99 protein-coding genes, 2 tRNA genes, 1 rRNA gene and 1 other annotated feature (1 of these 103 running past the window's edge) are annotated in these 115343 nt (G+C 52.0%); of the genes, 12 read left to right on the forward strand and 90 right to left on the reverse strand.

The window, feature by feature from the left end:
• The 44 genes from L6H98_RS08575 to L6H98_RS08795 all read right to left on the reverse strand — a co-directional run.
• Positions 1-464: ribosomal RNA gene (locus L6H98_RS08575) — 16S ribosomal RNA — on the reverse strand; the annotation flags it as partial.
• A gap of 568 nt (positions 465-1032) precedes the next feature.
• Positions 1033-2640 (reverse strand): LysM peptidoglycan-binding domain-containing protein, encoded by a 1608-nt coding sequence (locus L6H98_RS08580; protein WP_236414380.1) that lies wholly within the window; start codon positions 2638-2640, stop codon positions 1033-1035.
• 193 nt (positions 2641-2833) lie between these two features.
• Positions 2834-3718: a branched-chain-amino-acid transaminase gene (ilvE, locus tag L6H98_RS08585; RefSeq protein WP_236414382.1), complete on the reverse strand. Its 885-nt coding sequence runs from the start codon at positions 3716-3718 to the stop codon at positions 2834-2836.
• Positions 3719-3857: 139 nt separating this feature from the next.
• Complete coding sequence (gene pheA, locus L6H98_RS08590) at positions 3858-4739, reverse strand: prephenate dehydratase (RefSeq protein ID WP_236414384.1); 882 nt, start codon at positions 4737-4739, stop codon at positions 3858-3860.
• Positions 4736-5704, reverse strand: a complete 969-nt coding sequence (gene thrB, locus L6H98_RS08595) for a homoserine kinase (RefSeq protein WP_236414386.1) — start codon at positions 5702-5704, stop codon at positions 4736-4738. The genes pheA and thrB overlap by 4 nt, the downstream gene beginning before the upstream one ends.
• Before the next feature lie 340 nt (positions 5705-6044).
• Positions 6045-7331 carry a homoserine dehydrogenase gene (locus tag L6H98_RS08605; protein WP_236414388.1) on the reverse strand — a complete coding sequence of 429 codons (1287 nt, stop codon included), beginning with the start codon at positions 7329-7331 and terminating at the stop codon, positions 6045-6047.
• A 105-nt stretch (positions 7332-7436) separates the two neighbouring features.
• Complete coding sequence (locus L6H98_RS08610; protein WP_236414391.1) at positions 7437-7874, reverse strand: ACT domain-containing protein; 438 nt, start codon at positions 7872-7874, stop codon at positions 7437-7439.
• 251 nt (positions 7875-8125) lie between these two features.
• The gene (obgE, locus tag L6H98_RS08615; protein ID WP_236414392.1) at positions 8126-9436 is read right to left on the reverse strand and encodes a GTPase ObgE; all 1311 of its coding nucleotides are present in this window, start codon (positions 9434-9436) and stop codon (positions 8126-8128) included.
• 12 nt (positions 9437-9448) lie between these two features.
• Complete coding sequence (locus L6H98_RS08620) at positions 9449-10186, reverse strand: Spo0B domain-containing protein (RefSeq protein ID WP_236414394.1); 738 nt, start codon at positions 10184-10186, stop codon at positions 9449-9451.
• 150 nt (positions 10187-10336) lie between these two features.
• Positions 10337-10648, reverse strand: a complete 312-nt coding sequence (rpmA, locus tag L6H98_RS08625; protein ID WP_236414395.1) for a 50S ribosomal protein L27 — start codon at positions 10646-10648, stop codon at positions 10337-10339.
• Between the two features lie 18 nt (positions 10649-10666).
• Positions 10667-10999, reverse strand: coding sequence for a ribosomal-processing cysteine protease Prp (locus tag L6H98_RS08630; RefSeq protein ID WP_236414397.1), 333 nt, complete (start codon positions 10997-10999; stop codon positions 10667-10669).
• A gap of 13 nt (positions 11000-11012) precedes the next feature.
• A complete protein-coding gene (rplU, locus tag L6H98_RS08635) occupies positions 11013-11324 on the reverse strand; it encodes a 50S ribosomal protein L21 (RefSeq protein ID WP_236414399.1) in 312 nt (103 codons plus the stop codon).
• Positions 11325-11479: 155 nt separating this feature from the next.
• On the reverse strand, positions 11480-12730 hold the full coding sequence (locus L6H98_RS08640; protein ID WP_236414401.1) for an Rne/Rng family ribonuclease: 1251 nt from the start codon (positions 12728-12730) through the stop codon (positions 11480-11482).
• Positions 12731-12849: 119 nt separating this feature from the next.
• Positions 12850-13710 carry a M50 family metallopeptidase gene (locus L6H98_RS08645; RefSeq protein ID WP_236414403.1) on the reverse strand — a complete coding sequence of 287 codons (861 nt, stop codon included), beginning with the start codon at positions 13708-13710 and terminating at the stop codon, positions 12850-12852.
• A complete protein-coding gene (locus L6H98_RS08650; RefSeq protein ID WP_236414405.1) occupies positions 13703-14593 on the reverse strand; it encodes a M23 family metallopeptidase in 891 nt (296 codons plus the stop codon). The genes L6H98_RS08645 and L6H98_RS08650 overlap by 8 nt, the downstream gene beginning before the upstream one ends.
• Before the next feature lie 321 nt (positions 14594-14914).
• Positions 14915-15709, reverse strand: coding sequence for a septum site-determining protein MinD (gene minD / locus L6H98_RS08655; protein ID WP_236414406.1), 795 nt, complete (start codon positions 15707-15709; stop codon positions 14915-14917).
• A 3-nt stretch (positions 15710-15712) separates the two neighbouring features.
• Entirely contained in the window at positions 15713-16375 is a 663-nt protein-coding gene (gene minC, locus L6H98_RS08660) for a septum site-determining protein MinC (protein ID WP_236414407.1), read from the reverse strand.
• A gap of 73 nt (positions 16376-16448) precedes the next feature.
• Positions 16449-16982 (reverse strand): rod shape-determining protein MreD, encoded by a 534-nt coding sequence (mreD, locus tag L6H98_RS08665; RefSeq protein ID WP_236414408.1) that lies wholly within the window; start codon positions 16980-16982, stop codon positions 16449-16451.
• Positions 16982-17857, reverse strand: coding sequence for a rod shape-determining protein MreC (gene mreC, locus L6H98_RS08670; RefSeq protein ID WP_236414409.1), 876 nt, complete (start codon positions 17855-17857; stop codon positions 16982-16984). The genes mreD and mreC overlap by 1 nt, the downstream gene beginning before the upstream one ends.
• A 188-nt stretch (positions 17858-18045) precedes the next feature.
• A complete protein-coding gene (locus tag L6H98_RS08675) occupies positions 18046-19074 on the reverse strand; it encodes a rod shape-determining protein (RefSeq protein ID WP_236414410.1) in 1029 nt (342 codons plus the stop codon).
• Between the two features lie 171 nt (positions 19075-19245).
• Positions 19246-19935: a DNA repair protein RadC gene (radC, locus tag L6H98_RS08680; RefSeq protein ID WP_236414411.1), complete on the reverse strand. Its 690-nt coding sequence runs from the start codon at positions 19933-19935 to the stop codon at positions 19246-19248.
• 49 nt (positions 19936-19984) lie between these two features.
• Positions 19985-20596 (reverse strand): Maf family protein, encoded by a 612-nt coding sequence (locus L6H98_RS08685; protein WP_236414412.1) that lies wholly within the window; start codon positions 20594-20596, stop codon positions 19985-19987.
• Between the two features lie 104 nt (positions 20597-20700).
• Positions 20701-20925, reverse strand: a complete 225-nt coding sequence (locus tag L6H98_RS08690; protein WP_236414413.1) for a DUF4321 domain-containing protein — start codon at positions 20923-20925, stop codon at positions 20701-20703.
• Between the two features lie 161 nt (positions 20926-21086).
• Positions 21087-22262 (reverse strand): SPOR domain-containing protein, encoded by a 1176-nt coding sequence (locus tag L6H98_RS08695; RefSeq protein WP_236414414.1) that lies wholly within the window; start codon positions 22260-22262, stop codon positions 21087-21089.
• Between the two features lie 127 nt (positions 22263-22389).
• Positions 22390-23712, reverse strand: a complete 1323-nt coding sequence (gene murC, locus L6H98_RS08700) for a UDP-N-acetylmuramate--L-alanine ligase (protein WP_236414848.1) — start codon at positions 23710-23712, stop codon at positions 22390-22392.
• 56 nt (positions 23713-23768) lie between these two features.
• The gene (locus L6H98_RS08705; protein ID WP_236414415.1) at positions 23769-25145 is read right to left on the reverse strand and encodes a folylpolyglutamate synthase/dihydrofolate synthase family protein; all 1377 of its coding nucleotides are present in this window, start codon (positions 25143-25145) and stop codon (positions 23769-23771) included.
• Between the two features lie 78 nt (positions 25146-25223).
• Positions 25224-27890, reverse strand: a complete 2667-nt coding sequence (locus tag L6H98_RS08710) for a valine--tRNA ligase (RefSeq protein WP_236414416.1) — start codon at positions 27888-27890, stop codon at positions 25224-25226.
• Between the two features lie 57 nt (positions 27891-27947).
• Positions 27948-28232, reverse strand: a binding site (T-box leader).
• A 236-nt stretch (positions 28233-28468) separates the two neighbouring features.
• On the reverse strand, positions 28469-30037 hold the full coding sequence (locus tag L6H98_RS08715; RefSeq protein ID WP_236414418.1) for a LysM peptidoglycan-binding domain-containing protein: 1569 nt from the start codon (positions 30035-30037) through the stop codon (positions 28469-28471).
• Between the two features lie 135 nt (positions 30038-30172).
• Positions 30173-31081 (reverse strand): RluA family pseudouridine synthase, encoded by a 909-nt coding sequence (locus L6H98_RS08720; RefSeq protein WP_236414419.1) that lies wholly within the window; start codon positions 31079-31081, stop codon positions 30173-30175.
• A complete protein-coding gene (gene hemL, locus L6H98_RS08725) occupies positions 31078-32382 on the reverse strand; it encodes a glutamate-1-semialdehyde 2,1-aminomutase (protein ID WP_236414420.1) in 1305 nt (434 codons plus the stop codon). The genes L6H98_RS08720 and hemL overlap by 4 nt, the downstream gene beginning before the upstream one ends.
• 144 nt (positions 32383-32526) lie before the next feature.
• Complete coding sequence (gene hemB / locus L6H98_RS08730) at positions 32527-33528, reverse strand: porphobilinogen synthase (RefSeq protein ID WP_236414421.1); 1002 nt, start codon at positions 33526-33528, stop codon at positions 32527-32529.
• Between the two features lie 134 nt (positions 33529-33662).
• On the reverse strand, positions 33663-35225 hold the full coding sequence (cobA, locus tag L6H98_RS08735) for a uroporphyrinogen-III C-methyltransferase (protein ID WP_236414422.1): 1563 nt from the start codon (positions 35223-35225) through the stop codon (positions 33663-33665).
• 4 nt (positions 35226-35229) lie between these two features.
• Positions 35230-36183, reverse strand: coding sequence for a hydroxymethylbilane synthase (gene hemC / locus L6H98_RS08740; protein ID WP_236414423.1), 954 nt, complete (start codon positions 36181-36183; stop codon positions 35230-35232).
• On the reverse strand, positions 36170-36838 hold the full coding sequence (locus L6H98_RS08745) for a bifunctional precorrin-2 dehydrogenase/sirohydrochlorin ferrochelatase (RefSeq protein WP_236414424.1): 669 nt from the start codon (positions 36836-36838) through the stop codon (positions 36170-36172). The genes hemC and L6H98_RS08745 overlap by 14 nt, the downstream gene beginning before the upstream one ends.
• 3 nt (positions 36839-36841) lie before the next feature.
• Positions 36842-37630, reverse strand: a complete 789-nt coding sequence (gene ccsA / locus L6H98_RS08750) for a cytochrome c biogenesis protein CcsA (RefSeq protein WP_236414850.1) — start codon at positions 37628-37630, stop codon at positions 36842-36844.
• A gap of 53 nt (positions 37631-37683) precedes the next feature.
• The gene (gene hemA / locus L6H98_RS08755; RefSeq protein WP_236414425.1) at positions 37684-39072 is read right to left on the reverse strand and encodes a glutamyl-tRNA reductase; all 1389 of its coding nucleotides are present in this window, start codon (positions 39070-39072) and stop codon (positions 37684-37686) included.
• 348 nt (positions 39073-39420) lie between these two features.
• Complete coding sequence (gene yihA / locus L6H98_RS08760; RefSeq protein ID WP_236414427.1) at positions 39421-40065, reverse strand: ribosome biogenesis GTP-binding protein YihA/YsxC; 645 nt, start codon at positions 40063-40065, stop codon at positions 39421-39423.
• 153 nt (positions 40066-40218) lie between these two features.
• Positions 40219-42558, reverse strand: a complete 2340-nt coding sequence (lon, locus tag L6H98_RS08765; protein WP_236414428.1) for an endopeptidase La — start codon at positions 42556-42558, stop codon at positions 40219-40221.
• An 85-nt stretch (positions 42559-42643) separates the two neighbouring features.
• Positions 42644-44401, reverse strand: coding sequence for an ATP-dependent protease LonB (gene lonB / locus L6H98_RS08770; protein ID WP_236414429.1), 1758 nt, complete (start codon positions 44399-44401; stop codon positions 42644-42646).
• Between the two features lie 205 nt (positions 44402-44606).
• The gene (gene ispG / locus L6H98_RS08775) at positions 44607-45704 is read right to left on the reverse strand and encodes a flavodoxin-dependent (E)-4-hydroxy-3-methylbut-2-enyl-diphosphate synthase (protein WP_236414430.1); all 1098 of its coding nucleotides are present in this window, start codon (positions 45702-45704) and stop codon (positions 44607-44609) included.
• Positions 45705-45821: 117 nt separating this feature from the next.
• The gene (gene clpX / locus L6H98_RS08780) at positions 45822-47075 is read right to left on the reverse strand and encodes an ATP-dependent protease ATP-binding subunit ClpX (protein WP_236414431.1); all 1254 of its coding nucleotides are present in this window, start codon (positions 47073-47075) and stop codon (positions 45822-45824) included.
• A 14-nt stretch (positions 47076-47089) separates the two neighbouring features.
• Positions 47090-47680 carry an ATP-dependent Clp endopeptidase proteolytic subunit ClpP gene (gene clpP, locus L6H98_RS08785; RefSeq protein WP_236414432.1) on the reverse strand — a complete coding sequence of 197 codons (591 nt, stop codon included), beginning with the start codon at positions 47678-47680 and terminating at the stop codon, positions 47090-47092.
• 359 nt (positions 47681-48039) lie between these two features.
• On the reverse strand, positions 48040-49380 hold the full coding sequence (gene tig / locus L6H98_RS08790) for a trigger factor (protein WP_236414433.1): 1341 nt from the start codon (positions 49378-49380) through the stop codon (positions 48040-48042).
• A gap of 132 nt (positions 49381-49512) precedes the next feature.
• Positions 49513-50445 carry a hypothetical protein gene (locus L6H98_RS08795; protein WP_236414851.1) on the reverse strand — a complete coding sequence of 311 codons (933 nt, stop codon included), beginning with the start codon at positions 50443-50445 and terminating at the stop codon, positions 49513-49515.
• 811 nt (positions 50446-51256) lie between these two features.
• On the opposite strand from L6H98_RS08795, the gene L6H98_RS08800 reads away from it, so the two are divergent.
• A tRNA-Arg gene (locus tag L6H98_RS08800) sits at positions 51257-51330 on the forward strand.
• Positions 51331-52008: 678 nt separating this feature from the next.
• Positions 52009-53241: an MFS transporter gene (locus L6H98_RS08805; protein ID WP_236414435.1), complete on the forward strand. Its 1233-nt coding sequence runs from the start codon at positions 52009-52011 to the stop codon at positions 53239-53241.
• A gap of 95 nt (positions 53242-53336) precedes the next feature.
• On the opposite strand, the gene L6H98_RS08810 is transcribed toward L6H98_RS08805, so the two are convergent.
• From L6H98_RS08810 to L6H98_RS08835, 7 genes are all read right to left on the reverse strand, one after another.
• Entirely contained in the window at positions 53337-57356 is a 4020-nt protein-coding gene (locus L6H98_RS08810; protein WP_236414437.1) for a S8 family serine peptidase, read from the reverse strand.
• A 365-nt stretch (positions 57357-57721) separates the two neighbouring features.
• Positions 57722-58498 carry a class I SAM-dependent methyltransferase gene (locus L6H98_RS08815; RefSeq protein ID WP_236414438.1) on the reverse strand — a complete coding sequence of 259 codons (777 nt, stop codon included), beginning with the start codon at positions 58496-58498 and terminating at the stop codon, positions 57722-57724.
• A 159-nt stretch (positions 58499-58657) separates the two neighbouring features.
• The gene (locus tag L6H98_RS08820) at positions 58658-59167 is read right to left on the reverse strand and encodes a DUF402 domain-containing protein (RefSeq protein ID WP_236414852.1); all 510 of its coding nucleotides are present in this window, start codon (positions 59165-59167) and stop codon (positions 58658-58660) included.
• A gap of 720 nt (positions 59168-59887) precedes the next feature.
• Positions 59888-59961 (reverse strand) — tRNA-Arg (locus tag L6H98_RS08825).
• Between the two features lie 196 nt (positions 59962-60157).
• On the reverse strand, positions 60158-60286 hold the full coding sequence (locus L6H98_RS31265; protein WP_290371429.1) for a hypothetical protein: 129 nt from the start codon (positions 60284-60286) through the stop codon (positions 60158-60160).
• 99 nt (positions 60287-60385) lie between these two features.
• A complete protein-coding gene (locus tag L6H98_RS08830; protein ID WP_236414439.1) occupies positions 60386-60742 on the reverse strand; it encodes a hypothetical protein in 357 nt (118 codons plus the stop codon).
• A gap of 23 nt (positions 60743-60765) precedes the next feature.
• Entirely contained in the window at positions 60766-61065 is a 300-nt protein-coding gene (locus tag L6H98_RS08835; RefSeq protein ID WP_236414440.1) for a hypothetical protein, read from the reverse strand.
• A gap of 199 nt (positions 61066-61264) precedes the next feature.
• On the opposite strand from L6H98_RS08835, the gene asnB reads away from it, so the two are divergent.
• Positions 61265-63109 carry an asparagine synthase (glutamine-hydrolyzing) gene (gene asnB / locus L6H98_RS08840; protein ID WP_236414441.1) on the forward strand — a complete coding sequence of 615 codons (1845 nt, stop codon included), beginning with the start codon at positions 61265-61267 and terminating at the stop codon, positions 63107-63109.
• Positions 63110-63174: 65 nt separating this feature from the next.
• Here the strand turns inward: asnB and L6H98_RS08845 are convergent, their stop codons facing one another.
• From L6H98_RS08845 to L6H98_RS08880, 8 genes are all read right to left on the reverse strand, one after another.
• Positions 63175-64041: an STM4011 family radical SAM protein gene (locus L6H98_RS08845; protein ID WP_236414442.1), complete on the reverse strand. Its 867-nt coding sequence runs from the start codon at positions 64039-64041 to the stop codon at positions 63175-63177.
• A complete protein-coding gene (locus L6H98_RS08850; protein WP_236414443.1) occupies positions 64038-65447 on the reverse strand; it encodes an STM4012 family radical SAM protein in 1410 nt (469 codons plus the stop codon). The genes L6H98_RS08845 and L6H98_RS08850 overlap by 4 nt, the downstream gene beginning before the upstream one ends.
• 13 nt (positions 65448-65460) lie before the next feature.
• Positions 65461-66246 (reverse strand): STM4013/SEN3800 family hydrolase, encoded by a 786-nt coding sequence (locus L6H98_RS08855; protein ID WP_236414445.1) that lies wholly within the window; start codon positions 66244-66246, stop codon positions 65461-65463.
• Positions 66234-67457, reverse strand: a complete 1224-nt coding sequence (locus L6H98_RS08860) for an STM4014 family protein (protein ID WP_236414447.1) — start codon at positions 67455-67457, stop codon at positions 66234-66236. Before L6H98_RS08860 ends, L6H98_RS08855 begins: the two co-directional genes overlap by 13 nt.
• Positions 67458-67534: 77 nt before the next feature.
• Positions 67535-68377 carry an STM4015 family protein gene (locus tag L6H98_RS08865; RefSeq protein WP_236414449.1) on the reverse strand — a complete coding sequence of 281 codons (843 nt, stop codon included), beginning with the start codon at positions 68375-68377 and terminating at the stop codon, positions 67535-67537.
• 395 nt (positions 68378-68772) lie between these two features.
• The gene (locus L6H98_RS08870) at positions 68773-69396 is read right to left on the reverse strand and encodes an XTP/dITP diphosphatase (protein WP_236414451.1); all 624 of its coding nucleotides are present in this window, start codon (positions 69394-69396) and stop codon (positions 68773-68775) included.
• 1 nt (position 69397) lies between these two features.
• On the reverse strand, positions 69398-70156 hold the full coding sequence (gene rph, locus L6H98_RS08875) for a ribonuclease PH (protein WP_290371430.1): 759 nt from the start codon (positions 70154-70156) through the stop codon (positions 69398-69400).
• Between the two features lie 113 nt (positions 70157-70269).
• The gene (locus L6H98_RS08880; protein ID WP_236414453.1) at positions 70270-71325 is read right to left on the reverse strand and encodes a GerMN domain-containing protein; all 1056 of its coding nucleotides are present in this window, start codon (positions 71323-71325) and stop codon (positions 70270-70272) included.
• Positions 71326-71541: 216 nt separating this feature from the next.
• Here L6H98_RS08880 and L6H98_RS08885 point away from each other — a divergent pair, with 216 nt between their 5' ends.
• A complete protein-coding gene (locus L6H98_RS08885) occupies positions 71542-72108 on the forward strand; it encodes a phosphatidylglycerophosphatase A (RefSeq protein WP_236414455.1) in 567 nt (188 codons plus the stop codon).
• Between the two features lie 127 nt (positions 72109-72235).
• Here the strand turns inward: L6H98_RS08885 and L6H98_RS08890 are convergent, their stop codons facing one another.
• The 5 genes from L6H98_RS08890 to L6H98_RS08910 all read right to left on the reverse strand — a co-directional run bounded on the left by L6H98_RS08890 (position 72236) and on the right by L6H98_RS08910 (position 76298).
• On the reverse strand, positions 72236-72868 hold the full coding sequence (locus tag L6H98_RS08890; RefSeq protein WP_236414456.1) for a ferric reductase-like transmembrane domain-containing protein: 633 nt from the start codon (positions 72866-72868) through the stop codon (positions 72236-72238).
• Positions 72869-72899: 31 nt separating this feature from the next.
• Entirely contained in the window at positions 72900-73958 is a 1059-nt protein-coding gene (locus L6H98_RS08895; protein ID WP_236414457.1) for an FAD:protein FMN transferase, read from the reverse strand.
• Complete coding sequence (locus tag L6H98_RS08900; RefSeq protein ID WP_236414458.1) at positions 73955-74329, reverse strand: hypothetical protein; 375 nt, start codon at positions 74327-74329, stop codon at positions 73955-73957. Before L6H98_RS08900 ends, L6H98_RS08895 begins: the two co-directional genes overlap by 4 nt.
• Positions 74330-74541: 212 nt before the next feature.
• Positions 74542-75537 carry an MBL fold metallo-hydrolase gene (locus L6H98_RS08905; protein WP_236414459.1) on the reverse strand — a complete coding sequence of 332 codons (996 nt, stop codon included), beginning with the start codon at positions 75535-75537 and terminating at the stop codon, positions 74542-74544.
• 17 nt (positions 75538-75554) lie between these two features.
• A complete protein-coding gene (locus L6H98_RS08910) occupies positions 75555-76298 on the reverse strand; it encodes a class I SAM-dependent methyltransferase (RefSeq protein ID WP_236414460.1) in 744 nt (247 codons plus the stop codon).
• Between the two features lie 257 nt (positions 76299-76555).
• Here L6H98_RS08910 and L6H98_RS08915 point away from each other — a divergent pair, with 257 nt between their 5' ends.
• Positions 76556-77431 (forward strand): DUF72 domain-containing protein, encoded by an 876-nt coding sequence (locus L6H98_RS08915; protein ID WP_236414461.1) that lies wholly within the window; start codon positions 76556-76558, stop codon positions 77429-77431.
• Between the two features lie 387 nt (positions 77432-77818).
• Here the strand turns inward: L6H98_RS08915 and L6H98_RS08920 are convergent, their stop codons facing one another.
• The 7 genes from L6H98_RS08920 to L6H98_RS08950 all read right to left on the reverse strand — a co-directional run bounded on the left by L6H98_RS08920 (position 77819) and on the right by L6H98_RS08950 (position 90722).
• Positions 77819-79990 carry a glycoside hydrolase family 88 protein gene (locus L6H98_RS08920; protein WP_236414462.1) on the reverse strand — a complete coding sequence of 724 codons (2172 nt, stop codon included), beginning with the start codon at positions 79988-79990 and terminating at the stop codon, positions 77819-77821.
• 44 nt (positions 79991-80034) lie between these two features.
• Positions 80035-80868 carry a polysaccharide deacetylase family protein gene (locus L6H98_RS08925; RefSeq protein ID WP_236414463.1) on the reverse strand — a complete coding sequence of 278 codons (834 nt, stop codon included), beginning with the start codon at positions 80866-80868 and terminating at the stop codon, positions 80035-80037.
• Between the two features lie 99 nt (positions 80869-80967).
• Positions 80968-84324 carry a glycosyl hydrolase gene (locus L6H98_RS08930; protein ID WP_236414465.1) on the reverse strand — a complete coding sequence of 1119 codons (3357 nt, stop codon included), beginning with the start codon at positions 84322-84324 and terminating at the stop codon, positions 80968-80970.
• Positions 84325-84555: 231 nt separating this feature from the next.
• Positions 84556-86064 carry an extracellular solute-binding protein gene (locus L6H98_RS08935; protein ID WP_236414466.1) on the reverse strand — a complete coding sequence of 503 codons (1509 nt, stop codon included), beginning with the start codon at positions 86062-86064 and terminating at the stop codon, positions 84556-84558.
• 18 nt (positions 86065-86082) lie between these two features.
• Positions 86083-86970, reverse strand: a complete 888-nt coding sequence (locus L6H98_RS08940) for a carbohydrate ABC transporter permease (protein WP_236414467.1) — start codon at positions 86968-86970, stop codon at positions 86083-86085.
• 95 nt (positions 86971-87065) lie between these two features.
• Positions 87066-88040 (reverse strand): sugar ABC transporter permease, encoded by a 975-nt coding sequence (locus tag L6H98_RS08945; RefSeq protein ID WP_236414468.1) that lies wholly within the window; start codon positions 88038-88040, stop codon positions 87066-87068.
• Between the two features lie 267 nt (positions 88041-88307).
• A complete protein-coding gene (locus L6H98_RS08950; RefSeq protein ID WP_236414469.1) occupies positions 88308-90722 on the reverse strand; it encodes an AraC family transcriptional regulator in 2415 nt (804 codons plus the stop codon).
• Between the two features lie 342 nt (positions 90723-91064).
• Between L6H98_RS08950 and L6H98_RS08955 the strand changes: the two genes are divergently transcribed.
• Positions 91065-92420 carry a dipeptidase gene (locus L6H98_RS08955; protein ID WP_236414470.1) on the forward strand — a complete coding sequence of 452 codons (1356 nt, stop codon included), beginning with the start codon at positions 91065-91067 and terminating at the stop codon, positions 92418-92420.
• A gap of 774 nt (positions 92421-93194) precedes the next feature.
• Here L6H98_RS08955 and L6H98_RS08960 read toward each other — a convergent pair.
• A complete protein-coding gene (locus L6H98_RS08960; protein ID WP_236414471.1) occupies positions 93195-93710 on the reverse strand; it encodes a PadR family transcriptional regulator in 516 nt (171 codons plus the stop codon).
• 230 nt (positions 93711-93940) lie between these two features.
• On the opposite strand from L6H98_RS08960, the gene L6H98_RS08965 reads away from it, so the two are divergent.
• On the forward strand, positions 93941-95170 hold the full coding sequence (locus tag L6H98_RS08965; protein WP_236414472.1) for a cytochrome P450: 1230 nt from the start codon (positions 93941-93943) through the stop codon (positions 95168-95170).
• Between the two features lie 212 nt (positions 95171-95382).
• Here L6H98_RS08965 and L6H98_RS08970 read toward each other — a convergent pair whose 3' ends face one another.
• The 5 genes from L6H98_RS08970 to L6H98_RS08990 all read right to left on the reverse strand — a co-directional run bounded on the left by L6H98_RS08970 (position 95383) and on the right by L6H98_RS08990 (position 99507).
• Positions 95383-95754 carry a hypothetical protein gene (locus L6H98_RS08970; RefSeq protein WP_236414473.1) on the reverse strand — a complete coding sequence of 124 codons (372 nt, stop codon included), beginning with the start codon at positions 95752-95754 and terminating at the stop codon, positions 95383-95385.
• 107 nt (positions 95755-95861) lie between these two features.
• Positions 95862-96407: a hypothetical protein gene (locus tag L6H98_RS08975; protein WP_236414475.1), complete on the reverse strand. Its 546-nt coding sequence runs from the start codon at positions 96405-96407 to the stop codon at positions 95862-95864.
• 271 nt (positions 96408-96678) lie between these two features.
• Positions 96679-97833: an N-acetylglucosamine-6-phosphate deacetylase gene (gene nagA / locus L6H98_RS08980; RefSeq protein WP_236414854.1), complete on the reverse strand. Its 1155-nt coding sequence runs from the start codon at positions 97831-97833 to the stop codon at positions 96679-96681.
• Between the two features lie 77 nt (positions 97834-97910).
• Positions 97911-98639 (reverse strand): glucosamine-6-phosphate deaminase, encoded by a 729-nt coding sequence (gene nagB, locus L6H98_RS08985; RefSeq protein ID WP_236414477.1) that lies wholly within the window; start codon positions 98637-98639, stop codon positions 97911-97913.
• Between the two features lie 4 nt (positions 98640-98643).
• Positions 98644-99507: a MurR/RpiR family transcriptional regulator gene (locus tag L6H98_RS08990; RefSeq protein ID WP_236414479.1), complete on the reverse strand. Its 864-nt coding sequence runs from the start codon at positions 99505-99507 to the stop codon at positions 98644-98646.
• A 241-nt stretch (positions 99508-99748) separates the two neighbouring features.
• On the opposite strand from L6H98_RS08990, the gene L6H98_RS08995 reads away from it, so the two are divergent.
• Complete coding sequence (locus L6H98_RS08995; RefSeq protein ID WP_236414482.1) at positions 99749-100105, forward strand: hypothetical protein; 357 nt, start codon at positions 99749-99751, stop codon at positions 100103-100105.
• Between the two features lie 236 nt (positions 100106-100341).
• Positions 100342-100626 carry a hypothetical protein gene (locus tag L6H98_RS09000; protein ID WP_236414483.1) on the forward strand — a complete coding sequence of 95 codons (285 nt, stop codon included), beginning with the start codon at positions 100342-100344 and terminating at the stop codon, positions 100624-100626.
• A 425-nt stretch (positions 100627-101051) separates the two neighbouring features.
• Here L6H98_RS09000 and L6H98_RS31380 read toward each other — a convergent pair whose 3' ends face one another.
• From L6H98_RS31380 to L6H98_RS09010, 3 genes are all read right to left on the reverse strand, one after another.
• On the reverse strand, positions 101052-101156 hold the full coding sequence (locus L6H98_RS31380; protein ID WP_356722661.1) for a putative holin-like toxin: 105 nt from the start codon (positions 101154-101156) through the stop codon (positions 101052-101054).
• A 293-nt stretch (positions 101157-101449) separates the two neighbouring features.
• On the reverse strand, positions 101450-101803 hold the full coding sequence (locus L6H98_RS09005; RefSeq protein ID WP_236414485.1) for a DUF1878 family protein: 354 nt from the start codon (positions 101801-101803) through the stop codon (positions 101450-101452).
• An 820-nt stretch (positions 101804-102623) separates the two neighbouring features.
• Positions 102624-103082: a VOC family protein gene (locus L6H98_RS09010; RefSeq protein WP_236414487.1), complete on the reverse strand. Its 459-nt coding sequence runs from the start codon at positions 103080-103082 to the stop codon at positions 102624-102626.
• A gap of 190 nt (positions 103083-103272) precedes the next feature.
• Here L6H98_RS09010 and L6H98_RS09015 point away from each other — a divergent pair, with 190 nt between their 5' ends.
• Positions 103273-104220, forward strand: a complete 948-nt coding sequence (locus tag L6H98_RS09015) for a YafY family protein (protein ID WP_236414489.1) — start codon at positions 103273-103275, stop codon at positions 104218-104220.
• A 244-nt stretch (positions 104221-104464) separates the two neighbouring features.
• Positions 104465-104689 carry a helix-turn-helix transcriptional regulator gene (locus L6H98_RS09020; RefSeq protein WP_017692532.1) on the forward strand — a complete coding sequence of 75 codons (225 nt, stop codon included), beginning with the start codon at positions 104465-104467 and terminating at the stop codon, positions 104687-104689.
• 182 nt (positions 104690-104871) lie between these two features.
• On the opposite strand, the gene L6H98_RS09025 is transcribed toward L6H98_RS09020, so the two are convergent.
• The 6 genes from L6H98_RS09025 to L6H98_RS09050 form a co-directional block, all read right to left on the reverse strand.
• A complete protein-coding gene (locus tag L6H98_RS09025; protein ID WP_236414491.1) occupies positions 104872-105834 on the reverse strand; it encodes a YhcN/YlaJ family sporulation lipoprotein in 963 nt (320 codons plus the stop codon).
• Between the two features lie 144 nt (positions 105835-105978).
• Positions 105979-107007 (reverse strand): DUF4340 domain-containing protein, encoded by a 1029-nt coding sequence (locus L6H98_RS09030; RefSeq protein WP_236414493.1) that lies wholly within the window; start codon positions 107005-107007, stop codon positions 105979-105981.
• The gene (locus L6H98_RS09035; RefSeq protein WP_236414494.1) at positions 107004-108398 is read right to left on the reverse strand and encodes a GldG family protein; all 1395 of its coding nucleotides are present in this window, start codon (positions 108396-108398) and stop codon (positions 107004-107006) included. The genes L6H98_RS09030 and L6H98_RS09035 overlap by 4 nt, the downstream gene beginning before the upstream one ends.
• 4 nt (positions 108399-108402) lie before the next feature.
• Positions 108403-109119, reverse strand: coding sequence for an ABC transporter permease subunit (locus L6H98_RS09040; RefSeq protein WP_236414495.1), 717 nt, complete (start codon positions 109117-109119; stop codon positions 108403-108405).
• Positions 109116-110246 carry an ABC transporter ATP-binding protein gene (locus L6H98_RS09045; RefSeq protein WP_236414496.1) on the reverse strand — a complete coding sequence of 377 codons (1131 nt, stop codon included), beginning with the start codon at positions 110244-110246 and terminating at the stop codon, positions 109116-109118. Before L6H98_RS09045 ends, L6H98_RS09040 begins: the two co-directional genes overlap by 4 nt.
• Positions 110247-110625: 379 nt before the next feature.
• Entirely contained in the window at positions 110626-112110 is a 1485-nt protein-coding gene (locus L6H98_RS09050) for a DHA2 family efflux MFS transporter permease subunit (RefSeq protein ID WP_236414497.1), read from the reverse strand.
• A gap of 324 nt (positions 112111-112434) precedes the next feature.
• Between L6H98_RS09050 and L6H98_RS09055 the strand changes: the two genes are divergently transcribed.
• Positions 112435-112593, forward strand: coding sequence for a hypothetical protein (locus tag L6H98_RS09055; protein ID WP_236414498.1), 159 nt, complete (start codon positions 112435-112437; stop codon positions 112591-112593).
• Positions 112594-112663: 70 nt separating this feature from the next.
• Here L6H98_RS09055 and L6H98_RS09060 read toward each other — a convergent pair whose 3' ends face one another.
• The 4 genes in view from L6H98_RS09060 to L6H98_RS09075 are tightly spaced (each overlapping or abutting the next) and all read right to left on the reverse strand, a layout consistent with a single transcriptional unit that may run on beyond the window.
• The gene (locus L6H98_RS09060) at positions 112664-113380 is read right to left on the reverse strand and encodes a glycosyltransferase (RefSeq protein WP_236414499.1); all 717 of its coding nucleotides are present in this window, start codon (positions 113378-113380) and stop codon (positions 112664-112666) included.
• The gene (locus L6H98_RS09065) at positions 113377-114318 is read right to left on the reverse strand and encodes an NAD-dependent epimerase/dehydratase family protein (protein ID WP_236414500.1); all 942 of its coding nucleotides are present in this window, start codon (positions 114316-114318) and stop codon (positions 113377-113379) included. The genes L6H98_RS09060 and L6H98_RS09065 overlap by 4 nt, the downstream gene beginning before the upstream one ends.
• Positions 114300-115127: an SDR family oxidoreductase gene (locus tag L6H98_RS09070; protein ID WP_236414502.1), complete on the reverse strand. Its 828-nt coding sequence runs from the start codon at positions 115125-115127 to the stop codon at positions 114300-114302. The genes L6H98_RS09065 and L6H98_RS09070 overlap by 19 nt, the downstream gene beginning before the upstream one ends.
• Positions 115124-115343, reverse strand: the 3' portion of a protein-coding gene (locus tag L6H98_RS09075; protein WP_236414503.1) for a polysaccharide biosynthesis protein. 767 nt of this gene lie beyond the right edge of the window; only the last 220 of its 987 coding nucleotides appear in the window; its start codon lies off the right edge, out of view; it ends in the stop codon at positions 115124-115126. Before L6H98_RS09075 ends, L6H98_RS09070 begins: the two co-directional genes overlap by 4 nt.

The raw sequence follows: 115343 nt of genomic DNA on the forward strand, positions 1-115343 counted from the left end.
CGTTCTTCCCTGGCAACAGAGCTTTACGATCCGAAAACCTTCATCACTCACGCGGCATTGCTCCGTCAGGCTTTCGCCCATTGCGGAAGATTCCCTACTGCTGCCTCCCGTAGGAGTCTGGGCCGTGTCTCAGTCCCAGTGTGGCCGATCACCCTCTCAGGTCGGCTACGCATCGTCGCCTTGGTGAGCCGTTACCTCACCAACTAGCTAATGCGCCGCAGGCCCATCCTCAAGTGACAGATTGCTCCGTCTTTCCAGTTCTCTTCAGGCGAAGAAAACAAGTATTCGGTATTAGCTACCGTTTCCGGTAGTTGTCCCAAGCTTGAGGGCAGGTTGCCTACGTGTTACTCACCCGTCCGCCGCTAAGCATCAAGGAAGCAAGCTTCCTATCAACTCCGCTCGACTTGCATGTATTAGGCATGCCGCCAGCGTTCGTCCTGAGCCAGGATCAAACTCTCCAATAAAGATGAATTTCGGTCACGAGGTTAATCGTGATGAAAATCATCTGAGGTATTGAAAAGAGCGATTAGCTCATTTGAATCTGACGAGATAAAATATCTCAATATTGCTCCGGTTTTTATACAGTCATACGACATGCACCAAAAACCCTCGCATTACTCACTCGTTGTTCAGTTTTCAAAGATCAAACTTCGTTTTCGTTACTAAGTTGTTGTCATTAGCAACTCTTATATCTTATCACATCCGAACCAACTTTGCAAGCATTTTTTAAGTTTCTTTTTTCGAAGCTTTTTTGCTTTGCTTGCCGCACCATGTTTCTCGGTGTTTTCTTGGCCGGAATTAGAATATACCACTTTCAAATTCATAATGCAATACTTTTTTTAAAAAAATAGTGTGAATCCGTTATTAAAACTTGAAGAGATTCTACAATCTCCAGGTTCCTCGATCCAAAAGCACCCTTTATCAAAGAATGACCGAACCTCTTTCAGCCTACTATATTCGCTTCTTTTATTGCACATTTATACATTTATAAGCGGCCAACCGCTAGAGAGTCGGCCGCAACATGTTCCATTTCTACTTTCGGATCCAGGGAGCTCTGTTTTTCGAACTTGCATTACGCTTCGCCATTGCCGACTTACGTTCATTTTGTGCTTTTGACGAAACCGAAGCTTTGCTTGGTCTCTTTGCATTGGATTTTCCGGCTCTTCTTTTGGCAGCTTTACTCTTCGTCGCCGGTTCCTGCTTGCTTGCATCTTCCTTAATGAACAGTTCTTCCTTCTCAGCATCGGAATGGCTTAAATTGACGTCATGATCACCTTTTTTTCCCTTGCTTCCAGAAGGGTACATCTCCCCGAACGCACCTAATGGAGCCGGAGGAACCATATTTTGCACAGGATACGGATTCTGGTAGGTATACTCTGCCGGGTGAGCTGAAGTCATTGCAGGAGCCATCCCGGTAGGATTCACTCCGTACGGGTCATACATAGTCCAAGATGGAGACTGATATTGATGAACTGGGAATGTGTAATGTTGAGCATGCACATGACCTCCGCAACCGCATGGAGGATATGGAAGGATGGAGTATGGCGAAATCATCGGCGGCTGATTTTCCTGCGCCCCTACAGAATAAGGAGTAAACGGGCTATTGACATGCGATGCTGGCGATTGCGGAAAGCTGTTCACACCGGAAATCTCATTCGGCATTACTGGATTATGCGAGTGGTCAGGCCACGAATAATTCGATATCTGTCCCTCCGTGGCATACGGATTCACCTGATGGATTCCAGGAAAACCAAGGTTTTCATTACTTCCTGTTGCTGAATGAGCTGCGTTCGGCTCAACATTGTACGCCTCTTGTGCGGGAACGGGAACTTGTGCATAAGGATATTCTACAGGCGCATGAAGCAATTTTTTACCACAACCACAGGGCGATTTTACCGCTTGCTCGGCTGGCCATGCTGCATTCGGCAGGACCGGCATCACGTTTGCTTCAGGAGAGAGTTTCGGCATGGTGTACTCAGGCAGAGGCTTGATTTCAGCTTGATACAATACTTCTTTTTTAATTTCAGTTTGTTTGCTCGGTTCCACTTCAGGCATTACAGGCAGTTGAGGCACAATTTCCGAATTAGGCATTACATTGGGGAGCTCCTGATTGACTTCCGGCGGGGAAGACACGATGGGAGCCTCTGCCTGCGGTTCGGTTACAGGCGCTGGAGCCGGAGCAGGCATTACCGGATTTTCGATAACCTCCGTGTTTTCCTTCACCCCTGTGTACTCCTTGCCTTCTGGGGAAAGCTTCTCGTCGGCTGCACTATTGGATGTATTGTTGCCAGTCGCAGCCCCTCCTTGACCTTGTACCGAAGGAATATACACCGTTTCACCGACAAGGAGTGCATTGGGATTTTTAAGCTGCGGATTTGCTTCGAGCATACTCTTCAACGGAACTCCCCAAGCTTGCGAGAGCTTCCATAACGTATCCCCCTGCTGCACCTTGTGACTATGCAGCACCCCATCCAGATTTGGCGTCACGGGCTCAGCAGGAATTTTGACCTTCATGCCAACGTCCAATTTGTCAGGATCAGCGATTTGCGGATTGGCCGCAATAATTTTTTCAAGCGACACATTATACTTTTTGGAAAGCAAATACAGGGTGTCGCCCTTTTTCACCATGTGTATTTTCACTAGAAACAAACCTCCTAGGCGATACTTGGGCTGTACAATCGCCCATATTGTTAATACATCCTATGCAGCAACCGCCCTGATGACATCAATAACGCAAAAAAAATCCTTCCCGCCCCGGAATCGGCATGCATTTGCATACCCATTCTGTCATTAGGCAAAAAGGATCTCTTACTACAAAATCAGATATTAAAACTTAAGCTTCCCACACTTTATGGCCGTCTTTGTCAACGATTTGACGGAACGCTTCAAGCAGCCTCAGTGTCACAGGGCCGGCTACACCTGCACCGATGGTTCTTCCATCCACTTCGTATGCCGCAATGACTTCAGCAGCAGTCCCCGTGAAGAACACCTCGTCCGCAACATACACGTCATGCAGCGTGAACGGAGTCTCTTTCAACTCGAATCCAAGTTCGCCGCAAAGGTCGATAATAGCTTGACGTGTAATCCCCTCCAGAGCTCCCAGATAACAAGGAGGCGTGTAAACAACACTGTTTTTCACGATAAAAATGTTGTCACTCGATCCCTCGGTCACGTACCCCTGGGAGTTCAACATAATCGCTTCGCCAACACCCGCATAATTGGATTGGATTTTAACCAATACGTTGTTCAGGTAGTTCAGGGATTTGATTTTCGGATTCAGCGCGTCCGGGATATTGCGTCGTTGTGATACGGACACGGCCTTTAACCCCGTCAAATAAGCTTCTTCCGGATAAATTGCGAGCTGCTCCACGATGATAATCACGGAAGCTTTCGGACAACGCGTCGGATCCAACCCCAAATTGCCTGCTCCACGCGATACGATCAAACGGATATATCCATTGCGCATCTCGTTGCGGCGCACGGTTTCAGCCACAGCATCAAGCATTTCGTCATACGACAACGGAATGTTCAACGCAATGGATTTGGCGGAATCGTACAAACGGTCCAAATGGGCCTTGCATCTGAAAATATTGCCATTGTAAATGCGGATTCCTTCAAAAATGCCATCCCCGTATAAAAAACCGTGATCGTACACGGATATGGTTGCATTCTCCTTGGTTACAAATTGACCGTCCAAATAAATCCACTGCTCTGACATAATCATTGCACCTCCGTTATATTTCAAAATCACTGCTCCGAATACTCCGTCCAACTCCTCTATTGTACAACAAAAAGCAGTCAGGACGTGAATTTTCACCCATACGCATGACAACCTTCAACAAATTTCAACCCGGCCCTCAGGTCGTCTTCAACGAAGGATAGGTATAACAAGGGTAGCTTCCAAGAACACGCACCTGGCAATTCAAAGCCTCGATTTCGGCCATGGCCGCCGTTAATAGCACGGAGTCTACCGTCTCTTCTACATCAATGTAAAAGTAGTAACTCCCCAGCCTTTTTTTCGTCGGACGCGATTCCAGCCTGGTAAGGTTCAACTTCCGCCATGCAAATGCCGATAACACCTGATGCAGCGCCCCTGGAGCATCCTCCGGAAGCGTGACGAGCAAACTTGTCTTGACATGGTCCGGTTCCCGCGGAATTTGCACCGGCTCATGGCCGATGAGCACAAAGCGAGTATAGTTGTTGTCATGGTCCGTAACCCGTTCCGCCATGATGTCTAGGCCGTGTTTCTTCGCCGCAAGCTTTGTGCCGATGGCCGCCCAGCCTTTGCCCGGATTTTTTTTGACCAATTCCACCGCTTCGGCCGTACTGTTCACCCCTTCAAGATCTGCTTCAGGGGAATAAGTGCGGATGAAGTTTTGGCATTGCGGAATCGCAACGGGGTGTGACATGATTTTGGTGATTTTGCCGAAATCATACCCTCCGTCGCCTGTTGCAAATTCAGACCCGTGCCCGATCACGTTTTGTATGGAAGGATAGACCCATTCTGCTTGCATGGGGATATCGACTTCATTGACTAACCAATCCATGTGGAGGCTGACCGAGCCTTCGATCGTATTTTCGATAGGGATCACGCTATATTGGGTCTTTCCGTTGTCTGTTGCGCGGAACACATCGGAAATCAATTTGGAATGGTACAATTCCAGCGGTTCTCCATTAAACAGAAATTCAATAGCCTCGTGGGAAACCGATCCTTCAGGTAACACGGCGATTCTTTTCATGCGTTGATTTCTCCTCTGACGATGTCCAGAAAAGGACTGTTTTCTTGATCTGAAAGCACGGTCACCCCGTCCAGGTCAGGATCAAGCCACAACGCGGAAGCAGCAATGCCCTCGCGCTTCATTGTATCCAACAAATATTGCTCCAAACCGGTCTTGCGAGGATCATGTCGGTCCACCAACGTCAGTACCGTCGGTCCGGCTCCGCTCAACGCAGCGCCCAAAGCCCCGTGATCCGCAGCATGCTCCAAAATCTCAGCCATGCCCGGCACAAGCGATGCCCTGTAAGGCTGATGCACCCGATCCTTCATTGCTGCGTGGATCATGTCCAGACGTCCGCCGGCCAAAGCGGCAACAAGCAGCGAAGATCGGCTCACATTGTACACCAGATCCCCTTTGCTGAATTGATCAGGAACTACATCACGGGCTTTCGAGGTGGACAACTGGAAATCGGGCACAACGACAAGTGCCTGCAGATCCTGATGAGGCTCGATTCGGATATGTTCTACCCGCGTTCCGTCCCAAGCTGCAACAACAACCCCTCCATACAGGGAAGCTCCAACATTATCGGGATGTTTCTCCAACGACGTCGCCATATCAAACAATTTAGCGTCCGTCAGGGGGGACCCAATCAAAGCGTTCGCCGCAGCAAGCGCGCCAACGATGGCGGAAGCGCTGCTGCCTAACCCGCGGGTAAGCGGAATGTCCGAGAACATGGAGACTTCCAGCTCCGGAACAGGCACCCCGGCTTCGCGGAACACCATTTGGGCAACCTCATAGATCAAATTGGTCTTGTCGGATGGCAAACCGTTCAGATTATCCCCATGCAAATGGAAAACGGTCTTATCCGCCGGCTTCATTTCCAGCCATGCATATAATGACAATGCCATGCCTAGAGTATCAAACCCGGGACCCAGATTGGCCGTGCTTGCAGGCACCTTTACAACAACTTTTTGATTCATGCTCATTCGGTTTGCATCTCCAATCGTTCGATTGCCGCCATTACGGCTTTCTCGCTATCTTTAACAACCAACGGTTCGGATGCCACCGTCCGGATCGCAACGTTGGGATCTTGCAGCCATGATGGATCAGGACGCCTCTACCGCGGACTCTCCGCCTTTAAAATGCCTTTTCGAGCTTCAGCTCGTATACTCACGATGCCCAAAAGGTTGAAGCGCGCTCAGCAAATATGCTTTAACGCACAGCAAGGTCCGATACGCTTTCAAAATCGTATATCCATTCCGTTGTCCACTGATCCATCAGGCTCTACATCGGCAGCAACCGCCGTTTCCTCGTGATTCGCGCACGTTAACCTTCTACGCGATATACGCTCTTGATTCGGCGTATGACACTCAAGGATTCAAAATGCTTAAGCACCTTATCCATGCTTGCCTTGCTTGCATTATGCGTCACGATAATGATTTCTGCATCCGGATTGTGCTCATTCGGCTGTTGAACAACCGAAGCAAGGCTAACGTTGTATTCAGCAAAGACTTGCGTAATCTGTGCCAACACACCTGCTTTGTCATCCACATGCAGCAGAATAAAGTTTTTGGATACGATCTGTTCGTCGCTTTGCAAACGTTTCTGCTTATAGGGAACGATAGCTTTAAGGCCGTTGACTCCCAGCTTCAAGTTTTTGATCACAGCCACAAGGTCAGCCACAACGGAAGTTGCCGTTGGCAATTCGCCTGCGCCAGCCCCGTAAAACATCGTTTCACCCACGGCTTCGCCATGGACATAAACCGCATTGAATACGCCGTTGACCGAGGCAATCGGATGATTCTGCCTGACCATCGTCGGCTGTACGCTAATGCTGATCTCGTCGCCCTCGCGGTCGGCAATGCCGAGCAGTTTCATTTCATAGCCCAAACGTTTGGCGTAGGTGATGTCTTCACGGGTCACCGACGAAATGCCTTTTACGGCGACATCCTTGAGCTCCACGTTTGTCCGAAATCCAAGCGTTGCCAAGATGGCCATTTTCCGTGCGGCATCCAGTCCTTCGACATCTGACGTAGGATCGGATTCAGCGTATCCCAACGCTTGCGCCTCGGCCAACACTTCCTCATAAGAAGCGCCTTCCTGGCTCATTTTGCTCAAAATATAGTTCGTCGTTCCGTTCACGATCCCCATGATGCGGGTAATCCGATCGGAAGAAAAGCCTTCGATCAGCGTGCGGATAATCGGGATTCCTCCGGCCACGCTCGCTTCATAGAACACGTCGCACTGCTTCTCCTGTGCCTTTGCCAAAATTTCCGATCCATGCAGAGCCATCAGGTCTTTATTGGCCGTAACGATATGTTTGCCTCTCTCCAAAGCTTCCAGAATATACTCTTTCGTCCGATCGATCCCCCCCATCACTTCTACGATCACATCGATATCCGGGTGGCGGATGACATCCCAGGGATTTTCCGTCAGCTTGGCACGGTCAATAGGAATGACACGGTCCTTTTCCGTATTTTTCACCGCGATTTTCTCAATGACAATCGGCGATCCCACTTGGCTGCTGAGATCCTCCTGATTGCCTTCCACAATACGAACAACCCCTGTCCCTACTGTTCCGAGACCCAATAGTCCCACTTTTACCGGTTTCACGAACGATCTCCCCCTAATGTCTGTTGATGGTTGCCAACCACCTGCGATGAATCCGTTGCCTTCGAATCTAGCTTTGCATGTTGCCCCGTGCAGTCCGTAATACAATCAACCTTGGCCTACAATCCGCGTACGACGAACACCAGGCAGTTCCTGCATCCGTTCCAGCATCTCCCCGATTTCGCCATGCAGATGCGACGTTTCGACTGAAATCACCACGTTGGCCCTTCCCTGGAGGGGGATACTCTGGTTAATGGTAAGCACATTGGCTCCATAACCGGCCACATGCCCCAATACTTTGGACAGGATGCCCGACTGATGCTCCAGATCAATGGATATGGTCACGATTCTCTCGCGCTCGAGTTGGTTGATCAAATGAATTCCATCTTTGTATTTATAAAACGCACTACGGCTCAATCCTACCTGTTCCACGGCCTCATGCACCGTTTTGACATCCCCTGAAGCGAGCAGCTCCTTCACTTGCATCGTCTTCACGACTGCCTCGGGCAAAATGTCTTCTCGTACTAAGTAATAGCGTTCATTCATGAACGTCCTCTCCTCAAAGACTCATGTTTTTATTTAGTGGACATTATATCGGATATGTGAAAAAAGGGCAATACATAACACGCACATTTTCGAAACGACCGTCTCCCCATATGCACGTTGGCCCAAAGTATGTAATGTACTAAAAATGACTATGTTCATTCAATACACGCCCAAGAACATAAAAAACGCAGGCAGCGGGAACATCCCGCCACGCTGCGTTTTTTATATCTTTCTTCCGGCAAAGACAGCTTTTAATAATAACTGCTGCTTTCCACGAATTCGAACTCGAAATCGCCAATGCGCACAATGGTGCCTTCTTCGGCCCCGCGCTTGCGCAGTTCGTCGTCTACGCCCATATGGCGCAGCGTTCGTGCAAGCTTGAGGATCGCTTCATGCGAATTCAATTGCATGCGCTTCATCATGCGATCAATCTTGGCGCTATGCACAACGAAGATATCGTTTTCCCGCACGATGCGGAACCCTTCGTCTTCTTTTTTGTCCAAGCTGTATACCTTGCGTTCGGATACCTCGGCCACTTCGTCCACCGTGACTTCTTCCGGCACTTGATCCAGCAGATCGGCGGCACGGTAAAGCAACTCTGAAATGCCCTTCCGCGTGAGGGAAGATATCGCCATAACTTCAATATCCGGTTGGACCTCACGAACCTGTTTCAGGAATTGTTCCAGATTTTCTTCCGAATCAGGCATATCCATTTTGTTTGCCGCGACGATCTGCGGTCTTTCCGCAAGCAGCGGGTTGTACTGTTTCAATTCTTCGTTGATCTTCTGCCAATCTTCAAACGGATCGCGTCCTTCGGAACCGGACATGTCCACCACATGAATGATGATGCGGGTACGTTCGACATGGCGTAAAAACTCATGCCCCAGCCCGATGCCCTCATGCGCTCCTTCAATGAGTCCAGGCAAATCGGCCATCACGAAGCTGCGGCCCTCATCCACGGCTACAACGCCCAGATTTGGCGTGATGGTTGTGAAATGATATGCCCCGATTTTCGGCTTCGCCGCCGAGACGACGGACAACAACGTCGATTTGCCCACGCTCGGGAAACCGACCAGGCCAACATCCGCCATCACTTTCAGTTCCAGCACAATATAGCGCTCTTCGCCTTCCTCGCCATTTTCCGCAAGTTCGGGCGCAGGGTTGTTCGGCGTAGCGAAGCGAATGTTGCCGCGTCCTCCCCGTCCACCTTTAGCCACGATGACTTGCTGACCATGACGTGTAAGGTCCGCAAGCACTTCTCCGGTATCTTCATCCATTACGATTGTACCTGGTGGTATGCGCACGACCATATTTTCCGCATTGGCTCCATGCTGGCTTTTGTTGCGGCCCTTTTCTCCGCGTTTCGCTTTGAAATGGCGCTGGTAACGGAAGTCCATCAGGGTACGAAGCCCTTCATCCACGCGGAAGATCACATCGCCGCCCTTTCCCCCGTCACCGCCTGCAGGTCCTCCTTCAGGTACGTACTTTTCCCGGCGGAAGGAAACAATCCCGTCTCCACCGTCTCCGCCTTTGACATATATCTTCGCTTTATCTACAAACATGGCTACCCCTTCCTATACCTCACACGACATTCTGAATTGGATAAACGTATCTTCAGACGGAAGTTGCTCCGTTCTGACTTTCTTTCCTTTGAGTACGGCATCAAGCTGTTTTATCGTTTCCGGGTCGGGCGTCTGATCCCCGTCCAGCCGCACAACGACATCCCCGTGATCCTGTCCAAAGCTCAAGGTCAGTTTGCGAACCTCTCCCCAAGACGACCGGCCGCCGCCATACTGATAGGCACGGATGGCATCCGCAATTGCGCATGTTAGTGACTCGCCATCCTCGGGAGAGACCAGAGCACCAAGCTGCAGGTTTTCCTCCACTTCCACGTGCAAATCGAGCGCAGCCCCGCTCGCGCGGAAGGATTGAAGGTAAAATACGAGTGAAGGAATGCCCAGTTTGGAAATCCGGCTTTCCTCCTGAACCCGTTCTTTTATTCTTTCCACACATTGCAATGATTTATCAAGCTTGCCCATTCGAAGGTATCCATACAATACCTGAAGGTCGTTCATCCAATCATGCCGGTGATGATTCAGCGACGATATCGCTCTTTCTTCCAACGATTGTATAATGGCTCTGCGCTCCGCATCCGCCTGCTTTCTCATCGCAGCTAGCGAAACCAGCAGCACAACGACGGACCACAATGCATATGCAACGATCGATACGGCCGCCGGATACAGCATGATGAAAACCAAAGGAATCAGAAGTGAACATGCCGCAATCCACGGCACTCTTTTCCAAGATTTCATGGCTTCTCCCCGTTCTACCAAACTCGGTTGGTTTATCCCACCGTTACCAAGTATATCATGTCTGATCTGCCAGTTCATTACCGAATGCACATCCACGCAAAAAAGCCTCCGGCAAAAATGCCGAAGGCTTTCTGGCGAAGAATGCCGATATTACGCCTCTACTGCAGCTGCTACTGGAGCAACATCTACAGGATAGACGCTAACTTTTTTGCGGTCACGGCCCCAACGTTCGAATTTAACAACGCCGTCCACTTTGGCGAACAAAGTGTCGTCTTTGCCGATTCCCACGTTAGTTCCTGGGTGGATCTTGGTTCCGCGTTGACGAACCAGGATGCTTCCACCAGTCACGGCTTGACCGTCAGCACGTTTAGCGCCAAGGCGTTTGGAGCGGCTGTCGCGTCCGTTCTTCGTGGAACCCACACCTTTTTTCGATGCGAACAACTGAAGATTTAATTTCAACATGATGGTTGACCTCCTTCTTTAATTATTGAACTGCTCTATTTTAATATACTTCCCGTATGACTCTGCAATACTAGTGAGCATAATCACCATGGATTCGAGCAATAATTGTACCTGAGACCCGTCTTCATCCTTATTCAACGTTGGCATGGAGGCGCTCAGAAAACCGTTTTTCATCTTGGAATTCATCTCGACACCCGTCAACGCTTCAATGGAATTGACCGTACCTACCGTAACGGCAGAAACTCCGGCACAAACGATATCTTCTCCCCGCTTGGCATAATTGGCATGCCCTTGGATCGAAAATTTCTCAATACTGCCTTCACCATTGCGAAAGATTTGAACGATAATCAATTATCGCACCTTCTTACGCGTTGATTTTCTCAATGATTACTTTAGTGTACGGTTGACGGTGACCTTGCTTCACATGGTAGTTCTTTTTCGGTTTGTATTTGTATACAACAACCTTTTGACCTTTACCATGCTTCTCCACCTTAGCTGTTACAGTTGCTCCGGATACAACTGGAGTTCCTGCAGTCAGACCTTGCTCGCTGGATACAGCCAGGACACGATCGAACGTTACGCTTTCGCCGTCGTTCGCAGCCAATTTCTCGATGAACAGAACATCGCCCTCTTGAACTTTGTACTGTTTGCCGCCTGTTTCAATAATTGCGTACATTTGCCTTGCACCTCCTCATGTCTCAGACTCGCCCGATCTCGGGTGTCAGCCACCTCGCGGGGCTGTTCTTGTACCCGGCCAGTGCGGTTACAGCATGTGCAAGACCTACCGGCTCAACACATACCTGAACATTATAGCACTACTCACGGCAAAAATCAATGCAACGGCGAAATATATCTTTTCCCCGTTCCATGACAGGAAGAGCATGCCTCCACGTAAGGGAGCGTGCTTTCTTCACGCACCTTTTTGCGGGTCATTTCAAGCAGGCCAAGCTTGGTCCAACCTATCACGAATGCTTTCGTTCTGTCTTTTTTGAGCTGGGCCTCCAGCGTGGCCGCCACTTCCTGCCGATTCGCCTCTTCCTCCATATCGATGAAGTCCACGATAATCATGCCGCCAATGTCACGAAGCCGCATTAAGCGGGCAATTTCGACTGCAGCCTGCATGTTGGTTTCAGTGACGGTGTCTTCCAGTCGGTCTCCGCCAGCACCGGTATATTTGCCGGTATTTACATCCACCACAGTTAGTGCTTCCGTGTGGTCGATCACGATATATCCTCCGCCCGGCAGCCAAACTTTGCGCGCAAAATCAAGCTTCAGCTGCTCCTGCACGCCGTATGCCGCAAAAATCGGATCTTGCCCTCTGTAAACCTGCACTTTAGGCCGATGTCCCGGTCCGATTTCTTCCAGCAGGGCGGCGATCGCATCGGCATTCGGCTGGCTGTCGGTAATGACCTCATCGCTTCCAGGCGTGTACACGTCCCGGATAATGCGCTGCACCAGCCCAATATCACGATGCAGAAGTTTCGGAGAAGGCATTCCCTCGGCCTTTCGGAGAATATTTAGCCATTGTTGGCGCAGAACTTCAAGGTCTGCCTGGATGGCCTCCTGATGCTTCTCTGCAGATACGGTACGAATAATCAACCCTTCTTCGCCGTTCCGAAGTTGTTCACCGAGTGCCTTGAGTCGGGAGCGGTCCCCTTCGCGGGCAATCTTTTTGGATACGGCCACATAATCTGCCATGGGCATGTACACTAACCAGCGTCCCGGCAAAGAATAATGCGTCGTCACCCTCGCTCCTTTTCCGCCCACCGGCTCTTTCAGTACCTGAACAATAATATCCTGTCCAGGTTTGACCAACTCCGAGATGGAGGGCTTCACCTTGGGCTGTTTCTCCAGGTGTGGATGAAGCAGGTCATCCACGTACAGAAATGCGTTTTTTTTCTGCCCGATATCGACGAAAGCAGCCTGCATTCCCGGCAATACATTCACGATCCGTCCCTTGAAAAAGGAGCCGAGCAGTCCCCGGTCATTGGTATGCTCTGCCGCGAATTCTACAACCCTTCCTTCTTCCAGTAGCGCCATTTGCACGAGGTTGTGTTCATTATGTATGATCATTTGTTTCATGGCTGCACCTCAAGAAGAGCATTCAATTCTTCCACATCCGTTTCTGTATGTTAGCAATGCATGCACGCATGCATACATGAACCGTATAACCTTGATTTCGGCCGGTTAACCAGCGAAAACTATTTTTTTTCGGTATTTTGCTTGAAATAAGAACCGATAAGCCGCTGTTCCGGCAGAACGGCCATAATGCGGCCCTCTTTGTTCATGACGTATATCATATGATATCTTTCTCTCTTTAATAGACGCAAAATGGTATCCAAAGGTTTCGCCGGAAATGAGATTATCGGCTGCACAAGACTGCCAGCGATCGCATGACGAACAAACACTTCTTCCCTATTCATCAGAAAGCGGATAAATCGATAGGGAACATTCCTAAAATCGGTTACATTCGAATACAGCAGGAACACCCCGATCAGCAGCAGGTTTAAAGGCAATCCGTCTCCTGCAGCCAGCCAACGGCTAATTGCATATCCACTAATGCCCAAGCTGCACAAGATGCCTATACGATACGTCCACATCAATGTGCTGTAATAAGGAGCAAACAGGCTGACAAGCGCCTGCACGATTTTGCCGCCATCCAGCGGCATTACGGGTAGAAGGTTGAATAAAGCGATGAGCATGTTTCCCTGGATGATGTACCGGATAAATTCAGGATCGCCCACACCCAACTGCAGTATTAGCAGTGCAGCTCCTACCATCAGCATATTCTGCATTGGACCGGCGAGCGCGATCAGAATTTCCTTTCCCGCCGTAAGATTCCCGCGATCCTCGATGACAGCCACGCCCCCGAACGGAAGCATCTGAATCGAAAGGACTCGGCAGCCCAGCAGACCCGCTGCAGCCGCATGCCCGCATTCATGAATGAATACGATGGCGAACAAGGTCACCAGCTCGATAAAATGCCCTGTCAGCACGGAAGCCAGCATAATGATGACAAAGAACGGATGCATCGTGATGCGCACGCCCCAAAACCTAATCAAGGGCAACCACTTCTGCCGGATCTACATATTGGTCGCCTTCCTTAATGGCAAAATACAACGATGCGGGCTGTTCGCCCCGGCTTGCGGGCAAGCTTCCTACGACGCCTCCGGCTTCCAACCAGTCATTCACCGCTACATCGCTCTCTCCGAGTCGTCCGTAAATGGCCGTGAGGCCACCCGTATGCTGAACAACAACCGTAATGCCGCTCTCCGGGTCCCCCAGCACCTGCAGAACCCTGCCTGCATCCGAGCTGACCACCCGCACGGAATCTTCTCCGGCCAGATCAGGAACGATCTCGATCCCTTTCATGCTCATCGCAAAAGGCTGCACAACGGTTCCGGATATCGGCTTGCCCAGCAGCGAATGCACTCCCTCCCCGCCGTTGACAGCATCCGCGGCATGCCCGAATACCGGCAAAAATGAGGGGTGTCCCCCAAAGTGCTTCTCATACCAAGCCGTTGCAGCCTCAAAATCCATCTCCCGATGCAATGCATCGGCTACTGCCGTTTTGGGAGATACCGTCCAGGAAGCATTCCATTGAAACATTCCCCAGACTGCTCCAAACAGCACTGCACTGACAAGCGTTCGCTTCATCAATGATTTAAAAAAATGGAAGCGGACGTGTCCATTCGGTCCGTACCGCCCATTCTCCTGCTTCCATAACAGCTCAGGATCGCGCTCCCTTTCCTGCATCGACGATGCAAGGTCTCGAGGCTTGTCCTGTATATCATCAGACATCGACGGTATGCGCCGCTGATTGGCTTTGTCTTCCTTATGAACGAATCCCGGCCGCTCCTCCTGCATGATCTCCTTCGCAGCTCCGTCCAGCAGCCGCCTGATCCGCTCTTCCCTTCTCTGCTTCACCCTCAGTTTGGTATCCATGGAATGTCCTCCCGCCAAGGCTTGTTCAGGATGCCGCGATTCTGCGTTAACCGCCATTCGCATCCTGTGATTTCGCCAGAAAACCTCCGTCATATGACAGACGGCTTGTCTGCTTGCGATGATCAATTCACAAACGCATTTCTTTGGTACATTCTATGAAGGGTCTGTCCATAATATGAGCAGGCACGTTCGGAGGAAAAGCAAATTCGGGACACAACAATAACGGCGTAAATAAAGAAAGAAGAGAAGCCGAAAAAGCCGCGCTTACCGCCACGGCTGTTCGTCTGAGGGAATCATGAATCGGCAAGCTAAACCTATTGCTTAACCCATACCGAAAAACTTTTTAAAGCGTGAGAATGCTCCCTTTTTTTGATCCATCTGCATCAAGGGAACGGTATCTCCGAGAATACGACGCGCAATATTGCGATAGGCAATCGCTGCATTCGAATCCGGGTTCATGACCGTCGGTTCGCCGGAATTGGCGGACTTGATCACCAGCTCGTCATCGGGCACGATCCCGATTAGATCAATGTTAAGCACCTGCAAAATACCATCGATATCGAGCATATCCCCCGACTTGACCATATTGTTGCGTATACGGTTCACCACAAGCTTCGGTGATTGTACATGGGAACTTTCGAGCAATCCGATGACCCGGTCTGCATCGCGAACGGCAGCATTCTCGGGCGTCGTAACAACGATAGCCTGGTCTGCGCCGGCAACCGCATTTTTGAATCCCTGTTCAATCCCGGCCGGGCAATCAATAATAACGTACTCAAAATCTTTTTTCAGTTCAAGGATGATATCCTTCACCTGTTCAGGCGATACGGAATTTTTATCTCTCGTTTGTGCTGCAGGCAGCATGTATAATTGTTCGAAGCGTTTATCTTTAACCAGAGCCTGATTCAGCCGGCAGCGGCCGTCGGCAACGTCACACAAATCGTAAATGATCCGGTTTTCGAGTCCCATTACGACATCCAGATTGCGAAGGCCGATATCCGTATCGACCAGACAAACCTTTTTCCCGAGCAGCGCCAGCGCCGTTCCGATGTTTGCCGAGGTCGTCGTTTTGCCAACGCCACCTTTACCCGAAGTGATCACGATCGCCTCTCCCATGAGCTACACTCCTTTAAACACATTAAAATCACGGCGTAACCGAACGATATTGCTCATTTTGTCGATCTGCATCTGATTGTCCTGCAAATAAGCAAATTCCATCCCGGCTTCGCGGCTCTCCCATTCATCGGGAGGACGGCTGATGATGTCAGCGATCCGCAACTGCGTCGGCGCAAAAAACGAGGCCGCAATAATGGATTCCTCATCCCCGCCGATCCCCGCGTGAGCCATGCCCCGAAGAGAACCCATTATGTATATATCACCGGTACACGTAACCGTTCCTCCCGGATTGATATCTCCCAAAAACAGCAGATTTCCTTCATGGTGCAGCACTTGGCCCGAACGAACCATGCCGCACATCGTTACGATTGGCGGCGGTCCTATCACCTCTGGTTTTAGGTCGGGCGAGTCGATGGAACGAATGAGCAGGTTGCCCTTTTGACTCAAAATATTCAGTATTGATTCTTTCTGGTCCTGGGTAACCTCACGTTTGCCCAATTTGACGTCGACATGAACGATGGGACCCGTCAGAATATTTTGATGGCTATGTTCCAGCTTATAGCGGAGCTCAACGAGCAGATCCTCGAATTCACATTGATCGTCCAGCAAAAAAACCAGGCCGTCTCGGATGCCTTTTATCGTCACGTGATTCGATTTGACCGTCATAAGCCTGTCCCTCCCATCTCATTACATTTCGTGCCCGACGCCTCAAGTTCCTGCTTCCCTATCCAGAAATGGTTTAAGAAGCTTCCTTTGGTTTGCTGCGCTTCTTCGCAATCTTCTCCAGCTGCTTGCGAAGCGGCACGTAAATGATCAAAGCAAACACAAAATGAACAAACAAATTCGGAATCATGTACTCGATCAGCGCCCAATCAAACGTAACATGATTCAGACGAAAAAGCTTGTACAGGAAAAACAGCATCGTATCGTTAAGAAGGCTTCCCAAAAAAACGACCGTAACCATTACCGGAAGCGGTGCGCGCGGTGCCTGGAAAATGAGGCCCATCATATAGGCGGACAATCCCATGGAGAATCCGTAAGGGCCGATCATCTCGCCATAGAATACGACATCGTGCAGCAAGCCGAATAATATCCCGAGCACCAGCGCCGTATGACGGTGGTAATAGACAGCGAAGAAAAGGATAACGATATACACAAGATTAGCCGAAATCCGCATCTGCCAGGCAGAGGGAATCAGAAGCGGCAGCACGGTTCCTTCCAAAATGAAGAGAATGAACAACAACAGAAACAGAACCTGTTTGCGAGCGCCCACTATTTTTTCACCTCTGGAGGGACAACCACCATCAGCTCTTTCCAATCCAGAAAGCTGGCATAAGGCTCAATCATTGCAGTCCGCGTCAGTCCATACTCCCCGACTTCAATGCTTTTCACTTTACCGATACGCATGTATTTCGGGAAGTTGTTGATAATCCCGGACGAAATGATTTCATCGCCTTCTTTAATTTTGGATTCTTCCGATATTTTGGTCATCTTGAACATGCCTGTTTTGGGATCATAACTTTCGATCATGCCGAATACGTTGTCTTCCTTGCCCACGGCCGTAGCGGCGATGGCATTGGAGTTGGGATCGTTGGCATCCAGGGAAGTCAACAGATTGACGGTCGACGTGTATGCACTAACATGACTAATTACACCAACGAGACCTTCTTGTGAGGTCACAGCCATTCCCGGTTTGATGTTTGCATTTTCTCCGATGTCGATATTGATCGTCCTGCTGTTTGGATCGGCATTGGCACTGATGACCTGTGCGATCCGATAATCGTAGTTATAACGGTTTCTTTGTTCTTCCGTGAAATGAAAAAGTTCTTTGTATCTTGCGTTAACCTGCTCCATCTCATTGTATTTCAATCGATCCCGCGTATAGTGACCCATGGCAATACGAAGCCGTTCATTCTCTTCATAAACGGAACTCATGTTCGCTATATCCTTAAAAAAGCCCGCTACGTAGGAAGCGGGCTTGTAAAATACGTATTGTACGAAACCGACGGAATCCTTCAGGAATTTTTCCGGCCAGGATAACGCCGTCCGCGGACCGAGCGTAAAGCCCATTAACGCGATAAATGTAACAAGGCCCACCAGCAAAACAAAAAGTCTTTTGTTGCCCAGCAGCTTAAACAGTTCGAACACCCTCTAACATCCATTATTCTCTTCCGAGCCTGGCCCGGCGGGGAGACTGTCAGGTCTATAGTCCCTTTGAGAATATTCGCCATCTCCCCGAATACGCGGGTTTAGCTCTCCCGGCCATCCGCCGGGATTATTTTCGCTGTTTATACATATTCCGGTTCACAGGGAACCAGAATGTGCTTATCTTTCAATTATCGTTTGGAGCGAACTGCCGAGCTGCTTCTGCTTTTGAACAAATGGATGTTTTCCAACGCTTTACCGGTACCGATCGCTACGCAATCCAGCGGATTCTCTGCGACAATGACTGGCATACCGGTCTCGCCCGCCAGCAGCTTGTCCAGGTTGCGAAGCAATGCGCCGCCGCCAGTCAGTACGATCCCGCGGTCCATGATGTCGGCCGCCAGTTCCGGCGGGCATTTTTCAAGCGTCACTTTAACCGCTTCAACGATGGCGTTCACCGTATCCGCCAAAGCTTCGCTGATTTCATCGGAAGTGATAGTGATCGTTTTAGGCAGGCCTGTAACGAGGTCCCGGCCGCGAATTTCCATCGTTTCCACGGACTCGAGCGGCATCGCGGAACCGATCTCCATTTTCAACTGTTCGGACGTACGCTCACCGATCATCAGATTGTACTGGCGTTTGATGTACTGAATGATGGACTCATCCATTTCATCGCCCGCAACGCGAACGGAACGGCTGGTTACGATTCCTCCGAGGGAAATAACGGCCACTTCAGTCGTACCGCCGCCGATATCCACCACCATGCTTCCGGTCGGCTCCCATACCGGCAGATCGGCACCGATTGCGGCTGCAAACGGCTCCTCGATCGTGTAAGCTTCGCGTGCGCCGGCTTGCTTCGTTGCATCTTCAACCGCGCGTTGCTCCACCGCAGTGATCCCGGATGGTACGCACACCATCACGTTTGGATGACGCTGGAACATGGAACGCTGCTTCTGTGCCTGACGGATAAAATATTTGATCATCGTTGCAGTCGTGTCGAAATCGGCAATAACGCCATCCTTCATGGGACGAATGGCACGAATGTTGCCAGGTGTCCGGCCGATCATTTTTTTCGCCGATTCACCCACGGCCTCAATGCTTTTGGTATCCGTGCGAAGAGCAACAACCGAAGGTTCACGCACCGCAATCCCTTTCCCACGAACATAAACCAACGTATTTGCTGTCCCCAAATCAATCCCTAAATCCTTACTTCCAAACATGACGTAATCTCCTTTTCTGCCTTATATAGCCGTCCTGAATTTTCAGAACATTTTCATTTTTTTAGAATGCTTTTTGATTTGACATGCCATTTTTCATCATCGTTTTCATTTCCCGGCAATCTGCAGGGAGATTAGTATTGATCAAAAATTAGTTCAACGCCACCCATTATATTATACCAAGCCCTTCTCCTTCAAACTTACATAGGTTCCATCGCCAATAACTAGGTGATCCAGCACATCTATGCCAACAATCGTGCCGGCTTCGATCAATCGCTTCGTGATTTGGATATCCTCTGGGCTCGGTGTAGGATCACCGCTTGGATGGTTGTGAGCGCACACAATCGATGCGCTGCTGCATTTGATGGCAGCACGGAACACTTCGCGCGGGTGGACAATGGAAGCGTTCAGGCTGCCCATGGAGAGTGTTTCCTGGGCAATAATGTGGTTTTTGCTGTTCAAAAAGAGACAAACAAAATGTTCTTTTTGCAGATAACGCAACTGCTCGACCAAAATATCAGCCGCATCGCGCGGAGTGCGAATCGAAGGAGACTGTGCCAGTTTGCTCTTGGCAATCCGGTGGCCCAGCTCGATGCCCGCTTTCAACTGCACGGCTTTGGCTTTGCCGATGCCCTTCATTGCCGTCAGTTCCTCAAGCGTCAAGTCCATTAGCGAGCGGATCCCGCCCGTTTCTGCGAGAATTCGCTGCGCCATGTGAACGGCGGATTCTTTTCTTGTACCGGTTCGAAGCAGAATGGCCAGCAGTTCGGCATGGCTCAAGGCGCCCGCCCCATATTCCATCATGCGTTCTCTCGGGCGTTCTTCATGGGGGATGTCGCGCATCATATACTGCGGCGACTCCATATACTCCCTCTTTTCACGTCATCCATTCGAATTATTCATGTGCCGGGGCTCATTCACGCGGCAATACATGTACCCCGAATCCGTCCAGCATATCGCTGAGCAAGGATAAAGGCAGACCTACGACATTGAAATAACATCCTTCGATGCGATCAACCAGAGAAGCACCAATGCCTTGTATGGCGTACGATCCTGCCTTGTCCATAGGTTCTTTTGTACGTACATAAGCACGGATCGTGGCTTCAGACAATGCTTTCATCGTTACATCCGTTTGCCGATAATGAACCGAAGACTGACCGCTAATGGCATCGATACAAGCTACGCCTGTAAACACGCGGTGGGTTCGTCCTTGCAGCCTCGCAAGCATGTTCTCCGCATCCTTCTCATCTGCCGGCTTGCCCAAAATATCTCCATCCAGAACAACGATCGTGTCGCTCCCAACGATGACAGCATCCCGCTGCTGGCCTTCGACGCTGCGAAAGACGGCAAGCGCTTTGCGCATCGCAAGCTCCTGCACCGTTTGTTCAGGAGTCCATGATGGGGGCGTAGCTTCGTCAGCACGGCTTGGGATTACTTCAAAATCCAACATCAGTCCGGCCAGCAGTTCTTTGCGACGTGGCGATGTAGACGCCAAAATAATGCGGCGTTGTCCTGTTTTATCCAATATCAACGGCTCCTCACATTCCAGTGGTGTCCTCGTCCTTGCATACGCTTCTTGCGGTTCTGCAGCGTTCGTTGTTGTTTAATTCATCATAATTCGTCATTCTCCTACAATCTGCGGTATAGCCATACAGCGGCGATGATGCCGATCAGACTGAGGAGGCTCATTTGAAATTGAAGTGAAATGTCATAACTGAAAATGTCAAGATCAGCCTGTGGCGACCAGCGAATGGTCGTGGCTTTGGTTAAAAAAGCTACAGCCTTGACCGGCTGCAGTGCCTTGGCGATCCATGCTCCGGCCAACCAGCCGAGCAGCAGGAAAAGTAATAACATGCCGAAGTTTTTTTCATCCGTTATCGTCCCTCGCCATTTTTTGACACCCACATTATTATACGGGGTTTTGTACGTCAATACAAACACAAATCCGGCAAGGGGAACTATTTCCAGTTCCCTGCCGGACAAGCATTTCAAGACTGTGTTAGGAGATCCAACGATTACTGCTCCTGCAGCGTATCAAGCCATTTTTTTTGCTGCAGCACGTAGTCCATCAAATTCGTCTGCACCGACCACATATGTGCGGCAGAAGGTTTTTTGTTAAATTCGGCAACCGCCGTGATGGCGCTGTTCATCGCTTTGGCCATCGCCGCCGCATAAGGCGCTGCCTCCCCGTTCGTGTTTGCGGACAGGTCGTTGAAGCCGCGCAGCCACGATTCATGCCGATTCTGAATGGAGGTCATCGTTTCGGCGGATGCCGCTTGGGGCGCTGCTTTGCCCAGTTCTCCGATGGACAACGTCGAGAGCAGCCCGATCAACGTTTCGCTATCGTTAAAGAACTGTGTCGCGGTTGCCTGGTTAACGCCCAACGCCGCCACACCGACTTCCGGATACGGAATCTCTTTAACGTAAAGTTCCACGCCCTGGGCCTTTAGGCGCGTGCTGAGCAGTTTGGCCTCTTCGCGATCAGGGGATATGCCGGCATAGACCCGGTTGCCGTCCTCCGGGTCCGCCTCTGCAGCAATCCCGGCCTGAGTCAATTCAAGTTTGGCCTGTTCAGCACGCTCCGGGGAACTGAAAACGCCGTACTGCAGCGCATAGTAATTGCCGCCAGCCAATGTGGCCTGGGCCTGCTGCCCTGCCGAGACCGATACATTGGCCGTATTCTTTTGAGGTACGACGTTCGGAGCTGCCCCGTCTTTGTTGAAAAACGAAAGGATGACGAGGCCGAACAATGCTCCGGTGACGATTGCTCCCGTTACGGAACCAATCATTTTCCACCCCCGCGGGGCCCGGTTTCGCTGATAGGAATAGTGATTGTGCTCGCTTACCCAGTTGTGGTCCGCGTACTCCTCGTTCCATGGATCAACGGCTTCGCTCGCTTCCGGAAGGTCCCGGCGCTCATTGGCATACCCTGCCTGCGGGTACTCGCGTTCAGAAGCATGCTTGTCCATTCCTTTCCCGGGTTTGAGACCCTCGGTAAGTATCGGCAGCGTTTCCCCCCAATCTCCCGGTATCTCCTCCGCAGACCATTGCGGAGCACTGTCTATGCTCGCTGGAGCATGCGTTATCTCCTCGTTCGCCGCTTGGAGCGTTGCAGGCGCGAGCCGCCCTTCGTTTTGCGGCTTGACAGCATCGTGCTCCCCGAAGCGAAACGTCATTCTAGCATTGTTCACCCCGTACCCTCTCCCTTTGTCCCATTTATACAAGCTATATGCGGGAGAGCAGCCATTCATTCCTGAAACAACGAAAAACCCGTCTCTTCCCTAATACGGGAGACGGGTTTCCCCTTGTGTTCCGATTCTATGCTTTAATCAATTTGGCGAGCGTGTCGCCCACCTTCCAGATGTCGCCTGCGCCCATGGTAAGAACAAGATCACCCGGCTGCAAACGGCTCTGCAGATCGGCAACCACGTCCTCCTTCGTAGGCAAGTAACGAGCCGATGCATTGCTGTTCTGCACGATCAGTTCCACCAATTTGGCGGAATGCACGCCTTCGATCTGTTTTTCCCCTGCCGGAGAATAAATGTCGGTAATCAACACCTCATCGGCTTCGGCAAATGCACGGCTAAATGCGTCCAACAGGAAAAACGTGCGCGTGTACCGCTGCGGCTGGAACACCGCGATGATGCGTTTTCCCGTTGCTTTCGCCGCACTGATCGTGGCCTCGATCTCGGTCGGGTGATGTGCGTAATCATCGATAATCAACATGTCGTTGGCTTCGCCCAGCACCTGGAATCTGCGTTTGGCTCCATGGAACTCAATGATGGCTTCGACGATTTTATCGAATGAAATTCCTGCTTCCAAACACGTAATGACCGTTGCCATCGCGTTGTATACATTGTGCTTGCCTGGTACGGAAAGTTCAACGGTTCCGAGCGTTTTGCCCTGGTGGTTCATCGTAAAGGAGATTTGGCGGTCTCCCAATTGGATATCCGTTGCAGTATAATCCGCATCCCGATCAATGCCATACGTAGTAACGCGTGCCTGCAGCTGTGGCAAAATACTTTGAATGTTCTCGTCGTCGGCGCATACGATAGCCGTGCCTTCCGGACGAATCTGGCTAAGGAACTGCACGTATGCCTTTTTGAGCTCTTCAAAGTCGCTATTGTAATTTTCGAGGTGATCGGCTTCGATGTTGGTTACGATGCCAAGCCATGGATGGTATTGCAAAAACGAGCCGTCGCTCTCGTCAGCCTCCGCAACGACCCAATCGCCTTGACCCGCTTTCGCGTTGGTGCCCAGGTTCATGATTTCCCCGCCGATGATGTATGTCGGATCCGTTCCGCATTTATCCATGACGAGCGCGATCATCGAGGAGGTTGTCGTTTTGCCGTGTGCTCCCGCAACCGCCACGCCCTTGCGTTCGTTAAGTAACCGTGCCAGCATCTGGGCCCGGTGCAATATAGGAATGTTCAGCTGTTGAGCAGCCACACGCTCCACATTGTCCGCCGGAGCTGCCGTCGAATAAACGACCAAGTCGGCCCCGTTTACATGCTCCGCAGTATGTCCGATGTATATTTTCGCCCCTTTGGCTGCCAACTTCTCGGTCAACTCCTGGGAAGCGACATCCGATCCGGTCACGGTGTATCCCATTTCAAGCATAACTCTGGCAATGGCACTCATGCCATAACCGCCAATCCCTATAAAATGAACGTGTTCCGATGTATTTAACAAAACCTTCACCAACCTTTTTCAGAATCGGTTTGATGCAAAAGGGCTGCCCGCACATCCGCAATCAAGTACAATGTGCCGGAGACTACCCCCAGATCTTCCGCTTCCGTCCGTGATTTCAATAATTCAAGCGCCTTCACCCAATCGGGCTCGACGATGATTTCAAGTTCCTTCTTCGCGAAACCGGGACGCACCTGTGCTACAACGTCCTGCAGCTTGGCTGCATCCATTTTGCGCCTAAAGTCCGGCTCGGTCAGGATCAGCGTATCCACTAGTGGCAGTATATGCTGCAAATATGCTTCATGATGCTTATTCTCCAGCATGCCCATCATCAAATTTAACCTTTTGTGGGGGTAGACCTCCTTAATGCTTTGGGCCAGCGATTCCGCCCCTTCCGGATTATGTGCTCCATCCAGAACGATCCGCGGATCATCAACCACTTTTTCGAAGCGCCCCGCCCAAAATGCATGTTCAAATCCTTGCACGAGATCCTTGTCTTCCAATACAAACGCCATGTATTGCCGCAGCACTTCAAGCGCCATAAGCGCGCCCGCGGCGTTGTCGCATTGGTATGTACCCTTCATGCAAATGCGAATGTCCAGTTCGCGGAAAGGTCCGGCAAAATGAATGGTCTGACTGTTTTCGTCGCGATCCACTCTGCGATAAGAAAACTGCTGCCCTGCCACATAAGCCGTCGAACGAAGTTCTTGGGCCCGATCCGTGATGACCTTGATGGCTTCAGGCTGCGACGCACAGGTGACCACAGGTACCCCCGGCTTGATAATGCCCGCCTTTTCCCACGCAATGGCCTCGACCGTATCCCCAAGCACATCCGTATGGTCCATGCCGATGTTGGTAATGACCGAAACGACTGGAGTAACGATGTTGGTTACGTCCATCCTTCCCCCAAGCCCAGTCTCCCATACTACCACGTCGGGGTAGCACTCCTCCGCATAATAGAGAATCGCAAGCGTCGTCGACACTTCGAACATGGTTGGAGAACCGAGCGGAGTCGAAGCCATCTCCCGCACGAGCGGATGCAGCCGATTGGCAATTTTCAGCAGCGTCTCCTCAGGGATGTCCTCTCCGTTGTATTGAAAACGGTTCGTGAATTTGGTGATGTAGGGCGACGTGAACGTACCTACGTCATACCCTGCCTGAAGAAGTACCGACGTCAAAAAAGCGCAAGTCGAACCTTTTCCGTTCGTTCCCGCGACATGAATGAATTTGAGACGCCGATGCGGATTCCCCAGCCGTGCCATCAGCGCTTCGATACGCTCCAGCCCCGGTCTGATGCCAAAAGGAATAAGACCATTGATCCAGTCTACCGCCTCGACATATGTCTGCAAAGGTGCCTTTTCGCCTGCTCCATTGATTTCCGTCATCTGATTTCACCTTCGGTCCCAATGTAATTGAAAAAATCGGCCGGATGGCGAACAGCCGCCATCCGACCCAGAAATGCCTTACGCCTTCAGTTCATTGATCCGGGCAATGACTTTATCCCGTTTGTCCGAATAATCGGCCATTTTGGCGCGTTCTTCTTCAATAACCTTGGCAGGAGCCTTGGATACGAAGCCTTCGTTCGCCAGCTTTTTCTCTACGCGCGACACTTCGTTTTCCAGATTCTGCAGTTCTTTCTCCAAGCGGGCAACTTCCTGCTCGATATCGATCAGTCCCGCCAGCGGCAAATACAATTCGGCGCCTGTGATGACTGCCGTCATCGCTTTGTCCGGAGAGCTGAGGTTCAGACCGCTGTCGAATTCGGACGTGTTGCAGAAACGTTTGATGAAATGGCTGTTGCGTTCGATGATGCTGTTGGCCTCGGCGCTATTGGCTTTGATCAGCAATTCGACTTTTTTGCTCATCGGCACGTTGACTTCGGCGCGAATGTTCCGTACCGCACGGATCGTATCCATCAGCAGGTTCATTTCGGCAACGGCTTCCGGGTTTTCCATGGCCGGGTCATACGTCGGCCAAGCAGCCAGCGTAATCGTCTCGCCTTCATGCGGCAGATGCTGCCAAATCTCTTCGGAGATGTAAGGCATGAACGGATGAATCAGGCGCATGGTCTGATCGAGCACATAAGCCAATACGGATTGGGTTTTCTTTTTCGCCACAGGATCTTCGCCGTAAAAGGACAATTTTGCAAATTCGATGTACCAGTCGCACAGATCGTCCCAGATGAAGTTGTAGAGGAGACGACCGGTTTCGCCAAATTCATACGCTTCGATTAGACGCGTAATGTCACGGGAAGTTTCGTTCAGACGGTGCAAAATCCAATAATCCGCGGTCCCAAGCTCGCCGGAAATGTCGCGATCCTCGATAGTGAAGCCTTCCAGGTTCATCAGGGCAAAGCGGGATGCATTCCAGATTTTGTTCGCAAAGTTGCGGGCCTGCTCCACGCGTTCCCAGCGGAAACGCAAATCTTGCCCCGGCGTGCTGCTCGTCGAGATCATGTAACGCATGGCATCCGCGCCGTATTTCTCGATAACGTCGAGCGGATCAACCCCGTTGCCAAGCGACTTGGACATTTTGCGTCCTTCCGAGTCACGCACCAATCCGTGCATGAGTACGTCCTTGAACGGAATTTCGTCCGTGAATTCCAGCGCGGTGAAAATCATGCGCGCAACCCAGAAATAAATGATGTCATAACCCGTTACAAGCACGCTGGTCGGGTAGTAACGTTTCAGGTCGTCCGTATCTTCAGGCCATCCGAGCGTGGAGAACGGCCACAGCGCGGAGCTGAACCACGTATCGAGCACATCCTCGTCTTGTCTCAGGTTGCGGCCCGCATATTCAGGGAGCGTTGTCGGATCTTCGGCGGAGACGATAATTTCCCCAGTTTCGTCGTCATACCAGGCAGGAATCCGGTGACCCCACCACAGTTGGCGGGAAATACACCAATCGCGAACGTTCTCGATCCAGTTCAAATAGGTTTTCTCGAAACGTTCCGGCACAAAGCGTACGCCGTCGCCTTCTTGCTGTTTCTTGATGGCTCTTTCGGCGAGCGGCTTCATTTCAACGAACCACTGCGTGGACAGATAAGGCTCGATTACGGCCCCCGTACGTTCGCTGTGGCCAACCTGATGGACATGGTCCTCAATGTTGATCAGCACGCCCAGCTCTTTCAGGTCTGCAACAATTTGTTTGCGGCAGTCGCTGCGATCCATGCCTTGATACTTGCCTGCTTCGGCATTCATCGTTCCCGTTTCATCCATGACGATAATTTGCGGCAGATCGTGGCGCAAACCGACTTCGAAGTCGTTCGGGTCATGCGCAGGCGTAATTTTAACGGCACCGCTTCCGAACTCTTTGTCGACGTACTCGTCCGCAATGATCGGGATTTCGCGGCCGATGATCGGCAGCACGAGCGTTTTGCCAATCATGTCGGCATAACGTTCGTCTTTGGGATGCACGGCTACGGCCGTGTCGCCAAGCATCGTTTCCGGACGCGTCGTTGCCACGGTAATATGGCCGCTTCCGTCCTTGAGCGGGTATTGCAAATGGTACAGGTGGCCCTGAACCTCTTTATATTCAACCTCGATGTCGGACAACGCCGTCCGGTTCACCGGATCCCAGTTAATGATCTTTTTGCCGCGGTAAATCAGACCTTTCTCGTACAGCTGCACAAACACTTTGCGCACCGCTTTGGACAAACCTTCGTCCAGTGTAAAACGCTCGCGGGAGTAGTCCAGCGACAGGCCCATTTTGCCCCATTGCTCGCGAATCGTCGTTGCATATTGTTCCTTCCAGTCCCAAACGCGATCCAGGAATTTCTCACGGCCGAGATCGTAGCGGGTCAGTCCTTCTTCCCGAAGCTTTTGTTCCACTTTGGTCTGAGTCGCGATTCCCGCATGGTCCGATCCCGGCAGCCACAGCGCATCGTAACCTTGCATCCGTTTGGTACGGATCAGGATGTCCTGCAGCGTAAAGTCGAGCGCGTGCCCGATATGCAGCATGCCGGTTACGTTCGGCGGCGGAATTACGATGGTAAAAGGCTCAGCGTCTTTGCGCTGTCCTGCTTGAAAATATCCTCGCTCGATCCAGGTCTGATACCATTTTTGCTCCGCAGCCTTCGGGTCATATGTCGTCGGCATTTCGGTTGCGGCTGACTTGTTTTGTTCCGTCATTTGTCATTCCTCCGTTACTCATCATCTTCGCCAAAAAACAAAAAAACCTTTCATCCCTCAAAGGACGAAAGGTTAGCTTTCGCGGTACCACCTTTGTTTCACGCAAGCACAGACCAAGACAGAGCATCCTTGAGGCTTCGCGTGACACTTTAAGCAGATAACGGCTGCTACCGGCCCATTCTACCAAGCAGGGATGAAGCTCATGCCGCTTCACGAACTCCCGCGTTCAAACAGGCAACTCCCGGGCGACTTCGATCAGCTGGTTCCTGCGGAATTTTTCAGCGCTGCAATCCCGCTCTCTGAAAGGTCATACTGTCTACTACTCCCGATCTTCGTCTTTCCTTAAAATTCCCATGAGGCTAATGAAATAACCAAACGCCCGCCATTCGCGGATGTTAGGAAAAAACCTAAACACATCATACCTTGCCCGTGCCCGATAGTCAACCTGGCAACCGCTGATTCACGTCCCTGCCATGCGTTTTGCGGCATACCAATGGCAAAAACCCGCAATCCAAACGGATCACGGGTGAAACAGGCTTGTTTTTGATTCCAGAACAAACCCTTAACGGCATTGCCATTCAAGGGATGTAAAGGACCTGACCCTCTTCGACGACCTGTTCGGAGAGACGGTTATACAACTGCAATTCCCTCGTCGTCAATTGATAGCGGTCGGCGATGGTATCCAGCGTTTCTTCCCGTTGAACGATGCACATTTTCACCTTTCGGAAAGGCGTCTGCTCTACGATCGTACCCAAAAACAGGTTTTTCCACTGCACCTCTTCCGAAGCAGCAGACGGTTCCCGCGACGTTTCTGCAGCCGCCTCATTGGGGCGCTCCTCCTCTGCCTCTCTCGTGCCTTTGCCCGAAATCAAAGATGAAATGCCAAACCCATCCTCCTGGGGCGGACGCGTCTCCCGTTTGCTGCCAAAAGCCACCTTGAGTTCCGGCTTGTCTTCCGTTTCGGCCACGGGTTCGGGAATCGCCGATGGAGTTTCTGCCGGGGGATCAGCCAGCTGCACCTCATTAGACTCGCGTTCCTTTGCAGGAACAACCGCTTCAGAAGCGGCAAACACGTCCTGCCAGTTTTCCCCTCCTGCCGACTCTTCCTTCTGTTCTTCCTGCGTTGGAGCGGATCTTGTTTCTCCAAGGGTCCATGGGTTCGCAAAGGCTTCACGGGATTGACGAGATTCCTGAGCTTCCCGCTCCTGGTTTGCATGTTCCGGCAATGACGATGCCGAAAGTGCATGCCATGCAGGCAAGCTTGGTTCAGGTTCCGGTGGAGCCGGTACCTTCGCGGCATCCGCAGCGGTTCTTTCTTCGACATCCGTATTAGCGTCCGGGTCCGAAGCCGTATCGACCGGCTCGGAATATGCCGCTCCAAAGAAGGATAGATGGGCTGCTCCGTTCGCTTCAGCCGCCTCGTTTGCTTCCGCCTCTTCCACCACTCCCGGCTCACGCTCGGCTGCCTCCTGCGCAAGGAGTTGAGGTTGCTCCGCCGGAACCTGCCCGGAAACAGGACCGTTGATCGTTTCAGGCTTTAACGAATCGTCCAAACGTAAGGCATTGTCCGCTTCAGGCTGGTATAGAAGACCCCTGGCCGCCTCGTCCAGTTTGGGCGCTCCAATAAGCCTTTCCTCTTCGCTTCGCTGCAGCAGATATTCCTGGGCGTGAACGTTTATTTCGCTATCAGGTTGCTCCGGTTCCGTTTCGAAGCCATCCTGCGGCAGCTCCGGCGAATGAACGACTGTGAACTCGTCTGCCGGCCACCCTTGGTTCTCCTCCGCCGCAAAACCCTGAATGCCCCGAAGCGACAACACGCCGGTAATGTTCAAGCTTCGCTCCGATAACAGATCAACATCAAAGTTTTCAATTTCGATCGAAATATCATCAAGGGACCGAACCCGGTTGAGCGGAACCGTGATTTCAACAGGAATGAAATGTTTCAACTCTTCGGAATAGTCATTCTCTCCCCTATAAGCCCCCGTTAGCAGCAAATGCCCCCTAAGTGTCGCGTAATCTTCCTGACCGATCACCTGAATGCGCGGAAAAAGCTCAATTTCCTCCAGTTCCTCAATCGCAGGGACTCCCTCTGACAAATGAACGCGCTCATAAATATCGAACCGCAAACCATATGGTTGATTCAGCAAAGGTGGCGTCCTCCTTTCGGCATATGTTCACCATAATCCTTCTCATGGGACTGATGCATGGTCCAAATGTTTCATTACCCCATCTATATGCCCTGCATGAGATAAGCATGCCACCTTTTCCTCAAACCTTATGTTTTAATGGTCCTGGCTCTCCCGCTTGGCCAACTGTTCGAAATCGGACGGCCACGGATCGGCGACCTCCACCTTAGCTCCCGTCAGCGGGTGCGCAAAAGTCAGCCTTTCCCCGTGAAGCGCTTGTCGGCCGATCTGTTCTTTCCGGCCTCCGTATAACACGTCCCCGACAAGGGGATGACCGACGTGAGCCATGTGCACCCGAATCTGGTGGGTACGTCCCGTTTCCAGCTTTAACCGCACAAGCGTTGCGTTTTCCCATACCTCTACAACCTGCACACGGGTAATCGCCTCCTGTCCCCCATCGGACACGCGCCTTCGCTGTTTGTGATGCCTGTCTTTGCCGATCGGCGCATCAATGATTTTCAGCCGCCCCGGAATCTTGCCTCCTGCAATGGCAACATATTGCCGGTCGATCTCCTTGCGGCGCATGGCTTCGTCCAGCTTGGCTAAAGCAAATGCGTTTTTGGCGTACAAAACCGGACCTGTCGTATCCTCGTCCAAACGATGAATGTGGCGCACGCGGGTTTGTATCCCGTTCATCTCATAGTAAGCTGCCACGGCATGATCCAGAGTGACCGCCCGGTCCTCGCGGCTGCCGTCCGAATGCAGCTTCATGCCTGCCGGCTTGTGTACCACAAGGCAAAAATCATCCTCGTATAATACGTCAATATCTGCCCAGCGCGGCTCCACGTCCAGGGGAAGAGAAGCAAAAAGGGCCAGCCTTAGCCGGTCCCCTGCCAGTTGTATGCCGCCTGTCGCCTTGAGCTGGCGGAGCATTTTGTCGGGCATGCCAAGCTCCGAGAGCAGCCACTGCTCGGCTGCAGCTTGTCTGTCAGCACTGCCCGTCACTTTTTTTCCCGGCGTCAGCTCAAGCCAATCCCCGCGGCGTTTCCAACTTGTTATGCTCATAGCGATTGCAATGCCTTGCGGTTTGCCTCGATCGTGTCATCGATGTCTTGTTCCGTGTGGACGCCCGATACGAACATGCCCTCAAACTGGGACGGTGCCACACTGACACCTTGATCGATCATGGATGCAAAGTAGCGACGGAAATGATCCAGATTGCTTTCTTTGGCTATGTCATAGCTCGTCACCGGAGTCCCCGTAAAGAACGGGCAGACCATGGAGCCGACCCGGTTGATCGTGACCGGAATGCCGGCTTCCGCCGCATTTTGCTCGAATCCGGACTGCAGGCGTGCAGATAGCGTTTCAAGCCGATCATAAACTTCGGGCGTAAGCAGCTTCAAAGTTGTATATCCGGCAGTCATCGCAAGCGGATTGCCGCTAAGCGTTCCGGCCTGGTAGATCGGTCCGGTCGGCGCGATCTGCTCCATCAGGTCCCGTCTGCCGCCGTAGGCACCAACAGGCAAACCGCCGCCAATCACTTTGCCGAGACAAGTCAGGTCAGGCGTTACCCCAAAGCGTCCTTGGGCACAGTTCAGGCCAACCCGGAAGCCTGTCATCACTTCATCGAAAATAAGCAAACTGCCGTATTGTTCCGTCAGGCTGCGCAGCCCTTCAAGAAATCCCGGTAGCGGCGGCACAACACCCATGTTTCCGGCCACGGGCTCCACGATCACGGCGGCAAGCTCCTCACCATAACGCTCGAATGCCAGGCTTACGGATTCCAGATCATTGTACGGAACCGTAATCGTATTGCTTGCTACACCTTCGGGCACGCCAGGGCTATCCGGCAATCCAAGCGTGGCCACGCCCGATCCGGCTTTGATCAGCAGGCTGTCCGCATGTCCGTGATAGGAGCCCTCGAATTTCAAAATTTTGCTGCGGCCGGTCACGCCGCGAGCCAAGCGGATCGCACTCATCGTCGCTTCCGTACCCGAATTGACCATGCGCACGATGTCGATCGAAGGTACGCGCTCGCACACGAGCTTGGCCATTTCCGTCTCGATGAGCGTTGGAGCCCCAAAGCTCGTCCCTTTCAGGGCAGTCTCGCGCAAAGCTTCAACAACATCGGGATGGGCATGCCCCATAATCAGCGGTCCCCAGGAAGCGACATAATCGATGAATTCGTTCCCGTCGATATCGTAGATTTTGGAGCCTTCGCCGCGCTCTGCATAGATTGGCGTCAATCCAACCGATTTGAATGCGCGAACCGGACTGTTCACTCCACCGGGTATGTACTGCTTGGCTTCCTCAAATGCGCTGCGGGAGCGCTCGTCGTTCCGACGGCTTCCTTGTTGTGCGGTCATTGAACATCCTCCTTTGGATTATCCTCCGGCTGTCCATACAATCAAGTACCGACAGCCGGATGGAAACTTCAACATCAATTTGCTATTTAACGATGGAGTAATGGCTCGGGTGCCATGTCCATGATGCTTATATGGTCTAACCGTTTATTTCTCGGCAAGCCAGCGGCAAGCGTCCTTGCCATGATACGTTATGATCATGTCCGCCCCGGCACGTTTCATGCTGAGCAGGATTTCCATGGCCACTTTTTTCTCATCGATCCAACCTTGCATCGCAGCCGCTTTGACCATCGCGTATTCACCGCTCACATTATAAGCAACCAGCGGCAAGTCGAATTGATCCTTGATCGTGCGCATGACGTCCAGGTAGGAAAGGGATGGCTTCACCATCAGCATATCAGCGCCTTCGAGTACATCTGTCTCCGCTTCGCGAATGGCTTCCCGCACGTTAGCCGGGTCCATCTGATATGATTTGCGGTCCCCGAATTGCGGCGTGGAATCGGCAGCCTCACGGAACGGACCGTAGAAGGCGGAGGCGTATTTAACGGAATAAGACATAATCGGAATATGGCTGAAGCCATTTTCGTCCAGTCCCGCCCGGATGGCTTGCACGAAACCGTCCATCATGTTGGACGGCGCGATGATATCCGCCCCCGCCTTCGCTTGGGATACCGCGGTTTTGACCAACAGCTCCAGCGATTCATCATTCATCACATCGCCGCATACATGCCCGTCCACTTCGGTGGTATGCACCATGCCGCAGTGGCCGTGATCGGTATATTCGCACAGGCAGGTATCCGCTACAACGATCAGTTCGGGATACCAGGATTTGATCAAACGCGTCGCTTCCTGCACGATGCCGTCATCGGCGAAACCGGAAGTGCCTACACTATCCTTCGTTTCCGGAATGCCGAACAATAAGACAGCCGGGATTCCAAGTTCAACAATTTCGGTGACCTCTTCCTTAAGTCGGTCCAACGAGAACCGGAATACGCCGGGCATCGATTTGATCTCGGATTTGACGTTCTCTCCATAAATAACGTAAATCGGCTGGATGAAATCATCCACCGACAGATGTGTTTCTCTCACCATATTGCGAATGCCCGCTGACTGGCGCAAACGGCGATGACGTACAATCGGAAAACTCATAACGTAATGCCTCCCTTAGAATATGTTCATGCAAAAAGGGAAGCGCGCCGGGTTCATATCGAAATCAGCACGCTTCTGTCGTAAGCGCAACCTTGCAATGATCGCACTCTTCGGTTCAGTTCATTAACACCCGATCAACGTGAATCCTTGCCTGCAAGTACAGGCTTTCTTTGCCACTCGCACAGTGCCGAAATCAGGCTCTCCATCGTCGCTTCTTTCGCCATCATCGTTACATGCAATCCGGCCTTCTCGGCCGTTTTGGCTGTAACCGGCCCAATGCACGCAATTTCCACGTTTTTCAGCAGCGGCAGCGGATCGGACAACCCCATGCGCTTTAACATTTCCATAAAGTTCGTCACGGTGGAAGAACTGGTGAACGTCACCGCATGAATTCCGCCTTCTTCAAGCAGCTTCAGCAGCTCGTCGTCGTTCTCGCCCGCAAGCACCGTATCGTAGATTATCGCCTCGGTGACCTCAAGCCCACGTTCCCGCAGCTGCTCGGGCAGCCACGACCTGGCGAGGTCGCCGTGCGGAAGCAGTACTTTTTGCCCCTGGATCAGTTCGTTTTCATAGGCGTCAAGCATGCCTTCGGCCTGGAACGGTCCGGGAATCAGCTCGGCAGCAATGCCGCGTTTGCGCAAGGCTTCCGCCGTGGACGGGCCTACCGCAGCAATTCTCGCTTTGTACATGGAACGAATGTCTTTGCCCTGCTGCTCCAAATGGCGGAAGAAAAATTCGACGCCGTTAACACTCGTAAAAAACACCCAATCATAAGCATCCAGCTGATGAAAGGCTTGCTCCACGCCATGTAAAGCAGCCTCGTTCGTTGGCATCACCGTTTCGATGACCGGGAACTCATAAGGCTCCCCGCCAAGCTCTTCGATGCGGTTCACCAGTTCGCTCGCCTGGCTGCGCGCCCGGGTTACCAGAATCCGCTTGCCAAAGAGCGGCATGAATTCCGCCCACTTCAATTGTTCCCGCTGCTTGACGACATCACCAACGACGATGACTGCCGGCGGCTGGAAATCGGCAGCGAGCACTTTGGCCTCAATGTCCGCCAGCGTACCCGTGAGCGTGTCCTGCTCGGCCCTTGTCCCCCAACGCACCAGCGCTACCGGCGTTTCCGGCGGTCTGCCGTGTTTGATGAGCTGCTCGCTGATATAACCGATTTTCGCTACGCCCATCATAAATACCAGGGTACCCGTAGCGTTCGTCACTTTATCCCAATGAATGCTCCGGTCCAGCTTGTCAGGGCTTTCATGGCCCGTAATGATGGAGATGGATGAGGCGTAATCGCGATGGGTCACAGGAATGCCTGCATACGCAGGCACGCTAATCGCTGCGGTTACGCCAGGTACGATTTCGTAAGGAACGCCGTTTTTGCGCAGCAAATCGGCTTCTTCGCCTACCCGTCCGAATATTGTGGGATCTCCGCCTTTAAGACGGACCACAACTTTGCCTTCAAGTGCAAGATCGACAAGCAGCTGATTGATCTCTTCCTGCTTCATCGTGTGTCTGTCCGGCCGTTTGCCCACATATATTTTAACTGCGCCAGGCTTCATCAGCTTGAGCAATCGCGGACTGGCCAAACGATCATAAACAACCGCATCCGCCTTGCCGATGGATTCCCATCCTTTTACCGTGATCAGCTTTGCGTCCCCTGGACCAGCACCAACCAAAAACACCTTTCCCACCATATCCTCATCCCCTAACTTCTGCCAGTATCTGCTCTGCTCCCCGTTCAATCAGTCTCCAGGCCACTTCTTCTCCGAGGCGAACCGGGTCCTTGCCGGTAAGAGTCTCCTTCAAAATCAGTCCGCCATCCGGCGTACCGACCATTCCCGTTAATTGTAACGTGTTTTGTCCATCGGGGGAATCCACTTCTTGTTTCGTCCAGACGGCATGTGCACCGATCGGAACCTGGCATCCACCGTTCAGCACGCTGAGAAACCGTCGCTCGGCCATTACCGGCAGCGCTGTCTCCTGATCGTTATAAAGGCTCAGCAAGTGGCGAAGCTCCGCGTCGTCCTCACGGCATTCGATGCCCAGCGCACCTTGTCCTACAGCCGGAAGCGACTGCCCCTCGTTCAGATATTCGGTAATGCGATCCTGCCAGCCCATCCGGTGCAATCCTGCCGCCGCCAAAATGATGGCATCCAAACCTTCGGTCTCCAGCTTGCGCAGGCGGGAATCGATATTTCCGCGCAGCGATTCCAGCTGAAGGTCAGGACGGTAGGCTTTGATCTGGCTGGAACGCCGCAGGCTGCTTGTGCCGACCCGCGCGCCTTCGGGCAGCTGATCCAGTGTAAGACCTTTGCCTGAAATCAGCGCATCCCGGGGATCGACGCGACGGGGAACCGCCCCGTTGATGAGTCCTTCCGGCAATTCTGACGGCATGTCTTTCATGCTGTGCACCGCCATGTCGATCGTATGATCCAGCATGGCCTGTTCGATTTCTTTGACGAAGAGGCCTTTGCCGCCAACCTTGGAGAGCGTTACATCCAGAATAAGGTCCCCTTTGGTGACGATCTTATGGACCTCAAAATCGAACTCCAGCCCCTCGCGTTTGCTTATGCTGCGCAAATCGTCGATGACGTGACCCGTTTGGGTCAATGCCAAGGCACTTTGCCTGCTTCCCACTTTAATGGTTCTCATGTTCTACGTCCCCTCCTGAATTACGGGATATCCAGCTCCCGATTTCTTCTTCCGTCCACCACTTGAACCGGCCGGAACGAATGTCCTCCAGTAGATTCATCTCGGTCAAGCTTCGCAGCAAGATCGCCCGTTTCCGGGGAGATGGCACACGCGCCTTCACTTCCTTGCGCATCCGATGAAGGAATTCGATATATGTTTCGTATTCATCGCCGAACTGCTCTTCCAACGCGGCACGGATTGCCGCAGCTGCGGCCGGACCTGCTCCGGCAGTGGAAATCGCAATGCTCATTCTCCCCCGTCTGACCACGCTCGGGGTGGTGAATGTACTCCGTTCGGATGACATCGCATCGTTGACCAAAATATTTTCAGCCATTGCCTCCTTGACCACGGACAAGTTGACGTCTTCCCGGTCTGTAGCCGCATATACGAGAAAGGCCCCCCGCAAATCTCCGTTGCGGTAGGCCCGGGCCATCCATTCGATTCGGGAATCCTGATGCAATTGTTTCAATTCCGGCGTCGCGTCCGGACTAATGACTTTAATTTTGGCCCCCGTATTCAGAAGTCCTCTGACCTTCCGCTCAGCAACGCGGCCTCCGCCGATTACGCAGCAGGTCTTCCCGGCTGCATCTACAAAGAGCGGCGTGTAACACTCCATGATTCACTCTCCCGTCCAACGATGAAATGCCGAATATGCATTGGATAAAAAGCTTATGATGACCAAACCATAACCGATCAGCGTCCATCTTGCCATAACGATCGCGGAGAACTGCTTTCTTCTTTTGGAGATAAAATACCCGATATAGATCGCGATGGCCAGGCCGGTGGCCAACACCTTCAAATCCAGCAGCAGCATCCAGCGGGTTTCCGCCACGATGGACAACACGGCCAGCACGACCGATACACCTAAGAGCGGCGTTCCGATCAGTGTGGCTCCATCCATGGTTTTGCTGATCACTTCAAGACTGGGCAAACGACGCATCGTTTCATTCCATTTTTTGCTTTTCAGCTTGCGATGCAGGAACATGTAAAGCAACGCAAACACGGCAGCTACGGTCAAAGCCGCAAACCCCAGATTGGCAAGCGTAATGTGCATAATCAACAGACCGTGTACCGTTTGCCAATTATGGAGCGAAATTTCGCCGGCCGTAAACCACAATCTGTTCAGCACGGTGACCGCAAACCCAACGATGTTCAGCAACAGGATCGCAAATTCCGAACGCGGAATCCGGGTCATCGCCAAAGACATCAATACAAGGCTGAACGAAAAGATGCAAAGAAAATCAAAGGTCGTATAAATGGGAAAATGCCCCTCGGTCCACATACGCATCACGATATGCGTTACCTGGAGCAACCATACAACGATAAGAAACCCCAAGCCCGTCCGCTTCGCCCCCACATTGCGTCGAATGCAATCCGAGAAATAGAACAGAAGGCTCAGGGCATACATGTAAATCAGAGCTTCATAAATTTGTTCAGCAAGGGTCAAGCCGTCCACCCGCCTTATACACTTGCCGGAGCATATGTTGTCATTGCGCCTTGCCGCGAGTCGTTCATGCGTACAGAACCCGATTTGCGCAATGCGGAGGCGTCGCTTTGATCCACCTTCTCAGCAGCAGTCTCCACGGCATCTTCCAAGGCAAAAATTTGGGTGAACATGCGCAAGGCGTCATCGCCCTGCTTTGTCCCCGCCATTTCCTTGATCCGGTTAATCGGATCCGTGGTCATCTGGTTGACGATGCTTTTGGTCAGTCGGCGAATGACCTTGCGCTGGTGCTCATCCAGCTCGGGCAGCTTGTTGAACAGGCTCTCCATCGTTTCTTCATGGATGGAAGCCCCCTTCTCCTGCAGCGCACGAATGACCGGACGAACACCCAACGTTTTGAGCCAATGATAATAATCTTCCATGTCCAACTCGATCATTTTCTCGATCTTCGCCGCTTCCGCTTTGCGCATCTCCAGATTGCTTTCCACGATCCCTTCAAGGTCGTCGATATCGTACAAAAATACGTTGGACAGCTCTCCAATGGCCGGATCGATATCGCGGGGAACCGCAATGTCGATCAGGAACAACGGACGGGATTGACGGTGTTTCATGCTCTCCCTCACGACTGATGCGTCCAAAACGTAGCGATCAGCTCCTGTCGAACTGATCACGATGTCCACTTCATGCAACCTGTCCAGCGCCTCTTCCACGGTGCACGGCGTCCCCCGGAATTTGGCTGCGAGCTCCTCGGCCCGCGCCAGCGTCCGGTTAGCGACAATCACCTCGGAAGCTCCACTCGCGTACAAATGCTTAACGGTCAGCTCGCTCATTTTACCGGCCCCGAGAATAAGCACCTTCTTGTCCGTAAACATGCCAAAAATCCGCTTGCCCAATTCAACGGCCGCATAACTGACGGAAACGGCGCTTTCGCCGATCGACGTTTCGGAATGCGCACGTTTGCCGAGCGTAACCGCCTGTTTGAACAGCATGTTGAACCAGGTCCCCGTCGCTTTCTCCTCTTGCGCTTTGAAGAAGGCTTGCTTGACCTGACCCAAAATTTGCGTTTCTCCGATGACCATGGAGTCCAAGCCGCAAATGACCCGGAACAAATGGCGGATCGCCTGGTCATCCTCATATATATATAAATGCTGCGTAAATTCCTCGCGCGGAACGCCGAACCACTGTTCCATAAAAGTGCGAATGAAATAACCGCACATGTGAAGACGGTCTACCACGACATACAACTCTGTACGGTTGCAAGTGGCCACGATTACACCTTCCAACACACTCTTGGTCAGCTTGAGCTGCTTCAGCGCTTCGGACAGATCTTTTTCTGCAAACGTGAACCGTTCCCTTACCTCTACAGGCGCCGTGCGATAATTCAAACCAACGACAACGATGTGCATTGCAAGTTCACCTGCCTAATAAATTTCCAATCATAGTGTTTTCTTCATATCTTCATCCATCTTGGATCAACATAGTTAATTATATCACATATCATGGACTTGACAGGGGCGTTTTTATGAAATGTTTATGAAATCCCCATGAGCATGCTTCGCTTGCAATGCCAATAATGGTAGTGTTTCACAAATCTCCAGCGTTATGCGCACACATCCGATTTAACATGCTTAAGCCAATAGCCACGGAAAAATCCATGGCCATTTTGGCATTCGACTCTCCTTGAAATCCATTGAAATCAAGCAGCCTTGTCATTAAGCTCGCATCATGGCAGGTCGACCCATCACGTTCAGGTGTCAAGCTTCGGTTTCGTCCTGCGGTTGATCGGTTTGTTCCTCCGATGCCGGCGTTTCGCCGATGCCGGCATAACTTTCAATGATCGCCCACAGTTCTTCTTTTCCCCATCCTTCTTCAGAGGAAAACGGCACGAACGGATCATCGGCACGAAGGCCCAACGCTTCCTTGATCACCTTCAGGTGTTTGGGGCGGCGCGTTTTGGGGATCTTGTCCATCTTCGTCGCCACGACCACGACGGGCAAGCCGTGATGCCGCAGCCATTCATGCATCATGACGTCATCCTTGGAAGGCTCGTGACGCATGTCCACCATTTGCATGACCAGTTTGAGCTCATCACGCTCCAGCAAGTACTTTTCCATCATTTTTCCCCAGGCAAAACGCTGCTGCTTCGACACCTTTGCATAACCGTATCCCGGAAAATCGACGAAATAAAGATCCTGGTTGATCCGGTAATAGTTCAATTGCTGCGTTTTCCCCGGCGTTGCGCTTGTACGGGCCAGGTTTTTGCGGCTGATCATGCGGTTGATCAAGGATGACTTGCCCACATTGGAACGCCCCGCCAAGGCGATTTCCGGCAAGCCGTCGGCTGGATACTGCTCAGGCCTCACGGCGCTGATTACAAATTCGGAATGCTTTACTTTCATGTCTGCTCGATCCTCTCTTTACCCCTGCCCACTCAACGAGAATCGATGAGGGCAGGTCGTTCATCATCACCATCATACCAAAAAAACCGTTCCAGCGGACGCCGAAGCCTCCGCAGAACGGTTTATTCTTCATACGCTCCCTCGGATGGCGCGCTACAATTGGATTCCCGTTTGCTCTACCAGTGCATGCTGCAGCACTTGATCCATGTGGGCTACGGGCACAAATTCCACATCTTCCTTGATGCTGTCCGGAATGTCCCGCAAATCCCGCTCATTGTCCTTGGGCAATAATATTTTTTTGTAACCCGCGCGATGGGCAGCGAGGGACTTCTCCTTCAGGCCGCCAATCGGCAAAACGCGTCCACGCAGCGTGATTTCGCCTGTCATGGCGATGTCTTTGGAGACGTGTTTGTTGGTCAGCGCCGAGATGAGAGCCGTCGCCATCGTGATTCCCGCCGACGGACCATCCTTCGGAATCGCTCCCTCCGGTACGTGAATGTGAATGTCGTTTTTCTCGTGAAAATCGGCCGGAATGCCCAGCTGAGCCGCTTTGGAACGGGTATAGCTGAATGCCGCCTGGGCGGATTCCTTCATGACATCACCGAGCTTGCCCGTCAACGTCAGCTTGCCCGTACCTGGCACCACGGTGACCTCAATCACAAGCGTGTCCCCGCCGACCTCGGTCCATGCTAGCCCCGTCACCGTACCGATTTGATCTTCCAATTCGGCCATCCCGTAACGGAATTTGCCTGGGCCCAAATATTCCTTAACGTCATCCGGCTCGATGTTAATCGGCGTTTCCGCGCCTGAAACGATATTTTTCGCCGCTTTGCGGCAGAGCGAAGCCATCTGTTGTTCCAGGTTGCGTACGCCGGATTCGCGGGTGTATTCACGAATGACGCGCAGCAAGCTATCGTCTCCCACATGCAGTTGGTTTTCTTCCAGGCCATGATCGCGTTTCTGCTTCGGAAGCAGATAGTTTTTGGCAATCTGCAGCTTCTCCAGCTCCGTATAACCCGGGATGTTCAGCATTTCCATGCGATCCAGAAGCGGACGCGGAATGTTGTGCACCGTATTGGCCGTCGTTACAAACATGACGTTGGATAAGTCAAAAGGCAGCTCCACGAAATGGTCGCTGAACGTATTGTTTTGCTCCGGATCGAGCACTTCGAGCAGCGCAGCTGACGGATCGCCCCGGAAGTCCGAAGCCATTTTGTCGATCTCGTCCAGCAGGAAAACAGGATTCAACGAACCTGCCGTCTTCATGCCTTGAATAACGCGCCCCGGCATCGCCCCTACATAGGTGCGCCGATGACCGCGAATTTCGGCTTCATCCCGCACGCCGCCCAAGGAAATGCGCACAAATTCCCGACCGAGCGATCTGGCAATGGAACGGGCCAGCGACGTTTTGCCGACCCCTGGCGGTCCCACCAGGCATAGAATCGGTCCTTTAAGCTTTTTCACCAGCTTCTGAACGGCCAAATACTCAAGCACGCGTTCCTTCGGTTTCTCCAGGCCATAATGATCGGCATTCAGCACGTCCTCGGCCTTCTGGATATCGAGATCGTCCTCGGTCATATGGCTCCACGGCAGAGCCAGCAGCCAATCCACATAGTTGCGAATAACCCCGCCTTCGGCGGAGCTTGCGGGCATTTTTTCAAGGCGATCGATTTCCTTCTCGATTTTTTCCTTGACCTGCTCAGGCAGATTCAGTGCTTCCATCTGGCTCCGCAGCTCTTCCACTTCGCCGGCACGGCCTTCTTTTTCGCCGAGCTCCTTCTGGATTGCTTTCATCTGTTCGCGCAAGTAATATTCCTTTTGTGTTTTTTCCATCTGTTTTTTCACGCGCTGGCTGATCTTTCGTTCCAGTTCGAGCACTTCGCGTTCGTTATTCAAAATGTCAAGCAGCTTCTCCAGCCGCTCACGCACGTCGATCGTTTCCAAAATCTCCTGTTTGTCCTTGATTTTAAGGGACAGGTGGCTTGTAATCACGTCGGCAAGACGTCCCGGCTCTTCAATGTCCGACACAGCCGCAAGCGTCTCGGGAGTTACTTTTTTAGATAAATTAATATAGGTTTCGAACTGGTTAAGCACCGTCCGCATAAGCGCATCCGTCTCCGGATGAACGTTGTCCTCTTCAGGCAGCTCCTGCGCGAGCACCTCGTAAAATTCCTCGTTATCCGTATATTCAATGATTTCAGCCCGTTCCAGGCCTTCCACCAGCACACGAATCGTTCCGTTAGGCAGCTTCAGCATTTGTCTGACCTTGGCTACCGTTCCGATTTTGAAAATATCCTCAGGGGTAGGTTCCTCAATATTGACTTCGGCTTGGGAACACAGGAGAATCAAATGTTCTTCTACCATCGCTTTTTCTAAAGCCTTGACCGATTTCTCCCGGCCCACATCGAGATGCAGTACCATACTCGGGTAGACGAGAAGTCCTCTTAAAGGCAGTAAAGGAAAACGACGACCTTTCGTTTTGCTCGGTCCCATCGCTTTCGCACCTCCAATGGCTCTCAGGTTGTAATCCATATTATTTTATCAAATGTTCACATAAAAAACCAATGAAGGGAAGCTCTTAGCAGCTTCCCGAATCGCTAACCTTTCCCGGGCGCGGCAGATCCGCGCGCAAAATGGAGGCAGAGGCCGGCGGAAAAATGTCTGAGGCCGGCGCAGCCGGTTCCTCCACCATTCGCTGCTCCTTGGCCTGCTGGGCATCCGGCACCCATGAGAAAACCTCTTGGAATACCTCCTGCACCGTACTCACGGGCACCACCCGCACACCGTCCAGGTTTTCAAAAATGGACTGCCAATTTTCAGCCGGGATGATGACCTTTTTGGCCCCCGCCTGGAAGGCTGCCTCCACTTTGGCCAACACGCCGCCGATCGGCTTCACGCGGCCATGGATGCTGATCTCGCCCGTCATGGCCATTTCGTGGTCTACCGGGCGCTCCTGTATGGCCGAAGCGATCGCAGTTGCCATCGCAATCCCCGCAGACGGGCCGTCAATGGGCGTACCTCCCGGAAAGTTGATATGCAAATCATAATCATATGGGCGAAGTCCCATCGACTTCAGTACGGTGAGCACGTTTTCCACCGAGCCTTTGGCCATGCTCTTGCGCCGAAGCGTGCGGGATCCGCCGCCGATTTCTTCTTCATCCACTACACCCGTAATGTTGATGCGTCCTTGTTCTTTTGCCGCCGGCACAGCCGATACTTCAATTTCGAGAATGGTGCCCATGTTCGGCCCATATACGGCCAAACCGTTTACGAAACCGACCTGCGGATGCTGGGGAATTTTGCGCTCCGGGCGTGGTTGAATCTGGCTGCTGCCAGCTACCCATTCCACGTCAGATGCCTGCAGCATCTCGCGCTTCTCTGTCAACGCAAGCCCGGCGGCAAGCTGAACGATGTTTACCGCTTCGCGTCCATTGGTCGCATAGCGCTTCACAACGTCCACTGCCTCGGGGCAGGGGTTGAAGCCAATCTTTTGAATTGCGTCCTCGGCGATCCGCCCAATCTCCTCCGGCAGCAGTGGACGGAAATATACTTCCATACAGCGCGAACGCAATGCAGGCGGAAGCTCATGCGGCGAACGCGTGGTCGCACCAACCAGACGAAAATCAGCAGGTAGACCGTTTTGGAAAATATCGTGGATATAAGCAGGAGTATGTGTGTCCTCTGAATTATAGTACGCACTTTCCAAAAAGACTTTGCGGTCTTCCAGCACTTTTAGTAATTTGTTCATCTGAATGGAGTGCAATTCGCCAATCTCGTCAATAAAAAGCATGCCTCCGTGGGCCTTCGTCACCGCCCCGGGTTTCGGCTGCGGAATGCCGGCAACACCCATGGCCCCAGCTCCCTGATAAATGGGATCATGTACCGATCCGATCAACGGGTCAGCAATTCCGCGCTCGTCGAACCGGGCGGTCGTGGCGTCCAGCTCCGTAAACTTGGCGTCCGGCTTAAACGGGGACGACGGATTTTTTTTCGCTTCCTCCAACACTACCCTTGCCGCAGCCGTTTTTCCGACGCCCGGAGGCCCATAAATGATGACGTGCTGCGGGTTGGCACTGCATAATGCCGCTTTCAGAGCGCGCAACCCGTCCTTTTGTCCAACAATATCGTTTATCGTCATCGGCCGCGTCTTTTCCGCCAGCGGCTTTGTCAGCGAGATGGAGCGCAGCTTGCGCAGCTTCTCCAGCTCCTTGCGGGATTCGCGCTCAACCGCACCGCGGTTTGTTTTCTGGCTCCGAAGCAGATTCCAGAAGTATAAGCCGATCACCACGCCGAAAAATAGCTGAATCAACATGAATACCATACCTAATTCACCCATGTCTCCACATCCTCCTGTCCAGTATTCATTATTCTGAGACCATGCTAATACTTGGTAGTATAGCCTTTTCCCTAAGACGTAAACGGGCAGGAATGAAATTATGTGGATTAACGTTACGGCTCGACGGTTGGTCGGCTTGCAAACACAAGAAAACCCGCCATCGCTGACGGGTTTTCTTGTATTTTGCATATGAATGATCGAGCAATCAGTGCGATCGACCAGGAATAACTCCTGTTTTCTCATAGGCTTCGACGATTTGATCAATTTCCTTTTTGAGTTCGTCGACCATAATTTCTTCCGGTACCTTGCGAATCATTTGGCCGTGACGGAACAGCAGTCCTTCGCCGCGCGCTCCCGCAATGCCGATATCCGCTTCCTTCGCCTCTCCCGGACCGTTAACGGCACAACCAAGCACGGAGACCTTGATCGGCACTTTCAGCTTCGAAATGTATTCCTCGACCTCGTTGGCAATCGAGAATAGGTCGATATCCAGACGTCCGCATGTCGGACAGGAAATCAGCGTCGCTGCATTGGAAATCAATCCAAAGGTTTTGAGCAAATCGCGGGCAACCTTGATTTCTTCCACCGGGTCCGCGCTGAGCGAAATACGCATCGTGGAACCGATGCCCATCGACAACAGCGCGCCCATGCCGGCAGAACTTTTGATCGTTCCCGAGAACAGCGTCCCCGCTTCCGTAATACCCAGATGCAGCGGATACCTGATTAGCTCGGCTGCCTTGGAGTACGCCGCAATAGCCATCGGCACATCTGAAGCTTTGAGCGATACGATAATGTCGTGGAAATCGAGTTCTTCCAGAATGCCTATGTGATAAAGGGCACTTTCTACCATAGCATCGGCTGTAGGATATCCGTATTTTTCAAGCAAATGATTCTCAAGCGACCCGGCATTGACCCCGATCCGAATCGGAATGCCACGTTCTTTGCAGGCTTTGACGACCTCTTCGACTTTCGCACGTTTACCGATGTTGCCCGGATTGATCCGCACTTTATCGATCCCGTTCTCGATCGCCAGAAGAGCAAGCTTGTAGTTGAAATGAATATCCGCCACCAGTGGAATATGAATGCGTTTTTTGATCTCCTTGATGGCTGCGGCAGCTTCCTCATTATTCACTGTTACACGCACGATCTGGCATCCTGCTTCCTCAAGTCGCAAAATCTCTGCTACGGTTGCCTCAACGTCTGCCGTCTTGGTTGTACACATGCTTTGGATAATGACTTCGTTGTTGCCGCCGATCGTTAAGTTCCCGACCTTGACGGGACGTGTATCTTGTCTTAAATACATGAGTGATTTCTCTCCCCATAACGTCAAAGCTCCACCTTAACAGAATGCCTTACGCCTTCTGCCAAGGTGGAGAACTGACAAGTCTATATTTCAGAGCCGGACGGAAAAGCGCCTGATTCAGGCACTCTCCTCCTGCTTGTCGTCCTTCGATTGGCCAAGTTCAGGCACGACTTTTTTCTCTACAACCTCTTCGGTAATCACGCAGTTCGTAACATCTTCGCGCGAAGGCACTTCATACATGATATCCAGCATGATGCCCTCGATGATCGCACGCAATCCGCGTGCACCCGTGTTACGTTTAATCGCTTCTTTGGCGATGGCAAGCAAAGCAGCCGGTTCGAAGGACAGATTAACATTGTCCATCTCAAGCAGCTTCTGATATTGTTTGGTCAACGCATTTTTCGGCTCGGACAAAATCCGTACCAGCGTGTCTTCATCCAGCGGCTCCAACGTGGAGATTACTGGAAGACGACCTACGAACTCCGGAATCAAACCGAATTTCAACAGGTCTTCCGGCAGAACCATGCCCAGGTATTCGCCTGGCTTCAGGTCCTTTTGCTCGGATACGGTGTTGAAACCGATCACTTTTTTGCCGATCCGGCGTTTGATCATTTGCTCCAGACCATCGAAGGCTCCGCCGCAGATGAACAAAATGTTCGTCGTATCGATCTGGATAAACTCTTGATGCGGATGCTTGCGGCCACCTTGCGGCGGAACCGAAGCAACCGTACCCTCCAAAATTTTAAGCAATGCTTGCTGCACACCTTCACCCGATACGTCGCGTGTAATAGACGGATTCTCGGATTTGCGCGCCACTTTATCAATCTCATCAATATAAATAATTCCGCGTTCCGCTTTTTCCACATCGTAGTCCGCAGCTTGAATCAATTTGAGCAAAATGTTCTCAACGTCCTCACCTACGTAACCTGCTTCCGTCAAGGAAGTGGCATCCGCAATGGCAAAAGGAACGTTAAGGATTTTGGCCATCGTTTGCGCGAGCAACGTTTTACCGGAACCGGTAGGACCGAGCAGCAGGATATTACTCTTTTGCAGCTCGACATCCTCAATTTTGTTTTGTGTGTTGATCCGTTTATAGTGGTTATACACCGCTACGGAAAGAGATTTTTTCGCAAAATCTTGTCCAATGACGTATTGGTCGAGAATGTCGCGGATTTCTTTCGGTTTCGGAATATCTTTCAGATCAAGCTCTTCATCATGTCCGAGCTCTTCCTCCACGATTTCGGTGCACAACTCGATGCATTCATCACAAATGTAAACACCAGGTCCCGCAACAAGCTTGCGAACTTGCTCCTGAGATTTACCGCAAAAAGAGCATTTCAGCTGCCCTTTCTCATCGTTGAATTTAAACATGTGAAACCACCCCTTTAGGAATTGATCGGTCTGGTGAGCACCTGGTCAATAATGCCGTAAGCCTTGGCTTCTTCAGCGCTCATGAAAAAATCACGGTCCGTATCCCGCTCAATTTTATCAAGGGGCTGACCTGTACGTTCGACGTAAATCTGGTTCAATTTTTGGCGCGTCTTGATGATCCAGTCTGCATGGATTTTAATGTCCGCAGCCTGTCCTTGTATGCCGCCGAGCGGCTGGTGGATCATCACTTCGCTATTGGAGAGCGCATATCTTTTGCCAGGCGCGCCGGCTGTCAGCAGCAACGATCCCATACTTGCCGCCATCCCTACGCAGATGGTAGAAACATCTGGCTTAATATATTGCATCGTATCGTATATACCCATTCCTGCGGTGACAGAGCCACCCGGCGAATTAATGTACAAGCTGATATCCTTCTCGGGATCCTCGGCCGCCAAGAACAAAAGCTGTGCTATGACAAGATTGGCTACATCGTCATCAATCGCACTGGTCAGAAAGATAATGCGATCCTTCAGCAAACGCGAATATATATCGTAAGACCGTTCGCCTCGATTGGTTTGTTCCACAACCATTGGCACCAGACTCATGAGACCAACCTCTTTTCTACATGTAATTGGACATCGGGCCACCATTAAAGCATACCCCAAATTTTATTCTAACACGTTCCGATGACAATGTCATTTTTCCAGGAATGTGTCAAGTAAAAGTTGGTTTGCTTTTTAGCCTGATCATATTTAACCATGTTTTCTATGTATGTGCAAATCGGAGGCATCCTATGCCCTTATCCCTTTTTAATTCGCTCCGCCGGGAATCGGAATCTGCAGCCGGTAAAAAACCATCCATTTCGTGAATCATTTATGCATAAAATGGATGTCGTAATTTAAAAATAAGGCACGCAATGAATCACGTGCCTTATCGTTATTCAGCTGTTATCCAACAGCTTGTCTTATTTTTCGTCAGCTTCTGCAGCAGCTTCTTCCGCTGGAGCTTCAACCGGCTCAACCACAGTGCTGTTCTCCACGAGAACGTCGATGGTTTTGCGCAGTTTCACTTCTTCGCGAAGGCTGTCAAGGGAACCGTTGCTTTCCAGAATGCCGCGGATCTCTTCAGCGGAACGCTTGTAGGACTCGGCCATTTTTTCAAGCTCTTGATTCACTTCTTCGTCGGAAACTTCGATGTTTTCCGCTTTACCTACAGCTTCCAACACGAGGTTGTTGCGAACGCGCTTCGCTGCATCGTCTTTCATTTGTCCTCTCAGGTCAGCTTGCGTTTGACCGGAGAAGCTCAGGAACATTTCGAGGTTCATGCCTTGGCTGCGCAGACGGTTGTCGAAATCGCGCATCATGTTTTGAACTTCGCTGTCGATCATCGCAGAAGGGATTTCCACTTCGGCGTTTTCGGCCACTTTTTCCACAACGGCATTCTCTTGAGCGCCTTTGAACTCGTCCGCTTTGCGGGATTCCAGTTGTGTTTTCAGGTCAGCCTTGTACTCTTCCAGAGTATCGAATTCGCTGACGTCTTTAGCAAACTCGTCATCCAGCTCAGGAAGCTGTTTGCGTTTGATTTCGTGAACTTTCACTTTGAATACGGCTTGTTTGCCAGCCAGTTCGGCAGCATGGTACGTTTCAGGGAAAGTCACTTCCACGTCTTTGAAGTCGCCTGTGGACAGACCCACAACTTGCTCTTCGAAACCTGGAATGAATGTGTTGGAGCCCAGCTCCAAGGAGTAACGCTCCGCTTTGCCGCCTTCGAAAGGAACACCGTCAACGGAGCCGTCGAAGTCGATTACAGCGATATCGCCATTTTGTGCAGCGCCTTCGTCGATCACAACGAGTTCTGCATGACGTTGTTGAAGACGCTCGAGCTCTTCATTTACGTCTGCTTCAGTTACTTCAGCTTTTGCTACAGCAACTTCCACACCTTTGTAGTCGCCCAGCGTTACTTCAGGCTTAACGGTTACTTTTGCTTTGAATTTGAAAGCTTGTCCTTTGCCAAATTGCTCGATGTCCACGTCAGGACGATCTACCGGGAAAATATCCGTTTGATCGATCGCTTCAGTGTAAACCTCTGGCAGCAGAATGTCGATTGCATCCTGATACAGGCTTTCCACGCCGAAGCGCGCTTCAAAAATCGGACGTGGCACTCTACCTTTACGGAATCCAGGCACGTTCGCTTGTTTTACCACTTTATTAAAAGCTTTGTCGAGAGCTGCAGCTACACGTTCTGCATCCACTTCAACTTCAAGAACCCCAACGTTCTTCTCTATCTTTTCCCAAGTTGCTTTCATTATAAACTGTCCCCTCCAAAAATTCACATGTTCACGTAGGCGATCACAAAATAACCATTTTAGTATAAACAAGTTTACATTCTTTTTCAAGGGGAATCCCTTGAGGCAGGTTAAGGAAAACGTTTCCGCCCCCTACCCGCCCTCCAAACCTGTCGAAACAAATTGTTTCATGGAACGATATGCCTGCTCCAATCGGAAGCGCAAAGGCCCCGAAACAGCATACATGGAACGAATTTCTTCCTCGTCATGTGCCCCGCCCAAACTGTCAGCCACGGTCATGTGCAGGGCGGCTGCCCAGATGTCGGTCATCAAATCATCATCTTCAAGCATCGTTTGGTAATCACGCGTCCCGTACACGGCCATGACAAACTGCACCCATAATTCCTGTGCAAAATAAAAAAGCGTTGGCTCGTGCACTTCCGTTTGATCGGCGACCCTTTCCAAAATGTGAACAATCTGGATCGGAAAATCCTCCGGACTAAGCGGAACCGTTTCTACATCCACCTCGATCCTTTCTTCTCCCCGTGTAAAAGACACGACCTGCTGCACGCCTCTGCGCCTCAGTGTCTGAAGCACGCGGAATTGAAGCAAAGGATGAAGCGCCTTTTCCTTTAACCAATCTATAAGCGCGTCATCGATTTCCGGCAGCTCCAGGTAAGCCAGCTGCTCCAGAGCCAGCATCGTTTGTTCGGATAACGGCTCTTCCTTTACCGTGCGAAGCAGTTTGTCTGCATAACCGCTATCCTGCTCAAGCTTAAGTCGGGCATGCTCGCGAGCCATGTCTTGTTCGCTGATTTCTTCGTCCTGATCCTCCTGCTCGGTCTCCGCCATCTGCTCGTATTCGGGAAAAGCAGCCTCAAGCCATTCGAGCAGCGCTCTCCATTCCTCATGATGCCGTTCCTCTTCCCCTTGGCACTGCAACAAGAATCGCAGCATATTCATCGCTTCGCCATACCGTTCGTTCTCCAGCATAACCGTCAACTGAATTTGGTAATAGTCCAGCGTTTTCGGAAAAAGAATTAAATTATTGTCCTTACCGGTTTCCCGATTATTGGATTCCTTGATAAGGAGCACCTCCTCATATGTCCTGAATCATCAGTGGCATCAAACCCCGATTCGATGTATATTAAACGAAAAACGCGTCCATTTCCCGAGTTCACCTGATATTCTAACATAATGCCAAATATAAGAAAAACTTCAATCGATGTATCATCAAAGAAGACAGACCGCGTTCATCGGTTGTTTTTCTTGCAATATCAGAAGTGTGTCTTGTTGGATCTCAGTTTGATATTATAAGAAAAACTTCAATCGGTGTATCCGTCAAAGAAGACAGACCGCGTTTATCGGTTGTTTTTCTTGCAATATCAGAAGTGCCTCCATTTTGTCGGATCAACAGGTGCTGGAAGTCGCCAACGGTCAGCACCTGTACCGAACCTACCTCTTACGAATCTGAGACACCTCATTTACTGCTTTTCGGGCATGTTCATTTTCTAGCGAACTTTAGACACGCTATTCAGACGGTATATGGTATGAACAGGCTAAACACCACCAAATAGCAGCGCTCAGGTTCGTTAGAAGTTTCTGCCCCCTTAAAATCAGCATATAAGACTTCTTATGTTCGTTAGAGCTTGAAGACTGAGGGAATTTTCCGATCTGGTATTTGGAAGAAAAATATCAGTCATATATTTAGGCACCCTTAAATCCCAATTCCTCAGTTTGGTCAACTCTGCAAGAAATCATACAGATCTTTAATTTCAAAATAAAAGAGGGGAACGAGCTCAATCCTGCCGAACATCGTGGCAATTGACCAACATAAACAAAACACTTGATCTCCCGAATTCATTGTGATATAATCATTTTTGCGCGAAAAAAATATGTCCCAGTAGCTCAGCTGGATAGAGCAACGGCCTTCTAAGCCGTCGGTCGGGGGTTCGAATCCCTCCTGGGACGTAAAAAGAAAAGCTCTGAGAAGAGCTTTTTTTGCGTCCGGGGATGAGAATCCCATTGGTTCGTCGGAGCATAGGCTTCGGGAGGATTACATCGCAGTCTCGACTGTAAGGAGAGCATCCCTCCTGGGACGTAATGAAAAAGCTCTGTTAAGAGCTTTTTTGCGTTTCGGGGATGAGAACCCCATTGGTTCGTCGGAGCATAGGCTACGGGAGGATTACATCGCAGTCTCGACTGAAAGGAGAGTATCCCTCCTGGGACGTAATGAAAAAGCTCTGTTAAGAGCTTTTTTTGCGTTCCGGGGATGAGAACCCCATTGGTTCGTCGGAGCATAGGCTTCGGGAGGATTACATCGCAGTCTCGACTGTAAGGAGAGTATCCCTCCTGGGACGTAATGAAAAAGCTCTGAATAAGAGCTTTTTTTGCGTTCCGGGGATGAGAATCCCATTGAAGAATCTCCAAATAACTTGCGCCAGATTCGACGCACTCCACTTTTTATCCACTCTGACTACTACGCCCCTCCATTTTATATGCGTTTATAATTACATATTTAAACCGATACATCTTAAGCATCGTATCTTTTGCCCTCCCATTGAAGGCATTGACATGTAGTGTTATGCTTGCAGATGTGTATGTATCAATGCATACATATTCACTTCATAGAACACAGGAGACTTTGCCATGTCATTATCAATACAGCAACACGCTTCTTCCCCTTCTTCTGCAGAAGAGCATTCGGCTGCATCGAAGAAATTCGGCCTGTTATTGGCAGGCATTATCGTTATCGCGGCCACCATGCGTTCACCGATTACGGCCACCGGTCCCGTCGTGGAAATGATCCGCGCAGACACGGGAATCGGCCATACGATGGCAGGGCTCTTAACATCGCTCCCTCTGCTTGCCTTTGCCGCGGTCTCTCCCTTCGCACCGCGCCTGGCCAAACGTTGGGGATTAGAAATTGCCTTGTTTGTGGCCATTATGATCGTGACCCTTGGGGTGGCCTTAAGATTGCTGCCCTCCGTTTTTGCTTTATATGCGGGAACGGCCATTCTGGGATGCGGCATAGCGTTAAGCAATGTGCTGCTTCCAAGCTTGATCAAACGGGACTTCCCTTTAAGGGTAGGCATCGTAACCGGACTATATTCCGTATCGATGAACATATTCGGCGCCATCGCTTCCGGGATCAGCGTGCCGGCGTCGGGGGCAACCTCCATGGGATGGCGCGCCTCATTAGGCATGTGGGCTTTATTATCCATCTTGGCGCTTGTGTTGTGGATCCCGCACGTCGCGGCAGGACGCCGGCAGAAGCTTCAAGTGTCAGGCCATGTACAGGGATCGACCGTACGGCTTCGCACTTCTTCGCTCGCATGGGCCATTACCATGTTTATGGGGCTGCAGTCTTTAATATTTTATACCACGATTACCTGGCTTCCGGAGATTCTTGCCGAACAAGGCTTTAGTGCCACCTCTGCAGGCTGGATTCTTTCTCTCATGCAAATGGTTAGCGTGCCGGCGAGCTTCATCGTTCCCATTCTTGCCGGAAGAACCAGAGATCAACGTGTTCTTACCATCATGACTTGCTCGTCTTTGATTATTGGGTATTCCTTCTTGTTAAGCGGCATTTCTTCCCTCGTGACCGCGGGCGTCATTTTGGCAGGCATCGGAGCAGGTGCTTCATTCGGCGTAGTAACCATGTTCTTTGTTCTTCGCACAAGTGACGCGAGGCAGGCTGCGAGCATGTCGGGCATGGCCCAGTCTTTTGGTTATATGCTGGCAGCAGGTGGTCCTTTGTTATTCGGCGTGCTGCATGATTGGACGAAAGGATGGACCATTCCCCTGTTAGTTCAGGTTATCCTTGCCGTTGTTTTATTAATCGCAGGCATCCAGGCAAGCAAGGATCGCGTAATCGGGTAAATTTCACACCGCCGAAACGAAAATACAAATCCAATCAAAACGGCCTTCATCCCTTGAAATCAAGGATGAAGGCCGTTTTGATGTTGTCCTATATTCTACTTCACTTTTACCGTAATTTTATCGGTGCTGGTCACTCCAGCTTCGTTGATTAATTCCGCCCTGTACGTATACGTACCTGAAGCACGACCCGACAGCTCGCTAACCGCACGTTGAGCAGAAGGCGTAGCTGCGCCCAGTGCTTGAGTATCGATCAACTGATCATTTTCGTAAAGACGATACTCCGTCGCATTGGTTCCCCACCACAAGTTCATGGTGATCTTGTAGTTTCCATCTCCATCCCAGTTATCGTGGGAAAGTACAGCCTTGCCTGGCGATGCATCGGTAACCCGGACAGTCAGCGTTTGACTGCGCGTTGTGCCCTTGTCGTTTGTCAGTTCTGCTACATACGTATAGGTGCCATTTGTTTTGCCGGTAATCTTCGTTTGGGCAAATTGTGCCATAGGCGCATTATAGGTCAGCTTCTGGGTATCGATTAACACGCCGTCTTCATAAAGCTTATAGCTTGTGGCATTCTCCCCCCACCACATGTTCATGCTAACGGTATACGAGCCTCCGAGCAGGCCATTGGCATGACCGTTGTTGTGGGACAATACAGGGGTTCCTGGCGCCCGGGTTGCCGGTGTTTCCGGCTCAGGCTCCGTGAACTTCAAGCTGAGCGCCGTTCTGGCGGTACCGACAAGCCCCTGTTGATCTTTTACGCTGAACTCGACGACATATTCGCCGGCTTCGATGCCCTCCAAAGGAAGGCTGAAGGTACCGTCGTTCTGCACGTCTAACTTGCCTTCCGCATAGACGGATCCATCCTCCTTTTTCACAACATACGCAGCGTCCAACGAGCCTGCAGGGTCAAACTCGATGTTCCAGCCGCTTTGGAGCGCTGGGGCAACCTGAAAGTACAAATCTTTCACGCTGCCGTCAACGACAACCGTTTCATCATGTTCGAATTCAAGCTTCTCTGGAGCCGTCACGACCGGGGCTGTCTTCTTTACCAAAAACGGAGGCGTGTCTTCGACATACGTTTTGCCGTCCGTTCCGATCGACGTAATATCCACGGTGTACAACCCGTCCGGGATATCCATTGCTGCTTCTGTCGCATAGTCCAAATAATTCCCGGTCCAAGCCAAATTGTATCTCGTATTTGCATTGAAGTTATAATAATTTCCGAAAATGTACCCGATGTATCCATCCTGGTAAGGGCCACCTTCCGGATCCAGGCCGTTGAAAATTTCGATCAACGCAAAATTCATCGGATTGTGGAATTCCATCGCCACGTTCAACGTATCCAACGTACCGTCCGCCTTGAGCGGATAATGGAAAGGATTCGTTTCATTGCCATATTTCGTTTCGATATACTTGACGCCGGATTGTGTCAGATTGAAGTGGGCTACGTACGGCACGCTGTACGTTTTCGTTCCATGGCTGAATTGAAGGTAACCTTGGGCTTCTCCTACAGTGGTCACGCCTTTTGGAACTGTAATCGTAACCTGTACTTCTTCCTCCCCGTTCAGCGTGAAGGACGCCTTGTCCACGGATACCGAAACACCGTTCACGGTGCGCGTCGGATTGACGGATACGGCATAATCCCCGCCTTCTCCCTTAAGCGCCTGTACCTTGATCGTTTTGCTGGCCGTTTTTTCGTCCGTGCTCAAGAAATTGCCAAAGTTGATGCTGCCCGTTATGTTTTCTTTTTCGATCTCTTCGCCGCTGACCGTATATTTCGTCACGTCCATGACTTTCACGAAAGCCTCGGGATCGAACGCTTCAACCGCCTGAACGCGGCCAGCCCCTTGATCGAATACGTCATAGCTGGCAGTATCCAGAATCTTGGTGTTGTTCATGAGCGCAGCTTTAATGTCAAAAGGAGTCCAATCGGGATGTTTCTCGATGAGCAAAGCAGTTAGTCCCGCCACATGCGGGGTAGCCATGCTTGTCCCCGTTTTGCGGCCATAGGCCTGCGTATAATCCGCTCCCGGCTCATCTTTGCCATAAGCAGGAATCGTGGACAAGATGCTTGTTCCCGGTGCCACCACGTCCGGCTTAATGTCTAGCGTAACTTTGGCAGGTCCGCGGGAACTCGAAGAATATACTTCGTCGCCTGGTGCCATGTCTTTGACAAAATCGCTGAAGCTGACCTCGACCTTAAGGCCGGCATCCAGTTGAGCCTTGATGGCTTCTCCATCTTCCTTGCTCATGCTCAGGGCGGGAATGAATTCGAAATCATCCCCCAGGCTTACCCCAATCGGGCCAGGAATATTGTTAAACACAATGACGGCTACTGCGCCCGCCGCTTTGGCATTGGCGATCTTCTCCACGAACGCCAGCTCGCCGCGTTGGATAAGCGCAATTTTACCGTTTATCTCTTTACCTTCGAAATCGGTCGGTTTGCCCAAACCGGTGTACACCAATTCGTATTTTCCATTCAAGACCGCCTCCGGGTCTTCCGCAAGATTCCATCCCATCAAATCCAGATGATAAACGGACTCTGTTACCGACGAAGAATCAGCAGCCGCTGCATCAAGCGCAGGAAGACCTGCTTCCACTGCAGGCGTTGAATTGGAGTCTTCTTCTGCAGGCGCAGAAGGTACACTTACAGGACGTTCTTCATTAGCAACACGTTCCTCAAGACCCGATTCTCCATCAGCATCGGCTCCCTGTTCAGGCTCGGTGTGCTCTGCGGCTTCTTCCGAAACAGCAGGCTCCTCTTTGGGGGCGCTCAACGAAGAATCATCGGATATTGCCCCATTCTCGGGCATGCCCTGAGCAGAGACATCCTCATCGTTTACCTCTGGCACAAGACCCAACTCGGGTGTTTGCTCTGCATCAGGTACGGGTTGTTCCTCAGGCAGTTGCCCTTTGCCCTCCGTGCCGATCCAAAAATGCGCATCTGCCGCAATCGTCTGGCTCGGTCCCGTGGAATTCCCTACCGTGATCGCCATGGCCGAGGCACCCGGCGAGCCCAACGTATAGCGATTAGGCCCATCATTGCCGCTTGCAACGACCGAGGTGACGCCAGCCAGCATCGCGTTGTTCAACGCCACAGAGGTCACATAACTAGGATCGTTCGACTTATTGCCCAATGAAAGGTTGATGATATCCATATTGTCTTCCACCGAACGGTCAATCCCGCCCAAAACCCAGGAGGTTTGGCCGCTGCCGTAAGGGCCCAGCACTCGGTAGGCATAGATTTCGGCCTCAGGCGCTACTCCTTTTACGCCAAAATCGCCTGCTTCGCGGGCAGCGATGGTACCGGCAACATGCGTTCCGTGAGAGGTGTAGTATGCACTGCCGTTTTCGTTAAATTCGGGTTGCCCCGAACCTTTCCACTCTTCATGCGTCGTTTCGTACGGATCATCGTCGTTGTCGACAAAATCCCATCCGCCTTTATAGGCGTCCTTGAGGTTGGGATGCTCGTAATCGATCCCCGTATCAATGACACCGACTTTGACGCCCTCGCCCGTGTATCCAAGCTCCCAAACTTCAGGGGCTCCAATGAAAGGCGCCGAATCCTTCATATAAGGATTGACTTCTTCGTTCTCTGGTGCCAGAGATATTTCCGTATCGGGATAAACGCTGACCACCCCTGGCATACGAATCAATTGCCCCAACTGGTTTCCTTTTACCTCAAGGGCTATTCCGTTAAGCGCATATTCATAGTTTTCCACGACCTCGTGGCTGATGTTGTTCTTTGTGAGGTTATGTACAAATGTCTGTTGTTGTTGTTCTACTCGCGCGACAGCATTTGTTTCCATAGAGGAGGTGAATGATCGGCCGGAAAGGGTCGCTTCCCCTTGCGCTACAGCCACGGGTTTATCGGAAAGCTCCACGATGACTTTGGTTGTCTGTCCACCAAGGCCTTCAAGGCTTTGATCCAGATAGGGTTCGGCACCCAGTCGTTCTTCCCGCTGCTCCAAAATTTCCTTCCACTGCTTAAATTCGGCTGCACCAGGCGCTTCGAGCGAAACGGCCGGATCGGCTGGAGCGGCTCCAGCCGCCGGCAAGATGGCAGTACTCATCAACAATGCGCTTAAAAATGCGGACAACAATCGTTTACTCATGGCCAAGCCCTCCTTCTCATGGTTTTTTCGCTAATTCGCTAAAACGGTTCGGGTCACCAAGCAACGACACAGCATCTCTCCCGATCAACGATCCCTCCTTCAACCAGAGTTTGACCCTTGGTAAATTATTCGAGCAGAACACCACGTAAACCTTCTAAATAATTACATTTTTTATATAAAAATTGGTGATATGGGTCCTTTTAAATAGAAATGTGACAAACTGCTTATTTTGTCGATGCTATCGCCCGTGCCAAAAGTCCATGCCATAAAAAAAGGACCAGGCTTCTCGTTGAAGAGAACGTTCCTGATCCTTCGGTTCACATACATGCTCGGTATACTTTACCAACCAAAACCGTAACTTCGATTTAAAAACACTCTGGTTTGATCGCTTCAATCCGAATGCGTTTATAATCGGCATAGACGGCATCGCCGTTCCATAACTGCGGCACCACAATCTCGCTGACTTCCTGACAGATTGCGTTAACCATATCATCATTCATGCCTTGAAAATAATCCCCGCCAAAGTTGGCGAGCCACCCTTCAATACCCGATTCTCCGTCGGCCAATTTGGTCGGACGGTCATAGTGGTAGGCCTGACGAACCATAAAGCCTTGTTTTTCCAACAGAGAGGTGTAATCCCCGATCGTCGGAAAATACCACGGATTGCGTTCGGCGGCGTTGATGCCCGTTTTGCGCTCAATCACTTCTTCCAGCGACTTCACGATCGTTTGCACATTTCCCTTTCCTCCAAACTCGGCCACAAAGCGACCTCCGGGTTTCAACACGTCCCATACCCGGCCGGCAACAAGCTCTGGGCCTCGCATCCAATGAAGGGCTGCATTCGAGAAAACGGCATCATAGCGTCCGCGCATTTCAAAGTGATGTGCATCGCCTTGGATAAATTCAAGCTCAGGGAACTTCTCCTTCGCGCGGTGAATCATGTCAGAAGATGCGTCCAAGCCAACAACTTCCGCTCCCGATTGCGAAATTTCGAATGTCAGATCCCCCGTCCCGCAGCCCAGATCGAGAATGCGTTCCCCCTTCTGCGGCTGTAAGCATGAGATTAGCGTCTTCCCATATTCCGATACAAAGGCCAGCTTGTCATCATAATCCGCTGCCTTCCATTGGTTGATGGATTGCATAAACACCACCTGCGCTTTCGATAAGATATCTATATTGTGGCACAAATTTATTTATAGATGAAATATATAAAACTAATTTTGTTGATAGGAATTACCTATACAAAAGGCGAATGGCCTCCCTTTGAACAGGAGCACCAAAAGCTGTCTTTCAAAGGCCATTTACTCATACAATGAATCATGAAAAGCGTATTTGCGGATGAAATCGAGGTTAAACGGAAACGTTTTGTGCATGGCTTTGTTTTTCAAGCGTTCAAGCGCATCGATGGCTTCAGACTTTAACTCCACTGGGTATCGGTACATCATGCTGTTAGACTCGAACTCGTCCTCATCCACGACGACCCATTCCTTATCCTTTTCCCGGATCAAATCCAGATCCAAATCCGTAAATTGAAGCCCCTTATCAGTCCAAACAGAAGGCATGGCCACATTGCAATACGTGAACGAAACCTCCCCATCGACAACAGCCATGGCAGCCGTAAACCATTCCTTCAGGGAAAAATATTCGATGGACGCATGTTCCATGGTAAACACCTTGTTTTTGGTATGGTGGATCAGCTGCCTGCCCGGTTTGCAAAAGACGATCACATGATCGGGTGTACTTTCAATCAGCTGCCCCTCCCATTCATAGTGCGGAATATCCGGATATTTCAAAGCTCTGATTTGGATCATTTTGTTCAAGATCTGTTTTCCCCCTTATCAACGGATGCCACCAAAGCTTATCTCAGGAAGCTCCTTTTGACAAACGCCCGCTGAAAGTGCTGCTCCCACGAACCTTTGGGGTTCTCATCCCCTAATGGAAGCCTTAACAATAAATCACACTAGGCCACTACGAGTGCAGTACCATCTTCCGATCGCTGTTATCCCCAGATTTTTTCCGATTCCTTTTCCCAAAGGAAAAATCCGGTGATAAACGCGCCCGCTTCGCTTCTTCAGATTGGTTCTGCCTCTCCGTTAACGTGTGAATATTTTTTCGGGTTTATATTAAGAGAGCTTATTTTACGTCCCAGGAGGGATACTCTCCTTTCAGTCGAGACTGCGATGTATTCCTCCCGAAGCTTATGCTCCGACGAACCATTGGGGTTCTCCATCCCCGGACGCAAAAAAAGCTCTTGCCAGAGCTTTTCTTTTTACGTCCCAGGAGGGATACTCTCCTTCTAGTCGAGACTGCGATGTATTCCTCCCGAAGCTTCGCTCCGACGAACCTTTGGGGTTCTCATCCCCGGACGCAAAAAAAGCTCTTCTCAGAGCTTTTCTTTTTACGTCCCAGGAGGGATACTCTCCTTCTAGTCGAGACTGCGATGTATTCCTCCCGAAGCTTATGCTCCGACGAACCATTGGGGTTCTCATCCCCGGACGCAAAAAAAGCTCTTCTCAGAGCTTTTCTTTTTACGTCCCAGGAGGGATTCGAACCCCCGACCGACGGCTTAGAAGGCCGTTGCTCTATCCAGCTGAGCTACTGGGACAAGTATGTATTATTTTTTTCGGAACGTTCTCTATTATACTCCAATTTCTATAATTTTCAATACTTTTTTTAAAAAATTAATAATCCTTCTCCATCATCTTCATGCTTCAGACCGATATGGAGAAATAGGCCAAGACCGTTAAAACATAAAGCAGTAAAACCCGTCGTTACAAAGAACGACGGGCCTTGCATTCCGGTTACTTGTTTCCCTGACGCCACGGATTTTTCTGGGCGGCATGCTTGCTGTTTTTCGCCAGCACTTCCTCGGCAAACTCGGTATGATGCGCGTATTGGTTCCCTTTGTTTTTCTTGTACTTGGAAGCCATTGCAATCACCTCCCCGGAACTGTCTATAGTATGCTCCGGGGGAACAAGCTTACTCTCGAAGCTGGCAGGTAGTTGATGGAGCCATCAACTCGCCCAATCTCAGCGTTGACCAAGCAAATACCGTTGCAAAGTCGGACCAAGCAAACCAAAGCCGAAAAGCTCCTGTTCGAAACGTGCTTTGTCCTCTCCTGAGGTAATGCCCTCACTGTTCTGAAACGCCGTTTCGGTCGCTTCCTCAAAAGCGGTGTGCAGGTTATTGTTGTACCAGTCGAGGGTGGAATCCGAATGATTGCGCACGATCCGAGTGATTTGCAGCGTATTTTGCGGCTGGCTTGCTGCCACATAGACCAGCAACGACGGATCTCCGGCATTGGCAGGCTGGACCTCAACTTCGGCGCAAGACAAACCATCCACTTCGGTTAATCTGCGAATTTTGGCATCCTGAATAGCATACATGTTATATCGCGCTCCTTCTCCATTCATGTCGTTTGCTCGATTTCACGTCTCGTTTCGGAAGTCCCCAAACGGTAGATCTCTCCGTATACGTTTTGCAGCGCTATTTCGTAGGCACGATTTACGGATTCCTCCGGTGTATCTGGCCAGGGCAATACCATTCCCGGAAAAGCCTCCTCTTCCTTCTCCTGCATTAAATCAAGCAGTCTCTGCAGCTGCAGGGCTTCATCCGGTGTGGCTTGGATGGTCCATTCGTACGATGCAGCATGTTGGTCCGGTAACACGGAACGGCCAGCCACCGAAACGTAGTAAATGGGCTTTCCCATATTTAGAAATTCTCCTTTGCGTGGCATGCTTCGAACCTGGTCCTCAGATATAGTTTCCGAAGCGGACAGACATTTTATGCCTACTTTCGGCATATATTTGTTACACTTCCGACGAAAAAACCGTATTTGCTGGCCGTGATTACAAGATAAGAAAACATCTATACAGATCAACACTCGACTAAGAAAGGATGAACAAACCATGTGCGGTATAACCGGCTTCATACAATGGAATCGGGATTTGACCCAGGAATCGGAGCTGCTTGTCCGAATGACGGACAGTTTGTCGAACCGGGGGCCCGACGCTTCAGGTACATGGATTTCCAACCCATGCGCTTTTGGTCATCGCCGGCTCAGTGTCATGGATCCGGAGAACGGAGCCCAACCGATGCATGCGTTTCAGGGAGATACCTCTTATACCATCGTGTATAACGGAGAATTATACAATGCGCCCGAGTTGAAGAAGGAACTTCTTCAGCGAGGATATCATTTCCGCACGCAATGCGACACCGAAGTGCTGTTGACCGCTTATATCGAGTGGGGACCAGCCTGCGTGGAACGCTTTAACGGCATTTATGCTTTTGCGATATGGGATGGGGCACGGGAGCAGGTATTCATGGCGCGTGATCGCCTCGGTGTCAAACCCCTGTTCTACAGCCACGTAAAGGACACGCTCGTTTTTGGTTCGGAGCCTAAAGCACTTCTTCTGCATCCGGACGTGGATGCAGCCGTAGGCCCTGAAGGATTGGCAGAAGTTTTCATCATCGGTCCGGCACGAACGCCCGGCCATGGCGTATACTCCTCCATGCATGAGCTCAAGCCTGCACATGCGCTCGTTTATAACAGGGATGGTGTTCAGATCTATCCGTATTGGAAGCTTGAAAGTGCGGAGCATGAGCACAATCTGGACGAAACAGCCGCCCAGATTCGTCTGCTTCTGCAAGATACGCTGGAGCGGCAGCTCGCTTCCGACGTTCCCGTATGCTCGCTGTTGTCCGGCGGACTGGACTCCAGCGCCTTGTCCGCACTCGCCGTGGACTACTATAACCGGACGGGACAGGGGCAGGTGAGTACCTATTCCGTAGATTACGTGGACAATGCCAAGCATTTTCAGGCCCATTCCTTTCAGCCGGGTGCGGACGGACCATGGATTCAACGCATGGTCGACGAATTGAAGACGGACCATCACTGGATCGAAATCGAGAATGGCGACCTGGTCAAGGCCCTGACACAAGCGATGCTGGTACGCGATCTTCCAGGCATGGCGGATGTAGATTCTTCCTTATACTTGTTTTGCAAGGAAATCAAAAAGGGTGCTACCGTCGCCATTTCGGGCGAAGCAGCCGATGAAGTGTTCGGCGGATACCCATGGTTTCATCGGGAAGAAATGCTGAATTCGGGAACGTTCCCCTGGTCCGTTGCGCCTGACATGCGAGCCGGCTTGTTATCCCCTGACGTCCGGGAATGGATTCGTCCACTGGACTATCTTGCAGACCGATATGCAGACGCTGTAGCCGAAGTACCCGTCCTTCCGGGCGAAAAGGGAAAAACGGCACAAATGAGGGTCATGTCCTACCTGAACATTACACGTTTCATGCCTACTCTGCTGGATCGCAAAGACAGGATGAGCATGGGTGCCGGTTTGGAAGTACGCGTGCCTTATTGCGATCATCGATTGATTCAGTATGTATTCAATATTCCTTGGGAAATGAAAATAACGGGAGGACGGGAAAAAGGCATTCTCCGTAAAGCACTGGAAGGTGTATTGCCGGATGATGTACTGTACCGCAAAAAAACCCCGTATCCCAAAACGCATAACCCACAATACTTGGCCGAGGTCAAAAAACAGGTGCTGGATATACTGGACGACTCGTCCTCTCCAATACTGCCCCTAATCGATAAAGAAAAAATTCGCGATCTGGCCTCCTCACCGGATGCTTCTTCCAATCTTCCGTGGTTTGGCCAGTTAATGTCGGGTCCGCAATTGTTCGCCTATTTATCGCAAATCAATTCGTGGTTGAGCACATATAAAGTAAGCATTCGTTAAGCTCAAAAAAGCACCCTTCTTCAGTAGCGTTTAACTGAAAAGGGTGCTTCCATATGGGCAAATCTTTATCGCTGCATGGCCGTGATCGCATTACGTTCAAGCAAACCTTCGCCGAAGAGCTCTGCAAACGGAGAATCGGCCATATGAATATAACCAATGTAACAACCACATTTGCTCATGCCGCATGGCCGGTCAGCCGCCAGCGATTCCAATCCGTCACGGTACAGATGACCGATGATGCGCCGATCCTTGTAGCAGCGTCTTACATGACCGGAACCTTGGACATAAAACACCGTCGAACCAGCGGCACAGGCTTTGCCCAAACTCGGATAGTCGCGCAAATTCCCCTCGAACAACGGATCGATCGATTGCAGAAAACGGATCTCTTCAACAGAATAATAATTGGGCTTATCCTTAAATGCATTTACCCACAAATATACGTCCTCCGGCAATGCCTGACGCATCGATTCAATCGCAGGAAAGGCGCTTCGCAGCCCCACAGTTCCCACACTGAAATCAAGTCCCAACTCTCGCAAAGTCAGACACTGCCTAACAAAGTTTTCCTCTTTGGTTTCCCGCGGATGATACGTAGCCCAGAAGGCTGCCGTTTCCCGATTCAATTCCCCGGCCCAGTCCAACTTGACAGACAGATTGGTCTGCACGGCCACTTTCTCCACATGCTCCATATGCGAAAGCTCCACCATTGCCTCACGGTACCAGCTTCTTATGAGCGCTTCGCCATACGGATTAAAGAAAAGGGACAACCGGTGACCCGCGGCGGACTGTTCTCTCACCCAATCCACAAACTGGCGCAGCTGTTGTTTATCGAGTTCCAGCGTTTCCTTCGAGTCCACCGTTTTGCTGAAAGGACAATACGGGCAATCGTAATTGCAAGACGACAACTTGCCGCGATAATACAGGGTAGCCTTCATGAGAACACGAATCCTTCCATCCGGGAACGGATCTGTGCCGAGATCAGCCAGTCTCCGATCGCATCCGAATAACCGAGCCCGTCCTCGTTCAGCCTTAAAATCGTTTGGCCGTTCTCCTGCTCCAAACTCGCCATGCCTTCCGTCATGAGCTCGGATAACCATGAATAATCGCTCATAACGTCTGTCCCAAACCTGTTCTTGTAATCGATCAAGGCGAGTCCTTCCCGGTGCAGGAGAGCCTTCAGCATAAAGCGCCGTTGCTGTTCATCCCGGGTCAGCACGATCCCGTAATCCGCCTCATCATATCGTTCGGCGGCCACATAATCGGCGATGATGCTTTGAGTTTCTTTATAGCTTACGCCATACTTGGAAGCATAATGCACCTCGCGCGTATAAGAGCGGGCACCGCAACCAAGCCCGACCATGCCTTCCTCCTGACAGCTGTAAGGCAGAAGCCGCTTGTCTGAAACAGATGGCTCTTTGGCGAACCGACGCATGGAATGCTGCACGTACCCCCGGCTTTTCAATACTTCCCGAGCAGCCTTGTATAACTCCATCCGAATGTCAGGCCCCTGCCGCTCAATGTCATCGGGCTTTACGATCGTATTCTCGCGCGTATACAGCGGATAAATGAAAATCTCTCCAGGTTCATAGGAGAGTGCACGCTCCAGGGAGTATAACCATGATTCAACGGTTTGCCCCGGCAGGCCGTAGATCAGATCCAGATTGAGCAGCGGAAACGAATAACGGGCAAGCTTCTCCAACGCGCGCTCAACCTCCATCGGTTTTTGCGGGCGATAGATCGCTGCCGCTTCTGCCTCGATAAAACTCTGGATGCCCATGCTGACACGATCCACCCTGCGCTCCTTCAGTATGGATAACTTTCCGTCGATCACGGTATCCGGGGATGTCTCGACCGAAATGGAAGCCTGATGCGCATCAAGTCCCATTATGTTTTCCGCGATATCGAACAGTCGGTTCAACTGCCCTTCATTCAAGAGCGTGGGGGTGCCTCCGCCAATCGCAAAACGCGAATACGGCCTGCGCGACGTAAGCGGCGCCCACTGCCTGGCCTGGCGTTCCAGAGCATCCACATAGCGCTCATGGGTATCGTCACGCCGGTCAGGCAGCGTGAACAAATTGCAAAATCCGCAGCGCGCAGCGCAAAACGGGATATGCATGTACAAAAAATACGTCTCCGTCTCTTCCCGCTCCCAGAGCGGCCCAAGCGGAATCGGCGGGTCCAGTTCGCGATATGCCGTCTTGTGAGGATACGAGTACAAATACGAGCGGTAGGGTATAGAAAGGGCTTCCCTAAGTCCGATATGAGGTCCGGATCCGAGTCCGAAACCGGAGTCGGGCTGTACGGAATTGCCCGGCGTCACCTTTTGAATCAAGTCGTCCATCCTGTGCTCCCCTTTACAAAAAAAATTCCCGGTAAGGCACGTTCCAGACTGCTTCATGCGCTAACCGGTGCCCCCGATAACCATCCTCGCCATAACAGGTGCCGTGATCGGAAAAAGCCAGACAGAACGTCGGCCGCGAACGCTTCCTCATCGCATCAAACAACGGTCCGAGCGCCTTGTCCACGTACCTTAGCGCAGCCCGCTGCGTTTCGACGGAATCCTCCCGGGCCCCCTCCACGAAATACCGATTCGGGCCATGTATGGCAGATACGTTCAGAAACAGAAACAACTTTTCGTCCGGCGCTGCCTGTTCAAGTAATTTCAAGGCATGCCGGACCTGATGTTCCGTGGAACGCGGGTTCGTCACGCCAAAGTTCATGCGCCAGTAACTTTGCTGGAAATAGCCGGGCAGCACTTTGGCCAGCGGGTTCTTTTTGGTAAAGAAAATGACGCCGCCGATGCAGATCGTCCGGTACCCTTCCGCCGCAAGGCCGGATACGATGTCGGGGGTGTCAAAAAGCCAAGTATGGGGGTGCGTCTTTAGCCCGGTATTCCGGGAATGGAACAGGCGCACATGAGATGCTTTGTCCGTATTGGCGGGCGTCGGCATGAACCCGCCGAAAAAAGCATGGTGGGCCGCATAAGTAAAGCTGCCAGGCGTATGACGTTTCTCCCACCCGCCAGTGCCGCACAGGTTGGGACAATTCTCTTCCTCCAGCTTGGCTGCGTCGTAACGAAGCGTATCCAGCGTAATCATCAACAAATCATGGGAGCCCACGATGGTGTTCATATCAGGCATTGGTGCAAAGGCTCCTTTCGCAATAGTTCCATTTCCCATTCGTAAGTTCCGAGTCCGTTCCATTCTACCCTGTACAGCAAATCGCCAAAAGGGTTCACGTCAAGCACGTAAGCGCGCGGTTCCGATCCGCTCAGCATGACGTCGATGCCTGCAGACCAGGAATTCGGAAAGGCGGACATCGTCGCCATCGCGGCCGTCCGCACGCGTTCCATCCGCGCTTCGGACAAGCCCGCCGCCTTCGGCAGCATGCGCTCGTTTCGCAGGTGCAGATTTGTGATCGGGGTACGGCTCAGCCGTACGATCGCGTGTCCGGCAAGACCACCGGCCACCAGCTGCCGTACGTCATAGCTGCGACCCTCCAGGGTGGCCTTGGGCATCCAGCGCTCGATCCGCGCCCCCTCCGCACACAGCCAGTCCAACAGCGTTTCGATGTCTTCCCCGGACGTATACCGGCGGAGTCGTCCCTCATTATAGAAAAACGTTTCGCCTGCGCTGCGCTCCATGCCTACAGTCGTCACCGCGATTTCCGCGCCCGTACGCGGGTTCAGCTGATAAGCGACCACGCCCGAAGCACCCGACCCGCTGGCCAATTTCACAAAGACGCGATGCATGCCCGAGTCCAGCATCGCCGCCCGCAAGCCGGCGTAACTCCTTACATGTTCCGATTGCGGCAGCACTGGAGGTACGGATATGCCATGATCGCCCAAATGCCGCTGGCATTTTCTTTTGTCAAACATGATGGCGATATCCTTCGGATCATTCAGGAAACGAGCACTCGGCCACAACTCCCGCACCTCTTCATCAAGCCGCTGCAAACATGCCTTCCAGCCACGAAACCACTGACTTGGAGCGTAAATGCGTCCCCACACGTACTCCATACTCAGCGCATCTTCGGCAGCAATAAACATCGACCCGGCAGGATCACGATTGGAGTCCTTCTCTTGACCAGGTCCCTCTGCCGCACCAAGCGCGATCAACTCACGTTCCACCGTCCAGTCCTCGCCCGGCGCATCAAGCCGGACCAACACGGGGCCGTCCCCCCTCGGCTCCCGCCATTCCTGTCCGGCAGCATCGGCGAGCGAACCGCCTGAACGCCAGGTCTGAAGCAAGCGGGCGTAGGGCAGCACGATCGCAGGTTTTAAACCGCATCGGCGCCTGGCCTGCTGCATGTCCTCCGTGCGGCGGTTATCCGGGTTGCCGATGACCATCATGGGCACGTCTCCCCACGTCTTACACCGATGATCCGGCAAGCTTCTGCCGAAACCCGCATTGGCATGATCAAGCATCATTATTCCGTTAAGGCCGGATAACGCCAATCATCCTCATCGCCGTCCTGTTGATCGCTGACGTTTACAGGTAACCCCGAGCGCTTCCAGCGAATCAGCATTTCATCCGTCATGTAGTGGTAATGAAGATCAAGATGCTTCAGCCCCTTGATTTTATCGCTGGCCAGCAGCGCTTCCGCGCCTTCATCGGATAACGTGCCTTCGGAAAGGTCCAGCACCTCAAGCTGATCCATGATCGGTGCCTGCACCACCGCTTTGGCGATTTCGTCCTGGATTTCGCTATCCTTCAATCCGAGGTATACCAGTTTCGGAAAACGCTCCTTATCCATCAAAGGCAGCACATCCTCCAGCGAACCGTCAAATCCGTAATCCTCCACGCCAAGATACACTTCCAGCTTGCGCAGTTCAGGCAATTCCGCTTTGGCGATGGAAGCCAGCACCCCTTTCGGGAGACCTCCGCAGACAATGACGAGTTCCTCCAGTTTGGCATGCCGCAGCGGTTCCAGGCTAAGCTCATTGCTCCCCTGTACCGTGAACGATGTAAGCTCCGGAAATGCTCCGAGCAAAGGCGTCAAATCCGTCTGGACGATCCACGACACCTCGCATTCCTCACTGTCCATTTCTCCTATGTACAATTTCCTCAGTGCCGGAAAATTCGGAGCCAGTCCGACCAGCGTGTCGATGAATTCCTCCGGCGAATTTTCGTAAGCCTGCCCCCAGTCGCCGATGATGAGGCTTTCCAACGTTTTGCTTTCCGGCTTGCCCGCGAGTTCCTTCAACAAACCCTCCATGCGAATGCCTTCCTCATAATCGTCGTAAGAGACCGTAAGCTTAACTTCCTGCATGCGCTATTCCCCTCCATTTGAGTTCATAAAATGGTCCGTCACCCTGAAATGGTACCCCATATCGCCCAAGGCTTGCAACTTCTTCCAACCGCTGCCCTAGACGAATGCAGAAACATGAAACTGCTAATTCAACCCCTGAAAAAACAGGAACATATGTTTCTATTCTAAAATATGGATTACCCTCTTGCCAATAGGTATTTGGGTGGAATTACAATTACGGAAGGCTAATGCCAAAACGAAAAAAAGCGTTAATAACAGGTGGTCCTCCCCGTAAAAACGTAGAAAATGACCATCCTGCAATAAACGCTTTAGTTCCTTCAAGCCGTATTCACACGGGAGCAGCAGCAACTCATCTCTTATAATCCGTCCGTTTTATCGCTTTCGGTCCCCGAATGCTAGGCCTTGATTCTGTCTACGAGCGCTCGAAGCGCATGACCCCGATGGCTGATGGCCTGCTTTTGCTCCAACGAAAGTTCAGCCATCGTTTTTTCGTATTCGGGCACGTAAAACAGCGGATCGTAGCCGAAGCCGCCTTCGCCGGCGGCATCGCTCGTAATCCAGCCTTCCACGGTTCCTTCTGTCTCGTATTTGTCTCCGGTAGCGGGATCGTACAACACCAATGCGCAGACAAACCGTGCCGTGCTGAGCAGCGGCTGCTGCGTGTCCTCGCCGGATTTGAGCGATTCCAGCGCGGCCAGAAGCTTCGTATTGTTACGTTCGTCGGTGGCGCCTTCTCCAGCGTAACGGGCCGAATACACCCCCGGCTCGCCGTCCAGCAGATCGACGCAGAGACCGGAATCGTCCGCGAGCACAGGCATGCCAAGCGCATCCCCTACCGCTTTCGCTTTCTTCCAGGCGTTCTCGGCAAAAGTAGTGCCATCCTCAACGACGTCCGGCAGTTCCGGATAATCGAACATGCTTTTGACCTCTTTGCCAAGGGGCGCGAAGGCATGGGCAAACTCCCTGACCTTTCCCTGATTGCGAGTAGCAACGATGATCGTTGGGCTGTCCAGTCTCATCTCAAGCCTCTCCCAAACCTTTGGCGCCGATCTTGAGCGCAATCGGTCCGAGCACTTCTTTCTGGCGTTCGATCATCTCCAGAATGCCGCGCTCGCCAAGCTCCAGCATCGTGTTCAACTCGCGACGGTCGAATGGGGCTTCTTCGCCCGTGCCTTGGAGCTCAACGTATTTTCCGCTGCCGGTCATGACCAGGTTCATGTCCACTTTGGCCTTGGAATCTTCGTCGTAATTCAAATCGAGCACAGGCTGCTCGCCTACAACGCCAACGCTGACCGCTGCGATGAAATCCGTAATCGGGAACACCTGCAATTTGTGCTGCTGGGCAATTTTGTTTACGGCCAGCGCCAGCGCGACGAAGGAACCGGTAATGGACGTGGTGCGTGTCCCGCCATCCGCTTGGATGACGTCGCAATCGAGCGTAATCGTCCGTTCGCCAAGGGCCTGCAAGTTGACGACCGAGCGCAGGGCACGGCCGATCAAACGCTGGATTTCCATCGTGCGCCCGGTCAGCTTGCCCCGGCTCGCTTCCCGCTGGTTGCGCGTATGGGTTGCGCGCGGCAGCATCGAATATTCCGCCGTAACCCAACCCTTGCCTTGTCCTTTCATGAAAGGAGGAACCCTTTCTTCTACCGTTGCGGTACATATGACTTTCGTATCTCCGACTTCAATCAATACAGAGCCCTCGGCGTATTTGTTCGTATTAATTGTCAAATTCATCGGCCGCAGCTGTTCGCTGTTTCGTCCGTTAGATCTCATCATTTCTGCCTCCTACGACTTAAGCATCCTGTAATGTCGAGCATGTATTGCACATTAAGCATCCCTTATATTTTACCAAAGAGTTCTTCCAAAAGCACCCTAAACGGAGTCCTATATTAAATCGGAATTTCGTTGATGTGCTCGGGTTTGGAAACCGGAGCGCTGTAATCCTGATTATCATCGGCCATGACCGCTTTCTCCCCGTTCCATTCAATCTGCACTTTGGCGTCCTTGCCGGATGCGTTTTCCGTCGTCGTCAGCACGACCGATTGCAGCAGTTCGCTCGGCACCGGATCCCCTCCGGTGAACATGTCGTCCTTGAGCGCCACCGTCACGGTGCCGTCTTCCTCCGTTTTGACCGATTGCAATTGCGTGCCGCCCGTCATGACCTCTTGAAGCTCGGTATTCTTCGCTGGTCCTTTAATCAGCTCATTCAGCGCGGCTTGTACCTTGTCCCCGCCCGGAGAGACAAATCTCGTGACGGGAACATAATATTGTATTCCTGACGGAGAGGCTGCGGAAAAGTAGACGGTTACCGGACTGCTGTTTGTTGCAAAACTGTCGCCAAGATCAAGGTTGATGCCCACGGTGCGGTTCAGCCGTTCGGACAACGGCGTGCCGTTGACCGGCATCTGGGACAGCTTTTTGCCGTCCACCCAAATCTGTACGTTTTCCACGTCCGGCAAACCCGTCAATGTCCAGGTAATGGCCTCCAGGATCTGCCGCTCGTTTTTGGCTTCGTATTTGGCAAAGTTGCCCGAAAACTCCACCACGGCCAGCTTGTCATCCGGATGAACCGTTACGTTCTGCACCACGGTCCCCTGCGGGAGCACGCCCTGAAATCCTTCAGGCAGCATGCCGGCATAAGCCCCGCCCAATACCATCGCATCCAGCGCCGTTTTGGGATTGCTTGCATCCACGCTTGCCGGCAGATTGAAGGATACCGGAGCAAGCAGCCCCTGTTGATCCTGCAGGTAGACGGTCGTGAGCGGAAGAGTCGCCATCTTGCCGTTGCTCTCGGCAGCCTGGATCATGGCCGCCTCCTGGATCGGCGGCGGCGGATCGATGGCCTCGGATGACTGTGCCCCCAACATGCCGCAACCGGACAGAACAACGGGAATTCCCAGCAGCGCTGCTGCCGATGCGGCACGCAAATGACGGATCTTTCTCATGATCACGTTCCCCCTCATCATTTTTACAGTTTGTACTACCATGTATACGAGCCTCTGTTCAAAAAATAACTACTTTTTCAAACAAGCCCTGCTCTGAACAAACTCTACATGGTAATGACGGTACTTGGGCGAAACAGACAAGGAAACCAAATCCGCCGGATGACGTATTAGGAGACTAGGGTAAGGACATTGCTAATCTCAGAGGAGGCATCGCCCATGACACATCCCGAACACGAAAAAATCCCCTACAGCCTGAACAGCCGCAAAGTGGCTGAGGCTACGAGGGAATGGCTTCATAAGCGCGGCGTCACGATCCCCGAGATCGCCGAACTTGTCATGCTTTTGCAAAAGAGATATTATCCGGGTCTAACCATGGAGGAATGCATCGAAAACGTGGAAATGGTGCTTCGCAAACGCGAGGTCCAGAACGCGGTGCTGACCGGCATTCAGTTGGACTTGCTCGCAGAGGAAGGCAAACTGATCAGTCCGCTGCAGGAAATGATCGAGAACGACGAAAGTTTGTACGGCGTGGACGAGATTCTTGCGTTTTCCATCGTGAACGTATACGGCAGCATCGGCTTCACTAACTATGGTTATGTGGACAAGCTGAAACCCGGCATACTTGATCGTCTTAACGATAAAAGCCTCGGACCTGTCAACACCTTCCTGGATGACATCGTTGGTGCCGTTGCGGCAGCGGCCAGCAGCCGAATCGCCCATCGCAAACAGTCTGAACGCGAAGAAGCGATGGGGCAGCAACCCGTCAGGGATGACGGCATCTGATCCATCTCCCTTCAACCTTGTCATTTCCACACGATGGGGTAAACTGAAAAAAGCGGCCTTGGGCCGCTTTTTTCGCTTCCGTATTTTTGCGTTTCCGCCGGGTTAAACTCCCCCCCCGCATGCTCCTTCAGCCGTTCCGTCCCGTCAACTCTCGCAAAGGCATGCCGTCGGCCGATGGCCTTGGCGGTGTATGGTTTGATCCGATGGTGATCTGAGGGCCTTTGCGTTCCCGCATCATTGCGCGCAGCACCGTCATGCCGATGATGCAGAGCCCGGTAAACACATACATCAAGCGAACGATCACGTGATCCGAATCCGTGCCGGTCATTAATCCATGGAACAACAAGCCGATGAACACGGGGTACGATAACAAATGGATCATGAACCACCACTTGCGGCCCAGCTTGTTCCGCAGATCACTGGATAAAAGTACGACGATCAGGCCGTAAAAAGCCAGCGTGCCCAGTCCGCTGCCAACCGGATGCCCCGAAGCCGTGAACGGGATCAGCAATTCTCCCCAGCTGAACGGGCTGTAATAATCGATATACAGCGTTAATGCATGAACCAGGCCGATTCCGAAGGCCAGCCAGGTTGTTTTGGTATGCCATTTGTACATTAGCGCTTTCGGCTTTCCTTTGGCTGCCGGCATTCCCTGGGCAATTCCCAGAAACACGCTTGCAAAGAGCATCAGATAAGCGGCGATGCCCGTTATTCGAATAATGCCCCACGTCGGCAGGTAATTCACGATCCATTGTGCCATATCGGCTCCCCCATATCTAATCATCTTTTCTTTACAGCAAATGAAAACGGTGATCGGGATCGATGCCGGGCCAGCGTTCCTCCAGCAGCTCCGTATCTCCCCTGAATATTATGTTTCCTTCCTTGGTAATCCACAGGACATCATGGGGATCATGATGCCGGTTCAGCCAGCGCAAAGCGTCCTCGCTTCCCAAAATGCAGACGGTCTTGGCGATGATTTCGCACTGCGAAGCGTGTTTGCCAAGAACGGTGCATTGGAGCACATCCGTCTCTGCCGATGCCATCGTGCGCGGGTCAATGAGGTGATGGCCGATGCTTCCATCCGCCAGCCTCCAGCGCCTGCGCCAAATACCGGAGGTCGCCACAGCGCCGCACCGCAATTGGATGCTTCCGGTCAAATTCCGCTTCTCGAGAAAAGGATCGGTCACATAAATCGTCCACGCCGGATGATCTGACGTCCCCCATGTCTGCATATCGCCGCCTGCATTGATCATGCCTGCCGGTATGCGCAGCGTCCGCCGCAGCCACTCGGCAATGCGTTCTACGGTCCAGCCCTTGACGATGCCGCCCAGGTCCAGCTGAGTTCCATGGTCAATGTGCACCATGCGGCTGCCCTCGCGCTGTATCCAGCGGGGACGGCTGTAATCGTACGGCTCTGTCGTCGAATGCACGGACCGCTCATGGGTTCGCATTATCTCAGTAATCCGACTCTGATCCGTCATCGACGGCTGCGGTGCAAATCCATTCATTTCTTGCCCAAAGCTTGCCTCATACCCTTGTTCGCGCAAGGCTGGCAGAATGCCGGGTTGAAACATGCCTTCCGTCTGGCCCATGTATCCGTAAGCCAGGCTCAGCACTTCATCCATGGCAGCGGATACCGGCATCCAGCCTGTTGAGCGATTCAGGCGGCTCAATTCGCTATCCGGCAAAAACCGGCTAAAGCGCCGTTCCTGCGTCTCGAACCAGTTTCTGATCAGCGCTTCGGCCTGCATCGCTTCTTCCAATCCGGTTGCCAGCTGCACCTCCACATCCGTATTCATCGCACGGAAACGGAAACGGACAGGACGTACGCCGTGCTCCGTACGGCTCATGAGGCACCTGTGCGTGACTGGTAGCTGCCACTGTCATAACCGGAGCCCGTACCCGTACCCTGACTGCCTTGCGAGGAAGAGCGATCCGCATCGGAACCGTCCGTATACGAACGTTCGGGAACCGCATTGCGCCCGTCTTGCATCCCGCTTCGTTGCCCCGCTCTAAAATCGTCGTGCCATTCGTCCATCACATCGTCCCGATTCTGGCCAGCGCTGGAAGAAACATCCGTGGCATCCGAGCCATTCGCTGCCGCATAGGCGGCATCAAAGGCATCGGACGATCTTACATATTGAAAGAGCCCAGCGACAGCCAATGTGGCAATCGCCGATATTTTCCATTTTATCCATGGATCTTGCCTGGTTTTGGTCATCGTGTTCCCCTGCCTTATTCATCAAAGTTTATGGTCCCATGTTATGCCCATTGGCTTAAAACAACATGAATGAACCGTTAAGGCAGGCTAAAGCTTGCGCAAAAGACGGCTATGAACCTAAAAAAGCCCGCAAGCGGGCATAATTCCGCTTGCGGGCCTTCGAACCCGGACAACCGCTTCAACCTTTGCTGAAACGTTTAGTGCAGGCTGCTTCAGGCGGTTCCATTGGCGACAAAAACGAATTCCCCTTCGGAACGCTGCTCCTGCTTGACGATGCCCCGACTTGCAAGCTCCTGCAGGTGGGCCAGCGTTTCCCCCATGGCAAATCGAAGCTGCTGCGTGCCAAGACGATCGCTAAACATCCAGATGCAAAGGTCATATGCGTGCGCATCCCCTTCACGAATCCGTTCTGCCATCTTTTTCAGCCGTTCTTCATGATGCGTCAGCAAATAGGAGACTCGTTCGGCAAAAGCGGCAAACGGATTTCGATGGCCAGGATAGGCAACAGCCACATCCAGGGTCCCGAGACGGTGCAGGCCGGCGATATACGTGGCGAGTGGTTCGGGATCACTCCCTGGCTGCAGGCTGACGTTCGGCGAAATTTGCGGAAGCACCGCATCCCCGCATAACAGCTCTTTGGTTTCCGGCGCGTAAAAAGACAAATGCCCGGGGGCATGTCCCCCCGTCTCAACAGCCGTCCAGCGTTTATTCCCCATGTCCAGCCATTCCCCATCGGCAACATACGTTACTTCAGGCAGCGGGGCAACCTGGGTGTGAAAACTTTTCATATGCAATCCAAGCTGCTCCACTTTGTCCGCAGGCATGCCATGACTTCCGAAATAGGCAGGGAGCACCTCATCTATCGCTGCGTCCTCCCCCCACATCGTTTGCGCCTCCTGATAAGATCGCTTGGACATGCGTACAGGCGCACCCGACTTTGCCTGCATCCATCCGGATAGACCCAAGTGATCAGGATGATGATGCGTCAGCACAACCTGACGAATGTCCGCAAAGGAAATGCCCAGCCCTTCCAATGCTTCAGCCCACTCTTGCTCCGTTTCGGACGTGCGCGGTCCCGGATCGATAATGGTCGCTCCTCCATCCGCCTCGAGCAGAACATAGCTGTTCACCCAGCGTAACGGATAAGACATGCTGATCTGTATTCGATGCATGCCTTCCGGCAAAGGTATCGTTTCTGATCGTTTCATTGGTTTCTCCTCCCGGCTTACTCCTCTGGCCGATGGCCCACAAAAATCATGCGCGGCGACGACGTGGCATCATAGATTTCTTCATCGTAACCGCCATGGACCTGGTCCACCTCAAGCCCCGCTTGGGCGAGGAGATCTAGCATTTCATCGCGTGTATACAGTTTGACTCGTTCTTCATAGTTTCGGGGATCTCCCCCTGTTTCAACATCGGTAATCCGAATGTGTTTATGTACGTACCCGTCCCGAATATTGCGCTCTTCTTGAATCCGTTGTCCTTCATCCTCGCGTTCGGATCGGGCAACAAGATGCCGCTTTACATAGGCCGGGTTCAGAAAATCGATGATATAACGGCCCCCCGGCTTCAGCACCCGCCGGATTTGGCGCAATACCTTGAGCTGTTCCGCATCTTCACGGAAATAGCCGAATGAAGTAAACAGATTAACCACTGCATCATAATCGTTTTCCTGCGGCAGATTGCGCATGTCCGCCTGAGCCCACCGTACACGCTGCCCGGGATCCATCCTGCGCGCTTCACGAAGCAGCACTTCCGACAGGTCGATTCCCGTGACACGGAATCCGGCCTCAGCAAGCGCAAGCGAATGCCGCCCCATCCCGCAGCAAAGATCAAGCACTTTGGATCCCGGTTTGAGCCGCAGCCAGTTAATCATGTCATGCACTTCATGCTTCGCACCTTGCACATCCCGGTGTTTATAGACAAGCAGGTAATCCTCTCCAAAGCTCTCTTCATACCATTCCGTCATTGCAGTTCGCCCTCCAACATGGTCAATAGCTTGTGTCTGTTTGAGTGTGCTTACATTGCATGTGCTGTATGTGGTACAGGCCAGGAGCGTTTCTCCAATGCTCTAGTCATTGTATCTCCTTCACCACCCAAACTCAAAGCATTCCGTATCTTCGTGTTGAACACCTATATAGGCAACAATATAATGGTAAACATGATCGCATGCCTTCAAACGGGTAAAAGATAACATACATATCATGCCGCAGGAGGTGGAAACTCATGATTCGAATCGGACTAACGGGCTGGGGAGATCAAGATGACCTCTATCCGCTTCGTACCAAAGCCAAGGACAAGCTTTCCCTGTACGGGCATTACTTTTCCACCGTCGAAGTGGATAGCACCTTTTATGCCGTTCAGCCCAGGGACCGCATGGCGCGCTGGGCGTCCGAAACGCCGGACGGATTTTCTTTTATCGTCAAGGCCTATCAGGGCATGACCGGCCATTTGCGCGGCAAGCCCTATTTCAACAGCACCGGGGAAATGTACAAAGCATTTCGCGATTCGCTCGAACCCGTGATGGAAGCGGGAAAAATGCAGGCAGCGCTGTTCCAATATCCGCCATGGTTCGACTGCAACAAAGACAGCGTCCGGGAACTGCGCGAGGTCAAGCTGCGCATGGAAGGCATTCCGTGCGCCATCGAATTCCGGCATCGCAGCTGGTACGAGGGAGACATGCGTGAGCGGACGCTCGCTTTCCTGCAAGAGCAAGGCTGGATCCATAGCGTGTGCGACGAGCCGCAAGCCGGGCAAGGCTCCATCCCCATCGTTGCAAGGGCAACTGATCCGGAGATGACGCTGGTGCGCATGCACGGGCGCAACGTTTCCGGCTGGCATCAGAACGGCGCACCGAATTGGCGCGAAACGCGGTATTTGTACCGCTACAGCAAGGAAGAGCTCAGCGAGTGGAAAGTTTATCTGGAGGAGCTTCAGCAGCAGAGCAAGGACGTGTTCGTCATTTTCAACAACAACTCCGGCGGCGATGCCGCAGCCAATGCCCAAATGATGATGGAGCTGCTGGATCAGCCTGTTAAGCCGTTCCCCGACCGGACAGAGCCGGAGGAAGAAGAAGGCCCTGAGCAGCTGGAGCTGTTTTGAGTCAAATCATTCTAACGAACCCAGGAAGTCTTATTCGGCACTTTATCGCAGGTTTGGGTGGCTAACGAACCACAGACACGCTATTGTACGTAAAATCAGCCTTTTTCACCAAATTGGCCTTCCATAAGACCGCTGATGTTCGTAAGCATCCATCTTGCGTTCATACTCCCAAAATAAGGTGATCACGATTCGTTAATCCCGGCACCGCTGGTTTAAACTTAAGAAAAAAAGGAGCAAATCCCAACCGGATATTCTATTCCGCTGGGTTTTGCTCCTTTACTTTTTGCGTTGGGTTGGCTCTTTCTATGCGTAGTAGCATCGCTTTCGGTTGCCTATGAATCTTAACGGTCTAGTTCATGGGTTGCATGGGTTGTCGGCCGTTAACCCCTACCGTTGCAACACCGTGCCCGATTCCTCGGACGATACATGGCCTGCAAGCTCCTGGTTCATTTTATAGGCCTCTACCCCGGCCAGCAGCACGATGCCGATGCCGTGGGTATCGTTCAGGATCCATCCCAGATCATCACGGTAGTATAAAGCGGTAAACGAATAACCCGAGCCGCGGCATACACCGTAAACGTTGCCTTTTGCGTCGATGGACAGACGGGTCATGCCTTCCCATCCTTTACGTACGGCCTCCAAGTAAGGCTGCGGCTGCTTCAGCCAGCCCTCGCGAATGCCGCGGGCGAAGGCATAAATGAACATGGACGTGCAGGAGGTTTCCTCATAGGAATCCGGACGGTTCAGCACCTGATGCCAAAGCCCGCTGCTGCCTTGAAGTGCAAGATAACCTTCGCATAGATCGCGATAGAAATCGAGCAAGTCCGCACGTTTAGGGTGCTCTTCTGGCAGAATGGACAACAGTTCCGTCAACGAGAACAATACCCAGCCATTCCCGCGTCCCCAAGGAATGCCCGTGGCGCTGCCGCGCACGAAATCGTAGACGTGGGACATGATCTTCAGCTCCGGGATGTACAGGTACTTGCGGAACATGAAAAATTGGTTGACCGCATCGTCCCAATACGACGAATCATCCACCCACCGTCCGTAACGCATCAGAAACGGCGTGCTCATGTACAGATCGTCGCACCACATCGTTTCCTGGCGCATCTCTCCGCTGCCGCGGACCCGGTAAAAGGCTCCGTCTTCCAGACGTTCCTGGTCGTCCGTCATATAACGCGCAATCCGGTGAGCCGTATCGAGCCCTCCCCGTATTTCGCCCAGCTCCATCGCCGCAAGCAGCGTAGAACCGAACGAGCCGCAATCGTCGAGGCTGTCGATCGCGGACAGCTGATTGTTGATCCCGGCTGCCCCGTAATTGGCCCTGTCCCAAAGGGCGTAGCGGTCAAACGAGGTGCTGAGCCCGATATGGTCGCGCACGTACTGCACGTAATCGCTCCGACCGAGCTCCTGCCCGGTGCGCAGCAGCCCAAGCAGCGTTACGCCGAGCGGGTAGTTCCATTTGCCGTAATGCGTGTTCTCCAAGTACGGCCGCACGCTGGTATCTGGCAGGTCCACCTGCCAGTATACGCCTTTGCCGCCATCGTTAAATACGGTGTCAGTCACTGTGATTTCATCCGGTCCCGGCTCGCTCCCTGCAGCAAAAGTTCCCGTGTACAGCCATGGGTCGGAACATCCGCAGACCGGATGTGGCGGCCTTAACCTCCAGCCGCCACCCTGCGGCTCTTCCAAAGTAAATCCCCAGTCGTTCTCGCCCTGCTTCCATTCGCCTCTGGCGACGAGATCTGCCGGGCCATAACGACGATCCAGCTCCACCCGATATGTGCCGCTCTCCGATGAGACGTATGCTTGCCTGCCATCAACATACAACGTCAATGCACCGATATGCTGACCTTCCAGCACCACGGGCGACGTTCCAGGCTCTGTGACGTCCAGCTTCGTCCAGGCATAAGCCACTCCCGGCTGGTCCATCCCGAAAATCCGGGCAAATGAACCCGAATTCAGCTCCTCTGCACTCCATTCACGGCGAGGATACCATGTCAAACCGGTATCTTCCTCGCTCATGCCGTCGCGGGGAAGCGAGGAGAGAGGTTCATCCAGCGGCTCGGAGTAAAGCCAGCCCTCTTGTCCGGCACGATCAAGCCCTGGCGTGAGGAAGTGCAGCGGAAAGTTTTTGAACGAACCCGTTCCGTAAATGCCGCCGAAACCGACCTTCGTTTTCACAAAACAAAGCAATACGTCGTTCCATCCAGCATTGACCCCGATCGGAATGGACGTCCTTCTCTCGGGAAACAGCTCCTGCAGCAGCTCTGATCTTAAAATTTCCTCGCCATTCACGTACACCGTGACCGGGCTGTAGCAGTTAAGCCCCGTATTCAGCGTTGTTTCCTGCTGGCTCCACAGCTTGCCCCATACGTACACGTACTGCCCAACCTTCGCATCTGCCCACTTGTCGGCCAAATTCAGATCGTAACGGTAATCGCCCAAACGGCGGAATCCTCCGCGATGATAGGCCCTGAATAAAAAGGAATGCTTGGGATGATCGCCAATGTAACGCTGGGCCACCGTCGTCAAAATGTCCGGAATCGAATCATGCACCTTGCCTGCTATCGCTTCAGTTTCATGAAAATAACGAATGATCGTCAGCTCCCTTCCCCGACCAGGATTTGTTCCGCGAACTTGCGCGTCTCCCCTGCCTTCACTTCGACCACTTGCTGGTCCAGCGTAAACCAAACGGACATGGCTGACGGATTATGCACGATCGTGCGGTCTGCCGAGCATTCGAGACGTTTGACGGCTTTCCAGTAAGCAAGCACCTCCCGATTGGTGGCATACCACATGTCGTCCCGTCCGCCGATGGTTTCCGCAAAGGTTTCGATGATTTCCCAATCGTCGTTGTCGTTGAATTCGTAACTATGTCCCCACACATACAGCAGCAGCGGCGTTCCTGTCTTGGTATGCCGGATGAAACGATCCGTCTGCGCGGCCAGATCGTGGCTGTGGTGGCAAGTCGGATGCCATTCCAGCGGTCTCTCAGGCAAGGTGTACTGCCCATGCGATCGAACCGTGCGGGCATAATCGATGCCGAGCCACTCCAATTTCGTGCTAAGCGCCCGATCATAACCTCCGTTGGGGTACGCCATGCCTCTGATCGGATAACCGACGAGCTGTTCAAGCGCCTTGCGATCCTCCGTAATTTCTTCGACCAACACTTCATCGGGAACATACGTCAGCGTAGGATGCGTCACCGTATGCACGGCAACCTCGTGTCCGGCATATAGCTCTGCCACTTCTTCCTTGGCGACTTTCCCTTCTTTGCCGAGCAAGCCCGAGTTCAGGTTAAACGTGCCCCGCAGCCCATGCCGGTTCAAGATGTCAACCAGCCTGCGGTCGTGAATCACGCCATCGTCATAGCTAAGCGTCACGGCTTTCATCACGCCGCCCGGAAAGCGATCGAACTGAATGCGATGTACCATTGAATAGCCCTCCCCAGAATTGAATTCCACCAAAACTTTTGCGGCAGCCATCTTCCCATTTGCAGCGTACATCTCCCATGCCGATGAAACATCTTTGTGTTACTCGCCGGCTCGTGGAGACCTCGCCGTCTCACGCAAGCTGTGGCTGACGAGATCAAAATATGTGCCTTCAAGCAGGCCGATCAGCGTATTCGTAACGCAAACTTCAATTACGTTCTCCCCTGGTCGAAGCCATTCGGCTGCGCCCGTCCATTGATAAGGGGACCAGCATCTCACGCCAAGACTGTGCCCGTTCACTTTCACTTCGGCGGCATCCTGTACGTTCCAATCGCTAAATTCCAGTTCGAATGAGGATTCTTTCAAGTCGCCGAGGTCCAGTTCGACGCTTTTTCTATAACTCATTTCCCCGGCATAGTGAGGATATAATGCTTGCGGCTCTGGCGTTATGCGATCTGCCGTATCCGGTTCCCGCACCAAAGATGGAATGGGCCTGACCCCATACTCCACCCCGAAACGCCCTTGCAAATAAATCGGATCGACGATGCCATGCTCATCCTTGGTTACCTGTACGGTCACGGTCAATTCGTTCAGGCCATGCCGGATCAGCGTTGAAATATCGCAGGCTACATTATCGTGATCCGTAATTTCAACCTTGCGGAATTGGTCGGGACGTATCTCCTGTCCATTGAGTTCCATGACCCACTGGCCCGTCACTGCAGCCCGGTCCATAAACAACGTGCACTCGGACGATGATACGTCCCATTCGAATGAAGTTTGATAGCGGCACTCTACCGGATAGGACAGGCTTGCTTTTTTCGGGGTACCGAACACCTGCGAGAACCGAAGCGGCAAACGGTGGCGCTCGGACAATCCGGCGGCCTGATCGATAAACGGCTTGACCTCAACCTGCTCCCCGGTGATGAACTCGCCTTGCGCATCCGATGCTGTCAACCGGAAATGTCCAATCCGCAGCACGTTGGACTGCATGGCCTGCACGCTCCAAGGCCCTTCCGCAGACAGCGTGATCCGCGTCGGCTCTTTTCTCTGTTTCTCGTTACCTGCACCGGTTTTCACCAAGGATTCGGACGTATCCGCTTGCACCAACGACAATTTAATGGCATGGGCACCATAAGGGGCGAGTTCAAGCGAAATGCACCATTCCGCGCCATGTCTGGAACAAAACAACGCTTCCAAGGCACCTGTCTCCAGATCAAGCCGTTCGGCAACCAGCAACGATTCAGGCACCGACTTTGCATCCTGCCAAAGCCTTTCGGGCACGATATGCAGCTGCCCTTTCAGCCGCTGTCCCTCCTGGTTGGTCAGAAACACCATATACTCGCCTTCGGATAGCTCCCTCGTCTGCATCAGCAGGGAGGAGCTTTCGTCCTCCATGTTCCAGCTGACCGCCTCGGGCAGCACCTGGTCAAGCAGCAGGGAGATCAGCTCCAGGGAAGCATCGTCTCCGCTTCCGGTCCCTGCGGGAAGAAAGTAGGAACTACCTTTGCTGCCGCCGCCCCCGTCACTTTTTCCATCGCCCTGTCCCTGATGCCACATGGCTTCCGTGTCGTAGGCATCTGCTTCGCCGTGCAAGCCCCAATACTCTTCCTGGGCCAGCTCCGTTGCGCCGAAGAAACGGCCTGCCTCATCACCTGCCGGGCTGCCGGGCTGAATCGGAACATGCGGCGGCAAGCCGACCGAAACGGCCGTTCCGCCTTGCTCCACGAACCGCTTCACCTGTTCCCAGGCGGCTGCCTCCAAATTCAGCATCGGCGGCAGGATCAGTACCTCATAACGTGCGACCCCAATCCGGATGACGCCGCTCTCGACATCTGCTTCAGCCAGCAGTTCCGGATCCAGATGGTCATAATCCCGCCGATTCTCCAGCAGATGAACGCCGATGCGCATCCAATCGTTCGTAAGCCGTTCCAGCTTGGCGCGTTCGTGCTCGTCCTGACCGCCGTATTCAAAACCATGCAGCGGATTGCCCATCAGGCTCCAAAACGTGGTTGTCGGATCAAGCAGGGCGATGCGGATCTGGGCCGTGCCTGTGCTCATCAGATAACCGAGACGTCCCGCATAATCCGCCAACTGGCGAAAATGCCGCCAATACGGGTTCTGCAGGAACTGCGACGGCGGAGCGTCGTGCTTCGCCAAACCTCCGATCGTATAGAAAAAGGCGTGGAAGTTATAGAAATTCGTGCCCATCGCCGCCATGCGGTCGATCATCCATTTGGCGTCCTGCAGCGTCATTGACCAGCCGACGCTGTGAAAACATTCAATCAGGTTGCGATCCCGTCCGAGCTGTCTTGCGAGCGAGCTGACCATTTTCGGATTCTCGCGCAGCCTTCGGCCGTAACGCTCCAGAATCCAGGAAAGGGAACGCCCGATTTTCTCGTGTGCGGAATCGCCTCCCGGCATATGGCTGAACAATTGGGTCGTCATGCGTACGCCGGGCACTTCTGCCGCATATTGAATGCCTGCCTTTTCGCACCAGTCGTGCACTTGCTCATGATACGAGGACCGCAGCAGCAAATGCAGCGTTTGGTAATAGTCGTAGCGAATGCGCTCGGCTCCCGGCACATCGGCGTATAACAGCGCTGGCAACGCCTCTGTAAGACTGTAACCGCAGCGTTCGGCAAAATGTCGGGGGAGCTGCGGCGACCATGGGATGGCACCAAGCGGCGCGATTTCGTCGGTAAACATGCCCTTGATGACGCTTTCAAAGTGCTCTCCCACCGCTTCACGGTAACGGTCATGCGTCAGTTCGATAAATCGGGACATCGCCTCCCGGTGACAGGGGTCGACAAACGTGCCGTAGTACTTGAAATCGTCGATCTCCCGTTCCTGAAACACGATGACGTCCCACTCTCCCGGCGGAGCATCCCACAGCAGCCGAAAGGCCGTCTGATATGTAAAAAACCGTTTGCGGTTGTAGGACGTCAGGCCGGTCTCCTGGTACACTTGCTCGGTCTGAATGTTGCCGATGAATCCGCGCACGTCAAGGGCATCCTTCCATACCCTCTGCCCCTCGTCATTTTTGGGAATCGCCCGGGCATACAGTATCCGTCCCCATGACAGTTCCTTGTCCACATGATCTCCGCCTTGGACGGCAATCTGATGGTGAACGAGTTGGCGCTGCTTCGCCTCGGGATAATCAAGCGTCACTTCCCCTCCGGCCATGCCGCTGGGATAAGGATACTCGTCATACAGCCACACCTGCATGCCGCACTCCGCTGCAGCCTCAACCGCGATGCGGACCTTGTCGAACCAGGCTGCCGACAGATAAGGAACCTGCAGGCCCTGACGCGGGCAGATAAAAAATCCGCCGACACCCTGCCTGTGCATTTCGGCGATCTGCCTGCGGATTTGCCCTTCCTCCATGTCCCCGTTCCAAAACCAGAAAGGGTGTATCCGGTACTGCGCCTCGGGATTCAGAAACGTCTCCGAGTTCCACATGTTCGCCTTCCTCCCCGCATGTTCATGAATGATCTCCGCTTGCCTTTTCAGTGCGTTTAAGTTTGAATGCGTTTGTTTTTCTTTGATTATACATCAATTCCCAACGATGGAAACGTGAAATCAGCGTTCATTGGCCTGTTTTTTCAACAATACTGTCCGATTCGTCCTAGGGAAACGGCCCGGCTGCCCTCGTTAGGGAACGCAAGGCCGCCGGGCTCCGTCATGTCATTTCTACTTCAGTGCAGCATACAGCTCGTTGACTTCCTTCACGTACTCGTCTCCGCCGCTGCTTTTCCACAAGGCAACCGCATCCTGGAAGCCCTTCTCGTCGATTTGGCCGACGATGTATTTGATGCGTGCATCGTTAATGATATTGTCGAGCTGAGGTCCCTTCTGAGCGTACACATCGGAGATCAACGGTTCGCCCGGATTGGGAACGACGATCTCTTCGTTGGCTTTCTGTACTTCAATGACTTTCTCGCGCACTGGCGTCGGCTCGATGCGGAAAGCCCGGTCCTCCGGCACGAACATCAGAATTTGGTTCAAGCCCTGCAGATCGCGCAGCTTGAGCTTATCGGTCGTCGGAACGATATAATCTCCTTTTTTCTCGTACTGCTGGCCTTCCAAGCCGTTGGACAATAGCGCCTGCAGCTCCTGGTCGTTCAATTTATCCAGGAACGTGAGTACTTTTTTCAAATCTTCTTCGGTTTTGACGCTGCTCTTCGACACGGCAATGAGGCCGTTGTATCCCGACGTCGGCATATCGCGAAGCCCCTTCGGCCCCTCCATCGCCTGCAGCACGTCGACGCGTCCGGTCGCCGCCGGGTCCTTCTCCAATATTTTCTGATCCATGCGCTGGGCATTGTCGGCCACGTCGACCATCACTCCGGCTTGCCCGTTCACGAACGGATCGGACAGCTTGGTCGCATCCATGACGGCAAAGTCCTTGTTGACCAAACCTTCGCTGTATATTTTGCGGAAAAAGTTCAATGCGTCCATGTATTCCTGCGTTTCGTGAGCCGGAACGAGCTTGCCGCTCTCGTCCTCGCCCCATTTGTTCGGTGCGCCGAACCAGATCTGCATGTTGTCCCACGGACCGGTGAACTTGCTGGCAACCAGACCGTACGTATCGTCCTTTCCGTTGCCGTCCGGGTCGTCATGCGTGAACGCTTTGAGCACATTGTAGAACTCGTCGATCGTCTTTGGTTCCTTCAGTCCGAGATTCTCCAGCCAATCCTTGCGGATGGTCACCCCGTTGCGGCCGAGCGGGCGAGCCCGGTAAATGCCGTACGTTTTGCCGTCGATGGAGGCGTTGTTCGTGATGATCTCGTTCATTTGGCTCAGGTTCGGATAATCCTTCAGGTAAGGGCCAAGCTCCCAGAATGCCCCTGTCCGTGCCGCATTGATGAAACTCGGCGTTTTGCCCAGCACGACCATAATGTCCGGCAGCTTGCCCGATGCAAGCGTAATGTTGAATTTGTCGTCATACGAACTGCTCGGCACCCACTGCAGATTGACATCCACGCCCGTCAGCTCCTCTAACTTTTGCACGACAGGGCTGTTCTCCGGCGGATTTTCCGCTTCGAAGTTCGGCAGCATAATGGTCAGCTGCTCCTTGCCCTCAGCGCTTCCCCCGCCTTCGGCCGGTTTATCGGTCGAGCACGCCGCCAGAATCGTTCCCAATAACATGGATGCGCAAATTACAAGCGCCACCTTTTTCAAACCCGTTTTTTGTCCCATACGTTCTCCCCCTTGGCTTTAACCTTTGATTGAACCTAACATGACACCTTTGGCAAAATGCTTCTGCAAAAACGGATACACCAGCAAAATCGGAATGGTGCCGACGACGATGACCGCCATTTTCACCGACTGCTCCGGTGGTTTGACGAAATTGGGGTCCATGTTGGCCATATCGCCCACGCTGGCCTGCGATAGCAGCACAATCTGTCTCAGCATGACCTGCAAGGGCCATTTGCTGCTGTCCGAAATGTACAGCAATGCCGAGAAAAAGTTGTTCCAGTGTCCTACCGCGTAAAACAGCGCAAACGTGGCAATGACCGGTTTGGATAGAGGCAGGATGATCCGCCACAATACCCCAAGATCGGAACAGCCGTCGATCCGGGCCGCTTCCTCCAGCCCGGGCGGCATTTGCTGAAAAAAGTTTTTGACCACAATCAGGTTGAAAGCGCTGATCGCGCCAGGAAGCATCAGGGCCCAGTAGGAATCGAGCAGTCCAAGTCCACGAATGACAAGGTAGGTCGGAATCATGCCGCCCCCGAACAGCATGGAGAAAATGACCATGTTCATGATCAAATTGCGTCCCCAGAAATCGCTGCGCGACAGCGGATAAGCCATCGTCATCGTGAAAAACAGGTTCACCAGCGTGCCCGCAACGGTAATGAAGATGGAGACGCCGATGCTGCGGAAGATGGTGGATGAAGAAAAAATGTATTCATACGCGCTAAGCGAGAACACCTTGGGGACCAGGAAAAAGCTTCGTTCGGTAATTTCAGCCTCGGTGGCAAACGAATTACCGATAATGTACAGGAACGGCAGGACGGTCAGGATGCCCAGTATGCCGAGCAGGATGTAGTTGAATACGTCGAACACCCTGCCCGCAGGGCTGTTGAACAAACGGCTGTTCATGGGCGGTGCCTCCTTTTGAAGAATGGGTTACATTGCGTGCAGACCGAGCCTGCATGACAAATACGGGGACCGGGACAATACCGTGATGGCTAGTGCTAGTAAATGCCCGGATGGCCGAATTTTTTGGCAAGCTTGTTGCTGCCGAGCACCAGAATGATGCCGACGACCGATTTGAACAGGCCTACCGCGGTACTGTAACTGAATGCTCCTTGCGTGATCCCGACGGTATACACGTAAGTATCGAAGACATCCGCCACATCGCGATTGAGCGAATTGGTCATCAGGTAGATTTGCTCGAACCCGGTGTCCAGAAAGTTGCCCAGCCTCAAGATGAGCAAAATGACGATGGTCGTGCGGATCGCCGGAAGCGTCACATGCCACATGCGTCGCAGCCTGCCTGCACCGTCCACAATAGAAGCTTCATATTGTTCAGTATCCACGCCGGCCAGTGCCGCGAGGAAGATGATCGTGCCCCACCCCATCTCCTTCCACATCATCTGAATGATGATGAGCGGACGGAAGGCGTCCGGACTGGAAAGCACATCAATCGGTTTGCCCGTGATCCAGGCGATCAGTTCATACAGAATGCCGCCTTGAGGCGTCAGAAATACATATGTGATGCTGGCGATGATGACCATCGACACAAAGTGGGGCACGTAGACCAGCGTTTGAATCGTTCTTTTGAAAAAGGCCATTCGGATTTCATTCAACAATAAAGCGATGATGATCGGTGCCGGGAAAAAGAAGATCAGATCATAGATGGCAAGGATCAACGTATTGCGGAGCAGCCGGAAAAAATCCGGATTGGAGAAGAAGGTCGTGAAATTCTCGAAGCCTACCCACTCCGAATTGCGAATGCCCAGAAACGGCTGGTAATCCTGAAAAGCAATGACGATCCCCCACATGGGCAAATATTTAAAGATGACGAAGTACAAAAATCCGGGAAGCACAAGCACGTATAACCATTTATTGCGTCTGATCTGCCTTTTCCAGTTCGCCTCCTGTTTCGTCTGCAGTCCGGAGCCTTCGGTCTGGATCGCGGCGGCGGCATTCCCATTCTTCCCGCTCATAGCTCTCTCCCCTCTCTCAATTGAAAGCGTTACCAACACGCCTGTTAACCACAGTATACATCCGGTATTTTTCCGGCAACCTTCATTTTTTGCAAAGGGACCGCAGGGCCGCACCAAGCCCGCTATAGCGCCATTTCCAAAGCGGCTTGCACCTTTTTGGACTTAATGCATTGCACATTTTTGCAACTTGCTACATCTTTGCTTTGAGAGCAGTTCTAAGCTTTGCGGATAAACAAAACCGGAATCCGTGAAGCCGGATTCCGGTGATTATTTGCCCCCCCATTGATCGCGATATTGACTCGGCGTGATGCCTTCCTGTTTTTTGAAAATGCGATTGAAATAACTATGCTGGTACCCCACCTCGCCTGCGATATCGTTAATTTTCATCGTGGTCTCGCGGAGCAGTTTCTTGGCGGCATCCATGCGGACACGGGTCAGGTAATCGATAAAGTTCATGCCTGATACCTGTTTGAATGCTTTGCTTAACGCATAAGCGGTCATTTGCTCCGCATCCGCACAGCTTTCGAGCGAAAGTTCGCTGCGATAGTTCTCCTCGATATAACGCATTGTACGCTCAACGACCTGCTTCAGCGGTTCTTGGGCGCGCTGTTCGATTTCCACTGCATACGGCCGGATCACCTCGCGAATCATCCACTGCGCCATCTGTTCCGGTTCGCGAATCGCCGATAAACGCTCATACATATTGATGCCTTCGAACAGCCTGTAAGGCGTTACCCCGGTCTGCAGCATCGTATGCTGTATGCTTCCGAGAAGCTGCAGCATCATCTGCTGCAGGCGGAATTCGGTGCTTCCGCTGTGCATAATCTCGGCCATGAAGCGTTCAAGCCCTTGCTGCGCCTCGTCCTGCTTGCCCATGCGAATCGCCTGGATGATCTCCCGCTCCAGACCAAGAGGATATGTTGCCTCGTCCATGCGGCGCCGGAAACATTGCTCGTCCTCCAAATCGAGCACCTGGTTCCCTTCCTCCACGCTTCGGTAAGCGACGGCTTGCTCCATTTCCACATAAATGCCCGGCAGCTCCTTGAGCTCTGCTGCCGCCCGGCCGATCATCAGCGTCACGTTCATTTTAAGCGTGCGGTTCATGACGTCTATAAATTCCTGCGCCCAGGCCATGGCTTGTTGTTTGGCGTCCAGCACGTTTGGCGTGACCACCAGCATCGCTGCCGACAGATCATGGAAATTCATGACGCTGACCTGGGTAAAATGTTCCCTCGCGACCTCTTCGATAATATTGACTGCCGCAAAGGTAACGAGTCCGGTATCCTTCGTTTCGAACCGGCCCTCCAGCCGGGAGTACCCGGTGAAGTACATTTGCATCAGCAAATAGCGATGCGCTTCGACATCAAAGCCCAGATTACGCATCCGTTGTCTCAGATCCTGCTCGTTGTAGGCAAGCAAGTGACCCTGTACCAACTGCAGCACAAAGCTGTCGCGCAAATGCGGAAGCTGTTCCTGCAGTTGGCGGTGAGCAGACAAACTCTGCGAAGTCAGTTCATGCCACTGCTGTTCCAGCAGCTCGAATTCGTCCAGTCCCATGCCGGGAAGCGTTTCGTTTCTGTTCGGCGACAACAAATGAAGCATCCTGGCGACCGGAGAATAGATTCGATGGGAGGCGAACCACGACAGAAGCAGCCCCAGCAGCAAGCTGCCTGCGCTGGCGATCACGATGATTTTGGATACCAGCTTGACCGGAGACGTCACGGACGATAACGGCGCGGCCGATACGTACGTCCAATCCGAATCGATCCGGCTCAGTGATCCATAGGAAACCGAGTAGGTCTCATCCCCATATTTATACAGAAAGGACGGATTGTCTGCATGCTCGGCCAACGCTTCCTTAAGCCGAAGCTCAAAATCCTTCTCCTGTTCGCTTGCTCCCGGGTTTCCGGTGACCAGCGTGTTTCCTTCCCCATCCATCAGGAACGTGAAACCTTCGTCATATGGAGTAAGCGTTTTCAGCAAACTGGCGATTTTATCGTTATCCACCGTGATGATCAAGGCGCCAAAGGGATTGACGCTCTCCCCCGGTATTTTGTGCACCAGCACCAGCCCTTCCCCTTTCCCCATATTCAGCAGGCTGCTGCCGGAAGGCTTGGATTCGGATTCGGAGCCGGATTGGCCGGCCGTCCAGTCGGTCCAGTAAACATGGTTGCCCATCGAGAGGTAGCGGTCGTACGCCCGGATCTCTGCTTCATTTTTCAATTCGTTGTATTCGTGGTTAAACAAAATCGGCTGCGGTTCCCTCAAATACATCTGCACGGATTGGATCAGCGGATGGGAACCCTGAAGGACGTAAAGCGTCGTCACGATCTCCTGCGTTTCCTTGAAATAATAGACGAAATCCAACGTGCGCAGAGCACTCCCGAACCGAGGTTCGAACGCCCAATGGGACAGGTTCATTTCCAGATAAGCCAATTGGTCGTCCACGTTGCGGGCCCGGTTCTCGATCTGGCTCTGATGCATGCGGTTGAATTCACTCTCCATCTGTCCTACGACCATCCGATACATGACGCCGCCGGTAATCAGTCCCGGAATGCTGGCAATGAGCAAAATCAACATCAAGCTGTTCCGGTAAAAGCGGCCCCGCTGCCGCCCTGATCCCCAACGGTTCGTGCGCAGCCAGCGTCCGGCGGACATGCCTGCTCTTCTAATCGGTTCCATCGAGCCCCACCTGCCTGTCTGCATATGTACTCCATGTCATGGAAGTTCCTCATCTCCCTTGTAACATGATCTGCCCTCCGGCTTTCCGCCTTGCTTTTTTCGTTCATGGAACCGAGGGACGGAAGGGTATGATGCGATCCATGCGCAATCGTATTCCTGTATCTTCGTAGTTTCTTATTTTCCCATCAACCTTGATGGATTGTAAACCCTTTCCTGTATTATAAGCTCATTCCATAGCCGAAAGAAATGGTGCAAAAACGAACATTTTTTAACCGATGTTTTATTACGCGGGCAAAATGGATTACAATGGAGTTAAGCAGACATGAAGGAGGCTCTTGAACGATGAAAGAACAAGCTTATTTTCAAAAAAATAGAGAAAAACACCTGGCAGAGTTGAACGAATGGTTGTCCATTCCGAGCATTTCTGCCATTTCCACGTATAAAGAGGATGTACAACGCGCCGCGAAATGGGCAGCGGATGCGCTCACGCGCGCAGGCATGGAAAACGTGGAAATCATTCAGACCGCTGGACACCCGATCGTGTACGCCGACCATTTGCATGCGCCAGGCAAACCGACGGCCCTGATCTACGGTCACTATGACGTGCAGCCGGTCGATCCGCTGAATCTGTGGGAGACGCCTCCGTTCGAACCGACAGTGCGCGATGGCAAACTGTACGCTCGCGGGGCAACGGACGACAAAGGCCAAATTTTCTTACATATTAAAGCGGTTGAAGCCTTGCTCGCCGAAAACAAAGAGCTGCCCGTCAACGTGAAATTCTGCATCGAGGGCGAGGAGGAAATCTCCAGCCCGAATTTGCCGATTTATTTGAACGACAACACGGAGAAGCTGCGCGCAGACATGGTGCTGATCTCCGATACGTCGTTGCTGGAAAAAGGAAAACCGGCCATCTCCACGGGCCTGCGCGGCTTGTGCTCGCTCGAAGTCGATCTGTACACGGCCAACACGGACCTGCATTCCGGCAGCTTCGGCGGCGGCGTGCCAAATGCGCTGCATGCGCTCGTATCGCTGCTCGCTTCGCTGCATGACGAGCAAGGCCGCGTGAGCGTCGACGGATTCTACGATGGCGTGCTGCCATTGTCTGCCGAGATGAGAGAAGAATTCGTGAAGCAAGGCTTCAACGAAGAACAGCTTCGCCAGGACCTGGGACTGGAACAATTGTACGGTGAAGAAGGCTACTCCTTCGTGGAGCGGGTCGGAGCGCGTCCGACCTTGGAGCTGAACGGCGTTTGGGGCGGCTTCCAGGGGGAAGGCACCAAAACCGTCATTCCAAAGGAAGCCCATGCCAAAATCACGTGCCGTCTCGTGGCCGATCAGGACCCGCAGCATGTGCTGGACCGCATCGAAGCTCACCTGCACGCACATGTGCAGCCTGGCGCAACGATTCAAGTGAAGCAAATCGAACGCGCTTTTGCATTCAATACCGATCCTTCCAATCCGATCCTGCAAAAAGCGGCAGACGCCTACGAGCAAGTCTACGGTGTGCGCGCGTTGTTCACGAAGGACGGCGGCTCCATCCCGATCGTCGAGAAGCTGTCCCGCGTGCTGGGCGTTCCGGCCGTCATGATGGGCTTCGGCTTGCCGGACGAAAACCTGCATGCCCCGAACGAGCACTTCAACCTGGAGAACTTCGATAAAGGGCTGCTCACCATCGTGCAATTCCTGAAAAGCCTGTAAGCAAACGATTTGTCCTTGATATGGTTCGATTGTTATTAATTTGATGGGTTGGTTACTGTTTATGGCCGATTCCATGCTTGCATGGCGAGCCTGCACCTCTGTATGAAGAATGGGATTTGACCCTGGGATACGGACGGTGACCCCCGACTTATAGGTTGAATTGAAATGGATAATTGACGAAACACCGCGTGCCTTTGTTGGCGCGCGGTGTTTTTACGGCGTATGGTGATTGGAGAAAAACATTGCGGGTTAAGGCCGAAGGTTTGGCGTGAAGGGATTTGGTGCAATGGCTGCGAGCATAGGCGTGCACGGGTACTCTCTCGCAAGCACACGGTACACCGCTTCACGACAATGGTGGTTAGCCACACAACTATGTTACGTGACTCGCTTGATCCCCAAGTTGCTGTACGCTACCAAGGGCAGGGCGTGTTGCCCCGTATCGCTTAAACTCTTACGAATCTGACACATCTTATTGGCTCGACAGACGGTGTATTCCAAATGTAACGAACATCCGACACGTTATTCGTACCAGATCGGCTCGTTCGGGGCCAATTTCGGCAAAATAACGACGCTGAAGTTCGTTAACATTTCTGGACAGCTATTTTCAGCCAAATAAGCGTTCTGATGTTCGTTAGAATTGAATTCCCCGTCTCCTTCCGCTTGCCTCCCTTCTTTTTGTACTCTCCACAGCTCCCCAAGATACGTTATCTTGTATCACTTTTATTGGGCAACCCAGCACGTACTACCACTGTAGCGCACCTGTTGTCCAGTCACCTATTCCCCTTTAACCTGTCCCATCAACTGGTCGATCCACATTTTCTCGCCCGTGATCTGGGCCAAGGACAAGTTAAGCACTTCTTCGCGAAACGTGTCCGGCTCGCGCTGCTCTTGCCTTTGCAGCAGATCCGCTTCAAGCGTATCGAGCTGCTGCCGCCTCAGAGAAAGGATGCGCAGCCGATTCTCGGCGGTAATGTGGTGGAACAGGGATACCCGGATCAGGAATTCCACCTGGCTTTTGGCCTCCTTTTCGGAAAAGCGATTGACCAGTTCCGTAATCTTTTTTTCGCCCAATTTCGTCAATTCATAAATGGTTTGATTAGGCCTTCCGGCCTGCTCGTTCAATCGTTTGGTTACCAGCCCCTCTTCCGCAAAACGCCGCAGCGTCGGATACAGCATGTTGTGATTGATGTCCGTCAGGTAACCGATGTCGTGCTGGATTTGTTTTTTGATTTCGTAGCCGTGCCGCGGACCTTTCTCGATCTGAATCAATATTAGCAGCTCTATGTACATGGTTTCGTACCTCTCGTCGTGTGATTTGCCTTGGAGTACATGTTTAGTATCAGATTATCAATTAGCGCCGTTTCGTTCAATCGATTAATCCCCGGGAAAAGAATGAAATTCCAGCAACATGGGTCGCAGGGATGTGTTATTCCATTTATTGATATGTTAAAATAACATATGTTAAACTAACACAAAATACTTATGCTTTTCATTATCCAAAGGATGGGGAGGACTCGTGCATGAATCATGAAATTATCTCCTTGGAAGCCATTACGCAATTTCGTTCGCCTGTGGAAGAATTCAGTCCTTATGAATGGTACAAGCAAAAGCTGGAGCATGAACCGGTCAGTTACCATGAAGTGACCCGAACCTGGAACGTATTCCGCTATGCGGACGTGAAACGGGTGCTGAGCGACTACGAGCACTTTTCCAGCGTCAGGGAACGCACCACGATCAGCGCTGGCGCCGACAACGATGAAGGCAAGCATGCGGGCCGAATCGATTTCATGACCGATCCGCCGGAGCACCGCAAGAGCCGTGCCCTGCTATCTGCCGCATTTACGCCGCGCAGTCTGAAGCTGTGGGAGCCGCGCATTCGCCAAATCGTGGACGGGCTGCTGAAGGACATGCAGGATGCGCCGACCATCGATGTGGTCAAAGATTTCACCAGCGCGCTGCCAACGATCGTCATTGCCGATCTGCTCGGCGTGCCATCCACTGACCGCTTGCTCTTCCAGCAGTGGGTTTATGACCTGTTCCTGCCTTTGCCGCAAGATCACGCGGAAGACGTCAACGAACGCAAACGCAATGCGGCTACTGCCTATTACAGCTATCTTCTGCCCCATGTCATGCACAAAAGAACCCATCTGACCGACGATATCATTTCCGATCTGATTCAGGCCGAGGTGGACGGAGAACGTCTCACCGACGACGAAATCGTACGCATGACGATGTTCATCCTCGGAGCCGGCATTGAAACGACCAGCCACTTGCTCGCCAATACGTTCTACGCTTTCCTGTACGATAAGCCCGAGATCTATGGCGAGGTACGGGCCCAGCGGGGACTGCTGCCGAATACGGTCGAGGAGATGCTGCGTTACCGCTTCCATATCGCCAAGATGGACCGGACCGTAAAACAGGACAACGAGCTGCTCGGCGTGCCCGTCAAAAAAGGCGACGTCGTCGTCGCCTGGATGAGCGCTGCCAACATGGATGAAGCCGTATTCGCCAATCCGTTCACGCTGGATATCCACCGGGCCAACAACAAACAGCATCTGACCTTTGGCAATGGCCCGCACTTCTGTCTCGGAGCTCCGCTGGCAAGGCTGGAAGCCAACCTGGGCATCGGACTGTTCATGGACCATTACTCAAAAATCGAGCCTGTTGCAGGTTATAAATTCGAAGATCACCTAAGCCCGTCCGCGGCGGGACAGATGTTGACTTCATTGCCGATTCACGTCACTCGTTAATTTATTTTCGTCAGGGAACACGTCGATTGACGATTCTCCATCTCGAAGTGAGATTATCGCCCGCGGCAAAATAAACGCTCCAGAAACTTCACACGTTCCTACACCACGAAAAAACTCCCTTACTGCGGACAGCACACGCATTCCATTCTAGATGGTTTAACTTGCGCTGTTTGTGGTAAGGGAGTTCCGTTTTTTCTGTAACACATACCGACTTATGTTCGAAAAACCGTAAAATTCAACTGATGGGTCAGCTGTTTCAGATGGTCTATATCCCGCTGCACCTGTTCCGTGCTGTCCCCGTTCATCGCCTGATTGGCCCGCAGCGTCCGGCGGGTGTTCAGCATGCCGTCAATCAGCTTCAATACCGCATTCCGGCCGCGATGGTCCACGATCATGTACTTTTTGCGCGCATCCAGTTCAACCCATACGATATGGCTGAATTTTGCAAACAAATGCCTCCGGTAATGTTCCATGTCCGCTTCCCTGTAATGCTCGCCGTAAAAGGCATAATACCCGTGCACGTGCAGCTTCTCCGTAAGCTTCGCGATGAATGGGTCCGATCCGAGCATCGCGTTTCGTTCCATTGTCGTGCCTCCATGTTTTCCGCGATCCAGTTGATCCCGTTTTTTTGCACTTATTGTAGCATAGCAGATGCAGCATGTGAAATATGTTGACCCATACGCCCAGCGCCTCATGTTTCGTCCGAAAGGGGCACTGCTCCGCCATCGACATACCAGACTTTTTTGCCCCAGCCCTCTTTTTTCGTTTTCAAGTGAATCATCATGTAGGTTCCGTCTTTTTTCTCCCAAAATTCAATCACTTCGGTTTGGTCTGGGTTGACCAAAAGGGCCGGCATCCAATCTCCGATTTGCATATGGTGTGCCCGTTCATCGTTGTAGTATGCATCAAGAAATGCAGATTGTTCCTTCATGGAAAACTGCTGAAACAGATCGTTATGCATGTCCATGATGGCCCAATCCTCAAGAGGCTGTTTTGAATTCAACTCAGAAAGGGATGGGATGTCCGAAGCGTGCGCGATAATCTTGTTCTTCCCTGCATTCCACGACTTCTCCAGTTTTTGTTTCAGGACTAATTCCATCTCCTTCTGCTCGGCTGTCATTTCGAGAGCAGACACCTCGCCGGAAGTTGAATGGTTATAAACAAGCGTGCCTGCGATCACAGTCATCACCAAGATTTGAGCGAGGATGGTTTTGGTCCGCAATGATATCGTCATCATTTCCTCCTTGTACAAGGAACATGAACCGTTAAAGTCCACTTATTCTTCCCTGATCATTCTACGAAATATTTATTTACCTACATTTAAAGAACACCTCAAACTTCAGATCGTTATGGAAATTCGTCGTTCTCGGTTTGACCGTTGGTCTTATACCAACATCGTAATGAAATTCACTTTGGCACAAAAAAAGCGTTATGCGGCGGATGATCCTTTGCACAACGCTTGTTCCATATCGTTATTTTCGTAATCCTCGTTTTCGAAAGTCCCCTTTTTAATCGGGAAGGGCTACCGCCTTTTTTCCCTTCACCCAGACGCCCTCGATTTCCAATGCCTCATTCAGCAGCACGATATCTGCCTGTTTGCCCGGCGCGAATGAACCTGTGCGATAATCGATGCCCAGCAGCCGTGCGGGCGTCAGGCTTGCCGCGCGTGAAGCGGCATTCAGGTCAAGGCCGACCTCCTGCACGAGATAGCGGAATCCGCGCACCATGGTCAGGGTGCTGCCGGCCAAGGCCCCGCCTTCTTTCAGGCGGGCCACGCCCTCCTTGACGATGACCGGCAGATCGCCGATTTTGTATTCGCCGTCGTCCAGCCCGGCGGCGGACATCGCATCGGTGATCAGCACGAGCTGATCGGCAGCCTGCTTCAGCTGCGCCAGGACGGAAATCGCCGCCGGGTGCACATGGATGCCGTCGGCGATCACCTCGGCGCTGATGCGCGGATCGCTCAGCACGGCTCCGGCCGCCCCGGGATTGCGGTGATGCAGCGGCGTCATCGCGTTGAAGGTGTGCACCGCATGATGCAGGCCTGCCTGCACGGCGCGCTGCACGTCTTCATACGTGGCGTCCGTGTGCCCCAGAGCCGCCGTAATGTGCCGGCTGCGCAGCCACGAAATGACTTCCAGAGCGCCATCGCGTTCCGGCGCCAAAGTCACCTGGCGAATCAGTCCTGGATATTGCGCTTCCCAGTCCTTCAGCCAGGATACGTTGGGCAGCACGATATGGTCCGGATTTTGCGCGCCCGGCCATTTCGGGCTGAAAAACGGTCCCTCCAGGTGCACGCCTTCCAGCTGTGCGTACGGCATTTCGCCAGAACGATAGCTGTGCACTTCGCTCAGCACCTGATCCAGGCGTTCTTTCGGCGCGGTCATCGTGGTCGCCAGCATCGCCGTCGTGCCTTGTGTCGCATGGAACGACGTGATTTTGTCCAGCACCTTCGGACTGGCGTCCATGAAGTCTTCGCCATTGCCGCCGTGCACGTGAATGTCAATGAACCCGGGCACGATTACGCCCTGCTCCGGCACGGGCAGGGTGACCGCATCGCGGCGGATCGACGCCGGAAGCCCTTCGGGCCGTCCGGCATAAAGGATTGTGCTATCGGTCCAGGCGAGGAGGCCGTCCTCCGCCAGACCGTCTGGCAGCACCATTTTGCCGCGCAGAAGGTAAATGGGGCTGCCGCTCTCTTTTCCGTATGCTGTTCCTTGGGCTTGTGCTCGTGTGTCACTCATTTAACCAACCTCCCCGCTGCGCGATCCAGCAGCACCACCACGTTCGGATGGCATTGCAGCAAAGAAGCCGGGCACGCCGTCGTGATCGGTCCCATGAACGCCTCGTGGATGATGTCCGCCTTTTCCTCGCCGCGCGCGATCAGCAAAATCTGCTTCGCCTTCAAAATGCTGCCCACACCCATCGTAATGGCCTGCCTCGGTACCTCATCGATATGATCGAAGAAGCGGGCGTTGGCTTGGCGCGTTTCTTCTTTCAAATCCACGACATGGGTGCGGCCCGTCAATGCGCTGCCCGGTTCGTTGAAGCCGATGTGCCCGTTATGCCCGATGCCCAGCAACTGCAGATCGACTGGACCGCGCTCTTCGAGCATTTGCTCATACGTCTGGCATTCCTCGTCCAGATCGGCGGCACTGCCGTTCGGCACATGCGTCCGCTCTGCATCGATGTCGATATGATGGAATAACTGCTCGTTCATGAAATGACGGTAACTCTCCGGATGATTTTTCGGGAGCCCGACATATTCGTCCAAATTGAAGGAGGACGCCTGGGCGAAGCTCACCAGCCCTTTCTCGTACAGAACGATCAAATGTTTATAAATGCCGACCGGTGAGCTACCTGTAGCCAGTCCCAGCACGGCTCGCGGCTTCGTTTGCAGCAGGCTCGCGATCAGTCCGGCCCCGGTAGCGTTCAAATCTTCCTCATGTTCAAAAATACGAATGTTCATGTCGTCAGGCACCTCCGTTGTGATGAACTCGATAAGACTGCACGTTGTGATACGATTGCTCCAGCTTGGGAATGAAACGGTCGAAATCCGCGCTGACCATGCCGGTGAACAAAATGTCGATGACATGCAGCAGCGCGATGCGGGAAGCCATGTCTCCACGCCGCATGCCTTCTTCCAGCGATGAAGTGAACAGCGGAATGTCGGCCTCATTGGCCAGCTTGTTGCTCCCGTAGGACGTCAGCGAAATCGTCGCCGCACCCGCCTGCCGTGCACAATGCAGGGCATCGATCGTCTCCGGCGTTTCGCCCGAATACGATACGGCCATCGCCACATCACCCTCGGTCAGCGAAGACGCGGACGTAATCTGCATATGGGAATCCGAGAAGGCCGTGCAGCTTTTGCCGATACGGACCATCTTCTGATAAAAGTCCTGCGTCACGATCGACGAGGTGGCCACCCCGTATAAGTCGATACGCCGGGCGTTGCAAAGCAGCCGAATGGCCTGCTCCACCCTGCCCAGGTCAAGCAGCCTAGTGGTGTCCGAGATGGAAGCCAAATGGTTCGCCTCGATGGCGGCCACGATTTTGGACAACGGGTTGCCTGCCACGATATCCTGATACGCCGACTCCTGCGCAGGCTGGGACATTTCGGCGGCCAGCTTCATTTTGAAGTCGGGGAAACCTTTGAAGTGAAAGGATTTGCAGAACCGGGTAACGGTCGCCGGACTCGTTCCGCTTTCCTGAGCCAATTGATTAATCGTCCAGCCCGGAACGTCGGAGGGAGAGGCGAGAATAACCTCGGCTATACGCCGCTCTTGCGACGGCAAGCTGTCCAGTTCCTGTCGTAATGCATGCAATATGGCTGCCATATGAATTCCTTCTTTTGAAAATTATTTTTATTATATATTTCGTATGTCGGAAAATTATTTTCATTCGTTAATTTCATTGTAAACATTCACACGAGGCAAATCAAGAAGCTTACACTGCTTTAGAGATAAAAATTTAGAGATGTGGATTGATCCAAGTTAAGGCCAGCTTGATGGAAGAAGCTGCGTGTTTTATAGTGGAAAACAAAGAGACGGGTTCATTCCCGATATGGAGGAACTGCGCATGAACGGGCGACAACGCCAAAAGATCATTCCGTCCCTATGGATCATTGTGGAGGTACGATCCGGGGAACATCCTTTCTTTTCGCTGTACGCGGTGGATTGGAAACGTGGCGGCCGCTTGAGTTGGGAGGGCTGGGAGCGTCTGGAGAAACTGCTTCAGTTCCATGTGCCGATTCGGCGCAAAGTTGGAAGCACACGAACGCCGACGGAGCCTTGCGCCAAAATAGCCAAAAAAGCGCGGCATCTTCGGTTAATCGAAGCAAGCCACGCAGAATTGGAGCGGTTGTTTTATCGGAAGTTTTCACGCAAAGCTTGGAAAGCATTTGTGAGAAAACATCAGGCAGATGGATGGCTATGATCGGTGATCTGAGTTTCTGCATCACGTTCGAGATACGATTACGCACCCTTGTGAACGATAAAGAATGACAACAGTTAAAGGAAAATCGATTAAAGCTTCTTTGAAAAAAATCAAACGAACGGCGGTGATTATCATGATTTCCAATCGTAATATAATCCCAATCACGCTCAGCCTGTAGATGCTTGTCCCCTTGGAGCCTCTGCAGGCTGGGTCTTTCCCAAGGGAGCGTGATGATAATGAAACAGTACAAAACAAATCGAAATCAAGCTTACTTTCGGCACCAAAGACAACGTGTGATCCAGCGTAAGATGAGGATTGCTCAATCACGAGGCTGGGCCTATAAGTTTGAGGGCATCTTTGCCAAAGGCAAAGTCCACTGCTCATGCTGGTGGTGCACCCGCAAAACATATCGGCTTGGTTATTCCAAGTCAGATCTGGCGAAGATTTGCCGCTGTGAGGAACAGGTACTTGCATGGGCTAATTACACGGAAAAAGAAAAGGACATTATCCTTCAACCATGAGCTTTAAGGGTTGGTTAATTTCCATTATAAACAATGAAGGATATGATCTTATTCTTGTTTTCGCACCTTCCCCTGAAACTCTGGGGGATTTGTCGCTTGAGTATTTTGGGTGTTAACGTTTGCTGTAATTCAACCAAACATATTCAAAAGGAGGTGTTAATTTGAATAAAAAGATAACCTGGGGCCTACTAGTCCTGGTTATTGCCATTGCAGCCTTTATTATTGCCCGCACACAAAGCGAGACATTCCAGACGGTCTATAATATCTCGGCGATCGTGGTTATTATTCTGATTTCCCTTCTATTCTTCAGAAAAAAAACGTAGAGGAACTTGCGTGAACCCCCTCCACCTACGTTAACGCTTGGAGGCGGGGGCTTCTAAGTTAAATGAAAAAGGAACGCCTTTATTGTGATGGCTTTGTGTGGGTTATGTTTTTCGGGGTGCCTCAATGTGAACGATCACGTACGAAAGTATCAGGATCACCAATGTTGCGAATTGAACCATCAACATTAACGTATTTTTAACTTCCATGGCATCACCTCCCTTCCGGGAGATTAGCCGACAGTCCTTGTAGCCTATTGAGTTGTACAAACCAGATTATACCCAATAGTGCCCGGCTATAAAGACCAGGGCACCTTTTTATATACTCGGCTGAACCCAAGTATTTAACTGGCATACTCACTCCTAAAGAAGAACATTCATTTGTATTATATGCGAATGAATGTTCGTTACTAAACTAGAAAAAAGCCCACAAGCATCTGAATGCAAGATGGGGGCAGAGTACAACTCCAATATGTTTAAGTATAATAAAATAACACTTTACGTTATAAGTAATGCTTTAAAGATAAGTAAGGTGTCATTCTCACAGCGTTCCTTAGTAGTTCGAGTACACCTTTCTCATGTGCTATCCTTGGATTTGGAGATAAAACAGGAACTAATTTTTCAACCAACTCCTCGAAAGAAGGAATTTTTACGGAAGGATCTTCTTTCGCAGCAAGATGTGCTCGAACACACGATTTTAATACCTCTTTTATAGAATTATACTGATCAACATTTAGTTGGTTTGCGATTACCCAGTCCCACAAACGATATTCTTCGGGATCGACCGCAATTTGTCGCAGCAGCGTAACGTATAGTTCCAATCTTTCCACTTTCTCTTCTAGTGATTCGTTTGGCATAATATCAAACTACCCCTTTTTTATAGACACAAAGAATTAAGGTTTGCTGGATCATTGGTTCTACCGTATTCTCTTGGTTTAATATAGTGGATATCAAATACAACCAATCAAAGTTATTCAATCTATAAGTTTGCTCGTACCAATTCTATACGTGTTTTTTCGCTTGTTCCCCATTTAACTCTTTTAGATTGAGAGGTTACTGCCCAAGGCAAGCTAGCCGGGTCAGTCAGTTTATCCCCAGAAATTCCATCGTAATGAATCACCTAACCAAGGTCTTGTTGTTCTGCTTAAAAACAAAGTGCCTGATACCGAATTGTGAAGCACAAACTCTCTATAGTATCCAATACTAACATTCAATTTAACAGAATAATACCTAGTACCTGGCAAAGGGCTTTTTCGAGGCTGTCGACCCTTCACCGGTAATAGAATTGTGTCTGGTGTTGTAGAAACTACCTGAGGTGGCCCAGCTTCAAAATGATTATAAAAATAGAAATTTGATAAATAAAATAATACACAGAATACCAAGTATCAAGAAAATAATTGCAAAATTCCAAGATTTCTTCCACATCCGAATCGCTTGGGCAAAATTAAGGATTCCTAATGCAAGCACGTTTATACTTGAATCTGTTTTAAAAAGGTTGATTACAAGCATAACCATTACCACTATCGAGATACACCAGAACCAAATTGGAATCTTCTCTTTAATCATGGTCCGCTCCTTTAGATTGAAGGATATCCTATCTGTTATGAGATATTCTTCAATCTAACTGAAATCCCTTTTTTTGATGTATAACTTGAGTGAATACAAGAACCTTGTGTATCAACCTTTTTGTACCCTTGCCAATCTCTTATCATACATCAACTGCATATACACCCCGAACGGATCGCGCACAATGCCGTATGCCTCGCTAAACACGATCGGACCAAGCGGCGTAATCACTTCAGTTCTCGGGTCCCCGACCAACGAGTGGTATATCTGTTCGATCTCCTGCTTGTCCGCCGATTGGATGCAAAGCGACGTGTTATTGCCCACGATGTAGTCCAGTTTCGGCACCATCGATTCTTCCGCCAGCATGATTTTGTGCACCCCGACTTCCAGGATGGAATGAGATATCCATTGCTCCCGTCCCGGTTCAATCACCATCGCCGGGTCCATTTTCTTCATATCTTCGTACGTGACCTTAAATACAACGTTGGCCTGCAAATGCTCGGTATAAAACGCAATGGCTTCCGCCCCTCTTCCATTCATCGACAAAAACGTAACCACTTCATAACTCATTCCATTCGCCTCCTGATTATTTTGCTGTGTTCTATTGAACAATGTATACTATACAATCCAAAGGTTTCAGAAATGGATACCATTGGCGGGCATCATAGAAATAACTTCAACCAATGCACGTTCCCGGCAAAAATCAAGCGCGACGCAGCCTTCACAATAAACCAACCGCTGCACTGGAGGACCCTTTACAATGATGAAAAAATACGAATCCCTCTATAAAATGATGAACTACGTATACAAAAAGGACCGCTTCACGCTTCAAGAGCTGCGGCAAGAGTTCGGCATTTCCAAAAGCACCGCGCTTCGTTACATCAAAGCGTTGGAAGACATCGGCGTGCCTTTATATTCCGAGATGGGCCGATATGGCGGCTATCGCATACTCGATACGTACAAAGTGCCTCCCGTGACCTTTACGCCTCAGGAAACCTATGCGCTGTTTTTTGCGTTAAAGGGAATTGAACTCTTGGGCCCCCTGCCCTTTCGCGCCGAATACGGCACGATCCGCTCCAAATTTCTGGAGACTGTATCGCCGAAAATCCAAAACACGTTAGCGCTGATTCAAACCCGCGTTTCCTTTGGAACGGTCAAAATGACAGACAACGCTCCCTTGCTGGAAGACCTTCTTCAGGCGGTCATGGAGCCAGCCATTATTCGTATCGTTTACCAATCCCCGAACAAGCAAACGGAACGACGTGTTCAGCCGATCGGCATTTATGCCAATCACGGCCATTGGTACTGTCCGTCCTATGATCTGGATCAAGGGGAGTACAGAGTTTTTCGCTGCGACAGGATTGTAAACGTCACTGTACTGGACGACGAACAGCCCTTGGATTTGATCAAAGAAATGGATTTGGACAATCGCTTTCAACTGGTTAACCAAAGCAAACAAGCCATTGAGTATGCGATTGAAATTACCGCTGAGGGTCTAGCCATTTTCGAACGGCACCACTACCCCAACATGTCCCTTTCCGAAAAAGACGGACACTTTTGCATTACCGGTTGGATTGAACCGGCGGAGAGGCATTTCCTGCTGCAGTACTGTCACCGGTTCGGAACGACTTTGCTGGATATACAGCCTCCAACCTTAAAACAGGACTTCGTCAAACAACTGCGAGAATTAGCCTGCCGGCTACATTGAGCGGCATAATAGCAACGCTGTTTTCAAGCCCGAAACAGGCATGAGCACCCGTATGTAATCTGTTGATCCGCCTTCGTTTTACCCTAAATCATGACGTCAATCTTATTAAGAATCTTAGGCGCATATTATGCTGCCCATTTTTAAGTTAAAACTGAACCATCGCGCTTGACCTTACATAATATGAGTTGACTGTATCCCCTTAACCTTGTTACACCAACCAAACCCGAGCAAGGAGGGGTGAACATTGAAGGGTATCGATCATAAAAGCAAATTTCTGTTGACCCACCGTGAACGCGAAGTTTTCGAATTGTTGGTTCAGGACAAAACAACTCGCGACATTGCAGGGCAGTTATTCATCAGCGAAAAAACGGTGCGTAACCATATTTCGAATGTGATGCAGAAACTCAATGTTAAGGGTCGTTCGCAAGCCGTCGTTGAGCTGATCAAGCTTGGAGAACTAAAGATCTGACGCGAGCGTACACAGTTGTTAAAAAAGCATGAAAGTCTTTTCCTATTCTTCAACTACGAAAAGAATGGGGAGAGGCTTTTTTGCTGCTTGGACCTTTTCCATTGCTGCCGCTACAATAAAATATGCCTTTGCGTCCGATGTATTCATCTGCGCAAAGGCATATTTTCCATACTTGCTGCTTCTTACCGAAGATTGTTCATGCGACCGTTGGAACGTTCTGTTACGCCATGATCAAGTACGCCATCACGATGATGATTCATCGCATTCGTCGGGAAGATACGTTCTACCATGCTTGAGAAGGTATCCAGCATGCCGCTGACAGGTTTGCCGTTGCGAAGATCCGTCGAATATTTCTCGGCATGTTCCACGAATTCCGGGTTAGACGACACATAGACATTCTCTACGTTAGGCGCAAACTGCTTGACTCTGGCTGCGATTTTGCCCTTGATTTCGGCAGGCGTATTGTCGTCCGAGCTGTTTACCCGGTTTTCGCGCTTTACGCCATAATCCCCCGTATTTTCGTTGATGGGAATTCTGTCGCTCCCGGTCAATCCGCGCATCATGCCGTACGAACCGGTGCCCATCGTACCGTAAAGTCCGCGATCATTGCTCAGATGGCTGCGATCCGTTGCGGTTCCCGTGTTTAATCCTGGGGTAACCCGGTCAACGCTGTATGGGGACCTCGCTCCCGCACCGTCATTTACGCGAAGTCCTCGCATGTCAGGGGACAAGGTACGGCTGCGCATCGTATCATCCGCGTAGCCGGAATAACTGCGAGCACGGTATGAATTCGTGTTCAACTTGCCCGCGTGACCATCGGTAAGTCGAACAGCAACATATGCATTGCGATCGGTCAACAAAACATTCGCCGATTTCACTTCTTTCATGTCGGCAATGTGTTTGGCCAGCTCGTCGCTCGTCTTCAGGCTGGTCACGTTATGGGCGCGGTAGTTCCGAGCACGGATCCCATCCAGGCCGTTGGTTTCGACGCCATAACGATTGATCCCTCTTGCTTCGTGACGCACGCTTTTCGTTTGCACATTGCCGGCATCCCGGCTGGTGCCGCAACCCGTTAACCCTGCCATAACAAAAATTGCGGTAGACAAAGATAAAGTAATGGCTTTTGCTTTTTTGGCTGCTGGCATTAGCTCATCCTCCAATATGGGTATTTTGGTCACGAAAATAGGATGCGCCCTAGGCCTTTGCGATATGCTGAAAGGATATGGAACAGCAGGCTGAAAAATATAAAAGCGGCGCATGCACCGGAGTGCAGCACCGCTTTCTGAATTTTAGTTATTTGAAGTAGAAGTGGAATCCGATTTTTGACTGTCCGCTGACGAATCATTTGCCTGTTTCAGCGTTTCAGGGAAGTTTTCCGCTTCTTTAAGTGCATCTGCTTGCAAAGCATACGCCCACTTGCCATCCGTTGTGATCACCCAGATCGTATCGGGCTGCGATTTCTCAACAAGGCCGCGATACACATCTGTAACCGTCGTTCCATTGACCGTTTGTTCAATCGACAAGGTGAAACGCGGCACGGTATTTTTCAGTTCCGATGCCTTGCGCACGTCGTCTGCGGTCGCCAAATTTTTGATTTTGCCCAGCAAAGACACGGCATCATCAGCCTTGGCTTCCTTACCGTTCAAAGTCCACGTTCGGTCCGCTGCCCCTGCTTCCGAATTCGTCTTCAACAGCCATGTCGCTGCCTCGCCTTCCCAATCGGCAGACTGTACATTGGCTTCATCCAGGTTAAACGGCGTTGTATCCAACAATTCCCGGCGGGTAAGATCGATGCCGGTCACCGTATCGGTTTGGACGGCAACGACAGGACCGTCATTAACGCGTACATAACGCGCATTATCCGCCGGAAGCTGGCCACCGATGGTCACCGTCAATTGCTTACCGTCTTTCAAACCGATGCCGATCCGGCTTGCACTTTGTCCAAGTCCGTATTTCTCCAGGTCCTGCGGTTGTTCCTCTACGACCATCTCCTGTTCGGCAGCGCTAAGCGAATCCAGCCAGCTGCTTACCGCGTAGCCGTTCAGGGGATAAGATTCGGGTTCCGTCATGGTCCATACCCCTTCTTTAAGCTCAAGCTTGGAGGCTGGGGATGAACTGCTGCCAGACTCGGAGGAAGCATCCGCCGCCGTTTCCGTGTTTTCACGTTCAATGGACAGCGACTGAATGTCGCCTGCTGCAATGTCCAGCAGCTTTGCTTTCTGTGCTTCTTCTTCCCGAAAGTAATTCTGGTTCGCGGCATAGATCCAGCCAACGATCAGCACCAAAACGACCAATATCGTAGGCATCCATTTCTTCATACGCGTCTGCGCCTCCACCACAACAGCACACCGATCAATACAAAGAACAGCGGGAATCCGACAATAGCGGCAAAGAAAATGATTCTGGCCTGCTCGCCGCTAAGGTAAGCGACTTCGTAACCCGGATTCACCCGGGCCCGGATCGTTACGCCATCCTGCTTTTCGCTCAGATAGTTGGCAATGTTTAAAATAAAATCACGGTTGCCGCCGTTGGCGATCTGCGAATCCTGCATAAAGATGGATGAACCCAGAATGACTGCCTTGGGTTTGCCGTCCGTTGTATCTGCTGCATACCCGATTTCGACCGGCCCTTGCACGTCCTGATCCTTGTCATTGGTCGTTTCGTTTTGCAGCAGGCCATCGATGTTCGTTTCGCCATAACTTTCCACGCTGGAACGCAGCAGCGGCGACAACGTATATTTGTCCTGCTCCTTGCTTGTCAATGCGATGGACAACGACAGCATAGGGTACAGCTTGCTTTCCGAAAGTTTGTCCGTAATGGCATGACTTCCATACTCCGGCACAACCCACAGCGGACCCATGGTGCTCGCTTGTTGATGATCCACCATCACTGCATGTTTATCCACGACGCCATAATCGGCCATTAACGCATCGATGTTCTTCCATGAGGACTTCATATCTTCGCTGAATCCGAGCGATAGCAGCAGTTTGCCGCCATTCTCCAGATATGCCCGAATTTCCTTAAGCTCAGTATCGCTAATGTCTCGCTGCGGTCCAATGATCGCCAGCACATCCGCGTCATCGGGAACTTTTCCGGCCTGATTCAGCTGCAGTTCCTCCGTGGTCACATTGCTCTGCTCGAGCGAGGAACGCAATGTGGAAAGCTGATCCAGTCCAAGCTCTTCATGACCGGAAAGGAAGACCATCTTGTGTTTCTCCGTAGACGTCAGGTTAATTAGCGCTTGGGTAAATTTCTCTTCACCCGTAAACTGGTATGAACCATCCGCGCCGTCTCCGGTTGCCGTAAACAGGCTTCCAATATCGATAACCTTGTATTGATCGCCCCGCTCAAGCACGATGGAGCTGCCGGTGATGCCGTATTTCGAAGCCAGGGCTGGCTCTTGCGAGAGATTGTACTGTTTCACCTTCAGCTTGCTGTTTCGTTTCGCATATTCCTGTACCATGTCGGTGACTTCCCGGTTCAATACCGTATTGTTGGCATTTTCCACGATGAGCACCAATACGTTGACGTCTTCTTTTACGTTTTGGATCGCGCTAAGGGACTGATCGGATAAGGTATATTGTTTGTTTGAAGTCAGATCCAGCTGAAAGCCGCTGAGCGAATTCAAGAACAGGGTTACCAAAACGAATATGCCGATTACAGCGACAGACAGCACGGTGCTGTTGGTGTGACTCAACCATTTTTTCATGTTCTCACCTCCACCGCTTCCGTTCGACGATTTGAATGCTTAACAGCAGAAATACCCCTGTGAGCGTAACGTAATAGAGAACGTCCGACCCGTTCAACACGCCTTTGGTAAAGCTCTCGAAGCGGCTGGTCAATGCAAACGGCGCTAGCCATTCCTGCAATGCCGAACCCGTGTTGCCCCCGAATGAATCAAGCATCCACAGAACGAGCAAAATAATGAAGCCGGCTACTGCAGACACCATCTGATGCTGGGACAAGGTCGAGGCAAACAGACCGATGGCCATCATGCTTCCCCCCATGAAAAATAATCCCAATGCAGACAGCCACACCGTCGTCAGGTTCAGCGTGCCGAAAAAGGACATGATGAATGGGTAAACCAGACTGCATAGGATCAGTACGAGCAAAATCGCGAGCGAGGCCAAATATTTCCCGAAAATAATCTCGGTTACCCGCACCGGCGAGGTAAGCAGCAGTTCGTCCGTTCCCTGCCTGAACTCCTCGGCGACAAGCCGCATGGTTAACAGAGGCACCACGAACAGCAGCATCGATAACGTATCGCCAAGAACCAGGCGGTAGTCCACAATGCTCGGCTGGTAATACACAAAGCTGGAATAGAACAAAAGACTCGTTAACAAAACATAAATGGCAAAAGCAAAATACGATGTGGGCGACAAAAAGTACGCCTGCAGCTCTTTATTGCATACCGCCATCATTCTTCTCATCGGGAACCCTCCCCTGTACCGCCGTCGGATTTGGCACCCGGTGGTTGCTCGGTCTCATCGACCGCTGCCGAGGGGTCATCCTTGATATCAGGCCCAGGCCGTTCGGGGTTTTCATCATTTGCGTATGTAAACGCATTCGCTTCCGTTGTTTCAGACCCCTCCCCACCGCTTTCGGTTGTCGTTAGTTTAAGGAAGACCTGTTCCAGACTGAGATTTTCCTTCTTCATTTCCAGGATGGGCAGGCCCGCACCGGATAAAAGGTAGAACAGTTCTTCCCGGAAATCTTCCGGAGATTGCCCGGTCAGCAGCATTTTTACGGTTTCTCCTTCCGCATGGCCATGGCCGGCTGCCGCTCCGGGCTCCCGCACCGTTTCATGCTGTACCTTTTCCCAAGGCTGAAGCACGTTCTTCAGCTCTTCCTCGGTCGCCTTGACCTCAATGGACACCTTGAACCGGTCCTCCATCGATGAACTGAACTGCTGCGGCGATCCATCCATGACGAGTTGGCCCTGATTGATAATCAGCATCCGATTGCAGAGCGTGCTAACCTCAGGCAAAATGTGCGTGCTGAGAAGCACCGTGTGATTCTCGCCCAATTCCCGGATCAGGTCACGGATTTCGATAATTTGGTTCGGATCCAGCCCTGAGGTTGGCTCATCCAGAACGAGCAGGTCCGGTTTGTGAATGATGGCCCCGGCCAAGCCAAGACGCTGCTTGTACCCTTTGGAGAGTCCTCGTACCAATTGTTTTTCCCGATCCTGCAAACCGAGGCGGCTGACCATTTCGCTAACTCTCAGCTTGACCTCTCGTGCCGGCACATCCCTCAGCTTGGCAACAAATTTGAGATAGGTCTGAACCGTCATGTCTGGATACAGGGGCGGCGTTTCCGGCAAATAGCCGATTTTGGAACGAATGCTTCGTCCGTGATCGTGCACGGATATGCCATCGACCATGATGGAGCCTTCCGTGGGATGCAGATACCCGGTGATCATGCGCATCGTTGTCGTTTTTCCGGCACCGTTCGGGCCAAGAAAACCAACAATCTCTCCGCGCTCCATGGTGAAATTCAGTTGATGCACGCCACGGCGTCCATCATAAACTTTGCTGACCTGCTTCACTTCGAGCACATGCTTCATCCTTTCCCGTTAACCGTTAAAATACCCGTGCGCCATCGATTGCTGCAGACGGTGTGCACGGGAAGTCTCCTGTATCTTACGAATTGTATCCTAAACCCAGCTTAGTGCTACTTAAAAGATTGCTTAAAAAAATGTGTCTAAAACGTGAACAAACATCATTTGCTCACTGATGAACAACCAAAAGCTGCCGGAACGGGTTTGCAAGAATCGCATAAAACCGCATGTCCAAAGCCTTCTCGTCAGACCGTTACGCCATATCCTTTCGAGAAATGATGGCGCGCTAAGCATCTTCTCCAGATTCGTTTGCACGTCCCCGCAAAAAAAGGCAGTCCGGAGAAAATACTCCGAACTGCCTTGCTCCGACGATGCCTCAATGGCCCATCATCATGGCTGGATCCACTTGCTCTTCTGTCTGTGTCTCTTCCTTGCGATCCTGTTTTGGCTTACGCAAAATCAGGCTCAGTAGACATCCAAACAGCGCGATGCATGCTGCCAGCAGAAACGTATCGTTGAAGCCGGCAATGATTCCCGACATCATGTCCGAGGGTGCGCTGCCGGTCGTATGAATCTCGGTGCGCGACGTCAGGAACCCCGTTAACCCTGCTACCGCAAACGAAACTACGACTTGCTGGGCTGCCGCCGTAAGCGGAGTCACCCTAGCCACCAAATGACGCGGAGCAGCATTCAGTACATGCGTGTTAAGCGGCATCATCGAGAAGCCCATGCCCAGGCCCATCATAGCCAACGCAACAATAATCAAGGCAAGGCCTGTATCTGCCGTAATCGTCGACAGAATGAAAAGCGCTACCGATATAATTCCGAGACCTGCAAAAGCGAGCGGCCTTGCCCCAACCTTGTCGAACAGTCTTCCGCCAAGCGGCATTCCCACGCCGGAAGCCAAAGCTTGCGGCAAGAGGATAAGCCCGGTTTCAAGTGCTGTATACCCTTTGATCTGCTGCAAGTACAACGGAATCAGAAGCATGGACCCGAACAGCGCAACTTGCGCAACCCAAGCCAGAATAATACCGCGCGTGAAGTCCGAGGATCCGAATACCCTGAGCTCCAATAGCGGATTTTGGCGACGAAGCTCCACGATCACGAACAAGATCAAGGCAACGCCGCCAACGATGATGCCCGTTAAGCTGGAAGCGGACGTCCAGTCGGTTCCTCCTTCGCTGACACCGTAAGCCAGCATGGAGAACGCGATCGGCGCGAGAATCATGCCGAGCAGGTCTAGACCCGGCGCGCGTCCGCGATCCGTGTCCGGCAAAAATCGAATGCACAGCAGGAAAGCGGCAATGCCGATAGGCAGGTTGATCAGGAAAATCCAGTGCCAGCTCCAGGATTGAATGAACCAACCCGACAATACCGGCCCAAGCGCAGGCGCAAGCAGCATCGGAATGCCGAGCATGCCCATGATGGAACCTCTTTTATCGGGCGGGGCCAGACGAAATACCATCGCCATACCGATCGGCGCAACCATGCCTCCGCCGAGGCCCTGAATCACGCGGAAAACGATCAGTTGTTCGGGCGACTGCGCAATGGAACACAACACCGAGCCCAAGGTAAACATGGCAATCGTGAATAAAAACACCCGCTTGGCTCCGAAACGGTCCGTTAACCACCCCGCCAGCGGAATAACGGCAGACAGGGCCAGCGTATACCCCGTGACGGTCCATTGGATCGTTTTGAGATCCGTTTTGAAGTATTCGACCAGGTTCGGAATGGCAACGTTAACGACCGTGCTATCCAGAATGACCATAATCATGCCGACAATGATGGAGAGAAGCGGCAGGAGGATCGATTTGATCGAAAATGCCTCCGGGTGCTGCCGTGCTTGATTTTGCTGTTCCAATAGTTCACACTCTTTCCGGCCTGCGGGTAAATCCCCCGTTCATTGGCCTATAATTTTAAAACATTTGTTTTAAACCTTCGTTTTAGCACTGGTTTAATTCTAATGAAAATACCTTTGCTGTCAAGGTATTTTTATGTAAAAATTTCAGCACTATTATCGCCGGAGAAATTGCAATTATTTTCCATATTACGGCCCAAGGAATCGGAAAAATGCGTTATAATTCATTTTGAGACCACACGTCTTTCAAGAGCCTGCTTTCTTGTCACGAACCGCGTGAAGTATTTTGCAACAAACGATTGATTGGATGGAAGGTGGAGGATCGATATGGAGGAGATTCAAGCACACCTGCGAACGCGGCTGGCATCGCCGGAGGAAGCGGAGACGGTATTATCCCTTTGGTTGGGCTCTGCCAGGTGGCTGAATGCCAAAGGCATAAATCACGTAGACGAAGAAACCAGCGAGATTTTTGCCGTGTGGGAATAAGCTCAGGAACCGTCGCAATGCGAGAAAACAAAAAAGGGAGGCTGCCTTAAGTCAGCCATCCCCAGGATGCTTAACCTCCCAATACCGCGATACGATGCAGCAGCGCTCCCCGATATCTGTTCCATACCATGGAAGCTTCTCTTCCGATCTTTTCCGCATGCCGCAGCGATCCCATTCCTTCATGCCATCGATAAGCGGTTAGCGGCACGTTCAGATACGAAAAACGATATCCGTTCAGGACGATTCGCAGCCATAAGTCCAGATCATGCGTATAGGGCAAATGCTCATCAAAGAGCCCCACGGCGGAAAATAAATCTTTACGGATCATGACCGTGCACCCATTCACCGGATTGCTTTCCACGAAGCGGCGCAGCAGCCCGATTTCGTCTACCGGTTCGATCCCGCAGTTCATGCGCGTTACCGCCGATTGCCCATTGATATAATGGAAGTTGGTATGTGATATCAACGTCCCCTGTTCGCGCATCAACCCCACCTGAAGGCGGATTTTGTCTGGATATAAGAAATCGTCCGAACTGAGCCAAGCGACGTATTCTCCCGAAGCATGGCGAATGCCGTGATTGAGAGCAGATGCCGTTCCTCCGTTGCTTTTCCCCAGCACATTGATATGCGGCAGATAGGGCTGGAGCCGTTCGGCATGCGCGGTGGAGCCGTCATTCACCACGATAACCTCCACATCGCTGTAGGTTTGGTCCAAAGCACTTTGAATCGCCTGAGGCACATAGGGGCAATTGTAAAAAGGGATGATAATCGAAACCCTGGGATTCACCTGCTCAACCTCCCCAGCCCTGACCGGGCATCCTCTAGAATATCCCGAAGCGACTGCGAAAAAGAAATCATCGGTTTCCAACCAAGGTTCCGGAGCAACGAGGCACCTTCCTGGTCCCCCGCTCCATCCGGACCGGAAGAGGCATGATCCCAACGCACGGGAATTTCAGCGTCGGACATTCCTAACAGCGCATCTGCGATCTCTCCCAGGCTTCGTTCCTTGCCGGAAACAACGGGGTATACAACGCCGGACGTTCCTTTAATCAACAAGGTGGCGTAAGCACGTACGGCATCCCGCACATCCAGATAGTCACGGGTGCTTTCCCTGCCGGACAGTCCGAAAGCTTCCGTCTTGCCCGCGATTTCGCAAGCCGCTATATGGCGTGCCAGCAGGGAACATATGCCCGTGGAAGGTCCTGCGCCAATGAGGTTTCCCGGTTCGGCAAGCATGATTTGTTGACCGAACAGGGACATCCAGGCCAGGGATACCGTCTCCTCCAGCGCTTTGCTTAGACTGTACGGGTGAGACGGCTGGGGAGGCAAACCCGGCATTGGAACATATTTCAGCCGGGAGCCCACGATCACGATTCTTGCCGCCTTGAAATTGCGAAGAGCATCGAGCAAATACAAGGCGGCCATGACATTGCTTTCTATAGCAAGGATCGGATTGGCCCAGGAGTCCGGAACGGAGTTTTTCCCCGCCAGATGCAATACGTCGTCCGGCTGCACTTTGGTGACAAGCCGGCATACCTGTTCTTTGTCGTTCAAATCGCATACATGCACGGCTACGCCTTCCCCGAACGAGTGCGATCCTGCTTTCCTGACCACGGCGACCACTCTGGCGCCCATGGATTGAAAATAGGCTACGGCGTGCCGACCGGTGAAACCGGTGGCACCCGTAATGAGCACTTTCCTGCCTTTCAGCTCCGTTCCATCCATAACGCTAGCTCCTTCAGCATCGTAGGATAGTCCGGGAAGTTCGTCTGCACGTCCGCACGCGTGCATACCAACGTACGGTCCTGCACCACCCGGTCATCCGGAACGATGTTGACGTCCCGTTTGTCCCAGGTCTTCTGAAACAGTACAAGCAGGTCATGCTTGCTGATCGGCTTGGGGTGTGCGAGATGGATGAGGCCGCTCACCGGCGAAGCCAGGTAATGATCCACCCACTTTGCCAGTTCGAGCGTTGTTACCCCGTTCCAGAAGACACGGGTATACCCCCCGACCTCCCCTTTGGTCGACATGAACCAGTGCATGAGGCCAATGCCGCTCTTTCGGATTTCAGGTCCGATGATGGACGTCCGGATCGTCAGATGCCCGGCATCGTGCACTTCTCCAAGCGCTTTGGTGATTGCGTAGGCGGACGTCCCGTCCGTGGCGTCATCCTCCCGGTAGGCTCCCCGGTCCCCGCTGAATACGCAATCCGTGCTGATGTGGATCAGGCGCGCGCCGATCGTATCCGCGACGCGGCGCAAGCGATGCGGCAGGAAACCGTTGATATGGTATGCCGCGATCTTATCTATATCCGCAAAGCTGTTCAGCACGCCCACCGCATTAATGATGACGTCCGGATGGACCGCTTCGACGATCCGGTCGACCATGAAGCTGTCGTTCACGTCGAGCAGCAAACCACCCGGGTCTGCTGCATCCCGTGTCGTGTAGAACAGATGGTGCCGCCCCTGACGGCGGAAATATTCGACCAGCATATGGCCGGCCATGCCGTTTCCTCCAAGGACAAGCAGCTTCATGATAAGAATCCTCCGCGCTTCAGAATATCGCGAATTTCGTCCTTCGTCATCAACTGATGCTCCGAACTGAAGCTGCTGAAGGATACCGGGCGGCAGTGGCTGTAATGCTCCCGAAGTCCCGGAATGCCGACCGTAGGCAAGATGACCAAGTACTGCTCGTCATAAACAACGGTGGTCATGCTCTCGAACTCGCTCATCAATATTTCGTGGATTTTC

This window comes from Paenibacillus sp. JJ-223 (assembly GCF_927798175.1).
Classification (GTDB): Bacteria; Bacillota; Bacilli; order Paenibacillales; family Paenibacillaceae; genus Paenibacillus; species Paenibacillus hubeiensis.

Coding starts and splice junctions, on each gene's coding strand:
- ilvE (WP_236414382.1), bottom strand. CDS start 3,718: ATGTCAGAGCAGTGGATTTATTTGGACGGTCAATTTGTAACCAAGGAG.
- pheA (WP_236414384.1), bottom strand. CDS start 4,739: ATGAAAAGAATCGCCGTGTTACCTGAAGGATCGGTTTCCCACGAGGCT.
- thrB (WP_236414386.1), bottom strand. CDS start 5,704: ATGAGCATGAATCAAAAAGTTGTTGTAAAGGTGCCTGCAAGCACGGCC.
- L6H98_RS08610 (WP_236414391.1), bottom strand. CDS start 7,874: ATGAATGAACGCTATTACTTAGTACGAGAAGACATTTTGCCCGAGGCA.
- obgE (WP_236414392.1), bottom strand. CDS start 9,436: ATGTTTGTAGATAAAGCGAAGATATATGTCAAAGGCGGAGACGGTGGA.
- L6H98_RS08620 (WP_236414394.1), bottom strand. CDS start 10,186: ATGAAATCTTGGAAAAGAGTGCCGTGGATTGCGGCATGTTCACTTCTG.
- rpmA (WP_236414395.1), bottom strand. CDS start 10,648: ATGTTGAAATTAAATCTTCAGTTGTTCGCATCGAAAAAAGGTGTGGGT.
- rplU (WP_236414399.1), bottom strand. CDS start 11,324: ATGTACGCAATTATTGAAACAGGCGGCAAACAGTACAAAGTTCAAGAG.
- L6H98_RS08640 (WP_236414401.1), bottom strand. CDS start 12,730: ATGAAACAAATGATCATACATAATGAACACAACCTCGTGCAAATGGCG.
- L6H98_RS08650 (WP_236414405.1), bottom strand. CDS start 14,593: ATGGATACCAAACTGAGGGTGAAGCAGAGAAGGGAAGAGCGGATCAGG.
- minD (WP_236414406.1), bottom strand. CDS start 15,709: ATGGGAGAGGCGATCGTGATCACTTCGGGTAAAGGTGGCGTTGGCAAA.
- minC (WP_236414407.1), bottom strand. CDS start 16,375: ATGACGGTCAAATCGAATCACGTGACGATAAAAGGCATCCGAGACGGC.
- L6H98_RS08675 (WP_236414410.1), bottom strand. CDS start 19,074: ATGTTTGGAAGTAAGGATTTAGGGATTGATTTGGGGACAGCAAATACG.
- radC (WP_236414411.1), bottom strand. CDS start 19,935: ATGGAGTCGCCGCAGTATATGATGCGCGACATCCCCCATGAAGAACGC.
- L6H98_RS08690 (WP_236414413.1), bottom strand. CDS start 20,925: ATGTTATTACTTTTCCTGCTGCTCGGCTGGTTGGCCGGAGCATGGATC.
- murC (WP_236414848.1), bottom strand. CDS start 23,712: ATGAGTGCCATTGCCAGAGTTATGCTTGAAATGGGATACACCGTGACC.
- L6H98_RS08705 (WP_236414415.1), bottom strand. CDS start 25,145: ATGACGGAAATCAATGGAGCAGGCGAAAAGGCACCTTTGCAGACATAT.
- L6H98_RS08710 (WP_236414416.1), bottom strand. CDS start 27,890: ATGACGGAACAAAACAAGTCAGCCGCAACCGAAATGCCGACGACATAT.
- L6H98_RS08720 (WP_236414419.1), bottom strand. CDS start 31,081: ATGAGCATAACAAGTTGGAAACGCCGCGGGGATTGGCTTGAGCTGACG.
- hemL (WP_236414420.1), bottom strand. CDS start 32,382: ATGACCGCACAACAAGGAAGCCGTCGGAACGACGAGCGCTCCCGCAGC.
- hemB (WP_236414421.1), bottom strand. CDS start 33,528: ATGAGTTTTCCGATTGTACGTCATCGCCGTTTGCGCCAGTCAGCGGGC.
- cobA (WP_236414422.1), bottom strand. CDS start 35,225: ATGGTGGGAAAGGTGTTTTTGGTTGGTGCTGGTCCAGGGGACGCAAAG.
- hemC (WP_236414423.1), bottom strand. CDS start 36,183: ATGAGAACCATTAAAGTGGGAAGCAGGCAAAGTGCCTTGGCATTGACC.
- L6H98_RS08745 (WP_236414424.1), bottom strand. CDS start 36,838: ATGGAGTGTTACACGCCGCTCTTTGTAGATGCAGCCGGGAAGACCTGC.
- ccsA (WP_236414850.1), bottom strand. CDS start 37,630: ATGTATGCCCTGAGCCTTCTGTTCTATTTCTCGGATTGCATTCGACGC.
- hemA (WP_236414425.1), bottom strand. CDS start 39,072: ATGCACATCGTTGTCGTTGGTTTGAATTATCGCACGGCGCCTGTAGAG.
- yihA (WP_236414427.1), bottom strand. CDS start 40,065: ATGAAAGTAAAGCATTCCGAATTTGTAATCAGCGCCGTGAGGCCTGAG.
- lon (WP_236414428.1), bottom strand. CDS start 42,558: ATGGGACCGAGCAAAACGAAAGGTCGTCGTTTTCCTTTACTGCCTTTA.
- lonB (WP_236414429.1), bottom strand. CDS start 44,401: ATGGGTGAATTAGGTATGGTATTCATGTTGATTCAGCTATTTTTCGGC.
- ispG (WP_236414430.1), bottom strand. CDS start 45,704: ATGTATTTAAGACAAGATACACGTCCCGTCAAGGTCGGGAACTTAACG.
- clpX (WP_236414431.1), bottom strand. CDS start 47,075: ATGTTTAAATTCAACGATGAGAAAGGGCAGCTGAAATGCTCTTTTTGC.
- clpP (WP_236414432.1), bottom strand. CDS start 47,680: ATGAGTCTGGTGCCAATGGTTGTGGAACAAACCAATCGAGGCGAACGG.
- tig (WP_236414433.1), bottom strand. CDS start 49,380: ATGAAAGCAACTTGGGAAAAGATAGAGAAGAACGTTGGGGTTCTTGAA.
- L6H98_RS08805 (WP_236414435.1), top strand. CDS start 52,009: ATGTCATTATCAATACAGCAACACGCTTCTTCCCCTTCTTCTGCAGAA.
- L6H98_RS08810 (WP_236414437.1), bottom strand. CDS start 57,356: ATGAGTAAACGATTGTTGTCCGCATTTTTAAGCGCATTGTTGATGAGT.
- L6H98_RS08815 (WP_236414438.1), bottom strand. CDS start 58,498: ATGCAATCCATCAACCAATGGAAGGCAGCGGATTATGATGACAAGCTG.
- L6H98_RS08820 (WP_236414852.1), bottom strand. CDS start 59,167: ATGATCCAAATCAGAGCTTTGAAATATCCGGATATTCCGCACTATGAA.
- L6H98_RS31265 (WP_290371429.1), bottom strand. CDS start 60,286: ATGGCTTCCAAGTACAAGAAAAACAAAGGGAACCAATACGCGCATCAT.
- L6H98_RS08830 (WP_236414439.1), bottom strand. CDS start 60,742: ATGTATGCTATTCAGGATGCCAAAATTCGCAGATTAACCGAAGTGGAT.
- L6H98_RS08835 (WP_236414440.1), bottom strand. CDS start 61,065: ATGGGAAAGCCCATTTACTACGTTTCGGTGGCTGGCCGTTCCGTGTTA.
- asnB (WP_236414441.1), top strand. CDS start 61,265: ATGTGCGGTATAACCGGCTTCATACAATGGAATCGGGATTTGACCCAG.
- L6H98_RS08845 (WP_236414442.1), bottom strand. CDS start 64,041: ATGAAGGCTACCCTGTATTATCGCGGCAAGTTGTCGTCTTGCAATTAC.
- L6H98_RS08850 (WP_236414443.1), bottom strand. CDS start 65,447: ATGGACGACTTGATTCAAAAGGTGACGCCGGGCAATTCCGTACAGCCC.
- L6H98_RS08855 (WP_236414445.1), bottom strand. CDS start 66,246: ATGCCTGATATGAACACCATCGTGGGCTCCCATGATTTGTTGATGATT.
- L6H98_RS08860 (WP_236414447.1), bottom strand. CDS start 67,457: ATGATGGTCATCGGCAACCCGGATAACCGCCGCACGGAGGACATGCAG.
- L6H98_RS08865 (WP_236414449.1), bottom strand. CDS start 68,377: ATGCAGGAAGTTAAGCTTACGGTCTCTTACGACGATTATGAGGAAGGC.
- L6H98_RS08870 (WP_236414451.1), bottom strand. CDS start 69,396: ATGAGACTGGACAGCCCAACGATCATCGTTGCTACTCGCAATCAGGGA.
- rph (WP_290371430.1), bottom strand. CDS start 70,156: ATGATGAGATCTAACGGACGAAACAGCGAACAGCTGCGGCCGATGAAT.
- L6H98_RS08880 (WP_236414453.1), bottom strand. CDS start 71,325: ATGAGAAAGATCCGTCATTTGCGTGCCGCATCGGCAGCAGCGCTGCTG.
- L6H98_RS08885 (WP_236414455.1), top strand. CDS start 71,542: ATGACACATCCCGAACACGAAAAAATCCCCTACAGCCTGAACAGCCGC.
- L6H98_RS08890 (WP_236414456.1), bottom strand. CDS start 72,868: ATGGCACAATGGATCGTGAATTACCTGCCGACGTGGGGCATTATTCGA.
- L6H98_RS08895 (WP_236414457.1), bottom strand. CDS start 73,958: ATGAGCCGTACGGAGCACGGCGTACGTCCTGTCCGTTTCCGTTTCCGT.
- L6H98_RS08900 (WP_236414458.1), bottom strand. CDS start 74,329: ATGACCAAAACCAGGCAAGATCCATGGATAAAATGGAAAATATCGGCG.
- L6H98_RS08905 (WP_236414459.1), bottom strand. CDS start 75,537: ATGAAACGATCAGAAACGATACCTTTGCCGGAAGGCATGCATCGAATA.
- L6H98_RS08910 (WP_236414460.1), bottom strand. CDS start 76,298: ATGACGGAATGGTATGAAGAGAGCTTTGGAGAGGATTACCTGCTTGTC.
- L6H98_RS08915 (WP_236414461.1), top strand. CDS start 76,556: ATGATTCGAATCGGACTAACGGGCTGGGGAGATCAAGATGACCTCTAT.
- L6H98_RS08925 (WP_236414463.1), bottom strand. CDS start 80,868: ATGGTACATCGCATTCAGTTCGATCGCTTTCCGGGCGGCGTGATGAAA.
- L6H98_RS08930 (WP_236414465.1), bottom strand. CDS start 84,324: ATGTGGAACTCGGAGACGTTTCTGAATCCCGAGGCGCAGTACCGGATA.
- L6H98_RS08935 (WP_236414466.1), bottom strand. CDS start 86,064: ATGGGACAAAAAACGGGTTTGAAAAAGGTGGCGCTTGTAATTTGCGCA.
- L6H98_RS08940 (WP_236414467.1), bottom strand. CDS start 86,970: ATGAACAGCCGTTTGTTCAACAGCCCTGCGGGCAGGGTGTTCGACGTA.
- L6H98_RS08945 (WP_236414468.1), bottom strand. CDS start 88,040: ATGAGCGGGAAGAATGGGAATGCCGCCGCCGCGATCCAGACCGAAGGC.
- L6H98_RS08950 (WP_236414469.1), bottom strand. CDS start 90,722: ATGGAACCGATTAGAAGAGCAGGCATGTCCGCCGGACGCTGGCTGCGC.
- L6H98_RS08955 (WP_236414470.1), top strand. CDS start 91,065: ATGAAAGAACAAGCTTATTTTCAAAAAAATAGAGAAAAACACCTGGCA.
- L6H98_RS08960 (WP_236414471.1), bottom strand. CDS start 93,710: ATGTACATAGAGCTGCTAATATTGATTCAGATCGAGAAAGGTCCGCGG.
- L6H98_RS08965 (WP_236414472.1), top strand. CDS start 93,941: ATGAATCATGAAATTATCTCCTTGGAAGCCATTACGCAATTTCGTTCG.
- L6H98_RS08970 (WP_236414473.1), bottom strand. CDS start 95,754: ATGGAACGAAACGCGATGCTCGGATCGGACCCATTCATCGCGAAGCTT.
- L6H98_RS08975 (WP_236414475.1), bottom strand. CDS start 96,407: ATGATGACGATATCATTGCGGACCAAAACCATCCTCGCTCAAATCTTG.
- nagA (WP_236414854.1), bottom strand. CDS start 97,833: ATGGTGCTGCCAGACGGTCTGGCGGAGGACGGCCTCCTCGCCTGGACC.
- nagB (WP_236414477.1), bottom strand. CDS start 98,639: ATGAACATTCGTATTTTTGAACATGAGGAAGATTTGAACGCTACCGGG.
- L6H98_RS08990 (WP_236414479.1), bottom strand. CDS start 99,507: ATGGCAGCCATATTGCATGCATTACGACAGGAACTGGACAGCTTGCCG.
- L6H98_RS08995 (WP_236414482.1), top strand. CDS start 99,749: ATGAACGGGCGACAACGCCAAAAGATCATTCCGTCCCTATGGATCATT.
- L6H98_RS09000 (WP_236414483.1), top strand. CDS start 100,342: ATGAAACAGTACAAAACAAATCGAAATCAAGCTTACTTTCGGCACCAA.
- L6H98_RS31380 (WP_356722661.1), bottom strand. CDS start 101,156: ATGGAAGTTAAAAATACGTTAATGTTGATGGTTCAATTCGCAACATTG.
- L6H98_RS09005 (WP_236414485.1), bottom strand. CDS start 101,803: ATGCCAAACGAATCACTAGAAGAGAAAGTGGAAAGATTGGAACTATAC.
- L6H98_RS09010 (WP_236414487.1), bottom strand. CDS start 103,082: ATGAGTTATGAAGTGGTTACGTTTTTGTCGATGAATGGAAGAGGGGCG.
- L6H98_RS09015 (WP_236414489.1), top strand. CDS start 103,273: ATGATGAAAAAATACGAATCCCTCTATAAAATGATGAACTACGTATAC.
- L6H98_RS09025 (WP_236414491.1), bottom strand. CDS start 105,834: ATGCCAGCAGCCAAAAAAGCAAAAGCCATTACTTTATCTTTGTCTACC.
- L6H98_RS09030 (WP_236414493.1), bottom strand. CDS start 107,007: ATGAAGAAATGGATGCCTACGATATTGGTCGTTTTGGTGCTGATCGTT.
- L6H98_RS09035 (WP_236414494.1), bottom strand. CDS start 108,398: ATGAAAAAATGGTTGAGTCACACCAACAGCACCGTGCTGTCTGTCGCT.
- L6H98_RS09040 (WP_236414495.1), bottom strand. CDS start 109,119: ATGAGAAGAATGATGGCGGTATGCAATAAAGAGCTGCAGGCGTACTTT.
- L6H98_RS09055 (WP_236414498.1), top strand. CDS start 112,435: ATGGAGGAGATTCAAGCACACCTGCGAACGCGGCTGGCATCGCCGGAG.
- L6H98_RS09065 (WP_236414500.1), bottom strand. CDS start 114,318: ATGGATGGAACGGAGCTGAAAGGCAGGAAAGTGCTCATTACGGGTGCC.
- L6H98_RS09070 (WP_236414502.1), bottom strand. CDS start 115,127: ATGAAGCTGCTTGTCCTTGGAGGAAACGGCATGGCCGGCCATATGCTG.